At 45.4% G+C, this 115343-nt stretch carries 110 protein-coding genes (1 of these 110 only partly in view); 57 read left to right on the plus strand and 53 right to left on the minus strand.

The features are described 5' to 3' along the window. Positions 1-16: 16 nt before the first annotated feature. The 4 genes from D8S93_RS10825 to D8S93_RS10840 all read right to left on the minus strand — a co-directional run bounded on the left by D8S93_RS10825 (position 17) and on the right by D8S93_RS10840 (position 8088). The gene (locus tag D8S93_RS10825) at positions 17-2269 is read right to left on the minus strand and encodes a proprotein convertase P-domain-containing protein (RefSeq protein ID WP_152813142.1); all 2253 of its coding nucleotides are present in this window, start codon (positions 2267-2269) and stop codon (positions 17-19) included. Between the two features lie 12 nt (positions 2270-2281). Continuing rightward, complete coding sequence (locus tag D8S93_RS10830) at positions 2282-4420, minus strand: TonB-dependent hemoglobin/transferrin/lactoferrin family receptor (protein ID WP_152813144.1); 2139 nt, start codon at positions 4418-4420, stop codon at positions 2282-2284. Continuing rightward, positions 4421-6418, minus strand: coding sequence for a prolyl oligopeptidase family serine peptidase (locus D8S93_RS10835; RefSeq protein ID WP_152813146.1), 1998 nt, complete (start codon positions 6416-6418; stop codon positions 4421-4423). It abuts the gene before it with no gap. A gap of 326 nt (positions 6419-6744) precedes the next feature. After that, positions 6745-8088, minus strand: coding sequence for a DEAD/DEAH box helicase (locus tag D8S93_RS10840; RefSeq protein ID WP_047009779.1), 1344 nt, complete (start codon positions 8086-8088; stop codon positions 6745-6747). Between the two features lie 552 nt (positions 8089-8640). On the opposite strand from D8S93_RS10840, the gene D8S93_RS10845 reads away from it, so the two are divergent. Then, positions 8641-8895, plus strand: coding sequence for an Lpp/OprI family alanine-zipper lipoprotein (locus D8S93_RS10845; RefSeq protein WP_005375145.1), 255 nt, complete (start codon positions 8641-8643; stop codon positions 8893-8895). Positions 8896-8921: 26 nt separating this feature from the next. Here the strand turns inward: D8S93_RS10845 and D8S93_RS10850 are convergent, their stop codons facing one another. The 4 genes from D8S93_RS10850 to D8S93_RS10865 are packed head-to-tail and all read right to left on the minus strand — an operon-like array spanning position 8922 to position 13033. Then, positions 8922-9848: a L,D-transpeptidase family protein gene (locus tag D8S93_RS10850; RefSeq protein WP_005394922.1), complete on the minus strand. Its 927-nt coding sequence runs from the start codon at positions 9846-9848 to the stop codon at positions 8922-8924. 6 nt (positions 9849-9854) lie between these two features. Then, entirely contained in the window at positions 9855-11270 is a 1416-nt protein-coding gene (phrB, locus tag D8S93_RS10855) for a deoxyribodipyrimidine photo-lyase (protein WP_152813148.1), read from the minus strand. 19 nt (positions 11271-11289) lie between these two features. After that, complete coding sequence (locus D8S93_RS10860; protein ID WP_047009571.1) at positions 11290-12093, minus strand: MerR family transcriptional regulator; 804 nt, start codon at positions 12091-12093, stop codon at positions 11290-11292. Continuing rightward, positions 12083-13033 carry a YbgA family protein gene (locus D8S93_RS10865; RefSeq protein ID WP_046875782.1) on the minus strand — a complete coding sequence of 317 codons (951 nt, stop codon included), beginning with the start codon at positions 13031-13033 and terminating at the stop codon, positions 12083-12085. The genes D8S93_RS10860 and D8S93_RS10865 overlap by 11 nt, the downstream gene beginning before the upstream one ends. Before the next feature lie 397 nt (positions 13034-13430). Here D8S93_RS10865 and deoD point away from each other — a divergent pair, with 397 nt between their 5' ends. The 9 genes from deoD (at position 13431) to D8S93_RS10910 (ending at position 24116) form a co-directional block, all read left to right on the plus strand. Next, positions 13431-14141 (plus strand): purine-nucleoside phosphorylase, encoded by a 711-nt coding sequence (deoD, locus tag D8S93_RS10870; protein ID WP_005394915.1) that lies wholly within the window; start codon positions 13431-13433, stop codon positions 14139-14141. A gap of 71 nt (positions 14142-14212) precedes the next feature. Beyond that, positions 14213-15682 (plus strand): lactate dehydrogenase, encoded by a 1470-nt coding sequence (locus D8S93_RS10875; protein WP_319802983.1) that lies wholly within the window; start codon positions 14213-14215, stop codon positions 15680-15682. Positions 15683-15842: 160 nt separating this feature from the next. Continuing rightward, positions 15843-17327, plus strand: coding sequence for a tetratricopeptide repeat protein (locus D8S93_RS10880; RefSeq protein WP_152813151.1), 1485 nt, complete (start codon positions 15843-15845; stop codon positions 17325-17327). Further along, entirely contained in the window at positions 17311-18894 is a 1584-nt protein-coding gene (locus tag D8S93_RS10885) for a diguanylate cyclase (RefSeq protein WP_006741935.1), read from the plus strand. The genes D8S93_RS10880 and D8S93_RS10885 overlap by 17 nt, the downstream gene beginning before the upstream one ends. Before the next feature lie 243 nt (positions 18895-19137). Then, positions 19138-19518, plus strand: a complete 381-nt coding sequence (locus tag D8S93_RS10890; protein WP_006741936.1) for a DUF3302 domain-containing protein — start codon at positions 19138-19140, stop codon at positions 19516-19518. Next, on the plus strand, positions 19518-20648 hold the full coding sequence (locus D8S93_RS10895) for an HlyD family secretion protein (protein WP_152813153.1): 1131 nt from the start codon (positions 19518-19520) through the stop codon (positions 20646-20648). The genes D8S93_RS10890 and D8S93_RS10895 overlap by 1 nt, the downstream gene beginning before the upstream one ends. Positions 20649-20985: 337 nt before the next feature. After that, on the plus strand, positions 20986-21534 hold the full coding sequence (locus D8S93_RS10900; RefSeq protein WP_005375133.1) for an ECF-type riboflavin transporter substrate-binding protein: 549 nt from the start codon (positions 20986-20988) through the stop codon (positions 21532-21534). 6 nt (positions 21535-21540) lie between these two features. After that, the gene (locus tag D8S93_RS10905; protein ID WP_152813155.1) at positions 21541-23280 is read left to right on the plus strand and encodes an ABC transporter ATP-binding protein; all 1740 of its coding nucleotides are present in this window, start codon (positions 21541-21543) and stop codon (positions 23278-23280) included. Continuing rightward, on the plus strand, positions 23277-24116 hold the full coding sequence (locus D8S93_RS10910; RefSeq protein WP_152813157.1) for an energy-coupling factor transporter transmembrane component T family protein: 840 nt from the start codon (positions 23277-23279) through the stop codon (positions 24114-24116). Before D8S93_RS10905 ends, D8S93_RS10910 begins: the two co-directional genes overlap by 4 nt. A 122-nt stretch (positions 24117-24238) precedes the next feature. Here the strand turns inward: D8S93_RS10910 and D8S93_RS10915 are convergent, their stop codons facing one another. From D8S93_RS10915 to napG, 4 genes are all read right to left on the minus strand, one after another. After that, the gene (locus D8S93_RS10915) at positions 24239-24520 is read right to left on the minus strand and encodes a YrhK family protein (protein ID WP_005394897.1); all 282 of its coding nucleotides are present in this window, start codon (positions 24518-24520) and stop codon (positions 24239-24241) included. A 201-nt stretch (positions 24521-24721) separates the two neighbouring features. Beyond that, positions 24722-25903: an MFS transporter gene (locus D8S93_RS10920; RefSeq protein ID WP_005394895.1), complete on the minus strand. Its 1182-nt coding sequence runs from the start codon at positions 25901-25903 to the stop codon at positions 24722-24724. A 204-nt stretch (positions 25904-26107) separates the two neighbouring features. Next, positions 26108-26962, minus strand: a complete 855-nt coding sequence (gene napH, locus D8S93_RS10925) for a quinol dehydrogenase ferredoxin subunit NapH (protein WP_047009578.1) — start codon at positions 26960-26962, stop codon at positions 26108-26110. After that, positions 26962-27732 carry a ferredoxin-type protein NapG gene (gene napG, locus D8S93_RS10930; RefSeq protein ID WP_006741942.1) on the minus strand — a complete coding sequence of 257 codons (771 nt, stop codon included), beginning with the start codon at positions 27730-27732 and terminating at the stop codon, positions 26962-26964. The genes napH and napG overlap by 1 nt, the downstream gene beginning before the upstream one ends. A gap of 395 nt (positions 27733-28127) precedes the next feature. Here napG and D8S93_RS10935 point away from each other — a divergent pair, with 395 nt between their 5' ends. Then, a complete protein-coding gene (locus D8S93_RS10935) occupies positions 28128-28628 on the plus strand; it encodes a GNAT family N-acetyltransferase (RefSeq protein WP_006741943.1) in 501 nt (166 codons plus the stop codon). Positions 28629-28671: 43 nt separating this feature from the next. Here D8S93_RS10935 and D8S93_RS10940 read toward each other — a convergent pair whose 3' ends face one another. After that, positions 28672-29646, minus strand: coding sequence for a phosphotransferase (locus tag D8S93_RS10940; protein ID WP_413743275.1), 975 nt, complete (start codon positions 29644-29646; stop codon positions 28672-28674). A gap of 2 nt (positions 29647-29648) precedes the next feature. Continuing rightward, on the minus strand, positions 29649-29924 hold the full coding sequence (locus tag D8S93_RS10945; RefSeq protein WP_152813161.1) for a GNAT family N-acetyltransferase: 276 nt from the start codon (positions 29922-29924) through the stop codon (positions 29649-29651). Between the two features lie 127 nt (positions 29925-30051). On the opposite strand from D8S93_RS10945, the gene D8S93_RS10950 reads away from it, so the two are divergent. Further along, positions 30052-30798 (plus strand): flagellar brake protein, encoded by a 747-nt coding sequence (locus D8S93_RS10950; protein WP_152813163.1) that lies wholly within the window; start codon positions 30052-30054, stop codon positions 30796-30798. A 122-nt stretch (positions 30799-30920) separates the two neighbouring features. Here the strand turns inward: D8S93_RS10950 and D8S93_RS10955 are convergent, their stop codons facing one another. The 3 genes from D8S93_RS10955 to D8S93_RS10965 form a co-directional block, all read right to left on the minus strand. Continuing rightward, entirely contained in the window at positions 30921-31880 is a 960-nt protein-coding gene (locus tag D8S93_RS10955; protein WP_005394882.1) for a porin, read from the minus strand. A 398-nt stretch (positions 31881-32278) separates the two neighbouring features. Continuing rightward, positions 32279-33907 (minus strand): methyl-accepting chemotaxis protein, encoded by a 1629-nt coding sequence (locus tag D8S93_RS10960; RefSeq protein ID WP_005394881.1) that lies wholly within the window; start codon positions 33905-33907, stop codon positions 32279-32281. Between the two features lie 294 nt (positions 33908-34201). Then, a complete protein-coding gene (locus D8S93_RS10965) occupies positions 34202-36562 on the minus strand; it encodes a Lon protease family protein (RefSeq protein ID WP_152813165.1) in 2361 nt (786 codons plus the stop codon). A gap of 187 nt (positions 36563-36749) precedes the next feature. On the opposite strand from D8S93_RS10965, the gene D8S93_RS10970 reads away from it, so the two are divergent. Together D8S93_RS10970 and D8S93_RS10975 are read left to right on the plus strand one after the other, a co-directional pair. Further along, positions 36750-37247 (plus strand): hypothetical protein, encoded by a 498-nt coding sequence (locus tag D8S93_RS10970; RefSeq protein ID WP_046875772.1) that lies wholly within the window; start codon positions 36750-36752, stop codon positions 37245-37247. A gap of 85 nt (positions 37248-37332) precedes the next feature. Beyond that, on the plus strand, positions 37333-38964 hold the full coding sequence (locus tag D8S93_RS10975; protein WP_152813167.1) for an ABC transporter ATP-binding protein: 1632 nt from the start codon (positions 37333-37335) through the stop codon (positions 38962-38964). Positions 38965-39205: 241 nt separating this feature from the next. Here D8S93_RS10975 and D8S93_RS10980 read toward each other — a convergent pair whose 3' ends face one another. Then, positions 39206-41239, minus strand: a complete 2034-nt coding sequence (locus D8S93_RS10980) for a prolyl oligopeptidase family serine peptidase (protein WP_152813169.1) — start codon at positions 41237-41239, stop codon at positions 39206-39208. 121 nt (positions 41240-41360) lie between these two features. Then, entirely contained in the window at positions 41361-42260 is a 900-nt protein-coding gene (locus D8S93_RS10985; RefSeq protein ID WP_005375112.1) for a LysR family transcriptional regulator, read from the minus strand. A gap of 162 nt (positions 42261-42422) precedes the next feature. Between D8S93_RS10985 and D8S93_RS10990 the strand changes: the two genes are divergently transcribed. Further along, the gene (locus tag D8S93_RS10990; RefSeq protein ID WP_152813172.1) at positions 42423-44114 is read left to right on the plus strand and encodes an L-lactate permease; all 1692 of its coding nucleotides are present in this window, start codon (positions 42423-42425) and stop codon (positions 44112-44114) included. 315 nt (positions 44115-44429) lie between these two features. Next, positions 44430-45569: an FMN-dependent L-lactate dehydrogenase LldD gene (gene lldD, locus D8S93_RS10995; RefSeq protein ID WP_152813174.1), complete on the plus strand. Its 1140-nt coding sequence runs from the start codon at positions 44430-44432 to the stop codon at positions 45567-45569. Between the two features lie 90 nt (positions 45570-45659). On the opposite strand, the gene D8S93_RS11000 is transcribed toward lldD, so the two are convergent. After that, the gene (locus D8S93_RS11000; RefSeq protein WP_005375109.1) at positions 45660-46007 is read right to left on the minus strand and encodes a helix-turn-helix domain-containing protein; all 348 of its coding nucleotides are present in this window, start codon (positions 46005-46007) and stop codon (positions 45660-45662) included. 300 nt (positions 46008-46307) lie between these two features. On the opposite strand from D8S93_RS11000, the gene D8S93_RS11005 reads away from it, so the two are divergent. Next, complete coding sequence (locus D8S93_RS11005) at positions 46308-47411, plus strand: mechanosensitive ion channel family protein (protein ID WP_046875767.1); 1104 nt, start codon at positions 46308-46310, stop codon at positions 47409-47411. 72 nt (positions 47412-47483) lie between these two features. On the opposite strand, the gene D8S93_RS11010 is transcribed toward D8S93_RS11005, so the two are convergent. The 6 genes from D8S93_RS11010 to D8S93_RS11035 form a co-directional block, all read right to left on the minus strand. Then, positions 47484-48203: a carbonic anhydrase gene (locus D8S93_RS11010; RefSeq protein WP_152813176.1), complete on the minus strand. Its 720-nt coding sequence runs from the start codon at positions 48201-48203 to the stop codon at positions 47484-47486. Positions 48204-48596: 393 nt separating this feature from the next. Further along, positions 48597-49628 (minus strand): L-threonine 3-dehydrogenase, encoded by a 1032-nt coding sequence (tdh, locus tag D8S93_RS11015; RefSeq protein ID WP_005394871.1) that lies wholly within the window; start codon positions 49626-49628, stop codon positions 48597-48599. Positions 49629-49672: 44 nt separating this feature from the next. Further along, positions 49673-50866: a glycine C-acetyltransferase gene (locus D8S93_RS11020; RefSeq protein ID WP_152813178.1), complete on the minus strand. Its 1194-nt coding sequence runs from the start codon at positions 50864-50866 to the stop codon at positions 49673-49675. A gap of 212 nt (positions 50867-51078) precedes the next feature. After that, a complete protein-coding gene (locus tag D8S93_RS11025) occupies positions 51079-53409 on the minus strand; it encodes a putative bifunctional diguanylate cyclase/phosphodiesterase (RefSeq protein WP_152813180.1) in 2331 nt (776 codons plus the stop codon). Further along, positions 53406-54338 (minus strand): transporter substrate-binding domain-containing protein, encoded by a 933-nt coding sequence (locus tag D8S93_RS11030; protein WP_005394865.1) that lies wholly within the window; start codon positions 54336-54338, stop codon positions 53406-53408. The genes D8S93_RS11025 and D8S93_RS11030 overlap by 4 nt, the downstream gene beginning before the upstream one ends. A gap of 62 nt (positions 54339-54400) precedes the next feature. Next, positions 54401-55810, minus strand: a complete 1410-nt coding sequence (locus D8S93_RS11035; RefSeq protein ID WP_152813182.1) for an aminotransferase class V-fold PLP-dependent enzyme — start codon at positions 55808-55810, stop codon at positions 54401-54403. Between the two features lie 541 nt (positions 55811-56351). On the opposite strand from D8S93_RS11035, the gene D8S93_RS11045 reads away from it, so the two are divergent. After that, complete coding sequence (locus tag D8S93_RS11045) at positions 56352-56867, plus strand: superoxide dismutase family protein (RefSeq protein ID WP_005394862.1); 516 nt, start codon at positions 56352-56354, stop codon at positions 56865-56867. Between the two features lie 30 nt (positions 56868-56897). On the opposite strand, the gene D8S93_RS11050 is transcribed toward D8S93_RS11045, so the two are convergent. The 4 genes from D8S93_RS11050 to D8S93_RS11065 all read right to left on the minus strand — a co-directional run bounded on the left by D8S93_RS11050 (position 56898) and on the right by D8S93_RS11065 (position 60627). Next, the gene (locus D8S93_RS11050; protein ID WP_152813184.1) at positions 56898-58271 is read right to left on the minus strand and encodes a sensor histidine kinase; all 1374 of its coding nucleotides are present in this window, start codon (positions 58269-58271) and stop codon (positions 56898-56900) included. 89 nt (positions 58272-58360) lie between these two features. Beyond that, complete coding sequence (locus D8S93_RS11055; RefSeq protein WP_193621600.1) at positions 58361-59092, minus strand: response regulator transcription factor; 732 nt, start codon at positions 59090-59092, stop codon at positions 58361-58363. 146 nt (positions 59093-59238) lie between these two features. After that, positions 59239-59934 (minus strand): spondin domain-containing protein, encoded by a 696-nt coding sequence (locus tag D8S93_RS11060; protein WP_152813188.1) that lies wholly within the window; start codon positions 59932-59934, stop codon positions 59239-59241. Between the two features lie 9 nt (positions 59935-59943). Next, on the minus strand, positions 59944-60627 hold the full coding sequence (locus D8S93_RS11065; protein ID WP_005384002.1) for a spondin domain-containing protein: 684 nt from the start codon (positions 60625-60627) through the stop codon (positions 59944-59946). A gap of 551 nt (positions 60628-61178) precedes the next feature. Here D8S93_RS11065 and D8S93_RS11070 point away from each other — a divergent pair. The 3 genes from D8S93_RS11070 to D8S93_RS11080 all read left to right on the plus strand — a co-directional run bounded on the left by D8S93_RS11070 (position 61179) and on the right by D8S93_RS11080 (position 63054). Continuing rightward, on the plus strand, positions 61179-61652 hold the full coding sequence (locus D8S93_RS11070; protein WP_152813190.1) for a hypothetical protein: 474 nt from the start codon (positions 61179-61181) through the stop codon (positions 61650-61652). Positions 61653-61729: 77 nt separating this feature from the next. After that, positions 61730-62659, plus strand: coding sequence for a LysR family transcriptional regulator (locus D8S93_RS11075; protein ID WP_042601221.1), 930 nt, complete (start codon positions 61730-61732; stop codon positions 62657-62659). Positions 62660-62670: 11 nt separating this feature from the next. Beyond that, positions 62671-63054 (plus strand): VOC family protein, encoded by a 384-nt coding sequence (locus D8S93_RS11080; RefSeq protein ID WP_074190384.1) that lies wholly within the window; start codon positions 62671-62673, stop codon positions 63052-63054. On the opposite strand, the gene D8S93_RS11085 is transcribed toward D8S93_RS11080, so the two are convergent. From D8S93_RS11085 to D8S93_RS11105, 5 genes are all read right to left on the minus strand, one after another. Further along, positions 63034-63399, minus strand: a complete 366-nt coding sequence (locus D8S93_RS11085) for a hypothetical protein (protein WP_080619260.1) — start codon at positions 63397-63399, stop codon at positions 63034-63036. The genes D8S93_RS11080 and D8S93_RS11085 overlap by 21 nt on opposite strands. Positions 63400-63575: 176 nt before the next feature. Further along, on the minus strand, positions 63576-63965 hold the full coding sequence (locus tag D8S93_RS11090) for a cytochrome b562 (protein WP_005394852.1): 390 nt from the start codon (positions 63963-63965) through the stop codon (positions 63576-63578). 155 nt (positions 63966-64120) lie between these two features. After that, the gene (locus D8S93_RS11095; protein WP_193621603.1) at positions 64121-64873 is read right to left on the minus strand and encodes a phosphatase; all 753 of its coding nucleotides are present in this window, start codon (positions 64871-64873) and stop codon (positions 64121-64123) included. Between the two features lie 82 nt (positions 64874-64955). Further along, on the minus strand, positions 64956-65402 hold the full coding sequence (locus D8S93_RS11100; RefSeq protein ID WP_047009601.1) for an SRPBCC family protein: 447 nt from the start codon (positions 65400-65402) through the stop codon (positions 64956-64958). A 99-nt stretch (positions 65403-65501) separates the two neighbouring features. Next, positions 65502-66425 (minus strand): DMT family transporter, encoded by a 924-nt coding sequence (locus D8S93_RS11105; protein ID WP_005394849.1) that lies wholly within the window; start codon positions 66423-66425, stop codon positions 65502-65504. A 129-nt stretch (positions 66426-66554) separates the two neighbouring features. Between D8S93_RS11105 and D8S93_RS11110 the strand changes: the two genes are divergently transcribed. Next, the gene (locus tag D8S93_RS11110; protein WP_046875754.1) at positions 66555-67445 is read left to right on the plus strand and encodes a LysR substrate-binding domain-containing protein; all 891 of its coding nucleotides are present in this window, start codon (positions 66555-66557) and stop codon (positions 67443-67445) included. 125 nt (positions 67446-67570) lie between these two features. Beyond that, positions 67571-68584, plus strand: coding sequence for a S1 family peptidase (locus D8S93_RS11115; RefSeq protein ID WP_227483972.1), 1014 nt, complete (start codon positions 67571-67573; stop codon positions 68582-68584). 4 nt (positions 68585-68588) lie between these two features. On the opposite strand, the gene fliJ is transcribed toward D8S93_RS11115, so the two are convergent. The 8 genes from fliJ to D8S93_RS11155 are packed head-to-tail and all read right to left on the minus strand — an operon-like array spanning position 68589 to position 76609. Beyond that, on the minus strand, positions 68589-69029 hold the full coding sequence (gene fliJ, locus D8S93_RS11120; RefSeq protein WP_005394844.1) for a flagellar export protein FliJ: 441 nt from the start codon (positions 69027-69029) through the stop codon (positions 68589-68591). A gap of 24 nt (positions 69030-69053) precedes the next feature. Continuing rightward, positions 69054-70400: a flagellar protein export ATPase FliI gene (gene fliI / locus D8S93_RS11125; RefSeq protein WP_152813196.1), complete on the minus strand. Its 1347-nt coding sequence runs from the start codon at positions 70398-70400 to the stop codon at positions 69054-69056. Continuing rightward, positions 70393-71148 (minus strand): flagellar assembly protein FliH, encoded by a 756-nt coding sequence (gene fliH / locus D8S93_RS11130; protein ID WP_152813198.1) that lies wholly within the window; start codon positions 71146-71148, stop codon positions 70393-70395. Before fliH ends, fliI begins: the two co-directional genes overlap by 8 nt. Positions 71149-71152: 4 nt before the next feature. After that, a complete protein-coding gene (locus D8S93_RS11135) occupies positions 71153-72166 on the minus strand; it encodes a flagellar motor switch protein FliG (RefSeq protein ID WP_005394839.1) in 1014 nt (337 codons plus the stop codon). After that, positions 72135-73883 (minus strand): flagellar basal-body MS-ring/collar protein FliF, encoded by a 1749-nt coding sequence (gene fliF / locus D8S93_RS11140; RefSeq protein ID WP_031780427.1) that lies wholly within the window; start codon positions 73881-73883, stop codon positions 72135-72137. Before fliF ends, D8S93_RS11135 begins: the two co-directional genes overlap by 32 nt. A gap of 3 nt (positions 73884-73886) precedes the next feature. Further along, positions 73887-74243, minus strand: a complete 357-nt coding sequence (fliE, locus tag D8S93_RS11145) for a flagellar hook-basal body complex protein FliE (RefSeq protein ID WP_005375045.1) — start codon at positions 74241-74243, stop codon at positions 73887-73889. A gap of 15 nt (positions 74244-74258) precedes the next feature. Further along, positions 74259-75590, minus strand: coding sequence for a sigma-54 interaction domain-containing protein (locus D8S93_RS11150; protein WP_006741978.1), 1332 nt, complete (start codon positions 75588-75590; stop codon positions 74259-74261). Continuing rightward, positions 75590-76609 carry an OmpA family protein gene (locus tag D8S93_RS11155; RefSeq protein WP_109169232.1) on the minus strand — a complete coding sequence of 340 codons (1020 nt, stop codon included), beginning with the start codon at positions 76607-76609 and terminating at the stop codon, positions 75590-75592. Before D8S93_RS11155 ends, D8S93_RS11150 begins: the two co-directional genes overlap by 1 nt. A 383-nt stretch (positions 76610-76992) precedes the next feature. Here D8S93_RS11155 and D8S93_RS11160 point away from each other — a divergent pair, with 383 nt between their 5' ends. The 9 genes from D8S93_RS11160 (at position 76993) to lafA (ending at position 85210) form a co-directional block, all read left to right on the plus strand. Next, positions 76993-77811 (plus strand): FliM/FliN family flagellar motor switch protein, encoded by an 819-nt coding sequence (locus tag D8S93_RS11160; RefSeq protein WP_074190374.1) that lies wholly within the window; start codon positions 76993-76995, stop codon positions 77809-77811. Further along, positions 77808-78179, plus strand: coding sequence for a flagellar motor switch protein FliN (gene fliN / locus D8S93_RS11165; protein WP_005398044.1), 372 nt, complete (start codon positions 77808-77810; stop codon positions 78177-78179). Before D8S93_RS11160 ends, fliN begins: the two co-directional genes overlap by 4 nt. An 18-nt stretch (positions 78180-78197) precedes the next feature. After that, positions 78198-78956, plus strand: coding sequence for a flagellar type III secretion system pore protein FliP (gene fliP, locus D8S93_RS11170; RefSeq protein WP_005398045.1), 759 nt, complete (start codon positions 78198-78200; stop codon positions 78954-78956). A gap of 13 nt (positions 78957-78969) precedes the next feature. Continuing rightward, the gene (gene fliQ, locus D8S93_RS11175) at positions 78970-79239 is read left to right on the plus strand and encodes a flagellar biosynthesis protein FliQ (protein ID WP_005375036.1); all 270 of its coding nucleotides are present in this window, start codon (positions 78970-78972) and stop codon (positions 79237-79239) included. After that, the gene (fliR, locus tag D8S93_RS11180; RefSeq protein WP_006741982.1) at positions 79239-80015 is read left to right on the plus strand and encodes a flagellar biosynthetic protein FliR; all 777 of its coding nucleotides are present in this window, start codon (positions 79239-79241) and stop codon (positions 80013-80015) included. Before fliQ ends, fliR begins: the two co-directional genes overlap by 1 nt. Then, positions 80012-81139: a flagellar biosynthesis protein FlhB gene (gene flhB, locus D8S93_RS11185; protein WP_006741983.1), complete on the plus strand. Its 1128-nt coding sequence runs from the start codon at positions 80012-80014 to the stop codon at positions 81137-81139. The genes fliR and flhB overlap by 4 nt, the downstream gene beginning before the upstream one ends. A gap of 31 nt (positions 81140-81170) precedes the next feature. Beyond that, entirely contained in the window at positions 81171-83261 is a 2091-nt protein-coding gene (gene flhA / locus D8S93_RS11190) for a flagellar biosynthesis protein FlhA (protein ID WP_006741984.1), read from the plus strand. 19 nt (positions 83262-83280) lie between these two features. Further along, positions 83281-84051, plus strand: coding sequence for an EAL domain-containing protein (locus tag D8S93_RS11195; protein ID WP_047009608.1), 771 nt, complete (start codon positions 83281-83283; stop codon positions 84049-84051). A gap of 304 nt (positions 84052-84355) precedes the next feature. Next, positions 84356-85210, plus strand: coding sequence for a lateral flagellin LafA (gene lafA / locus D8S93_RS11200; RefSeq protein ID WP_053807553.1), 855 nt, complete (start codon positions 84356-84358; stop codon positions 85208-85210). A gap of 59 nt (positions 85211-85269) precedes the next feature. On the opposite strand, the gene D8S93_RS11205 is transcribed toward lafA, so the two are convergent. Further along, positions 85270-85557 (minus strand): hypothetical protein, encoded by a 288-nt coding sequence (locus D8S93_RS11205; RefSeq protein WP_053807552.1) that lies wholly within the window; start codon positions 85555-85557, stop codon positions 85270-85272. A 414-nt stretch (positions 85558-85971) separates the two neighbouring features. On the opposite strand from D8S93_RS11205, the gene fliD reads away from it, so the two are divergent. The 9 genes from fliD (at position 85972) to D8S93_RS25025 (ending at position 92585) form a co-directional block, all read left to right on the plus strand. Further along, positions 85972-87309, plus strand: a complete 1338-nt coding sequence (fliD, locus tag D8S93_RS11210) for a flagellar filament capping protein FliD (RefSeq protein WP_104970451.1) — start codon at positions 85972-85974, stop codon at positions 87307-87309. Between the two features lie 19 nt (positions 87310-87328). Continuing rightward, positions 87329-87715 carry a flagellar export chaperone FliS gene (gene fliS, locus D8S93_RS11215; RefSeq protein ID WP_005375014.1) on the plus strand — a complete coding sequence of 129 codons (387 nt, stop codon included), beginning with the start codon at positions 87329-87331 and terminating at the stop codon, positions 87713-87715. Beyond that, a complete protein-coding gene (locus D8S93_RS11220) occupies positions 87699-88019 on the plus strand; it encodes a hypothetical protein (RefSeq protein ID WP_005398525.1) in 321 nt (106 codons plus the stop codon). Before fliS ends, D8S93_RS11220 begins: the two co-directional genes overlap by 17 nt. Next, a complete protein-coding gene (locus tag D8S93_RS11225; protein WP_152813200.1) occupies positions 88016-89095 on the plus strand; it encodes a flagellar hook-length control protein FliK in 1080 nt (359 codons plus the stop codon). Before D8S93_RS11220 ends, D8S93_RS11225 begins: the two co-directional genes overlap by 4 nt. Before the next feature lie 22 nt (positions 89096-89117). Further along, complete coding sequence (fliL, locus tag D8S93_RS11230) at positions 89118-89618, plus strand: flagellar basal body-associated protein FliL (RefSeq protein ID WP_005398533.1); 501 nt, start codon at positions 89118-89120, stop codon at positions 89616-89618. A 12-nt stretch (positions 89619-89630) separates the two neighbouring features. Next, positions 89631-90359, plus strand: a complete 729-nt coding sequence (locus D8S93_RS11235; protein ID WP_005396579.1) for a FliA/WhiG family RNA polymerase sigma factor — start codon at positions 89631-89633, stop codon at positions 90357-90359. A 10-nt stretch (positions 90360-90369) separates the two neighbouring features. After that, positions 90370-91227 carry a flagellar motor stator protein MotA gene (gene motA / locus D8S93_RS11240; protein ID WP_005396580.1) on the plus strand — a complete coding sequence of 286 codons (858 nt, stop codon included), beginning with the start codon at positions 90370-90372 and terminating at the stop codon, positions 91225-91227. After that, entirely contained in the window at positions 91227-92219 is a 993-nt protein-coding gene (locus tag D8S93_RS11245) for a flagellar motor protein MotB (RefSeq protein WP_005396581.1), read from the plus strand. The genes motA and D8S93_RS11245 overlap by 1 nt, the downstream gene beginning before the upstream one ends. Positions 92220-92297: 78 nt before the next feature. Continuing rightward, a complete protein-coding gene (locus D8S93_RS25025; protein ID WP_031780567.1) occupies positions 92298-92585 on the plus strand; it encodes a hypothetical protein in 288 nt (95 codons plus the stop codon). On the opposite strand, the gene D8S93_RS11255 is transcribed toward D8S93_RS25025, so the two are convergent. The 4 genes from D8S93_RS11255 to D8S93_RS11270 form a co-directional block, all read right to left on the minus strand. Next, positions 92582-92800, minus strand: a complete 219-nt coding sequence (locus D8S93_RS11255) for a DUF6500 family protein (protein ID WP_054866829.1) — start codon at positions 92798-92800, stop codon at positions 92582-92584. The two genes, D8S93_RS25025 and D8S93_RS11255, sit on opposite strands and share 4 nt — an antisense overlap. Positions 92801-92810: 10 nt before the next feature. Continuing rightward, on the minus strand, positions 92811-93188 hold the full coding sequence (locus tag D8S93_RS11260) for a PH domain-containing protein (RefSeq protein WP_005396583.1): 378 nt from the start codon (positions 93186-93188) through the stop codon (positions 92811-92813). Positions 93189-93306: 118 nt separating this feature from the next. Then, positions 93307-93522, minus strand: coding sequence for a TIGR02450 family Trp-rich protein (locus D8S93_RS11265; RefSeq protein WP_046875742.1), 216 nt, complete (start codon positions 93520-93522; stop codon positions 93307-93309). A 139-nt stretch (positions 93523-93661) separates the two neighbouring features. Next, positions 93662-94135 (minus strand): HPP family protein, encoded by a 474-nt coding sequence (locus tag D8S93_RS11270; protein WP_005396586.1) that lies wholly within the window; start codon positions 94133-94135, stop codon positions 93662-93664. 98 nt (positions 94136-94233) lie between these two features. Here D8S93_RS11270 and D8S93_RS11275 point away from each other — a divergent pair, with 98 nt between their 5' ends. The 4 genes from D8S93_RS11275 to D8S93_RS11295 all read left to right on the plus strand — a co-directional run bounded on the left by D8S93_RS11275 (position 94234) and on the right by D8S93_RS11295 (position 97620). Then, a complete protein-coding gene (locus D8S93_RS11275) occupies positions 94234-94779 on the plus strand; it encodes a TetR/AcrR family transcriptional regulator (protein ID WP_152813202.1) in 546 nt (181 codons plus the stop codon). Positions 94780-94877: 98 nt separating this feature from the next. Then, positions 94878-95315 (plus strand): MerR family transcriptional regulator, encoded by a 438-nt coding sequence (locus tag D8S93_RS11280; protein ID WP_139060962.1) that lies wholly within the window; start codon positions 94878-94880, stop codon positions 95313-95315. 253 nt (positions 95316-95568) lie between these two features. Then, positions 95569-96513 (plus strand): SDR family oxidoreductase, encoded by a 945-nt coding sequence (locus tag D8S93_RS11290; RefSeq protein WP_152813204.1) that lies wholly within the window; start codon positions 95569-95571, stop codon positions 96511-96513. A 24-nt stretch (positions 96514-96537) separates the two neighbouring features. After that, a complete protein-coding gene (locus D8S93_RS11295; protein WP_152813206.1) occupies positions 96538-97620 on the plus strand; it encodes a saccharopine dehydrogenase family protein in 1083 nt (360 codons plus the stop codon). 49 nt (positions 97621-97669) lie between these two features. Here the strand turns inward: D8S93_RS11295 and D8S93_RS11300 are convergent, their stop codons facing one another. After that, on the minus strand, positions 97670-100093 hold the full coding sequence (locus D8S93_RS11300) for a formate C-acetyltransferase/glycerol dehydratase family glycyl radical enzyme (protein WP_152813208.1): 2424 nt from the start codon (positions 100091-100093) through the stop codon (positions 97670-97672). A 2-nt stretch (positions 100094-100095) separates the two neighbouring features. Beyond that, positions 100096-101025, minus strand: coding sequence for a glycyl-radical enzyme activating protein (locus D8S93_RS11305; protein WP_152813210.1), 930 nt, complete (start codon positions 101023-101025; stop codon positions 100096-100098). Between the two features lie 214 nt (positions 101026-101239). On the opposite strand from D8S93_RS11305, the gene D8S93_RS11310 reads away from it, so the two are divergent. Both D8S93_RS11310 and D8S93_RS11315 read left to right on the plus strand, forming a co-directional pair. Further along, positions 101240-101914 carry a fructose-6-phosphate aldolase gene (locus D8S93_RS11310; RefSeq protein WP_152813212.1) on the plus strand — a complete coding sequence of 225 codons (675 nt, stop codon included), beginning with the start codon at positions 101240-101242 and terminating at the stop codon, positions 101912-101914. Between the two features lie 342 nt (positions 101915-102256). Continuing rightward, positions 102257-102769, plus strand: a complete 513-nt coding sequence (locus D8S93_RS11315) for a DUF2799 domain-containing protein (protein WP_152813214.1) — start codon at positions 102257-102259, stop codon at positions 102767-102769. A 10-nt stretch (positions 102770-102779) separates the two neighbouring features. On the opposite strand, the gene D8S93_RS11320 is transcribed toward D8S93_RS11315, so the two are convergent. Together D8S93_RS11320 and D8S93_RS11325 are read right to left on the minus strand one after the other, a co-directional pair. Beyond that, the gene (locus D8S93_RS11320) at positions 102780-103235 is read right to left on the minus strand and encodes a GNAT family N-acetyltransferase (RefSeq protein ID WP_152813216.1); all 456 of its coding nucleotides are present in this window, start codon (positions 103233-103235) and stop codon (positions 102780-102782) included. 25 nt (positions 103236-103260) lie between these two features. Continuing rightward, the gene (locus tag D8S93_RS11325; protein ID WP_152813218.1) at positions 103261-103731 is read right to left on the minus strand and encodes a GNAT family N-acetyltransferase; all 471 of its coding nucleotides are present in this window, start codon (positions 103729-103731) and stop codon (positions 103261-103263) included. A gap of 132 nt (positions 103732-103863) precedes the next feature. Between D8S93_RS11325 and D8S93_RS11330 the strand changes: the two genes are divergently transcribed. The 10 genes from D8S93_RS11330 to D8S93_RS11380 all read left to right on the plus strand — a co-directional run bounded on the left by D8S93_RS11330 (position 103864) and on the right by D8S93_RS11380 (position 115063). Then, a complete protein-coding gene (locus D8S93_RS11330) occupies positions 103864-105054 on the plus strand; it encodes an MFS transporter (protein ID WP_152813220.1) in 1191 nt (396 codons plus the stop codon). Further along, on the plus strand, positions 105029-105997 hold the full coding sequence (gene yidZ, locus D8S93_RS11335; RefSeq protein WP_152813222.1) for an HTH-type transcriptional regulator YidZ: 969 nt from the start codon (positions 105029-105031) through the stop codon (positions 105995-105997). Before D8S93_RS11330 ends, yidZ begins: the two co-directional genes overlap by 26 nt. Before the next feature lie 141 nt (positions 105998-106138). Then, complete coding sequence (locus D8S93_RS11340; protein WP_152813224.1) at positions 106139-107008, plus strand: DMT family transporter; 870 nt, start codon at positions 106139-106141, stop codon at positions 107006-107008. Positions 107009-107396: 388 nt separating this feature from the next. Next, positions 107397-109571 (plus strand): FUSC family protein, encoded by a 2175-nt coding sequence (locus tag D8S93_RS11350; protein ID WP_152813226.1) that lies wholly within the window; start codon positions 107397-107399, stop codon positions 109569-109571. A 10-nt stretch (positions 109572-109581) separates the two neighbouring features. Then, positions 109582-111225 carry a TolC family protein gene (locus D8S93_RS11355; protein ID WP_152813228.1) on the plus strand — a complete coding sequence of 548 codons (1644 nt, stop codon included), beginning with the start codon at positions 109582-109584 and terminating at the stop codon, positions 111223-111225. Beyond that, a complete protein-coding gene (locus D8S93_RS11360; protein WP_005462724.1) occupies positions 111225-111428 on the plus strand; it encodes a DUF1656 domain-containing protein in 204 nt (67 codons plus the stop codon). The genes D8S93_RS11355 and D8S93_RS11360 overlap by 1 nt, the downstream gene beginning before the upstream one ends. A 12-nt stretch (positions 111429-111440) precedes the next feature. Beyond that, positions 111441-112331 carry an HlyD family secretion protein gene (locus D8S93_RS11365; RefSeq protein WP_152813230.1) on the plus strand — a complete coding sequence of 297 codons (891 nt, stop codon included), beginning with the start codon at positions 111441-111443 and terminating at the stop codon, positions 112329-112331. A gap of 16 nt (positions 112332-112347) precedes the next feature. Further along, the gene (locus D8S93_RS11370) at positions 112348-113034 is read left to right on the plus strand and encodes a potassium channel family protein (protein WP_005396612.1); all 687 of its coding nucleotides are present in this window, start codon (positions 112348-112350) and stop codon (positions 113032-113034) included. Further along, positions 113027-114175 (plus strand): AI-2E family transporter, encoded by a 1149-nt coding sequence (locus tag D8S93_RS11375; RefSeq protein ID WP_152813232.1) that lies wholly within the window; start codon positions 113027-113029, stop codon positions 114173-114175. Before D8S93_RS11370 ends, D8S93_RS11375 begins: the two co-directional genes overlap by 8 nt. Positions 114176-114391: 216 nt before the next feature. Continuing rightward, positions 114392-115063, plus strand: a complete 672-nt coding sequence (locus tag D8S93_RS11380; RefSeq protein ID WP_152813234.1) for a DUF2057 domain-containing protein — start codon at positions 114392-114394, stop codon at positions 115061-115063. Positions 115064-115197: 134 nt separating this feature from the next. On the opposite strand, the gene D8S93_RS11385 is transcribed toward D8S93_RS11380, so the two are convergent. Then, on the minus strand, positions 115198-115343 hold the end of the coding sequence (locus D8S93_RS11385) for a ferredoxin--NADP reductase (RefSeq protein ID WP_047009626.1). The gene runs 619 nt beyond the window's last position; the window shows 146 of its 765 coding nt (coding positions 620-765); the start codon falls outside the window, past its right edge; the stop codon is at positions 115198-115200.

Genomic DNA, 115343 nt, shown 5'->3' on the forward strand with positions numbered 1-115343 from the left:
CTTCTTTTGATTTTAATTAACGAGAGCGAATCACTCTCACCATTGAAAGCAGGAAAAGTCCTAACAAGGTCCAAGGCGAGCCACTGCCACCTGAACCACCACCACTGCTTTCTTTAGTGGTATCAGCACTGCACTGATACTGAGCAAAGTGACTCACACCCCACTCTTTCAACACCCCAGAGTTCCCTGACACACGGTCAGATACTTCGAGACGCCAAGTACCCCAACTCGGTTGACCGACAAGAGCTTGTAACTCCTCGTCATACTGAGCGGTGAAGTAACCTTTAAATCCATTGGTATTGCTTGATTGATGGCTGAGTAACACGACCGATTTGCCTTGTGGAGACACTAGCGTCACTTGCAGATCCTGCAGTGAGTCATGTTCGATGTTCAGGTAAACCGCAAACGAATCATCAATCGTGCGCGACTTGTCCGATAGCGTCTGAGAGAACAGTCTGTCGCCCTGCTCCGGCAAAGCAGAGCTCACTGATTGAGGCTGGATATCGAGATCTGGCGTACCATTAACCAGCATCACCTTTTCACTCCACTGGTGAGTCTTTAGGCCTTCAGCAAATTGGTAATCCAATGAAATAGAGGAATCGAATTGCGTGCCACACGTCAGACCGCTTGGTAACGCTACCTTCATTGAGGTCGAATCAGAAAGCGTTTCATCAAAGTCGAAAACGGATGCGTTGTTTAGCTGCCATTGCCCTTTGATGCTCGCTTCGCGGCCAGTTTGGCTCAGGCTCACACCAACTTCTTCACCTTGTGCGATGTATCGAGCGTCATAGCGAACGCGAAGAGGCGCTTTAAGTAACTTGTGTTTGTTGAAGCTGTCCGTCAGGAATTGGGCGTAATCTTTATTTGGGAACAAGGTGTTTGCGGCAAACACGGTCGATTCCGCCAGATCATGCATTTTCATGCCACGACCAATGCCATACATGCCTTCAAGAACAATGGCGTCAAACTCGCGGAACACGTTATCGGTATCATCACCGTATCGCTCAACCGATGCTTTAAGTGCTTGGAACAGTGGCGTTGACCATAGCTCGTCGCCTAGTTCACCGCCCACACTAACGTGCGCTGGATACTCTGAGCCCTCGAAGTAACGCGCTCTTTGGTTCCATAAGCTACGAGTTGTTTTGCGTGTTCCGAACACACCGTCCCAGTTGAACACCGTATCTAACTCGAATTCTTGACCACGACGCGAAGCATCCAAATATTGAGTGCGGTAGCTCGCGCTGCCCGCCCAGTAATCAGCAAAACCTTCTGCGATAGCACCAGTGTGACCGTACGCCCAATCAGGAACGATTTGATAGTGAATACCGTGTCCTAGCTCGTGCAAAATCACATCTGCATCTGCAGCATCTGGAGATACTCCGCCAACGCCTAACATCAGCGCACGCGAACCTGTGTAGTAAGAAGAGTTGTCGAGCGCTAAACCACGCCCATCAAAACGAAGCGGTTCGTCAAATAAGTCATAGCTCAAGCTCGATAAGTACTTCAGTGAGCTGTCAAGATGGTAAAACGCCATCAACTGCAAAAAGGCATTGTCGCCAAGTTGAGCGCTTTGCATCGCTTTTACATCCGCAAAAGATTGAACCCCCTCAGGCGGCAAAATACTGCTTGTATCACGCACAGGCTCCGCACCTACCGCAGGTGAAGACAGTAATGCAAGTGCATCCACCTGTTTAACGCGCTCGTTAGCTAGGTAGAACTTGCCACCAGACTGCAAAACTTGAATCTGCTTCTCAACATATTGAAGTGGCTGCGGATAATCCTCTAACGAATTCCAAGCAGAATCAGGCGCAGCTTGTTGTTGCATTGTACGTAAATCAGGATCAAAGAGTGAGACGGGAACAGTCACCAACTCACCAGAGCTCAATGCTGGCGGCTCGGTCACTTCCAAGCGAACAGGCAGTTCCAGTTCTCCAGCTGGCATCGCCTCACCATTACGAATCACCGTATCTTCAAGGCTTTTGAAAATACGCTCAACTTGACTGTCTTGGTTAGTCGACAGCACAATGGTGCGTTGCGGTTGATACTGCCCATCGACCCACACATCAAAGTTGTAATGATCTCCGAGCTGAGAACGAGTTTGATAGCGAAACTTAAGTTCGCCAGCGCTAGCGTAATTGGCTTGTAAGTAGCGCAGCGCTTCGGCTTGGTTCGTGACCGTAATAGCCGCGCTAGGGTAATCCCACTCGGCAGCGTTCGTCACTTGAACGCCTGCCAACGCAAGAGAAAGCGCCAAAAGTTTGAGTTTCATGCAGGGCTCCTACTAAAAGATGTACTTCGCGTTAACCGTAAAGTAACGACCTGGTTCCGTTGAGTAGCGTTTGCTCTCATCCGCTATGCCAGCAACGTCTTGGTAGCGAATGTATTCTTTGTCGAACAGGTTGATGATGGTCGCACTCAAACGAAAATCTTCAGTGATTTGGTAACTTGCCCCCAAATCAAGCGTGTTCCATGAATCTGTTTGTGCGCACTCGGTCTTTTGTCCAAGTGATGTTTGGCAACTCGGCACACGATCCATCGAACCAGCCCAGTTCCACGTCGCGAACGCATTAAAGTCTTGCTGCTGATAGTTCAGCCCAACATTGCCCTCGAAAGGTGTGATGCTACGAACGTACTCGCCTTCGGCGTCCTTTCCGTCAACATAACCAAGCTTGGTACTTAGCCTCCAAGAGGAAGTGAGAGCGTACGCGGCAGAAAGCTCGGCGCCGTAGGTTTCAACGCCGTGTAAGTTTTGGTATTGCTTGATGTAGTTACCGAAGTTATCTTGCCCTGTGGTAACAACATCGATGAAGTTTTGGAACTTGTTGTAAAACGCAGAAACGTAAAGTTGCGCGTGGCCATTATCGAATTTGTTACCGATTTCAAACGAGTCCGAAGTTTCAGCCTCTAGGTCCATGTTCGGTGCAATGACAAACGGCGTTAGCGGCACAAAGTCATGGCTTACGAAGCCATACGCTTTGTCGTATTCCGGAGCACGATAACCGTGGTTATAAGATACATAAGCGATGTTATTGGCAAACACTTCACGAGAAATCGATAGGCTTGGAGATACCTCTGAGCTATCCATGTCTTTTAATGGGAAGCCGCCCACTTCACCCTCACCGTCCGGTGTTAGACGGTGCGCATCAAAGCGCAGGCCGCCTGTAATGGTCCATTTATCCAGCTCCACCATATCTCGAACGTACAGACCAATGTTATAAGCACGAGCAGGAGCGAAAGGTTGTTTGGTCGAAGGCGTTACCCCGTTCCAATCAATCTTGGAATCGCTATCTGTGCGTTCATAATAGTCAGTAGAAAGCTCGATACCGTAAGCCAATTGGTGCTCAGCATTTGCAGCATAAATCGTATTGGTGAAATCACCACGGAAGCCAATTGTTTCGTCAATGAAGGTTTTGTGTTCTAGCTCGCGACGTCTAACAGTCAAACCATTGTGGTCAACTTGTCTCATTAAACGATTCGTGTCTTCCACCACTTCGGTGTGGCGCCAGTAGACCTTTGTATCTAACTCTTCGAACCACTTGGGGTTAATAGGAGTCATTTCGGCACCAATATAAGCGCTGTACTCTTTTGTCGATTCATCTTCTGCGAAGTCTTCGATATGCCATTTGCCATCCTTCTGTATAGATGGCGAACCTTCCAGGCGTTGTTGGTCTTGCCGATAAAGTTCGGCACGCGCTTTGACCATCACTTCATCATTGAAGAAATGATTGATGGCGTATGACGCGCTGTAACCATCCAAATCGCGGTTGTACAAATCTTGGCTGAAGTTACGCGTCTCTTCACCTTGCCAATACGCCGCGTTGACTAAGCTTTCCGTGTCGCCAGAACGAAATGCCAGATTGCTCGCGCCTTTGTATTTATTGCTGATCCCCGTGTACGTGCCCGTGGCATCAACATAAAAGTCACGATCTTTTAAAAACTCACCCGGCTGTTTGGATTTTAGAATCACAGCGCCACCGATAGCACCAGAACCTAAGACTGAGGAGCTCGCCCCTTTCACTACTTCTAATGATTCCAAATTAGAAAGATCAAATGTATCGCGGCCCACTTTGTCATTACTGTCATTCGCACCGAAACCGTCTGCTGAGCGAATACCGTCACGAATGATCATAATGCGGTTACCCGTCATGCCTCGAATCGTGATGTTTTGTGGACGACCAGCGCCACCCGACACACTTACCCCAGGTTCGTGACGCAGCGCATCATAAAGCTCTGTTTCGCCCTTTTGTTCAATCTCTTCGCTAGTGACAACTGCGACGCTGCCTGCTAGTTCAGACATTGGTTGTTCAATCCGATTCGCCGTCACCACGACCTCTTCCATAGAGAAAACGTCAGATTTGGCGTGCACTTGGCTGGCAGCTAGTACCGAAAGTACTGCCGCTGACACTGGGGTAAGCTTCATTTACTGCTCCGCTTTAGATGTTTTAATTAGTGATAAAAGAAAGGCGTATTCTTTTGCTTGTTGTTCTTGCGCTTGTCGTGGGTCCATTTGGTGGCCCGAATTAAAATCGGTCTGCAACAAGTACGGCCCGTCGCGCTCACTTAGCGCGGAAACCTTGGCGAGATACTTGGCACCTTCCCAGTAAGGCACGCGCTGATCGATCAAACCGACTTGAACCAGCATGGGTGGGTAAGCGTCTTTATGAATGTTGAGAATTGGATCGTACGCTTTCATTAGCGCCAATTGCTCAGATTTGGTTGGGTTACCCCATTCGCCATACTGCTGTGTGGTCAGCGGAAGTGAGGTGTCCGACATGCTTGCTACCACGTCAACAAAAGGTACTTTAAGCACGACACCTGAAAATAATTTAGGGTCTTGATTAACCGCTCCCGCGACCAACGTGCCACCAGCACTTGAACCGATGGCAAAAATCTCTCTATTGCCGCGTTCAAACGTTTGCAGCGCATTAGCGGCCGCGACAAAATCACCAATAGAATTGGCTTTGCGCACACCACGGCCCTGCTCGTGCCACTCATCGCCAAAGTACCCACCGCCGCGAACATGGGCGATAGCGTAAATCACGCCTTGGTCGAGCAAGCTTATGACTTGAGGCATAAAGTAGGGCTTCATCGTAAAACCGTATGCGCCATAGCCGTAAATCATCACAGGTGATTGCGCGTGTAATTTGTCTTTTCGATACGCTAAAGAGACCGGGACAGAAACACCATCGTGCTTGATAAAAATGCGTTGGGAGACATAACGTTGGCTATCAAAATCTTGGTAAGCATCTTGAGAATACAAGGTTTTAGTCAGCGTTTTTACATCGAACTCTTCCCACTGAGGAGGCGTAGTCATCGACATACTTCGTATACGAATCTTGTTTGATTCAAAATCGCCCAACGTGCTCAACCAAGCGACATTGCCATCCTGTTCTAATGGCAGTATCACTTTTTCCTGACCTTGGTATGAATACACCGTCAATGTCGCTACGTTGTTCGGCTTACTGAGTGCCACAACTCCTGCATCATAAAGGTAGAACTGGCCAAGCGGTTCACGAGGGGTCGTAAAGCGTTGCCATGTTGCGCTAAGAGGTGCTAGATCGGTTTGATAAAGTGCAAATGTACCTTCAAGATTGCTGTTGATGTAAACGCGCCCTTTCGCCACATCCGCGTAATATTCCACGCCCGCTTCCGGCACTCTCAGTGAATCGCTTACGGTGCCCGTTTCTAGATCAACAAGCTTCTGCTCTGTGGTTGACTCGTTGTTGCTTTGCAGCACCACGTAACGGCTATCTGCCGCACGGTAGAAAGAAAGTAACCAATCTGATTTGTATTCGTGCCATACAACGGTTTTAGCCAAAGATTCAGTGGAGATGCGTAGGATCTGATGAGGTCGCTGTGTACGCATTTCCTTCGAAACGAGGTAAGCCATCTTACCATCAGGTGAAAGCAATACACCGCTATCGACGTGCGTTGCCAGCTCCGTAGATTGGCCAGAGAGTAAATCAACAACCACGGCGCGATATTGCTCGCTGCCATCAATATCTTCAGTAAAAAGCAACGTGTCTCCGCTTACTTGCCACTGCCCTACTTGATAATACGGATATGCAGATTGACGTTCAGAGAAATCAAATACTGTGTTCTCTTGTGCATACTGGTTCGAACGTGATAGCAACACATAACCACCGTCACGACGCGTTAACGTCCATTCGCGTCCATTTACGATCGACCATGGTTTATCACCTTTATCTGCCACCATGGCTTCCCACTGCGCGAGCAGATCTTGCGTCAACGTCTGATATTTTTTTTGATGCTGTTCAGTCTTACGGTTCAGCTCTGTTAGGTAGGTAAGAACTCGCTCATCTTTACGAGCGTCATCTCGCAACCAATTAAAGTCATTAACAGCAAAGCAAGAACTAGAGGTAATTATGAGCCCTAAAAAAACATGAGTAAATTTCATATAGAGAGCAAATTCATTTATAGGATTAATACAATGGCGCGTATTCTGCCCTTAAATAAAAATGAGATCAATTATCATTTTCATAATCATGTGAGATTTTTATCTAGTATGTGAGGAAAAACGTTTGCTTGGACCGAGTTGATAAAACTTAATACCTCTCTAAATTAGCGATCTATGCTGTTTATATAAAACCAGATAAATATAAAAGCCTAGCAAACACGTTAGTATAGAAAGACATCATTTCGCCTGGAGATAAGCATAAAAAAACCCGAGTGCGAACACTCGGGTTTTGAAAAACTAAAATCAGTTGAAAACTGGAGCGACTTTTACTCTTCAGAGTTTGGTGCCGCTGGCTTTTTCTTCGGAATGAACACATCATCACCCACTGATACGTTTTTGTAGAAACTCTTGTCACGTTTAACAGGTTTCTTAGCCGACTTCTTCGCTTGAGGGCGTGATTTCTTCGCTGTTGCTTTCTTGTTACGGAAATCTGGCTTAGGTGGCTTCAGGCCTTTGAACTTACCTTTCAGATCTTCGAATACTGAAAACTCAAGATCTTGTTGTAGGTAAGCTTCTACACGTTTAAAGCTATCCCAGTCTTTTGGACCAACAAGAGAAATCGCATCACCCTTGTTACCAGCACGGCCCGTACGGCCAACACGGTGTACATATTCTTCAGTATGCTTTGGCATATCGAAGTTAATGACGTGTGTCACTGTCGCAATATCCAAGCCACGAGAAGCAACATCTGTTGTCACTAGGATCTTGAATACCGCTCGCTCAAACTGGCTCATGATCGTATTGCGTTGAGTCTGGTTCAAGTTACCACTCAATGCAACGGCCTTCAGTTTCTTCTCGTTTAGCTTCGCTGTTAGGCGCTCAGTATCATCGCGCGTCGCCGTAAAGATGATAACTTGGCGATATTCTGCTTCTGAAAGTACGCGATCTAGAATCGCCTCTTTATGATCAAGATGATCACACAGGTAGAATTTTTGCGTGATATCTTTGTGTTCTTCGTTAGAAACACCGATAGCAATACGTTTCGGAGCATTAAGCATTTCAGCCGCAATGTCATTTACGTCGGCGTGATCCAACGTTGCAGAGAACATTAATGTTTGACGGCGACGATGCTTAGCTGCTTTATGGATACGACGAAGCTCTGGTGCAAAGCCCAAATCCAGCATACGGTCTGCTTCATCAAGGATCAGCGTTTCCAAACCTTCAAGGTAAAGCGAGCGGTGCTCTAAGTGGTCAGCCAGACGTCCTGGTGTCGCCACGATGAATTTCGGGTAACGGCGCAGTGCTTTCACTTGATCATTAAAGTTCTCACCACCCAAAATCAATGCAGCTTCATAAGATAGGCCAGCAAGCATAGAGCGAAGCTCACCATACACTTGTTTCGCTAGCTCACGAGTGGGAGCAAGAATAACTGCGCGAGGGTCTTTGGCAGAAAACGATTTTGTCTTTAAAGACTTGTGAAGCATTGGTAATACAAACGCCAAAGTCTTGCCCGAACCCGTTTTCGAAGATGCCAATAAATCCTTGCCTGCAATCGCAACAGGAATAGCCTGCTTTTGAATGTCAGTTGGTTTTTTAAAATCGTAGTGTTTTAGGTTCTTCAACAATCGGTTGTCTAGGCCTAGATCTTTAAATTGCAAAGTATTCTCCAATAAATCAGTCAGCGTCTGAGCGCTCTGTAATGTCGTTTCCGCTCTAACGCAGCAAAAAAAAAAAGCTCGGTATAATACCGCAAATCATAGGAGTATAGATAGAGATCACACAAACTAATTCCCACGGATGAAAACAAAACATCACTTGCGGCTCAATTAAGAACAAACCCTCGCTTTATTGGTCAGCTGCTTGGCTTAAGATTTAGAGAAAAGCGAGCTCAAGGTGCGCCTCTCGTTCTCCAATAAAACTGCGTAAATAGCAGTTATTTGCGCCGAGAAACTTTCATTTGTGTCAATATCGTCTAAATTATTGATATCAGGAACGTGGCAAAAACACCTGCTATGAGAACTGTTGTGGGAATAAGGGAGAGGATAATTCACTCACCTTTGTTAAGCTCAGGTAAAAGTTGACGTCAGGTACTCCATGAAATTCTTGGGTTTTTTTGACTTTTGCTACATCATGTACTGATAAAATGTATCCACATTTAACCTCGCTACTGTATAAAATAATAGTTGGTAGCGAGACTTTCACTATAAGCAAGGAGTTCTTATATGAACAAAACGTTGATCGCAGCTGCAGCAACTTCAGTACTTCTACTAGCAGGTTGTGCTTCTTCTGATGACGCAGCAACAGCAAATGCAGCAAAACTAGACGAACTAAGCAACCAAGTTAGCCAACTAAGCCAAGACGTACAAGCTCTTCAATCTGACGTTCAAAAATCAGGTGCAGCAGCAATGGCTGCTCAAGAAGAAGCTGAGCGTGCTAACGAGCGTATCGATAACATCGCTCAGTCTTACACTAAGTAAGATTTGATACCGCGTCTTAACGCCTGTTAAGGCGCGGTTATTTCGACGGGAACCCCATTCTGTGCGGCAATCGCTGCTTTAGCCTTCACATTTTTCAGTCCGAACTCATCCAGCCACCACTTTAACTCTTTTGGTACCTGTAGGTGATCTTTTTCACCATTGCTGCGAGTCAATGGCTCATGTGCCTCTAAAAATACACTTCTGTCCGGCTCTAGTGATACTTTCACTGGTTGGTTAATGATATTCACTTCTTCACCGTTACGAACTTTTTCAAACAACCATTCAATGTCGCTTGGGTCCATACGAATGCAACCCGCGCTGACGCGCATGCCGATGCCAAAGTCTTTGTTGGTACCGTGAATAAGGTATTCACCATTTCCGTAGGCTAAACGCAATGCAAACATGCCAAGCGGGTTGTCTGGACCGGCAGGTACAACGGTTGGCAAGTCAATGCCCTTTGCTTTGTACTCGGCACGAATCGAGGCTGGCGGCGTCCACGTAGGGTTTGGACGTTTTTGGCTAATACGCGTTGTCATCACCGGGGTGTCTCGCCCAATTCGCCCGATTCCCACGGGGAATACATGCACAATATCTTCCCCTTTCGGGAAGTAGTATAAGCGCAATTCCGCTAAATTAATGACAATGCCTTTGTGGGGTACATCTGGGAGGATCAGTTGTGTTGGAATAGTAAGAACGTGCCCCTCTTCTGGCAAGAAGGGATCCACGCCTTTATTTGCCGCCATTAAACCTAGCATCCCGACATCGTAGTGCTTGGCAATATTTGCCATGGTTTCGCCTTCTTGCACGACGTGGTTTTCAAGGCGACCAATTAAACGACTGCCATCCTCTGGTAGCTCGTACATTTTAGCGAATGACAAACCACTCGCTAAAGATAACGATACAGATAACAACGTACGTTTTGCGAAACTCATTGATCGCTTTTTGCTAAGCATTTCACTTTATTCCTTGGCACTTTTAAAGAGCCGTAAGGTTATCTCTCTTTCTGTCTTGTGATCAACCATCGGCTTGTGATATTCCAGTAAAGAAAATCCCTCCCAAGTCCAAGGTTTATGGATGTATTTGTTTGGCACACTTTTGATTTCAGGCACCCAGTGGCGCACGAATTGACCATCAGAGTCAAACTTCTCACCTTGGCTTATCGGGTTGAAAATACGGAAGTACGGCTGCCCATCACAACCCGTCGATGCAGACCACTGCCAACCACCATTGTTTGCTGCGAAATCGCCGTCCACCAGCTTACTCATGAAGTACGCTTCGCCCCAACGCCAGTCAATGTGTAAATCCTTGGTGAGAAAGCTCGCGACAACCATGCGAAGCCTGTTATGCATCCAGCCTGTTTGGTTGAGCTGACGCATTGCTGCATCGACGATCGGGTACCCTGTCGCTCCAGCCTTCCATCGCTCAAAAGCCTGCTCATCATAAGACCACTGAATTTTATCCTCCCAGTCGATAAAGCCTTTGCCTTTAACGAGCTTTGGTTCGAAAACCAACAGGTGCTGATAAAACTCACGCCAAATGATCTCACTCAACCAAGTTGCTTTCCCTTCTGTTAGGTCATTTTGTTGGTTTTCAGCATACAAGCGAGCAATACATTGCCTTGGTGACAAAGCACCAATCGCAAGATAGGGAGACAGTTGACTGGTGCCATCAATAGCCGGAAAATCTCGATCTTCCTTGTAAGCATCACTGCGCTCACGAGCAAATTCCCTAAGCTGCTTTAAAACATCATTGGTCGAAGCAAACCAATCCTCGCTGGACTCTCGAGGATAGCTAAACGTGAAGTCTGAACTAAATCGAATCGGCTCTAATTGTTCCAATAGTTTGCTGCTTAGCGGCGCTTGTTCTTGAGGCTTTGTTACCGCTGGCATTTGAAACTGCGTCAACCAAGCACGTTTGAATGGTGTAAATACCTTAAAATACTCACCTTGCTTATTGAGAACCGTCGTTGGTGGGTGCACACATTTGTCGTGGAACAGTTCAAAGTCGATATCATGGGAAGCTAACGCCTCACTCACTTGTGCATCGAGCTCTCGTTCATTCACTTCATAGTGAATATTCGCCATAACAGACGTTGCTTCAAGTGTTTTCGCCCATTCACTAATCACTTCGGTACAATCAGAAAACGACGGCACCTCTTTATATAAAAAAGGAACATTCAGGCTTTCCAACTCGTCGTTGAGATACTCTAAACGACGAGCAATGAGATCCGCCTGCATCGGCGCCATGTGATGTTCTCGCCACTGCTCTGGCGTCGCGATAAAACAAGCGACAACAGGCTGACCTGAATCTAACGCCGCCTTAAATGCGGTGTGGTCTAACGTTCGTAAATCACGTCGAAACCATACTAAGATCATGGTGTCTCCTTCGTTTCGTCTACTCTGTTAGGTGCAGTTTCTCAATCACTTCAGAACATCCAATACGTTCTCCAAAACGTGTTTGAAGCATTTTGATGGACTCCACTTGCTTAGCTGCCAGCGCTTTATTGGAAAACAGGTAAATGAGCGAGTAGCTATCAACAACTTCGTGCTCCAGTAAACCAGAGACATCATCAACTTTGTCGATCAACGTCGTGTGATACCCTTGCTCACACAACTTCGCCGCTTGAATCCAGCTCTCTGCTTCCCTATGTTGTTCAAAGCTGATAAGCAAGCACTTCCCTTTGGAAGCGGCTTTGTTTTCAGAGTCGATAACAAGGGCAAGACGAGTGATCAAACAAGTTTGAAATAACCCCATCTGCAACGATCTCAGCGATCCTTTGACCATCTCCAGCGCGTCAAATACAGGGTCAATAAATTGTTCAATAACCAAGTTCAATGGATACTCTTTGAGAACAGATGCAAGCAAGCTCTCCGCTTTGCCTCGATTCAGTTTCGAAAGTGCTGATAACATGGTTTCTACTTCTTCGAGAGTACGAACTTCATTGTTGACTTCTACGTCAGCACTTTTTCCCAAAAGTCCCTTTACTTTACCGATGGCAATCCCCTTCGCGAGCCAACTCTGGACTTCACGAATCGTATCGAGATCTTGCTGTCGATAAAGTCTGTGCCCTTTTTCTGTTCGCTGAGGCTGGATCAAATTGTATCTTCTCTGCCAAGCTCTTAGCGTAACTGGTTTCACACCCGTGATTTCTGCGACATCTCGGATCGCGTATAGTTTTTCTTCTGAACTACAAACCATAGCGTAATCTCATCTCCTGCGGATACGGTTCTAAAAACTTCTGTTTTGCTAAATACTCATCTGGGTAAGTGTTTAAGTAGTGCTTAATCAATGTCAACGGTGCTAATAATGGCAATGTACCAGTGCGGTAGTCATGAATTACTGTTGCTAATTCTTCTTTTTCGTCTTTAGTTAAAGCGCGCTTAAAATACCCTTGTAAATGCATTAGTACGTTAGTGTTGTTTTTTCGGCTAGCACGATTCGCAAGTGCCTTCATAAGACCTAAGCGATACTCTTGATAGAATTCTTCGATTTCATAGCTAGCGACATCGGCAACTAAACGACCAAGAGAACGGTATGACTCAGGGTGATGCGCCATCAAGGTCAACTTATAGCGCGAATGAAAATCGATAATTTTGCCTCGAGTTGGCTCTCCGTCCATCGAGTCATAAAAGTCGTTTAGGCAAAATACTCGGGTAATAAAGTTTTCTTTTAATACAGGATCGTTGAGTCGGCCATCCTCCTCGACGGGCAACCAAGGCATTTTTTTCATCAGCGTTTGTGTGTACAAGCCGACGCCTTCTTTCGCTGCGTTATTTTTGCTATAAACCTTGACGCGCTCCATACCGCAAGTTGGAGACTTGGCACAGACGATGTAACCACAAAGTTGCTCGCTTTGTAGCTCCTCCACTTTGTTAGCAGAGTAAGCAAGCATATTATCGGTATGGTCATTTTCTGGATTTTTAGTTTCTACCAGCGCCACACGCTCTTCTTCGGAAATCAAACGAATTGTTGGTCGCGGCACTGGCATTCCGACGCCCACTTCGGGACATACCGAAACAAAGTCAAAATATGGGCTGAGCTCTTTAGTCACAAAGTTACTGACTTTATGACCAGAGTCAAAACGAACCCTTTCACCCAAAACACAAGAACTGATACCTACTTTGATTGAAGATTCCATGATGACGCATCCCTATACAAAATGTTTTGTTGTATAACTTATAGCAAGGCTTTTCAGATTGTACAAGAAAATAAATTGTACAATTTAATCGTTTTACTTTTCTCAAGAGCATTTCGATCAGCGCTTTCTCAAAAGTTTTTTATGTTCTCAATGTCCATTTTGTGCGCGCAATCGACAAATCGCTCAAAAGCGAATCGATTGCTCTTTTGCTTTCAACAGATTTAGTTATCAATGATGTTCATGGTTTCTAAAAGCGTGGTTTTTGTGACTAAGCTCTCAAGGGGGCACTGTACGTCCCGATATTATTGCTTCAACGAAAACGAACAAGTTCAACAGAATTGGTAATAGCGTTCTATACTAGAGGCGTTTTATCAAAACAAAACTTTGGAGAGCACTTATGGCAACCCCACACATCAATGCACAACCAGGTGATTTCGCTGAAACGGTTCTAATGCCAGGCGACCCTTTACGTGCTAAATACATCGCAGAAACGTTTCTTGAAGATGTGAAGCAAGTTTGTGACGTTCGTAACATGTTCGGCTTTACTGGCACTTACAAAGGCAAAAAAGTGTCTGTTATGGGTCACGGCATGGGTATCCCTTCTTGCTGTATCTACGTACACGAGCTAATCGCAGAATACGGCGTGAAAAACGTAATCCGTGTAGGTAGTTGTGGTGCGGTACGTGACGACGTTAACCTAATGGACGTTGTTATCGGTATGGGTGCTTCTACAGACTCTAAAGTAAACCGTATCCGTTTCAACAACCACGACTTCGCTGCAATCGCTGACTACGGCCTTCTAGAAGAAGCGGTAAACCAAGCACGTGCTCAACAAGTACCAGTGAAAGTTGGTAATGTATTCTCTGCAGACCTGTTCTACACACCAGAAGCTGACATCTTCGAGAAGATGGAAAAACTAGGCATCCTAGGTGTAGACATGGAAGCGGCTGGTATCTACGGTGTTGCTGCAGACCTAGGTGCGAAGGCGTTAACTATCCTAACGGTTTCTGACCACATCATCCGTGGCGAAAAACTAAGCTCAGAAGAGCGTCAAAAGTCGTTCAACGACATGATGAAAGTTGCGCTAGAAACCGCAATCAACATCTAAGAACAAGTAGTAAGTAATAATTTGCAGCCAGAGTTATTGCTGGCTGCCCGAATTATCCCGAGGGGGCGATTGTGTCTAACGGCGAACTGCCAAAAGACGCAGATGGGTTACAACTCAACTTTTGTAAAACATTGGCGTGTGACAACTTTGGATTGAGTGATGCAAAGCGTTACGTTCTGCAACATGCTAACCCTAAACGTCCGGCGATGGTATGCCGTGAATGTGGAGCTTTCCCCCCCTTACTTAACAATCGCGATGTCGTGAACGAACTTCATCGCCTGCGACACGTCCACAGTGACGGGTTGCCTGCGTGCCGCAATGATGATTGCGAGAACTTTGGACTATCCGTCCACACACATAAACACCTCTACCACGCTTTCGGTTACAGCGGCGATCGTCAACGTTACCGTTGTAAAGCGTGTCAAAGTACCTTTGTTGATAAATGGTCAGGCGCGAACAAGAAGCTACAATTCCAAGAGAATTTAATGGGCTTATTGTTTACTGGTTACTCTGTGCGCGAGATCTGCCGAAAACTCAGTATCAACCCGAAAACCTTTTACGACCATGTTGATCATATTGCGAGTCGCTGTCGCCGTAAATTAGCCACTATTGATGCTCGTTGGGTAAACCACGCAACGCACTATGAATTGGCCTCAAATTATATTGCATTGCAGCCAAACAGCAATAATGGTGTCTACTGGATTGTTTCTGGTGAAGCGCACTCAGGCTATATTCTTTGTCAACATGTGAACTATTCTGCTGATGAAGAGCCAATCGCCACGCTAGACCATAACCCGTACGACGAGGTCTCTCGTTTTGTTTCCCAAGAGTACACAGCGGAAGCAAGTGAACCGCCAGCGGAACCTTCGAACCTCCTGCGTGAGCGTATTGACCAAAAATACCAAACCATTTTGGCTCGCGGTAACGTGGAAGATCCTCTTGGTAATCTTTCTGTATTCCATTACCCATCTAAAGGGGCATTAGTTCGTCCGCCTTACACATCATACGCTCATTACCTGCATGTACTTGATATGTGTTGCCCCAACAAACGTGTATCTCTATATATGCCTCAAGACCCCCTACTACGTTCGGCAGCACTGAGCGTTTGTTTGTCTCGAATTAAAGAGAAAAATGTCGACTTGATGTACGTAGAAGAAGACGCAAATTGGGACATGAGCACACCTTTTGGCAAGGTCGATATCGCCTATATGAGCTGGTGGCGAGATCGCTGGGCGATCTCCACTCAAGACGAAAGCCACAAAGGCATTTGCTACCTTGCTGGTGATAGAAATGAGCCCGAGAAATGGTTTAACGTTGCAACAACTCGCCATGTGCAGTTCTATCAAAATCGCTTCCAGATCCTTTTCGAAAGCTTCATTAACGAGCCACGTCGCAAATTACGACCTGCTGGAATTTTACCTCTTTTAGATATATTCAGAGCTTGGCATAATTTGTGCTATCAGGATAAGCAGGGTCTTACCGCCGCACAAAGGCTAGAAGTCACTGATGCTCCTTTGACCATCAAACAGCTCCTATCGTAACTATTGGCATTTAGATGTAGTAATTAGGGGCTGTGACAGTATACATTACGGCACCTAATCGTTTACCAAAGCGTTATCCGCATCGTTTTGGTAATAAAACATGCATCTAACCACTTAATATTAGGTGTGAATTCCAGTTCGATAGTCATGGATGTGAACGTTGGATAAAAACCAAATTCAGCTAGAAGATGAGCTCAAAAAGCTTAAAGGCCAAATAAAAACGGCCCCTGAACACACCTTCAGTGTTGCGCAGCAATACCGTATCCGCGCGGAGCAAATTTTATTTGTGGATGGTGAAATCAGAGCATTGCTGATAATGGCGCAGTGCTGTTGGTGCCTAATGGATTACCGACAAGGCTTAAAGCTAGTCAAAGACGCCTACAGCAAGCAAACCCAACTTGAAACCGACGACCACCTGCCCGAAATTCTTCATTTGTTTGCTCTTCAATATTGGGGACAAGCAAAGTATTACTCAGCCCAACAATATTGGATTAATGCACTCGAACAATCTGCCCTCGTTGATGATATTGAAATTCAAATCGAATCTCTAATTGGGCTTGGCAACGTATGGCGTATCACAAATGAGCATCAACTTGCCGCTTCCACTCATGAGTTGGCCGTTAAAGTGGCAAACAACGTCCGTATTGCTTGGTTGGAAGGCAAAGCTCGTATCCTGTTGGCTTGGGACTATTACTTACTGAATAAATTTGTCGAAATGCTCACTGTGCTGGATGGTGCAACCGAAGTACTAAAAGATCATGATGACAGCACATGGCAAGCAGAGATCTGGGACTTTAAAGGCTTAGCGCTACTTGGGCTAGAACGCCTTGATGCCGCAGAAGAAGCCACACAAAAGGCCCATAAACTCGCTATTGAACATGATCTCATTTGGATGAAGGCACACTCGTTTATTAGCCGCGCAAGGCTCGAACTCTTACGCAAAAATACGGATAGTGCAGCAAAGTTACTACTCGCAGCAGAAGAGTCCGCGCTTAGTTTTGACAACGGCGAGCTACTAAGTCAGATCTGCTTTCAGCAATCTCGAGTCGCTGAAGAGCAAGGTGATTTTGAATCAGCGTTTAACGCGTTTAAAAAATACCGTAAACATGCACTTAAAATGCTCAAAGAACAGACTCATCGAGTCAGTATGGATAAAGCACGCGGCTCCAAACGCCAGCTAGAGCAACGAGCGCGTAAGCTGATTAATCGTATCCGTTCCCAACATGAATATGACCCTGAAAAACAGTTTTCTAATGTTGTGTCCGAGACCTACTGGTGGGAACAGTTAGTTCTGTTTAAAACAGAGCTCAAACGCTCCAACCACGCGATCATTATGATTCAGCATGCAAACCCCGAATTTCTCGATGTTTGTACTGAGCTAGTTCATGCATTGACGACCTCAAATGATCTCATCTCACGAATTTCCAGTGACAGACTAGCTATGTTAATTGCAGAGAAAGGTCAAGCAGCAGAAGATGTCTATCGCACGGTTCAGGCAATGTTAGACATCTATCCATGGAAACGTCGCGGGCTAAAAGGTCCCAAACCGATACTGTATTTGCAAGATATCCTGACCTTCCCATTCACTTTAGAGCAACTCGAAGAAAGCTATATTGAGGTAATGAAGCATGGAACAACTGCTTAGCAAGGTGACTGACGCAGGCATCGATCCTTCTTCCGTCTCTGGTGAAGAAGCGATTACGCTGTGGGAGCACATCGGGTTACATATTGCATCCACGAACCGAGAAAAAGCACATTGCTATATCATTAGTGCCGAGTATCGACGAGAAATCAAACAGCTCAACGACAGCATCGAAGAACTACGACAAGCCCTTGAGTTGCTCGTTTTACCCGACGATGTAGAAGATATTCTGTCTGTAAAAGCAAGCTTGAGTGATCGTTTAGTAGAAGTAGGTGACTACAACGCGGCATTAACCGAATATGTTGCTGCAACGAATATCGCCGTCGAATATGGCTATATTGATGAGTACGTACTGGCTATTATTGGAATGGGCAATTTGTGCGATGCCTATGGGGATCACCATCGTGCTTTGCGTTATTACCAAAAAATCGATGCGATCGATCACGCCATTAGCAGTCGCTCCCTACGTCTGCGCTACAAACTTTACATGCTTGCCTGTTACATCAGTTTGAACCGTACCGCAGATGCACAAGAATTATTGAGTGAGTGTGAAGAGCTAAGTATCCTCGTCAGTGATAAAAACCTTGCTGCGCAAATTCATCTCTACCGAGCCAAACTGCATCGTTTGCAAGAGGATTACCCTAACGCATTGCTTGCTATCTCGAATGTTCAGTATACGACGGGCAGTGCTACCACGTACTGGTTGTCCACAATGGTCAAAATCGAGACCGCATATTGTCTAAACGGTGTCGGACACATCTCTTTAGCCAACTTAGTACTGGACTCTATCGGTAAACGAATTCAGAAACACTCGTCTCCTCTTGTCGCTCAGCATTTTTACAACGCAATGAGTCAAGTTTACGCTTCTCAAGGGTTATTTCAGAAAGCATTAAACTGTGAAAAAAAAGCGTTTCGCATTGAATCTGACCTTGTCAAACACATTCCAATTGGTGAATTGGGTTCTACTCAATTACGTCGACTTTCTCGTTTTGAGCTACAGCTCAAACTCATTTTGTCAGAACTTGAAAACAAAGAGCTCAAGGAAACCACCAAACAACATAAGAATACGGTCGCCCAACTACAGCAAGATGTCTTTACTGACCCGCTGACCTCTTTGCACAACCGGCGCTGGTTAGAAGTCAAACTCAAAGACCTGCTTTTGCACGATACTGAATTTGCGTTGATGGTCATCGATATTGACCATTTTAAGTCCATCAATGACGAGCTCAGTCACCTTGTTGGAGACAAAGCGATTAAACGTGTGTCTCAAGAATTAGCAGGATACTTCAAGTTTAAAGGCGCTTCTTGCGTTCGCTTTGGCGGTGAAGAGTTTCTTGTCATTCTAGAGAATAGCAATCTAGAACGGGCAGAAATGCATGCCGAGAATTACCGCGAACGCATTTATCAATATGGTTGGGACGATATTCTTGGCGAGCGGGGGTTGACCGTATCGATCGGGATTACCTTACATCGAGAAGGAGAGAATACCCAACGTACCTTCTACCGCGCCGACAAAGCCTTGTACCGCGCCAAAGCCAATGGCCGAAACCAAGTCTGTACCGAACTTTAAACCATGCCCCAACCTTCACTTGGGGCATAACCGTGGCTTTTATTCTCTATTCCTTCCTTTAGTACTACTTAGTTTGAATATAGTCGCCTTCACTTCTTATTGTCCCCGAATAGCAATCGATACGGATATCGCATAAACATAATTCAAGTACAAAATAACTTGATTGAACGATAGTTAAGACAAATACTTAAACTGTTCATTTACGTAAGATTTTCCATTAGGTAACAAGCACAGGCAGGTAAGATGTTTCTAGACTATTTTGCACTTGGGTTACTCATCTTCGTTGCTTTGGTGATCTTCTACGGGATTATCGTTATTCATGATATTCCGTATGAAATTGCTAAAGAACGCGAACACCCTCATCAAGACGCAATTCATTACGCAGGCTGGGTTAGCCTTTTCACTTTACATGCACTGTGGCCATTTTTATGGATATGGGCAACATTGTGGCGCAAGGAGCGAGGCTGGGGCTTCAAACAACTTGAGCAAGAAACGCACGACATTCATCACCGTCTTGAAGAGCTCATCGACGAAGTCAACGAACTCAAAAACGAAGTATCGATGTTGAAACAACAAAAGATTCAGCAAAGGCCTTTGACTGAACAAAGTAAAGAGGACGAATAATGGATTTATTGCTGATTCTGACTTATACAGCCCTTTGTATCGCCATTTTTAAAGTCTTTAATATTCCTTTGAACAAATGGACCGTACCTACAGCCGTACTTGGCGGCGTAGTGTTGGTGGGCACACTCGTCCTTCTTATGAACTACAACCACCCATTTACTCAGTTAGGTAACCAAGTATTCCCAACCACGCCTATCGTCTCTGGTGTACGTGGCCGCGTTGTGGAAGTGCCCGTTCAAGCGAACCAACCGCTCAAAACCGGCGATATTCTTTTCAAAATCGACCCTGTGCCTTTTGAAGCAGAAGTCGCACGCCTTGAAGCGAAAGTGAAAGAAGCAAGCCAAGGTGCGTTGGGTTTAGAGTCTGACTTGAGAGAAGCAGAAGCGGCGGTTTTGAAAGCGCAAGCCGATAGAGATAAAGCACAAAGAGAATTTAGCCGATATCAAAGGGGCTTTGATCGCGGCGCGTTTACGGAACAAGATTTAGATACTCGACGCCAAGCGTACAAAGCGGCAGAAGCCATGCTAGACGTCGCCATTTTGCAGCAAGAGCAAGCACAGATCGCATTAGAGTCGGAAATCGGCGGTGAGAATACCCAAGTCGCGCAACTACTCGCTGAGCTACGTAAAGCAGAGTTCAACCTTGAGCAAACCGTCGTTCGTGCGCCAACCGATGGTTACGTTACGCAATTGGCTTTGCGCCCTGGTGTGATGGCTGTGCCGTTGCCGCTTGCCCCTGCAATGACCTTCGTGCATACCGAAGACATTACGTACACCGCGGCGTTCAGACAAAACTCGCTACAACGTTTGGAGGCAGGCTTTGAAGCGGAGTTTATGTTCCGTGCGATACCGGGCAAGGTATTCCGTGGCGAAGTCATCGACGTGATTCCAGCTATTGGTGAAAGCCAAATTCAAGCCAGAGGTGCTCTGCTTGGTACCGATGCCCTGCGCACAAGCGGACGTGTATTTGCGAAGCTGAAAATCACGGACGATTTGAGCGAATACCACCTACCAATGGGTACCGCGGTTGAAGTCGCCGTTTACTCAGACAGCTTTACTCACGTGTCAGTGATGCGCAAAGTGCTGATTCGCATGAAGAGCTGGCAGAACTATTTGTACCTAGACCATTAATGAACAGCTAGCTCATTCATTTATCGATGAAAATAGTATCAGAAAGTGTAATCGGGGGCTGACAATCAGCCTCCGATTTCATTCTGGCCATCCAGACAGATAGCATTCCCACTTTTATCAATATTCTGTATAATGCGCGCCTTATTTTTAATGCTTGCTAAAAAACAAAGCCAGTCAAAGGGATACGTGAATCAAATCACACATTTCCTGAAGAAAAATAGAGCAAACAATAAGCAACTTGGTTGTTTTGTATATATGTTACACAATCAAATAACCAATGCTTTCCAACAATATAAATGAACGTTCTTTAAAATCGACCATTGAACTGAGGTTATCTATGAATCTTTCTGCTAAAACCGTTGTGGTTATTGCAATCGGTGCTGCTCTTTACGGCATCGGTGGCTTACCTATGTTTGGCATCCCTGTGTTTGCAAACACAACGCTAAAACCAGCCATGGCAGTATTAGCATTGTTCTCAGTACTATTTGGCCCACTTGTTGGCTTTTTGGTTGGTTTTATTGGCCACTGGGTCACTGACCTATTCGCAGGTTGGGGCGTATGGCTCACTTGGGTACTTGGTTCAGGTATTGTTGGTTTGATTATCGGTCTATTCCCTTCTCTAACGCGCTACCGTTTAGAGAAAGGCGATTTCAATATGAAAGACTTCGCGTTATTCGTAGTACTTGCGCTATTAGGCAACGTATTTGGTTACGGTTGCTCTGCATTCCTCGACACGATTTTATACGCAGAACCGTTCACTAAAGTGTTTACCCAGCTTTCAATTATCGCGATCGGTAACACTATTCTTATTGCTATTGTTGGCTTCTTCATTCTTAAGTCTGTCGCTAAACGTAACAAGCAAAGCCGTAACTTAACAGAGGCTTAATGTCGAATGACAATCGAATTTTCTAACTTCTCTTTTAGATATGAGTCGCTGGACAAACCGACGCTAAAAAATATCAATCTAAGGATAGAGAAAGGAGAGAAAATCGTCATTATCGGTCCAAGTGGTAGTGGTAAATCTACCCTTGGGCAATGTCTTAACGGACTGATCCCACACGCAATCAAAGGGGAAACCAGTGGAACATTGACCATCAATGGTCAAGACACCGCCCCTTTCGACATGCACCAATACACCGAGCAAGTTGGCACCGTACTGCAAGATACGGACAGCCAATTCGTGGGTTTGAGCATTGGCGAAGACATCGCATTTGCGTTGGAAAACCAGCTAACTTCTAACATCGACATGTACCCATTGGTCAAAGCTACGGCCAAAATGGTCGACTTGGAACAGATGTTAGATCGCTCTCCCCACGATTTATCTGGCGGGCAGAAACAGCGTGTTTCTTTGGCGGGCATTCTCGTCGATGACGTCGATATTCTTTTGTTTGATGAACCACTAGCTGCGCTTGACCCTAAAACGGGTAAAAAAACCATCGAGATCATCGATGAGCTACACCGCGAAACAGGCAAAACCATCGTAATCATTGAGCATCGTCTTGAGGACGTTCTGCATCGCTCAATTGACCGTATTATCTTGATGGAAAGCGGCGAAATCATTGCCGATACAACGCCAGATGAAATTTTAGCGTCGCCTCTGCTAGAAGATTACGGCATCCGCGAACCGCTTTATATTTCGGCTCTGAAAGAAGCAGGCTGCGCGATTGAGGGCGATGCAAAACCTTCTAGCTTAACTACCTTACCGTTAGAGCAATATAAACCAGCAGTACAAGCATGGTTTGATGGTTCAACAGCACAACGACCTAAAACGCCAGCCGAGACTTTGCTTGAAGTCTGTGGCCTCACCTATTCTTACGACGGTGAGAAAAACGCGTTAGAAGACGTGAGTTTTGACATCAAGCGTGGCGAGTTTGTCTCTGTACTTGGCAAAAATGGCTCGGGTAAATCGACCATCACCAAACTGATTATGGGCGTTATTGAAGCGGATAGCGGCTCAATGAGCATGAATGGTCAAGATCTTAACGAACTGACCATCTTCGAGCGCAGCCAGAAAGTGGGCGTGGTGATGCAAAACCCGAATCACATGATTTCCCATCACATGATTTTCGACGAAGTGGCCTTCGGCCTCCGTAATCGTGGCATTGAAGAGAAACAAATCGAAGCTAAAGTACTTGAAGTCCTTGAGCTGTGCGGTTTGAGCAAATACCGTCACTGGCCAATCGAAGCATTGAGCTACGGCCAGAAAAAGCGCGTGACCATTGCGTCAATTTTGGTCTTGGAACCAGAGCTTCTGATCCTTGATGAACCGACGGCAGGTCAGGACTACCGGAACTACACGTCTATGCTGAGTTTCATCGAAAAGCTCAATCGCGAGTTGGGCGTAACCGTGATGATCATCTCCCACGACATGCATTTAGTGCTGGAATACACCACGCGCTCTATCGTGATTGCAGACAGTAAATTAGTCGCGGATGCACCAATGACGCAGGTATTCAGCAGTCCAGAGCTACTAGACCAAGCGAACCTCACCACAACAAGTCTGTTTGAGTTGGCTACGAAAGTTGGCATCGAAGACACCAATGGCTTTATGCAGCATTTTATCAATGTAGAAAAAGCGCACCGCCAACAAAAAAGCAGCGAAGTAAACCAACCAGAGAAAGCGGTGGCATGAAAAACAATAAGATGAAGTTTGGTATCAACTACATCGATACCCAATCGCCACTTCATAAGTTGAATGGCATTACTAAGTTCTTGCTTTTCATTGCTTGGGTAACGGTGGTGTTGACCACGTTTGACTTGCGAATCATTGCACTGTTGATCGTGCTTGGTTTGGGCTTATTGAAAATGACCAAAGTGCCATTTCATGTCTACAAACCACTTTTACTCGGTACAGGCACGGTATTGCTGATCAATGCCCTATTTATGTTCGCGTTAGCACCGCAACAAGGTACTGAGTTCATGGGCTCATCAACGGTTTTACTCTCGTTACCCGGTAATTACTCGCTCACTCAAGAGACGTTGTTTTACCTAGTAACAGTGACGTTGAAATACTTCAGCATGTTCCCAATCGCGTTAGTGTTTGTATTTACCACTCACCCGACGGAGTTTTCAGCCAGCTTGAACCGCTTGGGTGTGCCTTACAAAATCGCCTATGCCGTGAGCTTAACGCTGCGCTACTTGCCGGAAGTGAAAAAGGACTTTGTTAACATCATGCACGCGCAACAAGCACGCGGAGTAGAACTGAGTAAGAAGGCTCCGTTATTCACTCGTATGAAGAACGTGGCGAAGATTCTTGGCCCTCTGATTTTCTCTAGTTTGGACAGAGCAGACCAAATCTCAAACGCGATGACGCTACGTGGTTTTGGCCGTCACTCATCTCGCACTTGGTACAGCCTAAAACCACTTACCAAAGCCGATATGATCTACATGGCAGGGATTGCGGTGATAGTGATTGCTGCGATCAGCAAGCGTGTTATGGACACACAACTGTTCTGGTATCCGTTTTAAATTCTGAAGCTTCAAACTGAACATAACGTGGTTAGTGTTGTGACCACGTTATGTTTCCCTCTTTCCCCTCGATAACCCGCTCATTAGCCTCTTGCTTGCAGGTTCAAAATAGGCGTGTAATCTCAGCGGCTCGTTGATGTGCCAGAAAGTTGCTTATTTAAGCGACCAACATGAACTAAACTCATCAGTTTTATCAGGGGCTTAATGATCAACTGCGCGCTGCCTACGATGAACAGCCAAGTCCCGCTTTCAATCAACGAATCATTCAAAAAGAAAAAGCTACCAATTAAAAACCAAATAGCTATGAGCAGATCGTTGGCAGCACCTAACGCCTCATAGCGACGTTGAATAACGACGTGACGGTTTCCTAGATCTAAATCCAACTCCCTGCCATGTACCTGCACTGTAAAACCCTCCTTAGCGTTTCGACTCATGTTGTACCCGAGCAATGTCAACATACTTAGGTATAAAACCCTAACGGACCCAATAGATATGTACAACCATAGAAGAAACAACATGAGGATAAAGAAAGGGGTGCCTAAGCACCCAATTCAATGAAGCTATTAACAGTAATTAAATTCTATTACTAGATAGTAAGTACCAACTTAGCTCCACTTTAATAAGCGGGTCTCATTGCCCTCTTCTGGCTTCGCTGGAATATTGAGTGACAGCAGTAAGCTCACAGCCGCCATACCTGCACCGATGTAAAATACGCTAGCAGGAGAAACCAGCCAAATCACACCAAACGTAACGGGTATCACAACCGCCGCAATATGGTTAATAGTAAACGCAACTCCAGCGGTCGACGCCATATCGGCAGGATCAGCAATTTTTTGGAAGTAGGTTTTGATAGCAAGCGCTAGCGCGAAGAACAAATGGTCGACAACATACAATGCAGCAGCCCACTCCGCGGTTTGCACCAAACCATAACCGACGAATACGAAGATCAAACCGACGTACTCAAACATCAGCGCTTTACGCTCACCAACAACGCCGATGAAGCGGCCGATTCGCTTCGCAAACAAGAAGTTAAAGACATAGTTGATCAAAAACAGCAAGGTAATGTCTGCGGCAGAGTAGCCAAACTTCTCTACCATCAAGAAGCCAGCGAAAACCGTGAAAATCTGACGGCGAGCACCACTCATAAACGTGAGCGCGTAGTACAACCAGTAACGTTTACGCAGAATGAGCTTCTTGTTTTGAGGCACTTTTGTTTTAAATTGAGGGAAAGCGAATGCCATCACCAAAATAAGCACAAAACCTAGGCCACCAGCCATTAAGTAGACCGTTTTAAAATCAAGTTTGAGCTGTTCGAGCGAAACCCAAATCGCACCGTAGGTAAACAGAGAAGCCAAAGCCCCAACAGAAATAAATTTACCCAGCATTTCCGGGGCTTCTTCTTTCGATAGCCATTGTAAAGACAAAGACTGCTTTAGTGTTTCAAAGTAGTGGAAACCGGTGGACATTAACAAGGTGGTAAAAAGTAGACCGTACAAAGTGGGAAAATAACCTGTTAATGCCGTACCAAGCGTAAGCATCGCCAAAGAGACGAGCATAAAGCGTTGTTCACGGATAAAAAGTAAAACGAATACCGCGGTGAAAGCGAGAAAGCCAGGTACTTCCCTAACACTTTGAAGTAAACCGATATCAGCGCCATCAAAGTTCGCTTTCTCGATAACAAAGTTGTTCAACAACGCCATCCAGGTAGAAAAAGCAATGGGCACGATAATGGAAATTAACAGGAGGAAATTTTGCGGCGTTCTCCAGCCTTGCGATGAGGTAGTCATGATGTTTCCTTTAAATATGAAGGCATCATCATAGCTTCAAATGTAACAAATTCGCAATATCATTATTATTTTCAGCCCAAACCAAGCAGATATGGCATAGGGATATTGTTATGAAGATAAACATCGCACTCAATTCCTTGGCTAAGCGCGATGTTGAAATATCGAGAGAAATAGGTAGAAACGCCAGTGATGAGGCTCAGTAACTTAATCGATATTCTTTACTGTTAGACGATTCTTAAATTCAAACACATGTTCTGGACACACATCCAAACAGCGGCCACAGCTGATGCAGTTTTGATCCATAACTCGACGATCCCCCTCTTTCAATGGTTGTCGAAGCACCTCTGGTTCTGGACAGACGTAAAAGCAATCCATGCATTTGGTGCAATCTTCGCGGCGAACAGCAGTAACGCGCAACAGGCTTTTTCGGCCTATCACGCCATAGGTAGCACCCAGTGGACATAAGTGCCCACACCACCCATGCTCAACTAAGAGTAAATCCAGTACGAACACCAGTGCGATCAACACCCAACCTGCGCCCATACCAAACACCAATCCGCGATGCAGTGCCGCCACTGGATCTAACCATGTCCAAAGAATCGCGCCAGATAGCGCACTACCCAACATCAAAACAGGGATCAGCCAATAACGAATAGTAGGAGACCAACGATAGCTCGCTTTAATGTTGAGCTTTCTGCGCAGCCAAGCCGCCAAATCTGTCACGATATTTAACGGGCACACCCACGCACAAAATGCGCGCGGCGCTAAAATCGCGTAAAACACCACGACAATCACTACGCCTAACAGCGCATTAAACTCCGGAACATGCCCTGTCGCCAAAGCTTGAAGCAAAATTAACGGGTCACTTAACGGCACTGCATCGAGCAACATACTTGATGACAGGTTACCGGTTAGAATTCCCAGTGTCGGCCCAGCCATAAACAGCGCAATGATGGTGAGCTGGCATAGTCTGCGTAAAATCAAAAACCGATGCGCGCGCCACCAGCCAAGCTTTTCAACCGCTTCTTTGCCAGCATTTTGAGCTAAGTTCTTTGCCATTACTTACCTCCTTTTAGCGATTCAAGCGCACCTTCCGGCACAGGCGTCTCACTAGGGAGGATATTTTCGAGTGGTTTGTCGATCTCTTTCCAACCAAAATTGTAGTGACTGCCCACTTTGCCTTTCGCCAAATCCGTCGGGACGACTTTAATAGCAGCGACATCCAACACGCACGCTTGTTCGCACTTACCGCATCCGGTACACACTTCGGAATTCACTGTTGGGATAAGTTTGGCGTGATAACCGGTTCGGTCGTTGTGAACCATCTCTAACGTGATGGCTTCATCAATCAGCGGACAAACGCGATAACAAACGTCGCATCGTAATCCTTGCCAGTTAAGGCAAGTTTCATGGTCAATAAGAACCGCTGTACCCATTCGAGCATCATCAATATCGGTTAGTTTCGGATCCAGCGCCCCACTCGGACAAGCGACAACACAAGGAATGTCTTCGCACATTTCGCAGGGAATATCGCGTGCAGTAAAGTAAGGTGAGCCAGTCGCGACGGGTGAAAGTAATGTCGCAAGTTTCAATGTTTCGTAAGGGCATGCTTGAACACACAAGCCACATCGAATACAGGCTGATTCGAAATCGCCTTCTGGCAAAGCACCGGGTGGGCGAATAGGCACACCTTTCGTTTCTCGAGCTTGGCTTTGCAGCGATTGTAAGCCCAACACACACGCCGCTGCGCCAACGCCTGCCGCAGTTCGGACAGTATCACGCAAAAATCGACGCCGACTTTGCGATGTTTTAGACTGAGAGGATTTCATGCTATTTCCTCAACGAAACTCCTTTATCAAGTTAAGCATAAATAGCGCTAAACGTACCTCTTCCCCATACCTCATAAGAGGTAACTCCACCCTCAATTGATTCAAGTCAACTGATGTACAGTGCCGTCGTCACAGTTTGAATAATTCCATTTATTTCCTCCAACATGAAATTCACCACGATACTCTGCCGTGCACGCCATTTTCAGTACAATAATTCAACACCTTTGCAATCTATTCGCTAAATTCAAAGATAAATGACTACTAAAATTTAGAAAAACATCGCTATAACAACCTAATTTAAAAGGTGTTTATCTCTCAAACCTCAAAAAATACTATCCAAAATAAGGAACTGTGGTTAGATTGAAAATTAATACTAAAAAGCGAAGGAGAGAAGCATGGAAATTATCGTACGTCCAACAACCGTTGAAGACGCAGCGGCACTCGTAGAAATCTATTCACAACCAAAAGCACAACGTGAAACCCTGCAACTCCCAAAACCTTCGCTCGCAATGTGGGTAGAACGATTGTCAAATATGCCCGCAGGCGTTTATAGCTACGTCGCTGAAATCGATGGTAAAGTAGTGGGTAACATTGGCTTTCACCACTCGCAGCGTCCGAGAACAATGCACACAGCATCATTTGGCATCGGAGTGCATGATAGTTTCCACGGGCTGGGTATTGGTAGCAAGTTGATTGAAACAGTCACTGAACTGGCGGATAACTGGCTAAACGTGAGAAGAATTCAAATAGAAGTCAACGCCGATAATGACGCCGCCATTGGGCTGTACAAAAAACATGGATTTCAAATTGAGGGCGAAGCGATTGATGGCTCCTTCCGAGATGGCGAGTTCATCAATACCTATTACATGGCACGTATCAGGCCAAGTAAAAAGTAAATCAAAGCCTCCTAATTGGAGGCTTTTCTTTTTAAACTTCTACTCACTTTCGTAAGTGAGCCAGCGCTCTGCGAGTCAATGCTTCTGTGTAAGGATTGATCTTCCAGTGATCGGGGCTCCAACCTTTCACAAATCGTTGAAAGTCAGCCCACGCAACCGCAAACAAAGGACGCCATTCGCGCTCGACTTCATTGGGGTCGAGATTCGGCTGATAAACCATTAACGCCTGTTGCAACTGAGCAAAATACGTGTCCAAAACCCAAACTTCCATCTCTGCACAACGTTCTGGCTTGACGGCGCTGCTCATGAACAGTGCTACGTCTTTCATCGCACAACCATGTCCAACGTATTGAAAGTCGACCGCAGCAACGCTTGATTCTTCTCGATCAAAACAGAAGTTAGCCAATTTGGCATCACCGTGTACAAGCGTCTTGAACTTGGCTTGCGAAAGCGTTTGATCAATTAATTGAGCGGCATTTTTTAGCTCGGTGTCTTGCAGCGCCTCAAGCTCATCAGGTCTGGTTGCCAAGTGCCAATACGTGCCGATATGCCACAGCTTATCCGAGCGAACACCGATGTAACGCGCATGAAAGTTCGCCAACCAAGCAAGGCAGGCTCGTAGATGCTCTAGCTTTGCATCGGTGATGACTTTTGGAAAACCCGCCTCGGCGAGATCTTCCATCACGATGAGCCATTCATTCTCCGATTGGAACGTTTTTAGACCTTGTGGTACTCGGCAGCGAGTGCTCACCTCTCTGGAAAAATGCGTATACCAATTCACTTCCACCTGATAAGAGTGCAGCTTTCTTTGGTGAGATCGGTCAGTATTCCAACCTCTTGGATGCTCTGAAGGCTTAGGGAGTTTTACATGCTTAATGATCACCGAACAAGTTGAATAAGTAACTCGGACTAACTCACCATAGCCTCCCCATAGCGATTGTATGACTTCTACCGCTTGATAATTCCCGAGCTTTAGCTCCTGGCCAATGCTTTGGTAACGTTGGTGGTTGTCGTTCATCATCATGCAAGCAGATGTGACCAGGCTTGGTTTTTCTCCATATAATGAATGACATATGGACAGACTGGTTTGATTTTATAACCGAGTGCCTCAATTTCTGGCAATACCGCTTCCATCATCACTTTTCCGTACCCTTTACCTCGTAATACTTCAGGAACCACGGTTGATGTGATGTGCATGACATTATTCTCAAGCTGATAAACCACCTTGGCTTTATAACCTTGTTCTAAATCAACCCAAAATGTGTTGTTTTCAACTTCATGAGTTACTTTATGCATATCTTGCTCTCTAATTTTTGTTACGGATTGATTGAATCAAACTATATCACTGAATAGAATCAACACCATGCGGAAGTGCTCTGTCACTTCACGCCATTACCTTCTCAAATCAGGTACGACAATAATAATGAGAAATATGAGCCCTATTGCCAGAGACGGCAAACTACCTCTGCAAAGCAAGAAGGCACCCGAACGTCAGGCAAGTACACTAAATAGCACCGATGCAATGGCAATGGTCGAACATGGCAGTGAAGTAAGTTTAAACGTCACGACACCTGTTGGTACCAAGTTTATTACAACCAGCACATTTGTCGGCTGTCACTCAAATAATACCGCATTGATAGAGGTTCCGAACATCTCCGATGAGGACTTGAAATTTTATTTTCAAGAAGGCTTTTGGATCAATGTAAAAGCGTACTCTCATCGAGGGGAAGGTGCTGTCATTCCATTTCGGGCGCAATTGCAGCACCGACTCGGCGACCCGTATCCAATTTTGGTGCTAAGTCTACCTAACACCATGCAGGTCTTTCAGCTTCGTAAAGAAGTACGTTACGAAGTGAATTTGAAGGCGCGCGTTTGTTTAGAAGCCTATCGAACTGAATGCGAGATAAGAGATTTATCTCGTAGTGGGTGCCGCTTTGTGACATCACCAATGAGCCGACCACTTCAGGTTGGTGATCGCGTTTCATTGGACCTAACCATGCCCGGTGAAAGCCACATGCTCGCGCCATTGCGAGGTCGTATTTGTAACTTACAAAAATCGACACACCATGCTCGCTATGGAATGGAGTTTGATGAGGTTGGTAAAACCAACGCTAAAAGTCTCCTGAGTCACCTAAAATTTGATGGGACTAAACTTACACTAAAAAGGTAGCTTTGATAATGAGCACCAAGTAGCGGCCAGTTTTGATACCCGGAAAACAAGAAACCCCTTACTGTAAAGTAAGGGGTTTTGTTTACTAAGAATAAGGCAGTATCTTAGATAACAGTTTCGACTTAGAAGTCGTAACGTAGACCTAGCGCTAGCTCATCTTTTTCATCAGCGCCTTCGTTATCCATTAGATCGAAGTTGTATGATGCGTAGCCACGGAAGTTAGGCTTGAAGTAGTAAGTAACATCAACAGCTAGGTTTTCTACAGTATCAGCATCTTCTAGCTCACCTTTGTTGAACGTAGAAGTAAATACAGTTTGACCCATAGTGTATGATGCAGCTAGTTCGTAGCCTTTGTAATCCGCAGACTCACCTGCAACATCCACGTCTGCGCCTGTGTAGTTACCAGCGAAGTAGAAATCACCTACAGAGTATGCAGCAGCAAGCATGAACTCATCACTATCGTTTTGGTCTGCATAACCAGCACCTAGTTCAATACCAGTATTAGCAAATGCGTAGATACCAGATAGAGAGAAGCCATCTTCCTCGTTGTCTGTAAAACCTTTTGCATCTGTTGTGCGATCAGCAAAGCGGTAGCTAGCACGTACAGCTAGTTGCTCGAATTGGCCTTTGTAAGAAAGCATGTTGTCTGTACGGTCAGATACAGGCAGTTTAAGTGCTGCAGTGTTACCGTGGTAAGCCATAATATCGGTAAAGTCAGTAAGAACGAATAATGCACCGTCGTTTTTACCGTAAGTTACTTCACCGTATTTACCGCCTAGGCCTGCGTAAGCGTAACGAGTTTCAAGATCACTGTTGTTATCTACGGCACCTTCTTCTTTTGTTTCGAACTCACCTTCCCAAAAACCAACACCGTATAGGTTTTCATTGATTTCCTGTTTGCCTAGGAAGTTAAGACGGATGCGAGTACGGTCTTTTGCCTTACCATCCATCATAGAAAGACGCGCTTCAGCGCGGCCGCCCATCTCAAGAGAAGTGCCATCTTGGTTGTATAGTTCTGAAGCGACAACTTGAGATCCTGATGCCATTAGCGCCACTGCTACAGCTAAAGTTTTTAATTTCATTGTTATTTTCCATATCATTGTTTTATATGTATTTTCTCACCAGAAAAACAGGACTTTTCTGTACCAACGAGAAAACTGGCGGCATAGTAGCAGCTGTTATTTTTCACGCAACGCGTTGAATAAACAGCACTTATAGAAGAAAACACCAAGTAAAATGACGATATGAATACCTCTCAACCATCAAGTTATCGGTTGAGGTAAAAAAATCGTTCGCGTCAAAAAAAAATTGACGCAAAAAATGTAAAAACAATCTCATTATATGTGATTTTGCTCGCAAAATATTTTCACTAAATGACTGTTTTAGATAGACTTCCTGATTTTAAATCCGTTTCTCACAAACAAAAAAATCCCCAAGCAATAGCTCAGGGATTTATACATTTTGTTAGGCGAATAGCGAATTAAAGCTTAAAGAAGCTCAATTGCTCTTTCTGCTTCTCTGCAAGTAATGAAAGCTCAGTACTCGCGCTTGCGCTTTGACTAATACCCGCCACATTCTGGTTAACGAGTTCAGACATGTTAACCACGTTGCGGTTGATGTCTTGAGTGACTTGAGACTGCTCTTCGGCTGCGGTTGCCACTTGCGTGTTTGAATCGTTAATGTTGGCTACCGACTCGGTAATACCAACCAATGCCTCATTCGCTTGTTGCGTCAGTTCGTTGTTACGACTGAGCATGTCAAGGCTGACTTGCATGCTGTCATTCGCAAGCCCAGACTGCGCTTGAAGTTCTTCAATAATCGTTTGGATCTCTTGAGTCGAGTCTTGAGTCCGTGCCGCGAGCATACGTACTTCATCCGCAACAACCGCAAAACCACGACCAGACTCACCAGCACGCGCAGCTTCAATCGCAGCGTTCAATGCGAGTAAGTTGGTCTGCTCAGAGACACCGCGAATCACTTCAATAACGTCGTTGATCTGAACCGACTGCTCTTTTAAACGCAGTACGACTTGCGCTGCATCGTTCAATGCCTGAGACATCTGTGCGCTTGCTTCTGCGCTCTCTTGGAAGATAGCCAGACCTGATTGCGCAAGACCATCAGCTTCGCGAGCTGTCGAATCCGCAGACGTTGCGTTATCGCTCACGTTGTTTGCGGTGCTGGCAAGTTCATTAACAGCCGATGCAACTTGTTCGATCTCAGCGAGCTCTAGCTGAGCATTCGCTTCTGCTTGCGTCATTACTGCGGCAAGCTCAGTCGAGGCCGAGGCAACCTCTTCACTGATACGAGTTAGCTGGTCGACCGTGTTATAAAGCTGTTCTGCTGTTTGGTTAACATCTTTGCTCAGCTTCGCAATTTCGTTATCACCGTCTACATCTGCGCGAACTGACAAGTTGCCCATTGCTAACTGACGCATCACTTCTTGAAGTTTTTGAATAGGCGTAACAATCATGCCTGATAAGATCCACGCCCCCACCAATGAGAACGCAAATACCGCAAGAACTGTCAACATAGCGTTATTTTGTACACGCTCATTCTGTTGATGGCTTCTTATGGTTGACTGCTCTGCTTGGTCATTCACATGCTTCGACAGAGTATTGATTTGTTGAACCATTTCTCGGCCAACATTACGGTACTCTTTAATGAATGCACGGTACTCACTGTCCGATTTCAAGCCTTGATCGTACTGGTTAAAGAAAGCCACTGAGCGCTCTGAATATCGAACATAGGCTTCGATCGCTTGGCGAACTTTAATCGCATCTTCACGAAACAGATTACGAGCTTCAATCGCACTTAAATCAGCTTCAACCTGCTTTAAGCCTTCTTTCAATTCATTAAGAAAATTTTCACGACGGGAAGCGTCGTAGATAGCGTAAACCGCTGTAATACGAAGTGGATAAATTTCATCGTCAATACGCGCCAAAGTGTCTTTATGGAAAACCAAAGACTCTTGGTTGGAAGCAATAACATCTTGCTCAGCTTGAAGATTGTTTTTAGTAATCCACAAAGCAATAAACAAAACAATCGCGGTAAATAATACCGGAACCAAAATTTGCGTTCGTACTGACAAATTTTTCAGTGATAACTGCATGACTGGACCTCAGTTGTATGCGTGATGCCTATATCCAAACGAACTCAAGCAACTCTCAATACTGAAGCTGCATTTCGGTTATTTGAATATCTATGCTTCCTTGCGACGGGAAAGTTCCCAGACGAATAAACAAGTGGCGAATATTAGAGGTCGATCACACTTTTGTCTAGTACAAAAAGTCCCCATTTTCAATCTGTTATTGACAATATCCCGACAGTAGTGTCGGGATATTGTCGTTATGATAAATTGTGATCACTTATGATGAGATACATTCACATTTAGGGCGGTTTTAGGCTATTTTCTCAACGAATTGAGCTTAGCTTGAGCAAGGCCAAAAATCGTATCTATTGGATAAGAACCTTCATCGGTTGGCTCACCGGCGACTTTCCCCGTGAACAGCTCGATGGCTTCAGTGACATGATCAATCGCCCAAATATTAAACTCACCTTTTTCTACTGCTTTCACGATGTCGGAACGGAGCATCAAGTTATGAACATTAGATTGCGGGATAATGACCCCCTGCCCTTCATGACGACCTTTAATCACACACACATCGTAAAAGCCTTCAATTTTTTCGTTCACACCACCAATCGGCTGAGCTTCACCAAACTGATTCATTGAGCCTGTAATCGCAATGTCTTGTCGGTTTGGTTGCTTTGAAAAAGCAGACACCACAGCACATAGCTCTGCCATGCTGGCACTATCACCGTCGACACCACCATAAGATTGCTCAAACGTAATCGTTGTGGTTAATGGTACTCGCGCCGTTTTACCAAACACGGAAGACAAGTAGGCCGATAGAATCATCACGCCTTTAGAGTGAATACTGCCGCCCAAATCCACACTGCGTTCGATATCAATAACATCCCCATCGCCGTAACACGTCGTCGCGGTGATGCGATTCGGCGCACCAAACATGTAGTCGCTGGTACTTAATACCGAGAGGGCATTCACTTGACCGATAGCCTTCCCTTCAGTGCGAATCAAGGTTGTACCGTTAACAAACGTTTCCATCACGTTGTCGCGTAATCGGCTCACTCGCATTTCTTGGTTCTTGAGCGCCTCTTCCACATGACCGATACGGATCATGTTGGAGTTGGCTTGACGAGCAACGTAGTTTGACTCACGTAATAAATTCGCAATATTGGCAGAGTGGAGTGATAGCTTGGTTTGATCACCAGACAAGCGTGAACTGTATTCGATAATCCGTCCCATGGACTTTCTATCACAGTGCAGCATATTGTTATCGTTCACGACGCTAGAAATAAAGCGCGCATAGTGCAGTTCCGACTCTGGCGTTCGCTTCATCTCATCTTCAAAATCCGCTGTCACTCGGAACAACTCACTGAACTCTGGATCGTAATGCTGCAGCAATTGATAAGTTCGGTAGTCACCAAACAGAATGATTTTAATATCGAGCGGGATAGGCTCGGGATCGAGTGATACCGCCCCTGTCAATGTCACTTCTTTTTCTAGGGAGGTAAAGCTCAATTGACGAGCACGCAGTGCGCGCTTCAAACCATCCCAAACGTAAGGCTGTTCAAGCACTTTCTGTGCATCCATTAACAGAACGCCGCCATTCGCCTTATGCAAACTCCCCGCACGAATCAGCGAAAAGTCGGTAAACACGGTTCCCTTGAAAGTGGCAGTCTCAATCGAACCGAAGAGCGAATGGTAATTGGGGTTTTCTTCAACAACGATAGGAAAGTCATTGCTGTTGCGGCTTACCAAGACGTTCACTTTATAACGACGTGGCAATTTTTTATCCAACGACGCCGTTGCAATTTCGCCTTGCTCACCACTTTGATCAAGGAAGATATCTGCGTTTTCAACAATATCTTTTTGCAGCTCAGTTAAGTACGTTTTGATTTCAGAATATTCCGCGTAATCCACTTTGAGTTTTTTGATGAAGTGAGTAATCACATCGAGCGTCACTTCATCATTAAGCTTTTTGATTTTATCGCTGTACGTCTCTTCCCACTCCGTGAGCTCACGGACCATCGAGCGTAATCGCACTTCGAGTTCATCAATAGCATCGCTGAACTGCTCTTGCTCTTTCTTACTTAGTGCATCAAAAGACTCTTCCGTATGAAGCTCGTCACCATTCATGGCGACAAACTGATAATCGCCTTGTGTGGTAAGCGTCAAGCTAATGCCTTTCTCTTTTGCCTCTCGGCTAATGCGGTCCAGTTCGTTTTGTTGCTTCGCCGCCAATTGGTTTTTTAATCGCTCAGCTCGGCTAAAGTACATTTCATTGTCGAACGCTAGGGGTAAAGCATTCAGTAGTTTGCCCATTAAGGCTTCAATATCAACACGTAACTTATTCCCGATACCACAAGGCAGCTTCAATACCTTGGGTGTGCGGGTATCTTCAAAGTTCGCAACGTAACACCAATCAAACAAGGCTGCTGCATCGTGCTGGTGACGATTCAGATAGCGCAGGATCATGGTGCGTTTACCTAGCCCATTCTGACCAATGGCGTAGATGTTATACCCTTTCTCTTTGATGGACATCGCAAACTCGACCGCTTTTTGCGCGCGCTCTTGGCCCACAATCTCATCAATTGGAGGTAACTCCTTGGTCGACTTACATGGCATATTCTCTAGATCTGCTACAGAATATAGCTGCTTAGCTTCCAATCTTAGTATTGCCATATCCACTTCCTTTTTTCTTATTTTCGTCATTTGAGTGTAGAGATTATTTGCTTAATTTTAAGTGATTTACCTTCCACCCTAGTTTGATTGGACATTTTATGAGCATAAAAGTGATATCAACACTCACTTGCAATTGATAATCAATTTCATTTAATATCAAAACAAATCAACTCTTGTGGAGATGGACATGAATATTGAGCAATGCTGGATGCGCTACTTGAAAGCAGAGCAATTGATGGAACAAGGCCACTGGCCCGAGGCACATCGTTTATACGACGATGTACTCAGCAATCTACCGAACCACATTCATTCGGCGCTCGAAAATGCTCAAACCAAACCTTGTCAGTTTGTCTGTCTTATCACCGGGCTTAGAGATGCATGCGTCGCACAATCGGAGATTCTCAACAAACTCGGATTACAGCACGATGCTTTTTCAACACTCAATCAAACGTACGCACTATTCCAATTCTTGCAACTAGAGAATCATGAACTTATTGAACGTGTGGGTCATTTACTTGGTCAACAAAGTGAAGACTTGTTAGCTCATATGGCGGCATTTTGCTCTGCTCAACGCAATGCTCAATGGATGATTGAGCTAGACCATGTGACGCGCGCACATGAGCAGTTTTTGCATTTACAAGCGATGAGTTCGGCAAAGTCTTCGCCTTCTCACCTTTATAATTAATCTAAAGCCCAAGCATTGAGGCCAGCTAGGTTTGTGCTGTCCATTGCTTGAGTATCATTTGCTTTATCAACCACAAGGATCTGTGATGTCTTCTAAAACCATTCTTTCGGTGAATAACCTATCGGTCAGCTTTACGACAAACGATGGGATCGTCGATGCAGTAAAGAATGTTAGCTTCGATTTAAAAGCAGGCGAGACGCTTTCCATCGTTGGCGAGTCTGGGTCTGGCAAGTCAGTATCAACCAATGCACTGATGAAACTATTGCCAGACAACGCTATTTTGCATACGAACTCATCCATCATGTTTGAGGGTAGCTCCATCTTGGATAAAACGGAGCGTGAAATGCAAAGTATTCGCGGTGATCGTATCGGTATGATTTTTCAGGAGCCGATGACCTCATTGAATCCATACATGCGGGTGGGGATCCAAGTCGCTGAGGCCATCATGTGCCACCGTCCAGTGGATAGATGGAAAGCCAAAGCGAGAGTGTTAGAGCTGTTTGAACTGGTTCACATGCCAGAGCCAGAGAAAGCGTACAGCAAATATCCGCACGAGTTTTCTGGCGGTCAGTTGCAACGCATCATGATTGCAATGGCACTGATTAACGAACCCGATATTTTAATTGCCGACGAACCAACCACCGCGTTAGATGTCACGGTTCAAGCAGAAGTGCTGCACCTGATTAAAGAAATTCAGGCTCAGATGGGCATGGCGATACTTTTTATTACTCATGATTTAGGCGTTGTAAAACACTTTGCCGACCGTGTCATTGTGATGTGTAAAGGGGAAGTCGTCGAAGAAGGCGAAACGCAAACACTCTTCGAAGACCCAAAGCACGAATACACACGTATGCTGATCAATTCTATTCCAAAAGGCAGTAAGGACCCTATTAGCGAGAGTGCTACACAACTATTAAAAGCTGACGATATACGAGTCAAATTCTTGATAAAGTCGCATTTTATTGCCAGTAAAAATGAGTACTTCGAAGCGGTAAAAGGCATTTCTCTTGAGCTTAAACAAGGGGAAACACTCGGGATTGTTGGGGAATCCGGTTCAGGCAAGTCTACCCTCGGCCGCGCATTGATAGGCCTCCTGCCATCCACAGGTAAAATCGAATACAAAGGCCAAGATATGGCTTTGCTGACAAACAAAGAACGTTTTGAGCTGAAAAAAGACGTTCAGATGGTGTTCCAAGACCCTTATGGTTCGCTTTCTCCTCGTATGACTATCGGCGAGATCATCACTGAAGGATTAACTGTCCACCAGCCAATGTTGAGTAAAAAAGAACGCATGCGGAAAGCACGCGACGTGCTCCGTGAGGTCCGCTTAGATCCCGCGTCCATCAACCGTTATCCGCACGAGTTTTCGGGAGGCCAACGTCAGCGTATTGCTATCGCGCGAGCACTGATCCTTGAACCTTCGTTTATTCTGCTTGATGAGCCGACCTCTGCATTGGACCGCTCGGTTCAACTGACTGTGATTGATCTGCTGAAAGATTTGCAGAAAAAGCATAACATTGGCTACTTGTTTATTAGCCACGATCTATCAGTCGTCAAAGCCCTTTCTGATCGTGTTCTTGTCATGCAAAAAGGCGAGGTCATGGAACAAGGTACGGCCGAAAATATTTTCCAAAACCCTAAAAATGACTACACGAAAAAACTGATAGATGCCTCATTTGATCTTGAAAACAGTGAAAATCAGCACAATGCGGCTTAGGTTCATCACAGTTTCATATTCATAAACTAGGATTAAGAAAAGGTGATGATTTCATCTTGTCTTAAGAATGGCGTAGCTGCCTTTCGGTTTGGCCGCCGAGACTGGTTGGTTCAAGAGTCAGACTTAGTCAACCTGGCTCACATACTGGTAAACAGTATGAATTGAGTTCCCCCAACCATGAAAAATGCCGCGACAGAGTCGCGGCATTTTTTATTCTCAGAAGCTTCGAGCAACTAAGGCATTAAATCGACTCAATACCCATATTGTATAACGTAAATGCATACACGTCTGTGGTGAGGTCAATTTGCTTACTCAGCGGCATCCCTGCACCATGACCAGCATTGACATCAATGCGTATCAATACTGGATTAGCACCTTGCTGCTTGTCTTGCAGCTCCGCAATAAACTTGTACGAATGTGCTGGCACCACACGATCGTCGTGATCGGCGGTTGTCACCAATGTCGCAGGATACTGCACGCCTTCTTTTACATTGTGAACAGGAGAGTAGCCAAGCAAGTATTGGAACATCGCTTCACTTTGCTCCGACGTGCCATAGTCATACTTCCAGCCTTCTCCAGACGTAAACGTGTGGTAACGCAGCATATCAAGCACACCCACGGCTGGCAGCGCCACCTTAAATAACTCAGGACGTTGCGTCATACACGCACCAACCAACAAGCCGCCATTTGAACCACCACGAATCGCTAGGCGCTCGGAGCTAGTGTAGTCGTTTTCAATCAGGTATTCCGCCGCCGCAATAAAGTCATCAAACACGTTTTGCTTTTGCTGCTGAGTGCCTGCGTTGTGCCAAGCTTTACCGTATTCGCCGCCGCCTCGCATGTTGGCTACAGCGTAAATACCACCCAATTCTAGCCAGTTGGCTACATTGCCAGAAAACATCGGAGTGAGGCTGATATTAAAACCGCCATAACCATACAGCATGGTTGGCGCACTACCATCAAGTGCGATGCCCTTCTTGTATGAGATGATCATCGGAACTTGCGTGCCATCTTTTGAGGTGTAGAACACCTGTTTTGATTCATACTCACTGCGATCGAATGGCGCTTTTGATTCTTGAAACAGCGTCGATTCACCAGACTCAACATCAAATGAGAAGATCGTCGGTGGCGTCACGTAGTTAGTAAAGGTGTAATACAGCGTGGTTTCTTCTTTTTTACCCGCTAGACCATAAGCCGTACCCTCTCCCGGCAGTTCAACATCTCGAATCCATTCACCTTGGTAGTTAAACTGCTGCACTTTAGAAAGTACATCCACCATATAAGTCGCAAACAGATAACCGCCACCTTTGCTGATTTCTAACGGCTGTTCTTGTTCAGCAATCACATCCATCCATTGCACTGTTCGGGTGTTGTAGCTGACAACTTTGCCATTCGGCGCATCTAGGTTGGTGTAAAGCAGCAAGGTTTCGTCTTGGCTATCAATCAAGTAGGTGTCGCCTTGCGTTGTATCACGAAGGGTCACAATCGCTTGGGACTCAGACTGTAAATCGATATAAAACAGACGATTACCCGATGTGGATTCTGCGCCAGAAATAATGAGGAAGCGATCGTCCGTCGTCGTGGTACCAGACACATAACGGTGAACCTGCGTATCCAACTCACCGAAAATCACTTTATCTTCAGACTGAGGTGTACCAAGTTCATGATAATAAAGCTTGTGATGTTCAGTTCGCGCAGATAACTCACTGCCTTGCGGCTTATCATAGCTTGAGTAATAGAAGCCTTTGCTGCCCAGCCAAGAAATCGACGTAAACTTCGCATCCACAATCTCAGGCTCTAACTGTTCTTTGGTTTCCGCATCAATAACAAAGATCTTGCGCCAGTCACTGCCCCCTTCCGAGATGGAATACGCGACCAAACGATAATCTTTCGAGAAGCTGACTTCGCCAAGAGAGGTCGTGCCCTCTTCAGAGAACGTATTTGGGTCAAGGAAGACTTCGGCTTCTCCCTCGCCTTTACGGCGATACAAAACGCTTTGGTTTTGCAAACCGTCGTTTTTGTAGAAATAGGTGTAGTCACCACGTACAAATGGCTGGGAATATTTTTCGTAGTTTTGGCTGTTCGCGACCAAGTCACGGATTTGCTGGCGGTACGGGACCTGACCAAGAAAATCGAAGGTCACTGAGTTTTGACCCGAAACCCATTGTGCGGTTTCTTCGCTGCGATCATTTTCTAACCAGCGATAAGGGTCGGCAATGTCGTGACCAAAGTAAGTGTCCACGACAGAATCTTTACGTGTTTTTGGGTAATGCATAACGTCCGTGTTACTCCGTTGTTTTTATTAAGTTGTTTATTTTCATATCGTTTTATTGCGGTGATTACCTTAGAGCACCCAATATTGATTTCAACGACATTGTTTTAAATCTATGAAGGAACTAGAAATAATGAGATATCGTTAAGTAACGATCACGAATGTGCTCAATAAGCAGTTTCACTTTATTCGGTGGTTGACGAGTAAACGGGTACACCGCATAGATACCCAACTTTTTACCCACTAGTTCAGGAAAAATATCCACCAGTTGGCCATTGCGAATATCGTGATACACCAAGCATCGCGGGACGTAAGCTATACCATGGCCGCCCAGAGCGGCTTTACGTAATGCGGTCGCGTTATCAGTAGAAAAGCAGCCCGAGACTTTGACGATGTAATTACCATCTTCTCCTTTGAACTCCCAGTCTGTTGCACCTGTGGTTTGGTAAGCGTATTGCAGACAATTGTGCGTGGTGAGATCAATCGGCTCGATCGGCTTCCCATTTTTAGCGATATATGAAGGGGACGCGCATACCACCCATTGGGAATCGAGAATATGTCGTGCGATCAAACTGGAATCGGCTAGGTAGCCAGTTCGAATGACTAAATCGTAACCATCAGCCACCAAATCGACAAAGCGGTTATCCAATGACATGTCCACGGTCAGACCCGGATGAAGGTTACAAAATTCCGCAACGGCATCAGCAAGTATCAAATCTCCAGAGATACACGGCACGGACATTTTTATGTGACCGCTCACATTCTCTCCAAAGCCTGCAACAGCGTCCATAGCCTCCTGAGTGGCCTGCTTCACATTTTTAGCACTGTGGAGTAACACCTTACCTGCTTCGGTTAAGGTCAATTTACGCGTTGTTCGATATAATAGCTGCGCCCCTATCTCTTCCTCCAACCTTGCCATTCTTTTGCTAACTACCGAATTTGTAAGGTTATTTGCTTCTGCAACCTTACTAAAACTGCCCAGTTCGATTACTTGAGAAAATAGGATTAAGTCGTCTGCTCTCATACGATTATGTCACTTTTGGAATTAATTATTTTCATTATTTCCCTATATCAACAAAAAATAAAGGAGTAAATTCACGCCAAATTAACAAAACCATTACAACAAAAAGTCACCTCTACAGCGGATTGACACCGTTCGAGAAGTCAGCGTACGAAGGATGTACAAATGAGTGAAACCCTACTTGCCCTAGTGGCATTTTCGCCAATTGTTGTTGCCGCCATCTTATTGGTTGGTCTCAACTGGCCTGCTAAAAAAGCCATGCCTGTTGCGTTCGGTTTAACCGTCGCTATTGCTCTAATGTTTTGGGATATGTCAGCCAATCGCGTACTGGCTTCTGTATTCCAAGGGCTAGGCATTACTGTCTCTGTTCTATGGATCGTGTTTGGTGCCATCTTCTTGCTCAACACTTTAAAACACACTGGAGCGATCACCACTATCCGTAATGGATTTACCGATATTTCAGCTGACCGCCGTGTGCAAGCCATCATCATAGCTTGGTGTTTTGGCTCATTCATTGAAGGCGCATCAGGGTTCGGTACCCCGGCAGCAATTGCTGCACCACTACTGGTTGCAATCGGCTTCCCTGCGCTAGCCGCTGTCCTAATGGGTATGATGATCCAGTCAACGCCTGTTTCATTCGGTGCGGTGGGTACGCCAATCATCGTGGGTGTAAACAAAGGTTTAGACACGCATAACATCAGTGAGTCTTTGGCTGCACAAGGCGCAACATGGGAAATGTACCTGCAAGATATCACCGCGCACGTTGCTGTGATTCACGCTGTTGTAGGTACGATGATCCCTGTATTAATGGCGATGATGTTAACACGTTTCTTCGGCAAGAACAGAAGCTGGAGTGAAGGTCTGGATATTCTACCATTTGCTTTATTCGCAGGCGTCTCTTTCACTGTGCCATACGCGTTAACTGGTGTGTTCTTGGGCGCAGAATTCCCTTCACTAATCGGTGGTTTGGTTGGTCTTTCTATTGTTGTTACCGCAGCGAAAAAAGGCTTCTTAGTACCAAAGACTAAGTGGGATTTCGAAAGCGAAGACAAATGGCCTGCTGAATGGCTGGGCTCGCTAAAAGTCGATCTAAACGACAATCCAGGCAAGCCAATGAGCATCGTAAAAGCTTGGATTCCATATGTAATGCTGGCGGTAATTCTCGTCGCAAGCCGCGTAAGTCCGGAACTGAAAGGCTTTGTACAAAGCGTAAGTTTGTCGTTCAGCAATATTCTTGGTGAGACTGGTGTGAGTGCCGCTATTCAGCCATTGTACCTGCCAGGTGGCATCCTCGTGTTTGTCGCACTGCTTGCCGCAATGTTACAAAGCGGTAGCGCAAAGCCATTGCGTGAAGCGTTTGGCGAGTCAAGCAAAACACTGATTGGCGCGGGGTTTGTCTTGGTATTTACCATCCCGATGGTTCGTATCTTCATCAACTCTGGTATTAACGGCGCTGACCTAGCAAGCATGCCGGTCACAACAGCGAACTTTGCCTCTGACCTTGTCGGTTCTGCGTTCCCAGCACTAAGTGCCACCGTTGGTGCGCTGGGTGCGTTCATCGCTGGCTCAAATACGGTTTCAAACATGATGTTCAGCCAGTTCCAATTCGAAGTGGCACAAACACTGTCTATTTCGAGTGTGATTGTTGTGTCGCTTCAAGCCGTTGGCGCTGCCGCAGGTAACATGATTGCGATTCACAACGTTGTTGCCGCATCAGCCACCGTAGGTTTACTTGGTCGTGAAGGCGCAACATTGCGTAAGACGATTATCCCTACGTTCTACTACATTGTAATGACGGGCATTATTGGATTGGTGTTGATTTACGGCCTCCAAATGACGGATGTCTTGATGAAGTAACGCGAAACGCAGGGTTTGTAGCCCTGCCTAATTTGACACAGCTGTCAGCACTACTACCCCGACATGTTGATTTAGCTTGCTACATCAATCCCCCCGGCAGCTGTGTCATCCTTTCCAATTTGTATAACTGATTGAGTTATTTAACAAAATTTTTCAATCAATTATGTAAATGAGTTACCAACATCACCAGTTCAAACGTAAGTGAACCATAGGTAACTATACTCATTTTGATGCCTTCACTGCTTTGCGATGAAGGCTCAACGAAAGAGCAAATTGCTCCACAACTTTGCTTAGAATAACCGCTAGGACACCATTATGATTATCTCAGCTTCTACTGACTACCGCGCTGCCGCGAAAGCCAAGCTTCCCCCGTTTCTATTCCATTATATTGATGGCGGTTCTTACGACGAACGCACGCTGAAGCGTAATACTGACGATTTAGGTGATGTCGCTCTTCGCCAACGCGTCCTACGCGATATGACAGATTTGAGCCTAGAAACCGAGATCTTCGGTGAGAAACTGGCAATGCCAATCGCGCTAGCTCCTGTTGGTCTAACTGGTATGTACGCGCGCCGAGGCGAAGTGCAAGCAGCAAAAGCAGCCGAGAAAAAAGGCATCCCGTTTACTATGTCGACTGTTTCGGTTTGTCCGATTGAAGAAGTCGCACCTGCAATTGAACGTCCAATGTGGTTCCAGCTTTACGTGCTTAAAGACCGTGGCTTTATGAAGAACGTGCTTGAGCGTGCAAAAGCAGCGGGCGTCACAACGCTGGTGTTTACCGTTGATATGCCAGTTCCTGGCGCGCGTTACCGTGACATGCACTCAGGCATGAGCGGCCCTAACGCAGCCATGCGTCGTGTCTTCCAGGCGATGCGCCACCCAGGCTGGGCACTGGATGTGGGTCTACTTGGTAAACCGCACGACTTAGGTAACATCTCAACGTATCGCGGCGAACCAACAAAACTAGAAGATTACATCGGCTGGTTAGGCGCAAACTTCGACCCGTCTATCTCCTGGAAAGATCTTGAGTGGATTCGTGACTTTTGGGATGGCCCTATGGTCATCAAAGGCATCCTCGACGAAGAAGACGCGAAAGATGCGGTACGTTTCGGCGCGGATGGCATTGTGGTGTCTAACCATGGAGGTCGTCAGTTAGATGGCGTACTTTCAAGTGCTAAAGCACTACCAAGCATTGCAGATGCGGTAAAAGGCGATCTTAAGATCTTTGTTGACTCAGGTATCCGTACTGGTCTTGATGTGGTTCGTATGCTCGCGCTGGGCGCAGACTGCACACTGCTTGGTCGTTCATTTGTGTACGCATTGGCTGCACAAGGCGGCGCAGGCGTAGAAAACCTACTGGATCTGTACGACAAAGAAATGCGTGTAGCTATGACGCTTACTGGCGCGAAGTCTATCGCGGATCTTTCTCGCGATTCGCTAGTGAAAATCCCATAATCTTTGCAAGCGAGCAAAACAGAAACGAAAAAACGAGCCACTGTTGGCTCGTTTTTTATTGCTCTTCAACCCGATAATTTGACGAGCAAGCTAACTAACTTGGTGAACGTACTCGATCACGACTTGGTTTCCGTCGATAAACACGTTACTGATATCGCCATCCACCGTCACACGATTTTGTAAATAAACCGTACCAGATGCAGATAGATCACGCTCCGTCAAAGACGGAATCACCTGACCAGGACGTACATGTAGCTGCTCGCATAGCTGTTTTACAAAACCTAGCGTCAGTGGAGAATTACCACGTAACAAGCCAGAAAACTCGTGTAGACTCAAACCAAGGCGCTTCGCCATTTCCATTTGAGTGATGTGCATTTTGGCTTTTTGTGACATCCAGATGTCGTAGAGCGCGTTTCGATCCAGCTCTGTAAATTCCATATCTGCCTCCGCTAATTCAAGAGCCAATACACTCTCACACTTACTTAAGATAAATGTTAGCGATAAGTCAGAGAAGTTATAATTGATCGTTCAAATATCAACGCATATCGGAGATGATGAAGCTCCGCGCACGAATGGAACGGCGGCTCATCACCCAGTTTCGACCACTCACTTTTCACCTCACGAACTAGCCTACCTCAGGCGGTTTAAACATAAGTAAATGATTTAAAGGAAATCACTGGGGTGAAGGAGTAATATCTGCTACCTTTCCTTCCATGGTTCACTAGAAAGAAGTTACATATGTCACAGTGGTTTACCGATTTGCAAAGCTATATTGAAACATCTCATCAAGATTGGAGTGGGAGTGTCCTTTTCATTACACTCGCCAGCTTTATTGCTTGGATAGCTTGGCGACTGATCCGCTCTCGTCTCGCAGTACTAGTAGAGAAAACCCCTTTCCACTGGGATGACATGTTGCTTGACGCGCTAAAAGCGCCAGTCAGTACACTCATTTGGTGTTGGCCTGCAACCGTCTCTATCGGCATCATATTAGAGAGCGAGCTCAACGATAAAATAAACTGGTTAAGCACGCTGAAACTGATTTTGGTGATCAGTATCTTCGTCTGGACCGTTATGCGACTCATTACCAATGTTGAAGAGTACGTCCTAGAACAAAAAAACCGAGATGAAACCACAGTGCAAGCGATAGCTAAAGTCGCGCGCTTGTTCTTTATTACCGTCGGAATTCTCACTGTGATGCAGGCGTTTGGCTTGTCACTGTCAGGGTTGCTCACCTTTGGTGGTGTCGGTGGTTTAATCGTCGGTTTAGCGGCGAAAGATCTGCTGTCGAACTTCTTTGGCGGTCTTATGATCTACTTCGATCGTCCGTTTAAAGTTGGCGACTGGATCCGCTCTCCAGATCGCCAAATTGAAGGTACGGTAGAACGAATTGGCTGGAGAATGACCATCATCCGAACTTTCGATAAGCGTCCTCTTTATGTGCCAAACTCTGTGTTTAGCAACATAGTCGTAGAAAACCCATCTCGCATGCTAAACCGACGCATCTACGAAAAAATTGGACTTCGTTACGACGACGCCGAAAAAATGCCGCAAATCATTACAGCGGTGAAAGAGATGCTTAAGAATCACAAAGATATTGATGCACGCCAAACGCTTATCGTCAACTTCGATACGTTCGGTCCATCGTCACTGCATTTCTTCATTTATACCTTCACAAAAACCGTGAATTGGGTGAGATACCATGAGGTTAAACAGGATGTTCTTCTTCAAGTAATTAACATCATTAAAGAACACGAAGCAGATATCGCCTTCCCAACTCAAACACTCAAGCTCGACCCAGTTCAAATGATAAAAGCTGAAGAGCAAGAAGATCACGGCTTCTAATTTCCATCAATACCAATAACAAAGCCCGCTTTATTCAAGCGGGCTTTGTCATTTTTTATTTGCTTGGATTGGTTAGTGTTGCATTAACACCATACGAGCATTCAATGGTTGGATGGGACGATTGTTTTCCCCCATCACTGTCGTAAACGCTTTAATCTGCTCAGGGGAAATGGTTTGTGCTTCTTTCATCACTAACCAACGTACCCCTTCAGAGCATGGTGGTGTCGTTAGTGAGCCATTAAAGCGATAATACGCTTTGTCTTTTGGAAGCAACGCATCCGCTTCAAATGGCAATTTAATCTCTACACCTTGATCTTTACTTGGTATGTTTGCTAGTAACTTCGCTAAATCTGGGTTCGCTTTTCCGGATTGAAAAAACACGGCCACAACCGCCAAATGGCCAGTTGTATCAACATGCACAAAGTGCGCTTCTAATGGGTATTCTTTGCCATCCACATGGTTTTCTGACGGAGTATGGAAGTGGAACTGCTTTAACGTGAATGCATTGCCATCAATCAACAGTGTGTTGTCACCCTCTAGGCTGGTTTGCAGGGTGTGGCCGTTATTGAGCAATGAGATTGCTTTGCCATGGTAGTCGAACTGCAATTTGTCTAACTTCGCTTCTGCTGCGGAGACAATATTAATTGGGCTTTGGTTTTGACCTTTGGAACATTCAGACGCAAACTCGCCCCAATGCTCAGGCCCGTGACTCCCCTCGTAACCCCAGCTTGCTGCGTAAGCTGTTCCTGTAAATACCAACGCCAAACCTAGTGCTGCCAGTGACTTCTTCATAGTTTCCTTATTCCTTTAAGTTAAATGTTGTGAAAACAAAACCATACTAATCGCACAGAATTAAGCGGGAATAGAGTGAAAACTATGATTACAAAAGTTTTTTGGAATAGATGCCTCTAGTTATGCAATTGATATGATGCTCAAAATTGAACATCAACGATTATCGAGTCGGTATAAGTGCCAGCTGGTGGGGTGGTTTTTTGTACAAGAAAGATTTGTGGTATTGCCCTAAATCACTTGGAACTTCAGGCTGGAAATGTTGCTGTGCATGATCTAGAAAAAAGACTATGGACATTTGTAAAATGAGGGTTATATGTTCTATGTTACCGCTTATGTTTACAACATATCGCTAAAAAAAACGCCCCTTTCGGAGCGCTTTCTTATTTGAGCAGATTATTCCCAATCAAGGATAACTTTGCCAGACATGCCTGAACGCATGACATCGAAGCCTTCTTGGAAGTCATCAATCTTGTAGTGGTGCGTAATAATTGGTGATAGATCCAAACCAGATTGAATCAGTGAAGCCATCTTGTACCATGTTTCGAACATTTCACGACCATAGATGCCTTTGATAACTAGGCCTTTGAAGATCACTTGGTTCCAATCAATGCCCATATCTGATGGTGGAATACCGAGTAATGCAATACGACCACCGTGGTTCATTGTGGTTAGCATTGAGTTGAATGCCGCTGGGTTACCAGACATTTCTAGGCCTACGTCAAAGCCTTCTGTCATGCCTAGTTCAGCCATTACATCTTCAAGCTTCTCTTCAGCAACATTTACTGCGCGTGTTACACCCATTTTACGAGCTAGCTCTAAACGGTACTCGTTTACGTCTGTGATAACCACATGACGAGCGCCGACGTGTTTCGCAACTGCGGCGGCCATGATGCCGATTGGGCCAGCACCAGTGATGAGCACGTCTTCACCGACTAGATCGAAAGAAAGCGCAGTGTGTACCGCGTTACCGAACGGGTCGAAGATCGATGCTAGATCGTCAGAAATCTCGTCAGGGATCTTAAACGCGTTAAATGCAGGAATCACTAGGTATTCTGCAAATGCGCCTTCACGGTTTACACCCACACCGATCGTGTTGCGACACAAGTGAGTACGACCGCCACGACAGTTACGGCAGTGACCACAAGTTATGTGACCTTCACCAGATACGCGGTCACCAATTTCAAAGCCACGAACTTCCTGACCAATCGCAACCACTTCACCCACGTATTCGTGACCGACAACCATAGGAACTGGAATTGTCTTTTGTGACCATTCGTCCCAGTTATAGATGTGTACGTCTGTACCACAGATAGCGGTTTTCTTAATTTTGATCAGAATATCGTTATGGCCAACTTCAGGTTTATCAACCTCAGTCATCCAGATGCCTTCTTCAGGCTTTAGCTTTGATAATGCTTTAATTTTCATAATGTAACCTTAATTAAAGGCCCTATTATCTAGGACCTAGAGTCTTAAATAAGACCCATGTCCTTACCAACTTCGATGAACGCATCAATTGCACGATCTAGCTGCTCACGAGAATGCGCTGCTGACATTTGAGTACGGATACGCGCTTGGCCTTTTGGTACCACAGGGAATGAGAAGCCGATCACGTAGATGCCTTTCTCTAGTGCTCGCTCAGCAAATTCTGCTGCAACTTTCGCATCACCTAGCATGATTGGAATGATCGCATGGTCAGCTCCGCCCATTGTGAAACCAGCATCTTCCATACGTGCGCGGAAGTGTGCTGCGTTTTCCCATAGACGGTCACGTAGGTCACCGCTCTCTTCTAGTAGATCTAGAACGCGGATAGAAGCGTTTACGATTGCTGGTGCAACAGAGTTAGAGAATAGGTATGGACGAGAACGCTGACGTAACCAGTCGATCACTTCCGCTTTACCAGACGTGTAACCGCCTGAAGCGCCACCCATTGCTTTACCTAGCGTACCTGTAATAATGTCGATACGGTCAACCACGTTGTGGTATTCGTGCGTACCTGCACCCGTTTTACCCATGAAGCCAACCGCGTGAGAGTCATCAACCATGGTCAGTGCGCCGTATTTTTCAGCTAGGTCACAAATAGCCGGAAGGTTCGCCACTACGCCATCCATTGAGAACACACCGTCAGTAACGATAAGAATGTGGCGTGCGCCTGCTTCTTTCGCAGCAATCAGTTGTTGCTCTAGCTCTTCCATGTTGTTGTTTGAGTAACGGAAGCGCATTGCTTTACATAGACGAACACCGTCGATGATTGACGCGTGGTTTAGTGCGTCTGAAATAATTGCGTCTTCTTTACCGAGAATGGTTTCGAACAGACCTGCGTTTGCATCGAAGCAAGAGGTGTAAAGAATCGTATCTTCTTTACCTAGGAACTTAGACAACTTCTGCTCAAGCTCTTTGTGGATGTCTTGAGTACCACAGATGAAACGTACTGAAGCCATACCAAAGCCGTGCTCGTCCATGCCCGCTTTACCCGCTTCAATTAGCGCAGGATGGTTAGCAAGACCAAGGTAGTTGTTTGCACAGAAGTTTAATACTTCTTCACCGGTAGAGATTTTAACAGCCGCTTGCTGCTGAGACGTGATTACGCGCTCTGATTTGTAAAGACCTTCAGTCTTCACTTCTTCAATTTGCTGCTGAATCTGTTGGTAGAATGCAGAAGACATTTGAAATTCCTTCCTGGTTATTTTGGCGAGTATTTACTCGTTTAGAATTAGGTTGAGCCTTTATGTGACGGGCATCACGGGCTATCACTCATCAATTAATTGTAGTGTAATTCAAGGAAGGAAGAAGGATTATCCCTTAAGGTGGAAAAGCATTAATGAATCCAAGGCACGAATTCAATTAATGCTTTCCTATAATATTGTAATAAAAGGAGTTATAGCCCAGTTGGTTGTTTAAGTAGTGCTTCAAAGTCTTTGGCTGGTAACGGGCGGCTATAGTGGAAACCTTGCCCGAACTCACAGTTTAAGTCTTTTAGATAATCGACATGACGCTGTTCTTCAATGCCTTCAGCAACAATCTTAAGGTTCAGCGCTTTCGCCATTGCAATGATCACGTTGACGAGCTCACGATCGGAGTCGTTTTCGAACATATTTTGCATAAAGCTGCGATCAATCTTAAGGCGATCGAACGGAAATTTCTGTAAGTAACTCAACGCAGAATAGCCAGTACCAAAGTCATCGATGGTAAGCTTAGTGCCTAACGCTCTTAAGTTATTGAGCATGTCTAATAGCTCTGAGTCGTGGTTAAAGAGAAGGCTCTCTGTCACCTCAATATCGAACTTATCTGATGGAAGACCAGATTCCTCAAGGCTCTTCTTAATAAACGCAAGTAAGCGATCACAATACCTAAATTGAACACTGGAGAAATTCACAGAAACAAACAGCGGCGTCAGATTTTGCCATTGCGCCGCTTGGCGGCACGCTTGCTGGATAGCGAATTCACCAATTTGATGAATCAAGCCATTTTTCTCAGCAATAGAGATAAACTCTTCAGGATTTACGAATCCGTACTTCTCATCATTCCAACGCATTAACGCTTCTGCGCCAACAATTTTACCACTGCTCAGATCAATAATAGGTTGATAATACAACTCTAGTAATTGGCTGGAGATGGCATTTCTTAGTCGATTTTCCAAATCCAAATAGCGTTGCAAGTCTTGGTTCATATTGTGGTTATAAAAACAGAAGGCATCGCGTCCATCTTGCTTCACGCGATACATCGCCATGTCAGCACAGGCGAGTAGCTGCTCGGCGTTATCTCCATCATCCGGAAATACGGACATTCCGACGCTGCTACTCAAGAAGAATTCATGGTTGTTCCATACAAATGGATCGTTAAACGCCGAAAGCACGCTTGAAGCAACGCGCTTCGCGGTGTCGTTGTCAGGCAAGTCAGGAATCACTAATAAAAACTCATCCCCACCAATTCTCGCCAGTAAGTCTGTTTTTCTCGCGACTTGATGCAGTCGTTGAGCACTAAGTTTAAGGATCTCGTCGCCAACAAAGTGACCCATTGAATCGTTAATCTGCTTAAAGTGGTCTAAATCAATAAACATGACCAATACTTTTGAACCACTACGTGACGCTCTAATCAACTCCAAAGCCAGTCTCTCAGAACCGTAGCTGCGATTAGGCAAGTTAGTCAACGTATCGTATTTAGCTTGGAAGGCGAGTTCTTTTTCAGACGCTTTTCGGCGTTCAATTTCGTTAGTTAGTTTTCGGTTCTGTTGAGAAAGTATGTCTTTTCGCTTTTTCTCTTCTTCAAGTTTAATTTTCAATTCAATTCTATTATTGTTTGTGATGAACGCATAACACAGCGCAATAACAACCATAACAGCAAGAATACTCAAACCGAGAATGAAGATCCGTGATGTGAAAATATCTCGCTCACTCAAAGGCTCAAACCAAGCCATAAGTTTGAAGTGATGTTTTTCAACAGGCACTTCAAAATATATTTTTCCATCAACGGCTTCAGATATTAAATAATTCTCATCTTTATTATGAGAAGACGTTTTATTTATTGTATCCCATACGACCATCTCAACGTCTTTTATTTTGAGCACCAGCCGGCTATAACTGTCTTCGTGCTCTTGATTAGTGAGCTGATCAATAACAATGTTTTTATTGAGATCTGCAATTAGAAAGGCAACTGGCTTTCCAGAGAACTTGACTTGCTTGATGACTTGGATACGCACGTCGTCGTTATATCGAGTTGCACAAACCTCTTCGGGATGCCCATGTTGAGTCATTAAGGTTTGGATATCCATCTTCTGCTCTGTGTTGTCTTCAGAGCCCGTCGTGACAATCGTTGTGCCATCACTGCCTACCAGTGTGAGCTTTTTATAGATTTGGCTGCTATTAATTAACTTACCATCTATCTTTTCATCGAAACGACGTTTCAAGTTAATTAAACTCGCTCCTAATCCGTACTCCATTGACATGCCAGAGGCTAAATTAGCAAAGAATGTTTGTACTGTTTTATCTGTAGATAAATTATCAACATCCTCACTGGCAATAGTAAATAAATTATCGAGTGTGCTTGCGTAGCTTTTTACTTTTAAACCGAGTTCCCTATGCTGGGATTCTTTTAGTTTATTTTGCCCCAAACTTGTCACAACAATAAGTATAGCTAAATAAATAGAGACTAATATTGCGCTTATTGCAATAAATTTTTTACTGGATATTTTTTTAACGGCCTTTTTCATCGGGTTTTCTTACTATCTTCTATGAAGTAATCGTTATAAAAGTAGTAAATAGATGGATAGTATTTTTTTACTAATTTTTCGTAGGTTCCATCTTTCTTTATTGAATCTAAATAACGATCAAATGCCTTGCGTAATTCCGGTGAGTTTTTACGGAATGCAACAGCCATTTTCTGATTTTCGGATACTGGGCCAATGACTTTTATTTCACCTGGCCATTTTTCTAATGCAATTAACGTATCGGCGACGTCTAGCAATGTGCTTTCCGCATCATTTTTCATTATCGCTGGCACCATCTCATTAAGAAGACGAGCCCCATCAGGCAGTATGACTTTTGCGCCTGTGTCATATAAGTCATAAAGGTTAGGGTCCAAGCAAGAGTGCTCCAACGCTAACACTTCGCGACCATGAATAAGCTGCTTGACGGTTTTTACATCTTCATCAACCGACCCACTTGGTTTAATCGGACTCAGCGTGGAATCTGTTCTGGAAACTAACCAAACGCCCGACGGGAAGTAATCTTGTGAAAAGTCTAAAACTTCAGAACGCCAGTCAAGAATGGTAACGCCATTTGCGATCAAGTCCCCCTCGATTGGAACACTTTCTCCCACAACAGCTTGCTTATTATGGTATTGAACATCTTGGCCCGTCAGCTTACCGACCATATCGCTCCACTGAGCTGGAACATATTGGTACTTAACGCCCAACGACTTGGCAAAGCCTTTTACTATCTCTACATCTAAGCCAGTCAAGGTTTCCACTTCACCTTGTTCAATATAAGAAACGAAGTTAGCGTACGGCACACCAATATGGCGCAACACTCCGCGATCACGAATCTGTTGTAAGTCGTCTGACCAAGCGGAAGAGGACATAACAGAGGCCGCCATAAGCGCCATCGCCGCTAAAGTTCTTTTGAATGTTTTGACTGACATAATAATATCCTTACCTTTCACAAAGCGCCCAATAACGGGCGCTTGAGTGATAAACAACGATGTTAGAACGACGAGTAATACAAATTCGTCATCGCCACCACGAGCCCTTCAACATCCTGCTCGTCATGGAACAAGTGCGTGGAGATACGGAGTGCGTAAGTATCAAAGTCATCATCTTTATGCAGCTTAAAGCTGGTTGTTCGAATGATATAGCCATATTCTTCACGCAGACGATCTCTGAATTCAGTCAATATGTCTTCATTCGTCACATCAGAGAATGGGTTAACTGTGGTTAAGCCACTCGTTAAACCTTCCACGTTTGGCGAGTACATTTGGGCTTGTGGCAAGTACTCTTGTAGTAAGGTTTTACACAAACTACCAAGACTTAGAACACGTTCCTCAATGCGGTCACGACCAATCTCATCCCACATTTTGCAGCTATCAACTAACGCTTGTTTCGCAGGATAGTTGTCGTTCCCGATGTACTGCATCTGTAATTGTTTGCCTAAGTAATCCGCATGAGAAAGTGAAGAGTTGATCAACCACAACGGGTTTTCACGATCACTCCAATACTCATTCAAGCGATTGGCGTTATCACGTACGTACAAAATACCGGTTGCGCCAGGACCACACTGCCATTTGTGACCAGAACCTGCATAGAAATCACAATCCATATCATGGAAATCGAGGTCAAACATACCGACAGTATGCGCTCCATCTACAAGCGTAGGCACACCATATTCTTTCGCTAAAGCACAAATGGCTTTGGCTGGTAACGCCGTTCCCGTTTTATAGGTGATATGAGAGAACATGATGAGGCGAACGTTTTGATGCGCATCAAGCGCGTCGCGGAAAGCTTGGATGTAATCTTGTTCAGAAACGTCTTCAGTACCGGTAAATACTGGTAGTTGAATTTCAACAACATCGACGCCAAAACGATGTTTTGCGACGTTCATCGGTGATGTCGCTGCCATATGCTCATGGTGCGTCGTTAAAATCACATCACCTGGTTCAAAGTGTAAGCCGTTGATGATCGAACATAGACCATCAGTAGTATTGCGGCTGAGAATGATTTCTTCTGGGTTAGCACCAAAGCCAGGCGCTACTTCTTGAACCATCTCAGAGACATAAGGCCAAGAGCCAAATTTGCCCTTCATATCCCAAGGATATTTAGCCACCAACTTGTTGTTATGCTCGTAATCTTGAAGAACTTGTCTTGGCATAGAACCCGTTGTGCCAATGTTCATGTAAGTCGTACGTTTATCCAAAACGAACTGTCGTTGCACTTTACGCCAAAAGCGCTTATCGTGTTTTCTACCTAGCCCGCGGCTGCTCCAATCAATTTTCTGTTCTCGTGCTTGAACTGCGCCCGAGAAAGCGGAAGCACTCACACCAGCAACAACAGCTCCTGTTGCGCCTTTCAGAAAATTACGGCGGCCGCTATTAGTCTGAATAGATTCCTTGTCTTTCATCTTTTTCAATCCTTGTTGGAAATTAGCCATATTATTAATTTTAAGTGCGTAACTATCTGTTACTAAAACATTATTACCCATTAAAACCAGAGTTTAATTTTTTCCTCTGCCATTAAGTGACTTTAGTTCCAATTTTTTATCTTATTTGATGATATAAGCAACAGTTTGACCACAAACCTATAAACAACCATATTCACATTAAAATATTCATTAAATTGATTATTTTTTATAGAAGACAATTCCGACAACTTCTTTATAAAACAATTATGAGCTTTGTTATAAAGTCATTAAAAATTTAACTTTGCGTTAATTTAAAAATATTCAGGCTATTTTTTGATTGACGTCTATTATTTTTATATCTGAACAATCTCAATATGTTAAGTCTTAATAAAGGAGAACTGGTTTCGCAGATAGATACCAGTTTAAGACCATAGAGTGAGACACATCACTCTCTGACATAAACCCACCGCTCAACAGACATAAGGAAGAGAAGTTTTCACTAATATGTGCTTGAGCGTACAACCAAAAAGAAGGAAGTCCCATGTTAAAAGGATTGCTATGCATTTCAGTTGCTGCCACTCTCGTAGCCGCTCCTAACGTACTTGCGCAGACTGTAGCGATGACCGATCTCAACAGCAAGAAGAGCGCTGGCACCATTGAGATTTCACAAAGTGACTATGGCGTGGTATTTATGCCTCAGTTATCAGGTTTGTCATCAGGGGTGCACGGTTTCCATGTTCACACTAATCCATCGTGCGATAGCGCGGAGAAGAATGGCAAAACCGTCCTTGGCGGTGCAGCAGGTGGTCACTATGACCCCAGCAACACAGGGAAACATGGCTACCCTTGGACCGATGACAATCATTTAGGCGACCTGCCTCCACTCTACGTGGACATGGATGGTAATGCTAATCAGCCCGTTGTCGCGCCTCGCCTAAAATTATCAGATTTAAAAGGCCGAGCATTAATGATTCATGCTGGCGGCGACAATCACTCCGACCACCCCGCTAAATTAGGCGGCGGCGGTGCGCGCGTTGTATGTGGCGTTATTAAGTAGTCATTCGATAAGCCAAATTCGCGCTTCTCCTCAAGTAGCGAGAAGTGCGAATTTTTGTTGATACTCAGTGTCCGTCTCACACGTCTCTAAGTAGCTGTGGTGCAACATTAAAATTGACTGCACTATCTTTGTACCAATTCCTAATGCGCCACCGACGGCATCTTTATCAATTCGATTGACAAAAGTGAACAGGATTCGCGACTTATCCTCACTCAAATGCGCTCGACAATGCACTTCCGAGCCGGTTGGGCTGTGGCGTAAGGCATTTTCAAGCAGGTTCAATACCAACCGCTCTAAGAGTCCTTTATCACCCACAGTTTGAATCTCGCTATCGATATCCACTTTCAACACCACTTCTTTACGAGAAAACTGGCTCTGCATCGTCTCGGCACATTCTGCCATCAACGCGCCAAGATCTATGGGGCGGTATTCGTAGTTTGGCATTGGTTCCTCTTTACGCGCGGCGTCTAATAAAGAATGCAATTGAGTTGAGAGCTTCTCACAATTTCGGAACGCGACATCAATCAGCGGATCGGATCCCGGATGCTGCAAACGCCACGTTTCCAGATAGCCAAGCACGCTCGATAACGGCGTTTTTAAGTCATGACTGAGCTGCAATAAGCTTTGACGGCGATGAGAAGACTGATACTCCAACTGTAAAAACTGCTGCTGAATGTGCTTCGCCATCATCTGATAAGAGTGCGCAATCGGCACGAGCTCCGGCACTTGGTAAGTAAAGTCAGGTTGCAGGTGAAAATCATGTTCGGCTTGCTGTTGAAGTTGCTTGGTCACACGCTCAATCGGGTTCAACAGGCTACGTTTGACCAGCACATAAGCCCCGAGAGCAAAGCCTAAAATGGACACTAAGACCAATCCTGCCAGCGCGATGTAAGGCGTATCGACTTGCGCATTGGCAATGGCGTCATGTCGGGTACTGCCAATCACCACATAAAGATAACCGACCGTAGAGCCTAATTCCTCTATCGCCGCAACAGAAAACACTTTGTGTTCACCGCGATTACGAGGATCTTCGCCTAAGATGGGAAGCGGTTCGTTGTTTAAGAATTGCTGAATGGGGTTCAGATCCACCGAGTCCATAAGCTTTGCACCATCTGGCGCAGCATGGGTGGTGATATTGCCTTGGCTATCGAGGAAATAGATTTCAAAATCAGGGCCGATCAGCATGAGCGTATGAAAGATCGACTTAAGCGCTTTCGGGTTGTAATCCGTCCCGATCATCAGCGGATTATCGTCACGCATGTGGCTGGCTAGTTCTTTATGCAGGCTTTGCTTAGTGCGTAACTCAATGGTTTCTTTTTGCCAATTGTAAGTCAGTGCAATCACCACCGCCGCGAGGCAGAACCACAAGCTGGTAAATACCACTAAGCGAGATTTGAAGCTCATCCTATCGCCTCCTTAAACAGCGATGTTTTTGAAACAACCGTAATGATTGAACAATGATGGTGAAACAACTGCCGACTTACTGTCTTGCATTAGTGCCTTGGTTGAAACTTATACCCAACACCCCACACGGTTTGGATGAAGTGATGATCTGAATCAGACAAAGACAATTTGCTGCGTAAACGGTTAATGGTGCTACACACCGTGTGGTGATAACCAGAATGACTGGTGTTCCATACGTGATCGAGCAATTCATCTTTACTGTAGACTCTGCCCGGACGAGTCGCGAGAAACTGCAGCAAAGTAAACTCTGTCGCGGTAAGAGTGACATTCTTGTCGTTTAGGGATACTTGGTGCAACTCCGGAATGATTCTTAGCGGACCAAAGTCCATCGCTTCGTCGAGGACTTCATTTGCTACTTTGGCCTCTGCGGTTTGACTGACTCGGCGCAGCACGTTACGTACTCGCGCTTGGAACTCTAATACGCTAAATGGCTTAGTGATGTAGTCATCAACGCCCGCTTCTAAACCGTCAACCTTGTCCATTTCACCGTCTCTTGCTGTCAACATAAGCACTGGGCTCCAATCTTGTTGCTGACGCAAATAATGGCAGATGTCTAGGCCATCACCACCTGGCAACCCTCGGTCAAGGATCAATAAATCAAAGGGGTGTTGCTGATATTGCGCTTTAGCATCGGCGACATTTGTGGCTCGCGACACTTGGTGTCCTTGAAACTTAAGATGCATCTGAACCAGTTCTGCCAAATCATCGTCATCTTCCACCAACAAGATGTTCGCGACTAAATTGATTGCCTGTTGTTCCATGGTCCTTTCCTTGCCTTCGAGTATCCTCACTTTGCACATGACCGGAACAAATTAGAAATTCTTTCAAAAAAGGTTCCGATGACGCCATGAGGGATAAAGCGCTCGGCTACAAGCGCTTTGGAAAGGAGACGTCATCGGAGCCTGTGTTACTCGACTCGAGTGATGGTGACTTTCGCACCTGGGTTCAGGAAACGATGGTTCGCAGAGAGTGCTGAGTTTGCTAATCCATCATCTTGGCTAACTACCCCCGCATGGAAGGCAACAACGTCATTACTGTCATTACGAGCGGCATTGAAGCCCTCACCGCCACCTGCTGGGCCCGGAATGGTTGCGGCAAGTTCATCGTTCAGTTCCGTGCCAGAATCCCAAACGTTCATGCTCATTTCATAGCTTTCACCTACTGCGAGCGATTTGAGCGATAGCCCCGTTTCGCCAACAAAGGCATCGTTGGTATTCACAAACATAGACGCCACAGACAAGTAACCGTAACGACGAGGGTCGACTGTGATGGTGACTTCGTCCGATGCACCCGGCAACACCAGTCCATTGCCCGAAATACCTTGGTAAACACTGTCATTGCTGTTCATCAACTCAATCAGCTCGGCGTTACTACCGCCTTCGGCAAGATGCTCAAGTTCAACAGATGCAGCTTGGCCAATTTCAAACAATTGGTAGTCACCATTGTGAGTGAGTACCGCAAGCGGAGACATAGGTTGATTCGCAGTCAAGTTAGCCACGTTGACGGTGTAGCGGTACGATTTCACTACGTCGTTATCATCATCGCTTGGACAACCGGCGAGCAAGCCGACTGAAGCTGCTACTAGTAAGATTCTGTATTTCATACATCCCCCTTACTTCACAACGATTGTGATGGTTGCGACTGGGTTTAACCAACGATGGCTGCTGCTGTCTAGGTCACTGATGCCGCCAGTTGGGTCGCTATCACCAAGGTTACCCGGATGCACGTGAACTTTATCGTTAGTTACCGTTGCTTCAACGCCTGTGCCGCCAGTACCAAAGGTAATGAAAGGTGGGTTTGGCATGCTAGACGCAAGTTCATCGTTCGCTTCTGTACCGGCATCGTAACTTCTTAGGGTTGCTCGGTATGTACCCGCTTCCGTTGGAATCTTCCAACTATCCAGACCGACGAAACCGTCATTGGTTGGCAGCAACATCGCGCTCAGAGAAAGATAACCGTGGTCGCCACTGTCTAAGGTGAAGGTGGTTGCAACACCCGGATTCAAAATACCACCAGCAGGATTCTCAACCACCGCACCACCAGCGTTACCAATCACACTAGCAAGACCAGAGATATCACCACCTTCTGCCATTGCTTCTAGTTCTGGCGTTGCAGCTTGACCCGTTCTGAACATTTGAAGATCAGAGCCATGTGCAGCAACAATAAGTGGCGTAAAGTAGATGCCTTTGGTTGCGTTTGTCACGGTGATTTCCAATTCCGCCGCATTCACTGATGCAGAGCCTAGTGCCATAGCTACTGAAGTCATGACGAGTCCGAGTTGGGTACGTTTTTTCATTGTGATTCCATCCTTTAATGAGGGTTGAACTACCCAAGCCCATGTGTACGGCTTTACTTCTTTGTTCGTGACTTGAGTAGGTTAAGCATTACGTTTCGAACGTTTTGCGTTCTTACCTCTAAGAATGACGAGCAAATCTATCAGTAACTTCATCGAATTCTCATAAAATTCTCACAAGTTCTTTTCGAATTCTGCCAGCAGCACTTTTTTATTTATACTCAAGTAACCTCGAGATGCTTGGCTCAGCGAGAATGACTTGGTTTGAAGGCGAGGCAACAATTTGAAGATCTAGTGGTTCTAAATCGAAAATTGTTAACGAAGCATGCGAACCAAGGCAACTCGCCCTTCGGGAGCGTGTCACTGAAGCAATTTCTTCGTCAAACAACTTGGAAAGAGCTCGCTATTCCGCTTCGTTGTTTTCCTTGAACTTGAATCAGTGATAACGCTCTGAACCATGTATCTTGAAGTCACTTGAGTATATCCAGGTATTTACACTTCTCGCTTTCCCCTCCTACAATGCGGTATTCTCTGTTTAAATCACGATTCTCACCATGATTCATAACGTTCTGTCTGCCTACTATGGCGAAATCTACGGCATCGCTTTTTTCAACCATTACTTGAGCCATTACGCCCAAAGTGAACAACAAACACTGTGGCAAACCTTGATTGAAGTGGAAGAGCTCACCGCAGAAAAGCTCAGACCTGTACTGCTGACAAATGGCATGGATATCGAAAGTCGACACCAAGAGATGCTGGATAAAGGCTTGGCAGATGCAACCAAATGGATTGGTTTACCATGGCAAGAGTTGGTGGCGACTCTTCTGAAATGGGTGGAGTCTTATGAGGTGAAGTATCGAGAGTGGCATGAAGAAGTGAAAGCTTCACAGCAGTATTCAACCGCTGAGCGAGAAGCTATCGAGTTGATTGCAGACCACGAAACGGCCATTTATCACTGTTGGCAGCAATACCATACTGGTGAATCTGGCTTGCCTGCCCTGAATGTCTTTTTAGCAAAATATCGCTAAAGCGAGAAGGTGACACTTGAACCGAACAAAACCGTACCAGACAATATCGTTATTCCGCTGCGCAGAACTGAACAAATATGGTTAACCCAAAACTCATTGCCCTACTCCCTGATCTTGCTTCGTTTATCTTAGTGGTAAACGAGGGCAGTTTTACCGCTGCAGCCAAACAACTCGGCGTGACGCCATCGGCTTTAAGTAAGTTGATCACACGGTTAGAACAAGCCCTCTCAGTGAAACTGTTTGAGCGAACGACTCGCAAGTTGATCATCACTCAAGCCGGGCAAAAGGTTTACGACCAAAGTATCGCAATGGTGAATGCCGCGCAGCAAGCCGTTGAGTTATCTGCAGAAGATCATGCCGAGCCAACAGGCGCACTCACAGTGGCAGCCCCTGAAGCATTTCTTAATTCGGTGCTTCAACCGTTTGTGTTGCCATTCCTAGAACGTTATCCAAATATTCAGCTTAAGCTGCGTGCAGCAGATGGTGAGATTGATCTGTTCCGCCAAGGTATTGATGTCGCATTTAAGCTCACCGACAAACCCGATGAGAATCTGGTACTCAAAGAGATCAGCAAGACCAACCTTGTTTTGTGTGCCTCTCCAGATTACCTCACCAAACACGGTATGCCTGAACACCCAACCGAGCTTGAGCAGCACGACTGTATTTACCTTGCCGAGAACGACAAAGACAACATCTGGTCATTCTTTAAAGAGGAAGCTTTCCACTCCATTGCAGTAAGTGGACGCTACGCCGTCAACCATTCTCAAATGCGCTTGAACGGGGTTAAGTCTGGCTTGGGAATTGGGATCTTCCATGACTTCGTGATCAAAGACGCGTTAGAGCAAGGAGAAGTGGTGGAGGTATTGCCGGATTGGATGATCAAGAGTAACTACCACGGCGCTATCGCGATGCAGTATGCGCAAACCAAATACATGCCTGCTCGTCTGCGCGTGTTTATCGACTTCGTTAAGGAGCATTTAGTCTCCGAGGACACTAACCATGCTTGAAGAGGCTAACCATGTTTAATGCCATTCATCACGTCGCGATCATTTGCAGTGATTATCCAAGGTCAAAACGCTTTTACACCGAATTGTTAGGGCTAAAAGTCATTGCTGAAAATTATCGTGAAGCCAGAGACTCCTACAAGCTTGACCTCGCTTTACCTGACGGTAGCCAAGTTGAACTATTTAGCTTTCCGGACGCACCAGAGAGACCGAGCTTTCCTGAAGCTCAGGGGTTACGCCACCTTGCTTTTCAAGTGGATGATGTCGAGCATGTTAAAGAATATTTAGAGGCGAGAGAAATTGAGGTAGAGCCCATTCGCATCGATGAATTTACAGGCAAAGCGTTTACCTTTTTCAAAGATCCAGATGGCTTGCCGCTAGAAGTTTATCAACGCTAACTTTGGTGGGGCACGAGGAACTGGCGTTTCAAATCGTACACTTAGAGCCAAAAAAGTGTAGCTTTCAGAAATGACCAAGCTCAGTTGTGGAAGTATTGGTGTAGTTGGAAGTGAATCATGATGAAAAGTCGAAAAGTGACTAAAAGGACAAGGTTTGCCTTTATGGCTGACGGCATTGTCACTTTCTTCGATTTGAACCAATTCAAAACCATTAAGCGTACATAGCGTCGCCCACACGCCCATGCTGTTACCATGAGCATTGATAACAGGCATCAGCGTCACTAGCACCCAACTTAGAGCACTAGCAAATAGCATGGAGCGATAAAAAGGAATTAATCTACGCATAACGGTGACTTAACAAATTTAATTCAGCGTAACTAATTCTGAGTGCTAGCTCAAAAACAGGATCAATAAGTGGTTGCCACCTCACAGCTTTTCTTCAATAACGCAATTGACAGACACAAAAAAGCCCACCAAAACGGCAGGCTATTTTCATATTCTATTGTCAGCTTTTATCGCGATTAGCCGAACAGCTTACTCCAAATACTTGGGTTACGCTTGTCATGGTATTCTTCACGTAGGCTATCAATTTCACGTAATTGTGCTTTCGCATCTTGTAGGTTACCAGCGTCTAAGTCTGCTTCAATCTTGTCTAACGTTACCGTTAGTTTATTAAAGCCTTCTAAGTAGGTATCGAATTTCTCTGGTGGATAGTTACCGCGCTTAGATTGCTCGACGATTGCTTGCAAGCTATCAATTGCAGACTTCATGGTTTCAACATCCGACGCTTCTGCCGCCTGTTTGAATTCCATCTTCATCTGCTTCATGTTTTGTTTTAAATCAACCGCTTCCGCCATTGCGTATGTTGAGCCAAACGCAATCGCACACCCTAGGACTAAAGGACGTAACATTTTCACTTCTCCATTTATAGTGCCGAATTCTGTGTCGGCTTTATTTACCCAAATAACCCACGCCATAAAAGGCGACAAACTAGCTTAGTTGAGTATTTCCGGGTCGCAGTGTAAAGCAATCTTACGCCAGGTGCATACCTAAAATGTAATCAAGTTTATGCGTTGCGAATGTCGTCATACTCTGGAATTGGCTTACGGCCTCTCAGAGCTAAGAAAGACAAAAACTGCTGAGCGGTGTGAGTAATCACTTTTTTGCTATCGATACCCACTTTATCCATTAGCTCTCCAACCAAATCCAGATTACCAACATCATGGCAGAAATGTGCATCACTTCCTGTTGTGAAGAAGACACCGAGATCTTTACCGATTTGTGCAATCTCGTGGCAACGGTCTACGCTACCCACTCGGCTATTCCCTTTTAGCGTGGTGTTATTGATTTCAATCGCAACATTATGCTCTTTCGCGCACGCTAAAACGGCCTGAAAATCAAAGTCGAAATTTGGATTCCCAAGATGGCCAAGCGCATCAATACGACCGTTTTGAATCACATTAATGAGTGCTTCCGTATGAGTTTCTTTGTTTGCAGGACGAAAAACAGGTTCATGGAAACTTGCAATAACCCAATCTAGGTTACGATCGACACTCAGCGGAATATCGATGTCGCCTTCGGTATTAAGAATGTTGGATTCCACACCCCGAATGATCGCGATACCGTCTAAAAATCGAGGCAGGATTTTTTGGTTGGAGAAAAACCAGTAATGCGGCGCGCCCGGCATTGATTCTGCGTGATCGGTCGTACAGAACATATCCAAGCCGTTCTCTTTCGCCAATTTTGCATTTTCAATCAAGGTGCTGTACGCATGACCACTGGCGTACGTATGTGTATGGGTATCAACTTTAAATTCCATCATCCACTCTCTTGGTGCGCTATCTTGCGTGCTATTGTATACCTACACGTGACGTACCGTCAGCCCAAGATGAGTATCAGACTTAAGCTTGCTCCTCACTGATGGCTTTTATTAGGGGCAACGCTTTTCCCCATCCGTGATTAAACATAGAAACAAAGTCGCTGTGCGTATGAATGGTGACATTGAGTAACAAACGATCACTGTTGGTGTCGATCTGATAGATCTCTCGTGATCCAATCCACTTAGATGCTAAATCTCCATCCAGTTGCTGCCTATTATCCGGATTAAAAATGGCAATGTGATGAAATTCAAGGCGTTGTTGCGGTTGCACGATATCGATAGTCGCTCGCGTTCCGCCCATATCGGGATCAAAAAAAGTGATGTCTTGCCCTTCTTCCCATATCCCATCAAATTGAGACTGGGGTGAGAAAGCCTGTGCCCAGCGTTTGTATAACTCAGCATCGGTTAGCACTTCCCACACCCGTTGCGGTGTAGCCGAAATCTCAACGTAATAATTTAGCGTAAGCATTATTTCTCTCCCTGAACCTTTCTTGACGCTAGTTCATTGTCAGAAAAAATCAAACCTCACCTCTGATTTGCCTTATTTAATCCTCTATTTTCCGACAGGCTAAGAAGTTCTCGCTTGTAACCTACCACCACGATGCGCCGTAAAGCGAACCCAACATGTGTTCAGTATGGTTGCGAGCACGATTAAACTCATCCCGATAATTTGGCTTTGACTCATTCGGTCATCGAAAAACGCACTCTGCCAAACCGCGGTGAACAGTAGGTTAGTAAAAATAAGTGGTGCAAGTTGAGAGCCGCTGCTTGCCAGTTGATACGCTTTGGAGCGGAAAACTTGGGTGTTAATGATCATCAGGGACATCACACCGAGCCACAGCATATTAGAAGAAACAGTAGATTCCATCACATTGGCTTTGAGGAAAACATCGATGTCGTTAAACAACGTTAGCGGTAACAGAAATACGGCAGCAAACCCAAACGCCCAAAAGTTGATTTCTAATGGCGACATATCAGTTTTACTCACTTTATATAGCGTAAGCTGAGAGCCGGAATTGAAGAGTCCACCAGCTAGACCGAGTAATAAATCCGAGCGCCAAGTAAACTCCCCACCAACTCCCGCCAACATAACCACTCCAGTAAACGCCATTGCTAAAGCCGCCAATGTTGAAACGCGAATGTGGCCTCCCATAAACAGCTTTTCAACCAAAGGAATAAATAATGGGCCAGTGGCAAACAATACCACCCCTTCTACCAGCGTTAACGTTTGTAGTGACGCGATGAAACACAACTGTGATAAGCCGATACAGAAGGCGCGAAGCAAAATCGGTTTTAACGTCCCCGCTTTAGGAAAGGTAAGATTTTTGAAACGAAGTAAGACAAGCAAAATAAGTGCAGGAGCCAAAAAGCGTAAGAAACTAAACAGTGTGACGGAAAGTTCACCTGTCAGCTGCTTTGCTAACAACCCAGTAACAGATAAGCTTAACGTAGACATCAGCATGAAAAGGATAGATTTATTTACTGCATTCATTCGATACTCCTTAATATGTGGAGTATTTTATGAGATATCACTTATTGTAAATAGCGAGTAATATTAACCATTAATGTAAGAAAAACTTACAGGTTAACTTATCTCTCATCATGTTACGGTTTCTAAAATATGCGTAAATTAGTCCCTCTAAAATCCATCTATGCATTTGTCGCTGTGGCGGAATCTGGCAGCATGACAGAAGCAGCGCAGATATTAAGTGTGAGTCATTCGGCGGTGAGTCAGGCGATAAAATCACTGGAGACTCAGGTCAACAAACCTCTGTTTGATCGCGTAGGCAGACAAGTTCAACTTAATGCTGACGGTAAAAAATATTATCGAAAGGTTGCGCCAGCTTTAGAACAAATTGTCGATGCCACAGAAGCGCTAATCCAAGACCAAAACTTGCAACGTATTACGCTTAATATGGTGAATTCCTTGGCGCTGCATTGGTGGATTCCGCGAATGTCGAGTTTGCAGGACTTTGCTCCGCAATTAGACGTTCGTTTATCCAACCTGTCTGGCAGGTTTAATCTAGAACAAGAAGGCATCGACGCAGCACTCGTGCATGGAAACACCGAGGAATGGCAAGATTATTACTGTGAAAAGCTCAGTGAAGATGAACTGGTTTTGGTGTGTAGCCCTGAATTGATAGCTAAGACGAATGACTCAAATATCGCTCAACTGTTAAAGCAGTATCCCATCATTGAAGTCACTAACGAACGAAGAAAAAATGACTGGAACGTGTGGCAGAATGCGACTGGCATCCTGCGACCTAAAAGCAAAAAACCAATCACTTTTAATATGTCGATACAAGCTGTCCAGGCCACAACTCGTCGTTTGGGGTTATTGGTCACTCATCGCTTGTTTGTGAAAGATGACATCAAATATGGCCAGTTAATCGAGCTGGGCGAACCCGTAATTAATCCTCATCAACAGCTTTACTTTGTATGCCCGCCACACAAGCTAAAGCTGGAATCGTTTCACCTTCTGCGCTCGTGGTTGCAACAATCATTCAATTAAAGAAACCTTTTGTTAAGCACATTCATTGAAAAATTAGTATAAAGTTAGAAAGAGCACTTTTCATCCAAGGATGGTTTATGAAGCGGTATCAAATATGGTTAAGCGTACTCTGCCTCGCAGTACCCATGAGTGCAGTCGCTGAAAGTGAAGACGCTCATTCAGAGCAAGGCATCTCAACGGCAATCATAGGCGGCCAGCAAGCCACTCAAAATCAATTGCCATTTTTCGCACGACTCATTCTACACAAAGCTGGCGCTAATCAATTTGCCAACATCTGTGGCGGAACTGTTGTTAATGACCGCTTCATTTTAACCGCCGCTCACTGTGTAGAGCCGAGTGTTTTTTCTGACGGATGGACAATCAATGATCTGCGAGTCTTAGTAAAAAACCCGACAATGAACGATGTGTTTGTTGAGGAATTCAAAGATGTTCGCTCTATCACTATTCATCCAAATTACGAGCCTAGTGATTTATGGATTAATGATATCGCCGTACTTGAACTTACCCACCCGATCACCGACAACGTTCAATCCATTACGTTGCCGCAAGATTTTGGTGATTACAGCAGCCAATCGGTTTATCAGATATTCGGTTTAGGGCAAACCTCGACCAACGATGAAAGTGGACCAAATTATTTGCGATGGGCGGAAGTAAAACCACTCACTGATGCGCAATGTGCTTCTTTAGTGACAGGGTTTAATGCTCAAGAAAGCTTATGTGCCAATGGGTTCCCTGAGCGCAGTTATACCGGTATTTGCAGCGGTGACTCTGGTGGCCCTCTCACCTATCAAGACAATAACGGAATGTATCAACAAATCGGTATTGTGAGCTATGGTTCTTCTGTTTGTGAATCCGCTGCGATTCCGAGTGTGTTTACTGAGGTTCTAAATTACACAACATGGATTGAAGCCCAAACCAGTTCGGGAGTGAAGACTCGTTACAATGCCCTCTTAGCAAGCACAGAAGATTATCATAGTGAAGGTGATTCCGGCTTTGAACCAGAAGATACCAACACATCTGGCTTTGAGGATAATGGCAGTAGTGGTGGCGCACTTGGCGCAGGGATGATCATACTTGGAGGCTGGTTTGGTTGGCTAAGACGCCGCAGAAATTATTCGCGCTCCAAAGAGCTTCGATAAGACATCATAATATCTTGCGCTTAACACGAGAGTTGATGATGTCTTCTATTATTTTTTGCTCTTTTTTCGCTTTTTCATAATTTTGCTTAGTACGCCATCGTTCGAGCACTTTTTCTAACCCTTGAACACGAGCGTGTTTGTGCTCTAGCGTTTTTTGTACAGACGCACATTCCGCTTGCATGACGGCTTGTTCATGCTCATGGTGGCGAAGCATTTTTTGCAGCATTTGATCGACACGATTAAAGTTCATCAGCGCTGCGCTTGTCAGTGTTGGAACAGTTCTGGTTGATTGTCCCGCATGGCCTTTCAATGCTGACAATTGTTCCAACTGCATTGAAAGATGGGAGTGACGTTGACGCATGGCATCAAGTTGTTGACCCACACGATCACGTTGCTTTTCTTCCATTTGTTGCAGCTTACCCACTGCTTTTAACTTGGATTTCATCTCAACGATACCACTCCCATTTGGTTAAGCACTTTGAAAAAGCTGCGCGAGCTCGGTCAAACTGGTTGGGTAATCCACTGACTCATTGGCGGCTTGTTGTAAATACGCACGTAAGTTTGGATACATAGCAACAGATTGATCTAATTCAGGATCTTGCCCCGGTTGATAGCCTCCTAACGGCAGCAGTTCTTTCACCTGAAGATAGTTGGAGTACATCTGGCGGAAATTATTCGCGATCGTGCTATGCGCCTCCTGTGTACAGGTGTTCATACAACGGCTGATAGACGCATTAATATCAATGGCAGGATAGTGCCCTTGCTCGGCAAGTTGACGCGATAATACAACATGCCCATCTAAGATAGCACGCGCAGAATCCACGACAGGATCTTGCTGGTCGTCCCCTTCCGCCAACACGGTATAAATTGCGGTTAGGCTACCGTGCTGATTTTCACTGTTGCCCGCACGCTCAAGGAGTTGCGGTAACACGCTGAAGACAGAGGGCGGATAACCGCGAGATGCCGGAGGCTCGCCAAGCGAAAGAGCGATTTCACGCTGTGCCATGGCGTATCGAGTGAGAGAATCCATCAACAACAGAACATCTTTGCCTTGATCTCGAAAATACTCGGAAACGCGATGACAAAGCAGTGTCGCTCTTAACCTCATCAGCGGGGATTCATCAGCAGGAGCTGCGATGATAATCGCCTTCTTGCGCGCCTCTGGGGTTAAGTTTCGTTCGATGAACTCGCGTACCTCTCGGCCTCGCTCACCAATAAGACCGACCACAATCACATCGGCTTCGGTGTTTTTGGTGATCATCCCCATTAAAACACTTTTCCCGACACCACTGCCCGCCATTAAGCCAATGCGTTGCCCTTTTCCGACGGTCAAGAGTCCATTGATTGCGCGCACCCCAACGTTGAGTGGGGTATCAACAGGACGTCGCTTCAATGGGTTAATCGGTTTTGGTTCAAGTGAAACACGATCTCCCCCTTTAAGCGGTGCCCCGTCATCCAACGGCTCACCTAAACCATTCAGCACTCGCCCTAACCACTGAGCACTTAACTGCACGGTACTGTCACCGTCCAGAGGAATGACTTTCGCACCAGCAAATAAGCCACCTAAGCGCCGAATAGGCATTAGGTAAGCAATAGTGTGCTCAAAGCCCACCACTTGCGCTTCGATCATGTCGCCTTCTGCGGTTTCTACGAGACAGCGCTGCTCCAGTTTAAACCGGCACCCAACGGCTTGTAACATTAAGCCGTTTACTTTAATCAAGCGCCCTGTCACGCGAGCAACAGGGATTGAATCGAGCGAAGCCAATGCTTCGCTCAAACGCTCACTCAATAGCTCATGGCTTAAGGTATTACTCATGCTCTGATTCTACCTGCGGAATACTAACTTCATCCAAAAGGTGTTGTTTTACATTGTCCATACAGGCTTCTAAACGAGAGTCGCAACTTGCATCCGCCTCTGCATCATCGGTCACTAGTTGGCAGCCACCAATCGGAAGTTCCGTATTAGCCACCAGTTTCCAAGATTGTGGCAGATCAGCATTAATGTGAGTAATTCGTTCTAAATCCTGCGGATTTAAATGCACGGTTACGGTTTCCGCTTTGCCAGGCATGGAAGACAATGTCTCATCCACCAAAGCAAGGATCTGTTGAGGCATTAAAGTGAGCTCAGCACGAATCACTTGCTGAGCCACTTTTTGTACCAGCTCACAAATCATATGACGTTGCTGTTGCTCTTTTTCGTCTTGCCAACGAGACAGCGCATGAAAGAGCTCGTTCACGGGTTTCGCCGCCTCTAGAAAACTCTGTTTTCCCGACTGCTCACCAGACACAAAGCCTTTTTGGAAGCCTTCTTTTTGCCCATCTAGCAGACCTTGTTGCTTACCCTGCTCGATACCTTGACGTAAGCCTTCCTCATGCCCTTGCTGTAAACCTTGTTGAAAACCGGCTTCAAGCTGTTGTTGAATATCAACTTGCGGCTCTTGCCAACCCTGGTTATCTAGCCCGAATTCGTCTTCTATAGCCTTAGGCTGCGCCAAAGGCGGAAAACGGTGCAAACGGTATCCACTCGGCGGCAGTCGCATCGTACTTGATTTTGTCTCTACCATGACGTTACTCCACCGTTGGCTCTTCATAAAGAAGCAACTGAACTTCACCAGATTCATCCAACTCACGCACCATTTGCATGATGTCTTGACGCGCTTTTTGAACACGACTTAGCGCAACAGCCCCGCGCGCTTCCATATCGTCTTCCAGTGCTTTCACCATACGCTGAGGCATAGAACGTTTAATGGCTTGCTGTAACGTAATTTCTGAACCTTTGAGTGCAACTGCCCACAATTCTAGTGGGATCTGCTGCACCAGCATGTCCATGGTTTCTTCACGCTGACGACCAAGAACCATAAAGTCGAACATATTCTCTTCAATGGCATTAACGACATCTTCATCATGCAACTTCAGCATTTCCATCAACGACCCGCGATCACCTTCAAAGCGGTTAATGATGTCAGCAGCTTGCTTGACACCAGATAGCGGTGTGCTTTGGCTTGCAGATACTTTTTCAATGCAGCGCTCAACGAGCTCATGCAAATCAATAGCAACTTGATGATCGATGTCTTGCAGCTGAGCAATTCGGAACAAGATTTCGTCATGGTAATCTTGTGGCAGGTGCTTCAACACCGCTGAAGAGCTATCGGCTGGCAAATAGGCAAGAAAAATCGCTTGCATTTGCGGGTGCTCATTCACAATGAAACGAGCAAGCGTTTCTGCTTCTACCCACTGTAAGCGCTGCATATTGTTGCGAATTTCATCACCATACAGCGTATTCAGCAGCCCTTTTGCCAAATCATTACCCAATGCTTTACGTAGCGTATTAGACAAATATTCTTTAGAAGCTCCACGAATGCCACTGTGCTCACGAAAGTCTTCAAAGAAAGTTTGAATAACGCCGCGAGCGGAATCGCTCTTAATGCCATTCAACTTCGCCATTGCACGAGTCACCCGCTGGGTTTCATCACGGCTAAAGTGCTGTAAAACCTTCGCAGCGGCATCCTCGCCCATGCCTAATAGCACGAGCGCGGTTTGTTCTACATAACTAAGCGTCTGCTTTGATGGAACTGTGTTCATTGATGTTTACCCATTGTTTCAGTATTTCGGCTACGCGCTCTGGCTCTTCATTGGCAATAAGCTGTAGGTGTTTCAATTGAATCTCTAGTGGCGAACCGGCTGGAGGCAGCATGTCGCTGTTTACATCTAAGCCGGAAGAGGCTGAGATACCTTTTTCTGATAGACGACGATCAAGCACTTCTTCATGCTCACGCTCTTCACGCGTTTGCAGGTTGTCATAATCAGGCTCTTCTTGCGGCTCTGCAAAGTCTAACTCTGGTACTGGCTTATCAACGCCTGTGAGGTGCATGATCAATGGGCGTAGTACGAAGAAGATCATCGCCAAGCCTAACAAACCACCGATAACGTAACGTATTGGCTGCTGTACTGTAGGGTCTTGCCACCACGGCAGCGCAGGAGGCGCATCAATTTCAATTGGAGTGAAGTTGAAACTCATCAAGCTTAAGCTGTCACCTCGTGCCGCAGAAATACCGACAGCATCCATGATCATATTTGAAATCTGCTCTTTATCTGCTTCACTCCAAGCAACACCATCCGGAGAGGCTTTCGAGTTCAACAGTACCGACACGCTCATTTTCTCAATTTGACCTTGTTGGTATTGAGTACGACGAACACTACTCCCCACTGCATACTGACGGTTTACTTCAGAGCGTGCGTTGGTGTTTTGGCTATCGTTCGTTTCTACTTCTTCACCAGTTACCGGCGGTTGGTTGCTTAGAGAACCTGGTACGCCTAGCGCGATTTGGTCAACTGAGTTGTTGTGAATGGTGTGCTCGTTACGTACGACAGGTGCGTTATCCAAAATCTCTTGCGTTTCTTCAACTTGGCTAAAGTCCATATCAGCAGCGACCTGCACACGGAAGTTACTCGGACCCACAATTGGCGTAAGCATGTCTGCTGCGCGTTGAATGATCTGCTTCTCAACGTTCTTTTGATATTCAAGGTATTTTGCATTGACTTTACCTGCTTCCGCCGAAGCAACATCTGCACTGAGTAAACGGCCATATTGGTCGATAACAGATACAAATTCAGGCTTCATCGCCGTCACGCTACCAACCACTAGGTTGATGATTGCTTCAACTTGCTCAGACTTGAGGTCTTCGCCAGGTTTCAGCTCAAGCATCACTGACGCTGAAGGGTTCTCGCTGTTTTGACGAACAAATAAGGTTTGACGAGGAATAGCTAAGTGAACACGCGCATTCGCCACTGAATTCAGAGACATGATAGTGCGTACTAACTCACCTTCTAAACCATGACGGTAACGCGCCGTTTCCATAAATTGGCTTGTACCGAGAGAGCTGTCTTCTTTAAGCGAATCCAAACCTGTCGGCAGTTTGGCTTTAACACCTTTTGACGCAAGCAACATGCGAACTTTCGCAACTTCGCCTTCTGGCACAAGAACTTGGCCATTTTGCTCTTGCATACGGTAGCTCACACCTTCACTTTCTAATACCGAGACAATCTCTCCGATATCAAAACGTTCTTGTTGGCTATACAGTGGACGAAAGCTTTGTGAGGAACTCCAAAGAGCGACCACAATGATTGCCGCAACAATTGCAGCGAGTACGGCAGATAACACTAGATTTCTCTGGCTACTCGACCAGATTTGCTTCAGCTTGGTTGTTACATCGTCCATGCTATTCGCAGTAGAAAATGTCTGTGCTGAGCCGGAGGTCATGGCTGTATTTCCGGCGACTTGTGGGGTTAGTTCTGACATGAATTACACCGGCATCTTCATAATATCTTCAAATGAGGTCACGACTTTGTTGCGCACTTGCATCAAAGCATTAAATGATAAGCTGGCTTTTTGGCTAGCGACCATCGCACCAACTAGGTCATCACTTTTTCCTGTTTCTACGGCCGTCATTTTTTGACTAGCCACTGATTGATGTTGATTCACTGTATCCAACACATTTGTCATCGCTTGTGAGAACGATAATGGTGCGTTTAGTGATTGTTGATCTAAAGGATTTGCACTCACGATAAACTCTGGCGGCTGCACTTGTGCCTGCATCGCCTGCATTTTTGACAACATAAGTTGCTCTGCCGAGACCGCATGAGTAGGTTGACTTGCCATCTATTTTTTCTCCTATTAGGCAGCCGAGCCTAGTGCCGACTGTAAATCAATACCATGTTCTCGCATGGCTGCGAGTTTGTAGCGTAGCGCTCGAGTTGATACTCCAAGCGCGTTTGCGGTTTTCGTTCGGTTTCCACCAAACTGACGTAATTTTTCTAAAATAAATTGATATTCGGCCTGCTTCTTCGCTTCTACATGACCAAAGCTTGAAGCTGGCTCAGCGGATGGAACTGGCGCAACAAGTTCAATAGGCAGCATCAGATCATGGGCAGTAATGTAGTCACCATGACGCATGACCAATGCACGCTGAATGACATTTTCCAACTCGCGAATATTGCCTGGCCAGTGATACTGACTCAGCGCACTGATCGCATCTTGGGATAGATGACAGCGACTGCTATCTTGATACTTTTCAATAAAGAATTGGCTGATCGGTAAAATGTCTTCTTTTCTTTCACGCAAAGGCGGCCAGTGCAGAGGCAAAACATCCAATCGGTAATAAAGGTCTTCACGGAATGTGCCTTTTTGAACTTCTTCCCGTAAGTCTTTATTGGTTGCCGCAATAACACGAATATCAAGCTTCACCGCCTTGTGGCTACCTACGCGTTCCACTTCACGCTCTTGAAGAACTCGTAATAACTTGGCTTGAACTGCAGGGGACATTTCTCCGATTTCATCTAGCAAAATCGTCCCGCCATTCGCTTCTTCAAACTTACCGCTTTGAGAGTTAGTCGCTCCTGTGAAGGCACCTTTTACATGACCAAATAGAACCGCTTCTAGCATCGACTCTGGAATGGCGGCGCAGTTAACCGCCACAAATGGACCATCAATACGTGGAGAGTGCTCATGCACATATCGAGCCAGCACTTCTTTACCCGTTCCCGATTCGCCTGTAATTAACACACTGGCGCTGGTGCAAGCGGCACGATGCGCCAATTGCAGTACCTGCTTGCTTCGCCAAGATTCCGCAACAATGTTGGCCATTGGCTTACCTAGCGCTTCAACGCGCTTCAGTAAATTGAGCAGCTGATTCGCTTCAAATGGGCGTAATAGATAATCGGTTGCTCCCGATTTCATCGTCTCAGCCGCCAAGATTCCCTGCTCTTGATCGACAATAGCGATAACAACACCAGAGTTACGTTGCTTTTGGTGGCAAGCAACAAACTCGCGGACACACATGTCCGGTAAAGTAGAGCTCACAAGAGTGATTTCTGCTCGCTCTTCAAGTAATGCGCCTCGGCCAGTACGAGTGTGTTTTGCGGTGTAACCTGCATTTTGCAACACATCCAATACTGGTTGAGCAAGAGCTTCATTCGGCTCAACCAACAAAATTTTCGTTTTCGTCATCATTGAACCTTAACTTTCGTTTGTTGATTTTGTTGTTGTACATCAGGGTGGTGTTTCACTGCCGTTCGCTCGTTATCTCTAACTAGGCGCAACGTTACGCGTCGATTTTTCGCTTGGCCCTTCGTCGAACTATTGCTGGCAATTGGGTAACGAGAACCATGCGCTCTTGTTTCGAGCATCGATTTATCAATACCAAGTTCAACTAAGGCCTCGGCAACTTGCTCTGCTCTAGTACGTGATACTGAAAGGTTCGCCAAACTAGAACCAACGTTATCGGTGTGGCCATCAATTAAAATCTTGGTCACACGATCATCAACAGATACATAGCTATTTAACGCTGCGAGCGTTTCTTGCTGCTTACGACTTAGCGCCTTCTGACCAAAGTCAAAAGACAGAACAAGATTTCGTGCCTCTGAAAACGAAAGCTTAGGCAAACGCGCTCGACAGGCATTAAATGACTTGAGCGCGTTTTGAATTTGAATAGTCGGAATTACAATCTCTGACAAAGAGGAAGCATCACTTCCCTTTAGTGACAACGTCACCCAATTACCAGTAGCAATTAAATCCATGAGTTCATCAGCACCTTTGCTGAAGACAAATCGTTGGGATGGCTTAGTAAAATCAAGGGTGGCAAACTCTTTTCTATAAAGCTCACCAGACCAAGGAGCACTTTGACTTATTAGAGCAATCGTTTTCCATTTATTATTTTCATAATGTATATCGGAAATAAAATAAGTTTTATTGTTAGGTTCCGAACGGAAATAAAACTTCCCATACGGCGTACTTGAATGCAATAAGTTGCATTCAAAGTTGTTTCCTTTATATGTCCACTTTGAAAGGTCCATGGGGATGGTCACAACTTCACCTGAATATGTCACCTTAGACACTAGCAAACTGACAAAAATAAATATTTTACAATTTATTAAACCGTTAGGGTTCATGTATATCTTACAATTCCATGACCTTATCAATTTAATTAAATATGCCACTAAGCCGTGATAACTGGCATAGCTAATCATGTTAATTACCTATTCTGAATATTGAAACTGGTTACAAAATACTCACAAGAGCATAGCCAAACCTTTGAAATCAAGATTTAAGCTTTAAAAACAATGTCTTATCTTTTAATTATCTAAATTAGCCGTTACACCATGAAGATGGTTTTAAAAGTTAATAACAACTAAAAACGCTTAATATTTTTATATTTTATTATTAAGCAATTTATAAAGGAAACTAACCCTTTTTAAATTTTATTAAAAGATTAAGACTATATGCTCAAGGCAACATGTGAACTAAAGTCACAATCTTAGAGTTTGAAACTAAAAGATCATTAAAATTTCTGTGTAGACTACACGCCATTAATTTAAAACAGTTTCGATTGTTAAAGCACGGTAAAATATAAATGGAAAATAGAGTTAGCGAGCCTATTTCTGATATTCAACTACTTGATGTAGAATTATTAGGCAAACCTATTCATATCATTCGTGAAAAGCTTGAAGGCTTGATTTCAGAGTCTTGTTCCAGCCTTACGATTGAATTACAAAATTGGCTCAGTACGAGTAAAGTGGAAGCTAGCTTAACCTCTGTAGACTTGCATCGCTTTACACCGATAAAAATGGATAAAGACCAAACGTCAACCTATCAACACCAAGAGGGCGGCATGGTATTTGTTCATGGAGATTCTCACACGTTAATAAAACTGGCGGATCGGTTCTATGGTGCCAGCACTGAGCGTTCAGCAACAACACTGACAGCAAGTGATCTCCGCCTACAAGAGCGAATCAGTCGTATCATTATTGGTTGGCTTGCACCAGGTGAGATGTGGGAAATGGGTGAGTACGAAGCGCCCCGAGGGATTGGAATTAACGTGCAATTAAACATCGCGTTTGACGATCACCAAGGCTCAATTCATCTCAAACTAGATAGCCACCTTATTCAAACACTGATCGAGCAGCTTGAACTGCAGCCCGATACGGATTTGTACCAACCATTCTGTCGCTCTTTAGAGGCAACGCCTGTTCGACTGAATGTTGTTTTAAGTAAAAAGAAGATGCCGTTGAGCGACGTTGTAGGCTTACAACCTAACGATATTTTACCAATTGAGCTTCTTAATACGGTTCCAGTCAGCATTGGTAACCAATCTTTATTTACAGGTCGTATTGCTGAGCAAGACGGCCAACTTGTTTTGATCTTTAACCCTGATAAGGAACCGCAGCGATGAGCGAAGCGCCAGAAACGAATGCATTCGACGCAGAAGAATTGAACTTTGACGACTTTCAATTAGAAGACTTTGAAGCTGAAAGTACGCTCCAACAAGAACCAGCAACTGCGGAACGTGATCTTAGCTTTTTCAAAAGTATTCCCGTCACTGTCACGCTGGAAGTTGCAAGCAAAGAAATCCCACTTGGGGACTTAATGAAAGCCGGAGAAGGCACGGTTATCGAACTTGAAAAGCTCAATGGTGAGCCTTTAGACGTAAAGGTAAACGGCTCTCTAATGGGTCACGCTGAAGTCGTCGTCGTTAATGATAAGTACGGACTTCGTCTGATCGATGTACATGACTCTGCATTGAGTGGCGTTGGTCAATAATCTTAGGTAGGCATCACAATGAAAAATCTGAGCGCTTGGCACCGTTGGTTACCTCTTTTGGTACTGGTGTCACTTTTGTTTGCTTTCCCAACCATGGCGGCTGACAACGGCTTAACTATCCTGTCCGTTTCTGATGGCGACACACAGCAAGAATACAGCGTTAAATTGCAAATTCTGTTGTTGATGACGGCGCTCAGTTTTCTTCCAGCATTCATTCTGATGGCAACGAGCTTTACTCGGATTATCGTCGTCCTCGCGATTTTGCGCCAAGCCCTTGGTCTTCAACAAAGTCCTCCTAACCGCGTATTGGTTGGGATTGCTTTGGCATTGACCTTGCTGATCATGCGACCTGTTTGGAGCGATATTCATGAAAATGCATTTCAACCGTATGACAATGGTGAAATCACGCTAATACAAGCATTCTCTGTAGCAGAGAAACCAGTGAGAGAGTTCATGCTGGCACAAACTCATCAAAGCTCTCTTGAGCAAATGCTGCGTATTGCCAATGAACCACTCGACCAAAACGTTGAAGATATTTCTTTTGCGGTTGTCTTGCCTGCGTTTGTCATCAGTGAACTAAAAACCGCCTTTCAAATTGGCTTTATGCTCTTCATCCCCTTCTTGGTTATCGACTTGGTTGTCGCCAGTGTGCTCATGGCAATGGGTATGATGATGCTATCGCCTTTGATTGTTTCACTCCCTTTTAAACTGGTGGTGTTTGTACTCGTGGATGGCTGGGCAATGACGGTTGGCACATTATCTGCCAGTTTCGGTTAAATAGGAGCATGCTATGACCCCTGAACTAACCGTAACGTTATTTTCCGATGCAGTATGGCTGATCATTTTAATGGTTGCGGTACTGGTTGTTCCTGGCTTAATTGTCGGTTTGTGTATCGCCGTTTTCCAGGCCGCCACACAAATCAACGAGCAAACACTCAGCTTTTTACCACGTTTGCTCGTTACGCTATTGATGGTGATTTTTGCGGGTCATTGGATGCTCCGAAAAATCATGGAACTGTTTGATTTCTTATTCCACAACATACCGGGGATGATTGGCTAATGGCCATCACATTTGCAGAGCTCTCAGCGATACTCGGTCAACTCTGGTGGCCGTTTTTTCGTGTGGGAGCTGTATTTATTTCGATGCCCTTCTTTGGTGATGCAATCATTCCCGTTTGGATCCGTACCTTACTGGCACTTTCGATCGTCGTGATTACCGCACCATTGATGCCACCAATGCCACAAGTCGAATTATTCTCCATGACGTCTCTATTCCTTGCTTTTGAGCAAGCGATTTGGGGCGTGATGTTTGGGCTAATTTTGCACATGCTCTTTAACGTTTTCACCATGCTTGGTCAGGTCGTTTCTCTGCAAATGGGATTGGGTATGGCAATGATGAATGATCCTATCAACGGACTTTCTGTCGCCATTTTGGGCCGTATATTTCTTATATTTTCAACCTTGTTATTTCTCGCGCTAGAAGGACACTTGCTCGTCATTGATATCGTGATTCAAAGTTTTGTCGTGTGGCCGGTCGGTTCTGGCATCACATCGCTTTCTCTGCAAGGCGTTGTAAATATTTTCGGTTGGATGTTTGCCTCAGCTTTAGCACTAGCGTTGCCTGCTATTGTTTCAATGCTCTTAGCCAACATAAGTTTTGGTGTGATGAATCGCGCCGCCCCCTCACTCAACGTGTATGCATTAGGTTTTCCAATGACGATGCTTCTTGGCCTGTTCAGCGTATTAATTTCAGTATCTGGTGTGCCGGGTCGCTACACCGCGCTTGTGCACGACACCATCAGACACTTGAGTAACTTTATGTTGGGGGGCGCATGAGCGATCAATCGTCTCAGGACAAAACTGAAAAAGCCTCGCCGCAGAAAGTAAAAAAAGCGCGTCAGGAAGGACAAATTCCTCGTGCTAAAGAGTTTACTACTGCGGTGATATTTCTAGCGGTGGCGCTCTACTTTTACTCTCAGCTCAATAGCATTTGGGAAAGTATGTCAGGTATTTTTCGCTACAACATGATGCTGACGCGAGCCGACTTAGAAAACCCGAAACAGCTTGTCGAGCAATTGGGACAAAGTTTAGCGGTCATCATCGACATGCTATTGCCGTTGTTTACCGTCATTATTATCGTGACCTGTGGTAGCAGCCTTGTACTAGGCGGTTGGATGTTCCGTCCGGCGAACGTTATGCCAAAGCTGAGCAAAATTAATCCTTTAAGTGGGATAAAGCGCATTTTTTCGACACGCTCAGTGGTTGAGCTCTTAAAGTCCACATTCAAAGTAGCCGTTATTTTCGGCATCTTATATGGCTATTTAGACAACCACTTACAGCCTCTGCTAGGTATGCAAAACTTACCTTTAAGCCAAGGCTTTTCCCTCGTGATGTCTATTCTCTTTGAAGGCTTATTGTTGATGGGGTTTGCGTTGTTGTTATTTGGTGTTGTAGACATTCCCTACCAACGTTGGGAGCACCTAAAAGAGCTGCGTATGACCAAACAAGAGCTGAAGGAGGAATTCAAGAACAACGAAGGCCGCCCAGAAGTAAAGCAGCGAATCCGTCAAATTCAACAGCAGTTTGCACGCCGTAAAATCGATAAGATGGTACCAACGGCTGACGTGATCATCACTAACCCAACTCACTACGCTGTCGCTCTGAAGTACGAACCTTCACTTTCTGATGCTCCATTTGTGGTTGCAAAAGGCGTAGACGAAACTGCCATGCACATTCAACGAATCGCCCGAGAAAACAAGGTGGAGATCATCAACTCACCACCGTTGACTCGTTCGATCTATCACACCACGGCGATTGAACAAGCAATCCCAAGCCAACTGTACATTGCCGTGGCACATATTCTTACTTACGTTTTGCAATTGAAAGCCTTCCGTAAAGGTGAAGGAAAAGAGCCAACTCCTTTGCCTCATTTTTCGATTCCAAAACATTTGCAGCACTGATTAACCCGCGTTTATCCAAGGACACGAAAGTATGCTTAACCGGTTAAAACAACTTCAAACATCAACCAAAGGCTACATTGGCATTCCAATTGTCTTGCTAATGATTTTGGCAATGGTGATTTTACCTTTGCCTCCCCTGCTATTGGATGCGTTGTTTACCTTCAATATCGTCTTGGCAATCCTAGTATTGCTGGTCAGCACTACCGCAAAGCGACCATTAGACTTCTCAGTTTTTCCAACAATTTTGTTAGTCGCGACATTATTGCGTCTTACACTGAACGTCGCTTCCACACGAATCGTACTCCTAGAAGGACATAATGGGGGGGATGCGGCAGGTAAAGTCATCCAAGCGTTCGGTGAAGTCGTTATTGGCGGTAACTACGTCGTTGGTATGGTGGTGTTTGTTATCTTGATGATCATCAACTTCGTCGTAATTACCAAAGGTGGCGAACGTATCTCTGAGGTGTCAGCGCGCTTTACTTTGGATGCCTTACCGGGCAAACAGATGGCGATTGATGCCGACTTAAATGCCGGTCTTATCGATCAGGAAACCGCTCGATTGCGTCGTAAAGAAGTCGCTAACGAAGCCGATTTCCACGGCTCGATGGACGGTGCCTCAAAGTTTGTGCGAGGTGATGCTATCGCTGGTTTGCTGATTCTGTTTATCAACATCATTGGTGGTATCAGCATCGGCGTCTTTGAGCATGGACTCGCAGCATCTGACGCCTTTAAAACCTACGCACTACTTACAATCGGTGATGGCTTAGTAGCTCAAATTCCGTCACTTCTATTGGCAACGGCTGCAGCGATTATCGTTACGCGAATTAATGATAGCGATAATGGCATGTCGGAAACCATGCAAAAACAATTGCTGGCAACCCCGGCGACACTGTTTACCGTCGCAGGCATCATGGCTGTGATAGGCATGGTACCAGGCATGCCACATTTGGCCTTTTTTGCTTTCGCGGGTGCTTTAGCTTTCGCGGGTTGGCGTCAAACGAAAAAGCCCGTGCAGGACTCCCAAATCGAGGAGGTCGAAGCACTTTCACAAGCCATGCAAGAGGACGATACCCCACTTACGTGGGAAGATATTCCTCATGTTCAAACGTTGTCACTTTCCCTGGGCTACCGTCTCGTTCACCTAGTCAACAAAGAACAGGGTGCACCTTTATCACAGCGTATTCGCGGTGTGCGCCGTAACCTATCTGAACAAGTCGGCTTTTTATTACCAGAGGTGCGTATTCGAGACAACCTAAGCCTTAAGCCGAATCAGTATACAATTTCTCTCAATGGCGAAGTGATCGAACAAGGCTTTATCGAGCCAGAACGTTTGATGGCGATTGCAGTCGGCGAAACGTACGGTGAAGTAGATGGTATTTTGGGCAGTGACCCTGCTTACCAATTACCAGCAGTGTGGATTGAACATCAAGACAAAGCGAAAGCGCTGAACATGGGTTATCAAGTGGTCGATGATGGCACGGTCATCGCGACTCATATTAGCAAGATAATGAAAACAAACCTTGCTGAGTTGTTCACGCACGACGATGTTGAAGCCATGACGCAACGTTTGACACAGCAAGCACCGAAGTTAGCCGAAGCCCTAGCCGCGGCACTTAACCCTGCGCAGCAACTCAAAGTATATCGCCAGTTGTTACTAGACCAAGTGCCACTAAAAGATATTCGTACGATTGCTAACACAATGTTGGAATCCGCGGAAAACACTAAAGACCCGATTTTACTGGCATCTGATGTGCGTTGCGCACTAAAACGCACGCTCGTAAACCTGATCGCGGGACAGAAAAACGAATTAAATGTCTATGCTCTCTCTGATGAACTAGAACAAATGCTACTGACTTCGCTACAACAAGCACAATCTTCTGGTACAGTAATGTTAGACAGCTTCCCAATTGAGCCGAATATTCTTGGTCAGTTCCAACAAAACTTGCCACTGATAAGACAACAGCTCAAACAACAGGGATTACCTCCGATTCTTCTCGTTATGCCTCAGTTACGTCCACTTCTGGCTCGTTACGCACGCACATTTACGCAAGGACTGGCAGTATTGTCTTACAACGAAATTCCAGAAAACAAACAAATCAATGTGGTAGGAAACCTTGGTTAATCTTATTTCAACACATGCGATGTACGAACATTTGGTTGGTCTCGCAGTACAACATATCGTCACGGATGACGATCAATTAGTATTTGATGCTTTAAAGCACAATGACATTCAACACGCGTGCCAAGCCATTCGCGAGACTCAATCAGGAGAGGTAGAATTCCAACACCTGACGTTGAGATTTGGCACGCGTGGCGAACAAAGCGTCTATCAATTCGAACTCTCTGAACAAATGCAGTACTGCCTAGATTTGTTCAGCCTTTATCTCGCATTGCGACAAACACAGTTTCAGTTAGAAGCCTTTCACCCCGACTTAATCAGTAACGTCGTCGTGCCGATAAGAATTGACGCATTACTCTGGGAACCAGGTATATACTTTCTCGAACAGATGATTCAGTTTCACTCTTGCGCTTTTCAACATGTGATTCCTTCTCTTCAAGCAGACAAAACTCTATGCGCCTATGATAAAGTCTCAGCGCTGATAGAGAAGTTAAGAGAAAACGCCTACTCACTTTGGTTTGAAGTCGCGACATCACAAGTGAACTTCGAACGAGTCGCTGACTTTAGTCCCGATATGATCAAACTATCAGTCACGTTAGAGGATAAAGAAGAAAGACATGCTTTCCTACCGATTGCTAAGTTCTTAAGAAAGCACAAATACCCTTGGGTAGCCGGGCGGGTAGCGAGCCAAACAGAGCTAAACCGCTATCGCTTGTTAGGGGCCAATTATTACTTTGGTTATTTCAGTGACATCCCGACCTCCCTCTCTTTTCAATCTTTTGGTGAGGAATGACAGAATTTTAACTATTAATCTTTATAAAACAGCGCGAATTATTCGCGCTGTTTTTTTATTTATAACGAAGAACGACAATATTGATAGATGACTGCTTCCCTGATTAAGTCAGGCTTATTCAGGTTATTTGATGTTATATCTGTATTTTCATGGAATACAAGTCACTAAAAATCATCAATTTTGATCTTTTTTAGGAATTTTTTAATTTTCAAATTAATCATTAAAGCTGACCGACCGCCTCTAGTTAGTGACTAGGGAATATCCCGAGGCCTGAAAGATATAGTGACTAACTAAGGAGACTAAGATGGCTTTATCAATGCACACTAACTACGCATCGCTTGTAACTCAAAACACTCTGAACAACACAAGCGGTCTTCTAAACACCGCAATGGAACGTCTAAGCACAGGCTACCGTGTAAACTCAGCTGCAGATGACGCTGCTGGTCTTCAAATTGCTAACCGTCTAGAAGCACAAACGCGTGGTATGTCAGTAGCAATGCGTAACGCTCAAGACGGCATCTCTATGATGCAAACAGCTGAGGGCGCAATGGATGAGATGACTAACATCACATACCGTATGAACGACCTAGCAACACAGTCTTTGAACGGTTCAAACAGCGATAAAGACCGCGCGGCAATGGACGCAGAATTTAAACAGCTTACAGCTGAACTAAAGAACATCGTGGACAACACCTCTTTTGGTGGCCAAAAACTACTAGCAACTGGTGGTGGTTTTGAAGCTGGTGCAGTTACCTTCCAAATCGGTGCTTCTTCTGCTGAAACTCTAGATGTTGACGCATCTGCAAGCATCCAGAAAGTTGCAGCGACTCTTGCTGACGCAGCAATCACAGACGGTATCGGTGATACAACTAAAGCGAAAGCAGCTCTTGATAAAATCAGTGGCGCAGCTGGTCTAGTGGAAGATATCGGTGCTACTCGTGCTCAATTTGGTGCGAACATCAACCGTCTTGAGCACACTATGACTAACCTGGGTAACATGGTTGAGAATACTTCTGCTGCTAAAGGCCGTATCATGGACGCAGATTTCGCTGTAGAATCTTCAAACATGACTAAGAACCAAATGCTAATGCAAGCTGGTACGACAGTTCTGTCTCAAACTAACCAGCTACCTGGTATGGCAATGTCTCTACTTCGTTAATAACGAACTAGAAATAAAATATACCAAAATAAAAAGCCTCCCTATGGGAGGCTTTTTTATCACCTGCGAATATAAATATAGCTTTTATTCCCACGTTGCTCTTCCGGTACTCTAAAACCTATTTTCCGCATTATATTATGAAGCACTTTATTAAATAGCTCCAACTCAACTGTCTCGCTTCCCTGTCCTTGCTGATATGTTTTCAACTCAGGGAACTTGGATATCGCTTCTTGTAGGATACTTGCTAGTTCATCTGAATTAATATTTTGTTTGCTCAGTAACTTAGCACTAATAAACGTTTCGTAAGATCGAGCACATTTCATCAGTCGCAAAACAAATTCATTCATTTCTGCCGTTCTTATCTAAGTGTTAAACTAACGTTGGAAAAATATCTTCAAACACCAAATACATACCAAGTTAAAGATACCAAAAAGCGACATCCCACTATGTAGGAATAGTCCCAATAAAATAGCAGGAAGAACCTAAAATACCGCACTATTGATAGTTTACTTAAACCCCCTCCCCCCTAAAGTGGATTAAATAATTTAGTTTTTTAGTCGCCTTGTCTTATAAGGAAACACTAGATGTTTTCTAGAGGAAGGCGGAACACACTAGGTGGAAAATCTACTTCCTCTCAAATCCAGATAACATCGTAAGCTTATGTTTTAAAAGCCCATTTCAATTGGGCACGTATCTTGCGATAAGACATATATTCCAGGCATAGAGTTACGCCAATTACCGATGAGAGAGGGAATAAGCTCGTGAGTTCATTAGATCCAATATCCATGGCAACTAAGTTGGCTACGTACGACGTTCAACCATTTAAACAGCGCTATCAGCTACAAGCCGATAAATACCAATCTCAGTTATCTGCCTTGGGCAAAGTTGAAAGTGCAATGCGTGAGTTCCGAACTGCTCTCAAAGAGATGAACAGCAGTACTAGCAGCATCATTAAAAACTCAACAAGCATTTCTCAAGAAGGTTACTTTACAGCTAATGCTGACGCAAAAGCGCTATCCGGTAGCTACCAGATTTTCGTTGAACAAGTTGCAACATCACATCAAGTCTCTACAGGCATGCCTGCAGACCTTGACGCCACTACAGAGGTTCCGACTTCAGGAACTCTCGAATTCACCATCAACGGTGAAACGATGACACTTGATCTATCAACAGTCGATACCGACGGTGATGGTACAGCAACAATAAGTGACTTAGCGACTGCAATTAATAACGACAGCGATAACCCAGGTGTAAATGCAACCTTAGTGCGCTCAAACGGCCAGACTCACTTTATGCTTTCAAGCACTGAAACTGGTGTTGCTAACCAAATCAACGTATCGGCGTCTGGTACTGGCCAAGCCTGGTTTGAAGATGCATTCACAAACCTCAATCAGATAAGTGCTCCACAGGATGCTGTGATTTGGTTAGGAGCAGAAGGAACTGGGCTAAAACTAACAAACTCAAGCAATACGTTTGAAGGTGTTATCGATGGCGTAGATATTACCGTTACCAAGGCTCAAACCTCAGGAGAAACCGCTATTGGTTTAGGTATCGGAGCTGACGACGAAGCAACAAAAGAGCAGCTCAATAAGTTCGTAGAAGCCTACAACACATTGATATCTGCGATTGATGAGCACACGCAAATCGGCGGCGAAGATAAAAAGCGAGGCGCTCTGGCAAGCGATCCAACTATGCGTTCGATTGAAAGCCAGTTAACCAGCCTGGTTCGAGGTGAGCACGGCGGCATGCGCTTGAGCGAAATCGGTGTGACATTGGACCGCAATGGCAAAATGAAAGTGGACCAAGAAAAGTTTGCCGAGGCACAAAAAAACAACGGTGCGGGCTTGGAAGCGATGTTCAATGGCGACGGCGCTTTGCTCGACTCTATTGATGCTATGGTCGAACCATTCCTCAAATTCTCTTCTGGAGCGTTCAAATCTCGTAAAGAATCGCTACAAGCAAACATTGATCGCATCTCAGATAAACAAACTACTTTAGAGCGTAAATACGACATGTCGTACAAGCGTTACCTAAAACAGTTCACTCAAATGAATACATTAATGACCCAAATGAACCAAACCATGTCAATGTTTGGCTAAGGCTTTAGGAGAATATCTCATGCTTATGGACTCTGGCTATGACTCGTACCAACAAGTCGATCTCGACGCGCAAGCGGCAGCAGCAAACCCACACCAATTAGTCATTATGTTGATCGATGGCTTACTTGATGAAGTTGAACGTATTCGTGGCCATTTGGCTGCGAATCGCTTGGCTGAGAAAGGTAACGGAATCAACAAATGCATGAACATCTTGATTGGGCTCACAAGCGCTCTAGATGATGAGAATGGTGGCGAAATTGCTGAAAACTTACGCCAGCTGTATGACTTCTGCCAAGTTGAGCTTTATTACGCCAGCGTGCAGAACGATGCGAATCGCTTGGTTAATGTCGAGCGTGTAATGGGTAACATTCGTGAAGGTTGGATGAATTTTGGACAACAAGCATAAAGTGTCGCCAGAGCGATTTCGTCATTTATCTCAGCTCATCCAATTCGCTACAAAAACAGCAGATTGGCATGCGCTTAAGCGCTATGACTTGCAGTTGCGAGAGCTATTGATCAGTCACAAACCTTTTTTGAAGGATCCTAAGCTTGCACCTGAAATTCAACGTGCCAAAACCGTTCATGCAGATGCATTCGCTAGATTAGAAAAGTCGAAGAACGAGTTAGAAAAAGAGATGAATATGGTCAATGACCATCAAGAGCGCGCTATGGCCTATCAATTAGCGATGACCATGGAGCTAACTCAATGATCGTATCTCCTTCAACTCAAATATCCGGCAATTCATCACCTGGCCATGAAGGCAACATAAAACAAGCAAGAGCTGTACACGGTTTTTCTCATAACCCTATGTCTGAGCATAGCCAGTATGACGGCCAAGGTTTCGCCTCAGCTTCAACCGTGCCGAGTTTTCATCTTACCGCTCCAGCTTTGGACAGCGAAGAAAAGGCGTATGCTCATGGTTCGGATACTGACGAACACTCGGCTTCTGAAGCAGATGCTCACCTGACAAGTACACTGGGTTCAACAGAATCACCTGATCTTGCTATGCAAGCTCAGGCTCTAACCCAGAGTATGCTCACTATGGCCGAAAAGCAGCCGGGTCAGTTCGGAAAAACTCCGCCTTTAGCGGTAGCTAACGACGTCAAGTCTACAACACAAGACTCAAATAACGCCTTGCTAAACACCTCTCCAAAACAACAAGAGGTGCAACAAAGCCAGCCGATGTCATCGAACTCGCGTCTATCAATCTCCAATGCCGACTTTCAGACCCTATTGAGTCAACCAGCTCAAGGGCAACCAACGGCCTCACCACTCCAAGGACAAGGACAAACACCAACGCCACAAGCCCCGAACACCGCCGTTGCCACGAGTCATATTCAAACTCAAGGCTCTGAGTGGGCGGCTGTGCGCGTTGACACCAGTGCTGGAAAATGGGGAGAGCAAATGATGCAAGTTCTGCATGACCGTGTGACTCTTCAAGCGCAACAAAATGTACAAGAAGCCAAAATCCGCCTCGACCCACCGGATTTAGGTAAGCTGGATTTACTTGTACGTGTTGAAGGCGACCGACTAAGCGTGCACATCAATGCCAATACAGCCGCAACACGAGAAGCTTTAATGCAAGTGTCTGAGCGTCTGCGCACAGAACTGCAAGAGCAGAACTTCGTCCATGTCGATGTCAACGTGGGCTCTGATCAAAGCCAGAGTCGCAATGACCAACATACAAATGAAGAAGACGCCACTATTTTCGCAGCACGAGAATCTGGTGCATTCCAAACCACAACAACAAACTATTCAGAACACTGGCTGAACACTCAAGCCTAGTTAATCCTCGAGGAAAAAGGTTATGACCAAACAACAAATGATCGCCCTGTTTATCGCCATGATCATCACCAGCGCCCTCGTTTCGGCCGCCACGATTATGGGCGGAATCTGGTACTTAAACAAACACGCTCAAGAGTCACCTGACTCTGGTTCCTTGATCGATGATTCTCCATTGTCATTTTTAGTCACAGAAGAACCGACAAGCAAAGGTCCTAGCTTCCATCCTTTAGACAAAGTCGTTTTAACCGTGAAAGGTAAAAAACAGACTCACTTTGTCATGCTAGAACTAGCAATTGAAACACGCCGTCCTGAGCGTATCAAAGACATTGATGAATACATGCCAATGGTACAAAACTCATTATTAAAATTGTTTAGCGACAAAACATTTGATGAGTTACAGCAAGCGGGTGCCATCGATATTCTGCAAAACGAAGTAAAACAAACGCTTTTACTGGCTTTTGCTAAGACAGACATCGTTCGCGAAATCGACGATGTTTTGTTGACTAAATATGTTGTGCAATAACGGAGCACAACCATGTTAGACATGAATATACAAGACACCTATACCACAGAAGAGGAAGTGACGACGCCATCACGTCCAATTGACGAAAATGCACTGCTGCAACGTCATCAAGTGATGGTGAAACGCGTCGTTAACCAGCTACGTGTTCATGCCACTTCTCACTGTAGTATTGAAGATATGCAGCAAATTGGCCTTATCGCTCTAGTTGAAGCTGGACGCCGATACGGCGATGTTGACGATCCTCATTTCCCTGCCTTTGCCGTGTGTCGCGTTCGAGGTGCAATTTTAGACGAATTACGCCGGTTAGATTGGCGCTCACGTAAAACTCGCCAACAGGCTCACGAACTCAACGACGTGACTCGAGATCTCACACGCTCTTTAGGTCGGATGCCTACGGATGCAGAAATCATCCAAGCCTTGGGGACGAATGAGCAGGACTATTACAACCGCCAAAATGCCGCCCTTGCGGGAGAGATGCAAAGCCTTGACCAACTGATGGAAAGCAGTGGTGATAGTTATATTGGCGGGCAATATGATGGCATGGAACATGAGCATATTCGTCGCAGTTTAGATAGCGCTTTAGGCAAATTGCCGAAGCGTGATCAATTGCTGCTTACTCTGTTCTATCAACATGAACTCAACTTACACGAAATAGCTCTGGTATTGGATCTGACACCACCTCGTATATGTCAGCTTCACAAACAAGCGCTGAAACAACTCAACCAATTAATGTCCTCTTAGGAGTCACAAGATGCAAAAGTTTTTTGGAGTCCTCACTATCCTGGTGTGCGTCTTCGGTGGATACATGTGGGCCGGCGGTAACTTAGGCGCTATCTGGCAACCAGCCGAATTCCTTATCATCATTGGCGCTGCTGCTGGTTCTTTGATCATCGGTAACCCACCTCACGTACTGAAAGAAATGCGTCGCCAAGTGCCTGCGACCATCAAAGGCCCGACAGAAGAGCATGAGTACTACATGGAATTAATGGCGCTGCTCAATAACTTGCTCGAGACAGCGCGCAACCGCGGCTATAAATTCCTCGACTCTCACATTGAGTCGCCAGAACAGAGCTCTATGTTTCTCGCTTACCCGACGATTGCTGAGGATCATCGCCTAATTTCTTTCATTACTGATAATTTACGTTTAATGGCAATGGGACAAATGTCGCCTCATGAATTAGAGGGGCTGCTAGAGCAAGAAATTGAAGCTATCCAAAACGAAATGCTTTTGCCTTCACGCTCATTACAGCGTACAGCAGAAGCACTACCTGGCTTCGGTATTCTTGCAGCAGTTGGTGGCATCATTATCACCATGCAGGCCATTGATGGCTCAATCGCTATGATTGGTTATCACGTTGCAGCAGCTCTCGTAGGTACATTCATTGGTATTTTCGGTTGTTACTGTGGTTTAGACCCACTAAGTAACGCCATGGCTCAGCGAGTAAAACGTAATATGACCGCTTTTGAATGCGTACGCGCAACCTTGGTTGCCTACGTAGCGAAGAAGCCGACATTGCTCGCCATTGACGCTGGTCGTAAACATATTCAGCTAGACATCAAACCAACATTCAACCAAATGGAGAAGTGGTTAGCTGAACAGGAGGGATAATGCAAAAACAAGAGCATGTAGTGTTCAAACGTGCCAAAGCACACAGCCATGATGAACCTCATGGCGGCGCGTGGAAAGTCGCGTTTGCTGACTTCATGATCGCCCTAATGGCGCTGTTTCTTGTGCTTTGGGTTATGCAGGTGGTAGACAAAGAAGAGCGTAAAGCAATTGTCGCCCACTTACATAGCTCAAGCGTATTCGACAAGAGTTACGGTAATCCATTTGATACTTCACAAAGTATCTCTCCTATTGACTTGGCACAGGACTCTTCTGTGCCAAGTAAACACAATTCCAACCACGTGGTAAGCTCATACTTTCGAGGTGACGGCGATGGGCCAGAAATCGACTCGTTGATTCCTGGTAACTTCGATACTCAGGAGCAACTTGCAGCGCTGGCGAAAGTCATTGAACGAATGACCGCTCAGATTAACGCACAAGGAAATGTCAACGTCACCGTGACCCCACAGGGCTTACGTATCGTCCTTCAAGATGATTACAAACAGCATATGTTCAGTCGTGGTGGCGCAGAGCTGACCCCTTTCTTCGAAGACTTATTACTTGCACTTGCGCCTGTATTTCAGCGTGTGAACAACCCACTGATCATCAGCGGACATACGGATGCGATTCCATTTAAAAAACGCTTTGGTCGTCAATCAAACTGGGCGTTATCTGCATCTCGAGCTGATGTCGCAAGAAATACGCTGGTTGAAGGTGGCATGCCGGATGATCGCGTCATGCAGGTCACAGGCATGTCGGATAGAGCACTGCTTAACCCTGATGAACCAGATTCAAGCGAAAACCGCCGTATCGAGCTGTTCGTTTTAACGACGCCAGCAGCCAAAGTACTCGAAACTCTTTTTGGTAACCACCAAGAAAGTGAACTGCAAAAAGCGAAAGATAAAGCCGAATTTAACCAACCAGTCATTCGACAAGAAGTCATCAATTACTCGGGTGATACGGCCACCAACGAAGTAAATATTCAAGAATTATAACCTCAAAAGGTCACCTCGCCTGATGGTGACCTTTCTAACTGAAACCTCTGTTACTGTGACTTTTTAGTTGAGTTCTATATGCACATAACACCTTCCGAAAACAAAAAACGCGATCTGTTGAAGAAAGCCTTTTTATGGTTAATTGTCTTCGACTACCTTTTATTGGCTTTTTTCTTAACTCAGCTGTCCAGTTTAACGCTTAACAGTGGGACCATGATCAGTATGCTGCTCGTCGTCTACAACGTCTTACTCGTTTCTCTGTGCTTTCAAAGAACCAATAAACAGGACTCTTATATTATCTACCCTGTTTTATCCGCGACGTTGTTGGCATTTGTCTGCTTTCTTTATTTCTTTTTTTTAATTTAGATACCAGACTCCACCATTGATTTGATTTTTACTGCTTTTTCGAAGTGGTCGAGCCGATGGGTCTGAATCCACCACGTAGCCGCCTCCATCAACTGTTCAGGATCATCATTTTTGTTGGCGAAAAACGCATAAAATGAGAGCCCAACCTGCTCACCTTTGCTTTCGATCTTTTTGTCACAGACCTCTATTATTTTGTCTCTCAATGAAGCTCTCATTTCTATTCCCTTACGCTAGTACATACTCACTAACCATACGGTTGAAAGAAATCAGATCAAACGAACCTTTAATTTCAAAACGTACTCTTCCCACCTCACTCATGAAGAACTCAATTTCACAATCTAAGTCAAAAGTACCAGACGTCTCGATAGAAAATGCATTGATCTTGCTATAAGGCAGCGACGTGTAATCCACTTTTGAGCCCGTAATCCCTTGCACATTCGCCGCAATCACTCGCTTGTTGGTAAACACCACTTGGTCGCGAACCGTTTTAAAGCCCGCAAATACCGACTCGCCATCAATAAGAAACTTGTGAAAATCTTCCCTAACTTTTGATACCTCAATGGGTTTAAGCTTAAACACTGATGAATTGTCGAAATCGATCATAGTCATTCCTTTTTAGTTGATAGCGAACAAACTCAACGTAGCAGATACACAGACCGTTGCCTATCAACTAAGTACCATCTTTCGATTTCAAACCTAGGAAAAAATTCAACAAAGTGCATTACTTCCAGCCCTGCCGCCATAGCTCTGGGTCTTTGAGCTCTTGCCAGTTCATCTCTTGCTCACGTTTACTCATAACCGCCTCAATGACACATTTCACAACATTGCCGTCTTCATCCAGTTCCATTTCAGTTACGACAAAGTGCTTCTCTTTATTTTTAGGTGACGTCGCCGTCCATTTGCTGTGCAATAGCTTCTTGGGGTGAATTTTATTCATAGTGGTATACCAATTTAACTAGCATCTTTATGTATACGACTGAATACCAAGAGAGAATCAGATTTTATTTTTAAGCATCCACGAAAAGAAAAAGCCGCAAAAGAGGTCATCCCCTAATGCGGCCTTACTTGCAACCCAATTAGGTCTTTTGACCGTTCAAACGAGGGTTTAAGTACTGACTCTGTAGCAACTGCAACGCCTTACCTACCAGCACAATCACCACCGCGCCGATCAGTACTGGCGTGAACAGAAAGCTCCACCCCTGCCCAGAGGCCATGATCAAGATAGGATTCGCGCCCGCTGGTGGATGCGTTGTCTTCGTAATCAGCATCGCTGACACACCTAACCCAGTCGCAATCGCGAGCGTGATTGGCGTGATCTCAACGTATTGACTAAACGCAATACCGATAGATGCCGTAATGCAGTGACCAATGATCACGTTTTTTGGTTGAGCGAGAGGGCTGCTAGGCACCCCAAACACCAACACCGCAGTAGCACCAAATGGAGCCATGAGAAGTACAACCTCAGTAAGAGATACCTCGGCGTAAGACAACACACCAATAGCCAATGTCGCACCAAGCCCCGCGACCAACGATAAAATTAAATTATTCATAAACACCTCAAAGTAGACCGAATTGTCTACAAATTAAAATAGACAAACCTGTCTACCTTTGTCAATATGTGTTTGTAGAACTTTTTGAGGACGTAGTTATGAACAAAAAGAAACAGTTATTGATCGATACCGCGTTGTCGCTGTTTTACAAACAGGGCATCAACTCCATTGGCATCAATGAAGTCCTTAAAGTATCTGGCGTGGCTAAACGCACGCTGTACAGCCATTTTGAAAGCAAAGAAGCGCTCATCCTTGCCGCACTAGAACAACGCCACCAAATCTTCATAGCGTGGCTAGAGGAGAAACTGTCATCAGCACTATCGAGCACAGACGTGATCGACCAGCTGTTTACCGCGCTAAACGGCTGGTTTCATGGTTCTGAGGAAAAGTTGGGCGAGTTTCGCGGCTGTTTTTTCATCAACACGTCCGCCGAATTCAGTGACGACAGGGGCGAGATCGCAACGTATTGCCGCCACCATAAACAACAGGTTCGAGAGCTAATTCAACGCTATCTCAAATCAGACAACACATCATTACTCGATGCCATTTGCATCATGAAAGAAGGCGCCATCACTACCGCTTACATGACAAAAGAGTACGACGACGTCACAAAGAAATGCGTGGAAATTTTGCACAAGCTGTAACGGTAAGAAAGCAAGAAACGAAACGACCAAGCACCAAACTGGCGAGAATGTTCAGAAATGGTAAGGTTATTTTATCAACCTAATGAGACACGCTTGATATGAAAATTGGCGAACTGGCGCAAAAAACGGGCCTTGCTCCCTCGCGTATTCGATTTTACGAGCGCATCGGACTGCTAAAAACCGTGACCCGTAAAGCCAACGGGTACCGTGAGTATCCGCAAGAAGCACTAATGATTCTGGACATGATCACAACGGGTCAACAAGCTGGCTTCAGTTTGGATGAACTAAGTGCCTTACTGCCATCCGACCTTTCTAACTGGGATCATCATCAGTTATTGACAACCTTGCAGCAAAAAGTCCAAGAGCTCGACGAGCTTGAGCGAAAAATCTCGCAGAGTAAAAGCAAGTTAAAAGAAGTACTTAAAGAGATTGAAGCTAAGCCAGATGACATGGACTGTGCAATGAATGCAAAACGCGTCATGTCTCAACTTGGTCAAACGATTCTGACCAAAGAAAATCCCTCAAATAAAAAATAAGACCGTCACCAAATCAAAGCAATGTTAACAAGCGAAGCCTTACTCTTGATGTTGGGTTAAAGATTCGCCAATTCCCCTGCCAGCCACTAAATTGAGTCTGTCAAAACCATTCGCCCTTAGCTCAGGTGTGCCATCTCCTTGTTTCTATACTCAATAAAAAATCAATCCAATTTATCTTCAAAATGCGGGTTGACCTTAAACCTAACTTTAACGTTAGGATGAATATCAAAGTAACACAGCAGGAGATTGGTGAATGCAAACGATATTGGGTGCAAGTGGGCAAATTGGCCGTGAGCTGGCATTAAGCCTAAAACGAAACTTTACGAGCGACATACGTTTGGTGAGCCGCAATCCGCATCGAGTCAACGAGACGGATCAACTGGTAAAAGCGGACTTGCTGGACGCGAAACAAACATCAGATGCCGTAAAAGGTTCTAGTATCGTTTATCTTACCGCAGGGCTACCAATGGATACCCAACTGTGGGTGGAACAGTGGCCAACAATGATGCGTAATGTCATCGCCGCATGTAAAACTCATCAAGCAAAGCTTGTTTACTTTGATAATACCTACATGTACCCGCAAACGGATACGCCTCAACAAGAAGATGCACCATTTCAACCCAATGGAGAAAAAGGTCAAATTCGTGCGGTCATTACTGACATGCTGCTAGAATCGATGAATAAAGGAGAAATCGAAGCCGTTATCTGTCGTGCTCCGGAATTTTACGGCCCGGGGAAAACGCAAAGCATCACTAATTCCGCCATTATCGATAATCTACTTAACCAAAAGAGTGCAAAAGTGTTTTTACGTGATGACACCAAACGCAGCTTAATTTATACGCCAGACGCAAGCCGAGCGATGGCGCTAATTGGGAATACGCCCGATGCTTACGGACAAACTTGGCATTTGCCTTGCGATGATCGTCGACTGACGTATCGGGAGTTTATCGCTGTTGCAGCAAAGGTTTTTAACGTTCAACCGAAATACAAAGTCATCAAGCGCTGGCAATTGTGGCTAGCTGGGCGATTTAATCAAACCATTCGAGATGCAGCCGAGCTTTTGCCTCGCTACGAATCTGACAACCTTTTTGTTTCGGATAAGTTTCAGACTCGTTTTCCAGATTTTCAAATCACCACATTCGAACAAGGCTTGACCACAATTAAACAAGAAAAAGCCAATGACCAGAAACTTCTTTAAGCAGGCATTGATAGGAGCTTTTTGATGAAAGATAACACACCGGCATCATCCCCAGATCGTTGGATCATATACGGAGCCAATGGTTATACAGGCGAGCTAATTGCGAGAGAGGCCGTAAAACGAGGTCACCACCCAATCCTTGCTGGTAGAAGTTTAGAGAAAGTACAAAGCCTAGCGGCTGAACTAGGGCTGCAAAGTCTTGCTTTTTCTCTTGAGGATAAAAGCAGCGCGGTCCAACATATTTCGGGTTCCTCACTGGTATTAAACTGCGCAGGGCCCTTTTCTTCGACGGCAAAACCGATGATGAAAGCGAGCCTAGAAGCTGGCGCACATTATCTCGATATTACAGGTGAGATCTCTGTATTTGAGTTTGCACAAACGCTGCAATCACAAGCAAACGAAGCTGGTGTCGTATTGTGCTCCGGTGTTGGTTTTGATGTTATTCCAACGGATTGTATTGCAGCCACATTGAAAGCTGCGCTACCAGATGCAACACATTTGTCTCTCGGTTTTGACTCTCGCTCTGGTTTTTCTCCGGGCACGGCGAAAACGTCTGTCGAAGGTTTGGCTCAAGGCGGTAAAGTGCGGCTTAACGGAAAAATCACCACCGTTCCGCTAGCGTATAAAGTTCGCAACATTGATTTTGGTGACGGCGAAAAACTTGCTATGACCATTCCGTGGGGCGATGTTTCAACCGCCTATTACACCACGGGGATTGAGAATATTGATGTTTTTATTCCCGGATCGCCGAACATGATAAAAAACGCTAAACGAGCGAATTGGGTTCGCCCCCTTCTCGGCATAACCTGGGTACAAAGTCTCATAAAAAGCCGTATTGAAAGAACCGTAAAAGGACCAAATGAGGAGCAAAGAAACCAATTACCCACATATGTGTGGGGTAAAGCAAGCAACAAACTCGGACAAAGCAAAACAGCACGAGTACAAACGGCCAATGGCTACAGCTTAACCGTAACGGGATCTCTGGCGATTGTAGAACACCTGCTACATACAAAGCCTGAAGCCGGTGTATACACACCCTCTAAGCTCATGGGCTCCAATTTTGTGTCGCAGCTTCCCGGCTCTAGTGGCATAACCATTGAAGAGTAAACCAAAAGGCACCAATCGGTGCCTTATGCATTAACAGGGGTTGAGACCATCACAACTCGTGTTCGGTACGAGCGATGATGTCATCCTGCGCGTCTGGTGACAGCGCGGTAAAGAAGGCTGAATAGCCCGCAACTCGCACGACAAGGTCACGATATTGCTCAGGGTTCTTCTTCGCTGCCAGCAAGGTTTCACGAGAGACGATGTTGTACTGCACGTGCCAACCTTTATGGTGATTAAAGAAGGTACGAATCAGCATCGATAGCTTGAGCTTATCTCCTTCTGAAGCGACAGCCGCTGGGCTTAACTTCTGGTTAAGCAGCACACCACCCAAGATTTTATTAGCTTGAATTTTACCAACTGAGTTATACACCGCCGTTGGTCCCAAACGGTCAGAGCCCGATGCTGGACTTGCGCCTTCCGCCAGTGGCGTTTTCGCTTTTCGACCATCTGGTGTTGCCATCGTGGATGCGCCAAATGGCACGTTGGCAGAGATGCTTGATGTTCCCGCGTAGTAGCCACCACCAATTGGACCGCGCCCATGACGCGTGTTGACAAATTGCGCCAACTCATCGATATAAACTTGGTAAGCATCAGCCAGCAATTGGTCGACATAATCGTCGTCATTGCCGTATTTTGGCGCGAAGTTGATTAAGCGTTGGCGAAGTTGTTCGTTCTCAATACCATCGAAGTCTTCTTCTAATGCTTTTGCCAGTTCCGTTTGGCTGATTTGTGCTTCTTCAAACACCAAATGTTTGATCGCAGCCAAACTGTTACCCAAATTGGCGATACCCACTTGCAGGCCAGATACCCAATCGTATTTCGCTCCGCCTTCTTTTACTGTTTTACCGCGCGCCAAACAGTCATCCACCAGCGATGAGCAGAAAATATCTTGCGCTTGCTGCTCAAGCACGCTGTCGACTACGGTATCGATCTCAATCGATTTACGTGTGTAGTAGCGAATTTGCTTCGCCCAAGAAGCGGTGACTTGCTCAAAGCTCTCGAAGTTACCTTTTGCTAGTGACTTATCATGCGGCAAGAAGGCTTTGCCCGTCGTTGCATCCACACCTTCGTTAAGCGCAGCTAGTAAAATACGCGCAAAGTTAATGAAGCTCATACCCGTGCAACGGTAACCCCACTTGCCTGGAACAGCAGTTTCAATACAGCCAATAGACGCGTAGTTGTAAGCGTCTTCTTTCTCGACACCTAGCTTGATGAATTCTGGAATGACGATTTCATCGTTGTTGAATGCAGGCATACCGAATCCGCATTTGATCACTTCAATACAGCCCATCAAGAACTCTTGATTCAGACCTTCATGATAGCGAACACTCAAGTTCGGTTGCGTGGAACGTAGCTGACCACAAGACTCTAAAATCGCCCAAGATAGCGGATTTACGGCGTCTTCAGGTTGTCCATTCTCATTCAGCTTTTGTCCACCGATACAGACGTTTTGATACAGCGGAGAACCTGCCGACGCTTTTGAGTGCGCACCAGAGCGAATCTTGTTTACTTCAAGCAATTTCAACCAACAGCTTTGTAATAGCTCAAGGGCGAACGCTTTGTTCATCGCGCCACTTTCAAGATCACGCACGTAGTAGTCGTTTAGGAACTGGTCCATCCGACCGAATGAAACAGAGTGGCCATTCGATTCAATTTGCAACATCAACTGAACAAAATAGCTCAGTTGCAGAGCTTGCCAGAAGTTGGTTGGCGCATGGAAAGCCACATGACGACAGTTTTCTGCGATTGTCTCCAATTCCGCTTTCCTCTCTGGTCGCGTTTCGTTTTGTGCCATTTCCAGAGCGAGATCGGCGTAACTCACCATGTGCTCCTGAATCGCAAGCAAGACAATTTCGACGGACTTATAAAACTGCTCTTTCTTCAATCCTTCATACGTCGACACGTCGTTATTAGCGCGATGCTGACGAACCTCATCCAGCAGACCGTTCATACCGATCTTCAGGATTTTTTCGTTATCCACCGCAAGGTGAGCGTCGCCCGAAGTCATGTTGCCTTCGGCTTTAATGATGGTGCTGGCTAAGATCTCTTGCTGCTCGTCGGTAAAGAGTCCATAGCAGCGATCTTGAACCGTTTTACCGCGCCAGTATGGCGTAATGGCGTGAATGCTTTGTTTGTCTTCTTCACTTACCGCAAAACCAGCCCCTGGTCGGTCGGCCAGTTCGTCGATTTCCGCTTCAATCCAACGCACCGTGTATTCAGGGAAGATCGGCGCAGCGCGTACTTTGCTCGCTTGGTTGCCTACAACCAGCTCGTCGTGCTTAATCCAAATGGTACGAGTGCGTAAGTGCTCTTGTAGCGCCAGTGCTCGTTGCACAATCACAGGTTTGTCTTCATTTGCCTGATACGCTCGAGTATAAGCCTCTGCGCGCTCAGTACAGATAGGCGGCGTTACGATGTTGACCAGTGCAGATTTGTGGGCTTTGATTCGCTCTGGAAGGGTATGTAGGTCCATGGTTAACCTCTAACAATCACGTTAAGTTGAGTATGTTCGCTTGCGTATTGCATTGCGTTTTCTAGCAGTTCTGGATTATTTAATGGTTTGTCAGAACACTCGTAAGGCATATCGAGCAAACGGTATTTATTGATGCCGAGGGTGTGATACGGCAACAAGTGGAGTTCTTGACAGCTTTCTAAAGAAGCAGCGAAGTCAATGATCGCTTTGAGCTCATCAATGGTGTCATTGAAGCCCGGCACAACCGGCACGCGAATAACAATACGTTTGGCAATTGGTGCCAATTTTCTAAAATTGTCTTTGATGCGTTTTAACGATCCCTTCGCCCAGCGGAGAAACTTTTCTTCGTCGGTGTGTTTAAGATCCGCTAACCAGCAATCGATATACGGCGCGACTTTTTCTACGTTTTTCCACGGAACATGCATGCACGACTCCACTGCCGTAGACACATGGTTTTGATGCAAACGTTCGGCAAGTTCTGCCACAAGACTTGGCTGCATCAGCGGCTCGCCACCAGAAAACGTCACGCCACCTTGGCTTTGATCGTAGAAAGGCTTGTCTTTCATCAACACTTCAAACAAGTCGTCCGATTTCGCCGCTTCTCCACATATGCTGAGCGCTTGTGTTGGACATACGTTTCGCAGCGCAATGATCTGCGCTTCGCTCATGGCTTTTCGATTGATGATGATTTGATCGTCAATGCGTCGGATACCATCGCTCGCCATGTCGCCGTTTACGGTTTGTTTATAAGCCGACACACAAAGCTGGCAGTCCGCTATACAACTGCGCTCATCAAACAGCAGAGAGTGCTTTTCACTGCGGCTTTCTGGGTTTTGGCACCAAGGGCAGGACAAACTGCATCCCTTCAGAAACAGAATGGTGCGAATACCATCACCATCGTGGGTCGAGAACCTCTGAATATTGAAATACATTGCTGTCCGCCTCTTGGTTTGCTCTTCTACTTTTCACGCTTTTCTTTTTCTGAAAGCTTCATTTGATAATGAAACATTGGCACTTAGCTTTCGATTTATGAAATTATTATAATTTCAATTGAAATTTCAATTGATCAAAATCAAGATCTCGGCGGATTGTCAGATCTATAGTGATCCCATCATCAAAACGAAGATTTTGTATAAGGTAGAACCCATGATCGAACTCTATTTAGATACTGCTGACGTGGCTGAAGTAAAACGCTTTAACCAATGCCTACCTCTGAAAGGGGTAACAACAAATCCAAGTATTTTGGCGAAATCAAAACAAGGCTTGAACCAAACCTTAGCTGGCATGCAAGAAGCGTTAGGGGGCACACCCCGTTTCCATGCTCAAGTGGTGAGCACAACTGTAGAAGGCATGGTGGAAGAAGCGCGCCAAATCCATGAATTACCTTATGATATGGTCGTCAAAGTGCCAGCAACCGAAACAGGCTTATCGGCAATTAAGTTAATGAAAAATGAGGGAATTCAAGTACTCGCCACTGCTATTTACTCTGCTCAGCAAGGTTTCCTTGCGGCATTGTGCGGCGCTGACTATCTTGCGCCTTATGTGAACCGTATTGATGCGATGAACGGAAACGGTGTAGAAGTGGTCGCAGACCTGCAATTGCTACTGGATCAAAACCAACTGCCTGCAAAAATTTTGGCAGCGAGTTTTAAGAATACCCAACAAGCGATGGAAGTGATGAAGTTAGGCATTGAAGCGATCACCTTGCCTGTCGATGTGGCCGCGCAGATGTTTTCTCATCCAGCAGTTCAGCCGGCTGTCGATCAATTTGATAAAGACTGGAAATCCGCGTTTGGCAACAAACTTTCATTTGAAAGTTAAGCATAAAATTATCGAAAGTCCCGTTCCTCCTCGATCGAGGGGCTTTTGATATGGGAATCTCTGAGAAAAAGTAACATTCGCGCAGGCAACTGTTTATAGATGCGGCTTACGAAGAGATTCCCACCCCACTAATCTCGCCTCAACCTTCACGCAAACTACTCTATTCGTAACATCACTACTGACGAACAACGCTCGTTCCACAAGCAAAAAATTTTGCTTCAAGCCGACAAACTCACAAGCACAACGCATCAATAACTCGGTAATTATTAATTTTATCTATTGGAAATGAACACTGTTCATTTATAATCAGCGAACCTAACGCAGTAACAAGGAATCCACTTCATGAAACGCATTGCGCTTCTCTTTGCCATATTTGCATTACTTTCTGGTTGTAGCAGCATGTCGCCAGAACAATGCCAAACCGCAGACTGGTATCGCGTCGGCTACCAAGATGGCCGCTCAGGCAACAACCCAAACATTTTGTACGAATACATTAAAGACTGTCGCGAAGCAGGCGTAACGCCAAATCACGTTGAGTGGCAAGACGGTTTTGATAAAGGCACCATTCTTTACTGTTCGCCAGACAATGGTTACACGGTGGGTGCAGAAGGAAAAACCTACTATGGCGTTTGCTCTAACGATCTTTTCCTTAAAAACTATCAGTTAGGCCATCAAGAATATCAGCGTCAACAACGCATTAACGCATTAGATGCGGAGATATCACGTCTTGATCATCAATTGGATGCAAATTTAGATAAAGACAACGCGAAGCGTATTAGAGAGAGAAGAAAACAACTGGCGCGTGAGCGTGCATCACTTATCTCGCCAGGAGCTAATTACTACTTTAACTTTTAGTCACGATGGGCTACAACGCTAGGGTCATAAAGCGGCTGTTTGGATCAGGTTGATAGTCGCCAAACGGCTCGCAGTGCGCGAAGCCATGTTTTTCATATAGGCGATGCGCGGGTTCAAAAAATGCCATCGACCCAGTTTCCAAACTTAGACGTTGTATCCCCTGATGTTTCGCTTGCTCAATCACGTGATTGAGTAAGCGGGATGCCACGCCCTGTTTTCTCGCCGATAACGTCGTACGCATCGATTTCAACTCTGCGTGACCATCTTCTAGTTGGCTCATTGCCACACATCCCAATAGCTGATCACCATCCCAACCCGTCCAAAACGTGATTGAAGGCAGCTTCAACTTGCTTACATCTAACGCATGCACGCTCTCTGGTGGCGATGTAGCGTACATGTCCTGTAAATGCTCTTCCAACAACGCAAGCACCTGCGGCCGTTCTAAATCGTCAATTTCAATTCTCATATTTCCATCCTTGGTGTTTTCCTAGTTAAAGCGGTTGTCTCATAATGTGCTGCGGTCCAACGGGGCCGCCGTGGTAAAGCTCATTGGTATCTTCAAACCCTGATTTTAAATAGCACTGATAAGCAGGTATGTTGCGGCAATTCACGGTGAGATAAAGCGCATCAAACTCGGGATAATGGCGTTTGGCGAAATCGGCAAACTGTTGAATGGCTTGCTTGGCGATGCCTTTGCCTTGATGACGGTGATCCACCAACAAAGCACGCACGCCTAAACTGTTTTTCGGGCAAAAATCGTATTTCTCGTTGTAAGCAGCATCAAATAGAAAAAAGCCAACCACGTCATCGTCCGCCAAAATCAGATGCGGAAGCTCTGTGGGTTCAAGACGTGTAAGCATTTCACCCACATCCGCGACCGTAAACTGCGATTGCTCTTCTAGCACGCTAAGTTCGCAAGTTTGTTCATGTCGCTCAGGCGAATACTTTTCAATGGTAATCATAATCTTCCTTGTTGTTTTTATGCTCAATTCATACAGGGTATGTCGTAAATAGAAATACCTAGTGTCGTATTTCCCACTCGCAGGCAAACGTTTAGCACTCTATTATCCTCGCCATTCGATAGAGAGGTTTCCATGTCCCGTTTTTTACTTTGTAGTTTTGCACTCGTTTTACTCTACCCTACTGCCATTGATTTGTATCTTGTTGGTTTGCCTCAAATTGCGTCAGATCTCAACGCCAGTGAATCTCAGTTGCATATTGCGTTTTCGATCTATTTAGCTGGAATGGCTACCACCATGTTATTCGCGGGGAAAATTGCAGACTCTGTGGGACGAAAACCTGTTGCCGTCGTCGGCGCGATGATCTTCGTGCTCGCGTCTTTTCTCGGCGGGATGGCTGAGCAACCAAACGCTTTCTTGATTGCTCGCTTTTGCCAAGGCATCGGAGCTGGATCTTGCTATGTCGTCGCGTTCGCGATTTTACGCGACACGTTAGACGATGAGCGCCGCGCGAAAGTATTGTCGATGCTCAATGGCATCACCTGTATCATCCCAGTGATCGCACCCGTGATTGGTCACTTGATTATGCTGAAATTTCCTTGGCCGAGTTTGTTTACCACAATGGCAGGAATGGGCATTCTCGTCAGTGTATTGGCCATTTTTGTTCTCAAGGAATCACTACCCAGCCAACAACGTGAAGAACAGACAGCGCCAGAGAGCCATCAAGAGACTTTCTTCGAGCGATTTTTTATCAGTAGGCTGATCATTACTGCACTTGGAGTGACCACCATTCTGACCTTTGTTAACGCTTCACCAATTGTCGTGATGAGCATGCTTGGTTTTGATCGCGGTGGCTATTCTTCCATCATGGCCGGGACTGCGACGATCAGTATGTTGATTTCGTTCTCGGCGCCATTGGCATTGGGGATTTTTAAGCAGCGAACCTTAATGATGACCTCTCAAGTATTGCTCGCTTGCGCAGCCATCGTGCTCAGTGCTGCCCATTTCCATGATGGACAATCTCATTACTATGTGTTCGGACTTGGGCTGATTTGCGCTGGCTTCGCTTGTGGCTTTGGCGTGGCCATGAGCCAAGCGCTCAGCCCATTCTCTCAACAAGCTGGCGTGGCGAGCTCACTACTGGGCATTGCTCAAGTTTGTAGTTCAGCGTTCTATATTTGGTTTATGGGTTTCATCGGCGTTAGTGCACTGAATATGTTGGTGTTTATCTTAGTGTTAGGTAGCGTAATCAGCCTTGCTCTAATACTATTGATTCCAAAGCCTGTTCACGATACTCATTATGAAGAAATCCCTAGCGCGACTTGATTTAAACTTACTGTTCACTCTGCAATTATTGCTGCAAGAGCAAAGCGTCTCGAAAGCCTCGAAAAAGCTGAACGTTACGCCCTCTACCGTAAGTAAGTCGCTCAACAAACTTCGTCATTGGTTCGATGATCCTTTGTTTGTCAAAACACCTAAAGGTCTTGCGCCAACGCCTTTGGCACAAAGCATGGAGCAAGACCTTGCAGAATGGCTGCAAATTGGCAGCCAGATTGCAGAAAAACGCAGCGATATTACGCCTAAAGGAGTGCGTTTTGATATCACGATTGAGTCGCCATTGGTGCTCACGGTGCTGGACAGACTCATCGTCGCTATCCACCAGCGATACCCTGAAGCGAAAGTAAAAACCAGTAACTGGGATTACGATTCACTCGACGCCATCATTCGAGGCGAGGCGGATATCGGTTTTACCGGCCGAGAAAGTCACCCGAGATCGAAAGAGTCGTTGGATCTTCTGCCGTATTTCTTGGATTTTGAGATTCTATTTTATGACCTGCCGATGGTGTATTTACATAAAGATCATCCGGCATTACAGCAAGAGTGGAATCTCGAGACCTTTCTGAACTACCAACACATCAATATTGTTTGGGAAAAAAGTGAAACTTGGGCGTTGGATGAAGTGTTAACGGAACTAGGGCTACAGCGCTCTATCGGGCTGACGATGTCCAACTTTGAGCAATCCCTTTTTATGGCAGCGCAGCCGACTCATGGCATGATCACCACCGCGCCGCACTATTGCAAAAGCTACACAGAAAAGCTGCATCTCGATTTGGTGTGCTTGCCAATTCCGTTAGACCAAACTCAACAAGACAAGTTACTGATTCCATTTACCATGATTTGGCATAAACGCAATGCGTACAATCCCAAATTGCTATGGTTGAAAAACACCATCAAGTCATTGTATGAACAACCATCCCTACCACAGTAACACTCAGGCTAAGGTCAGGTTTTCTTTGGTGATTTTTGATGGTTTTCTCGCTCTGACAGCTATAACTAATCACTTTATCAACTAATGAAAAAGGTCGTTTGACGCTACACTCAATCCATATTTCTGCGTTAAGGGCCAAGGATGTCGACCTTTTTACTCACTGCTATTACGATGCTGGCGTTCGCCGCCAATTCATTATTGTGCCGACTTGCATTGGCCGAAGGGTTAATTGATGCAAGAAGCTTCACTCTCGTCCGATTGATATCTGGCGCGATTACCTTAATCGCATTGCTTGTCGTGAGAGGTCAGTGGAAAGCCGATCGGCCAACTTCTCGCTTTCGCTTTTTTGCTGGCGTGGCGTTATTTGGTTATGCTGCCCTTTTTTCTTTCGCGTACTTACAACTGGCGACAGGAACTGGTGCTTTGCTTTTGTTTGGTGCCGTGCAACTTACATTACTGGCAATCTATTGGTGGCAAGGTGAGCGCTTTCAGTTTCTCGAAATCATCGGTATCGGCCTTTCGATTGTTGGCTTTGTTTGGTTAATGTTGCCATCAGCCACTCGCCCCGATATCAGTTCTGCACTTCTCATGTTGATTTCTGGCGTTTGTTGGGCTGCGTTTACTGCGCTCGGCAAACAAGCGCCTTCTCCAAGTAGTGGCATCACGTGGGGATTTATCGCTGCATCTATGATTGGCATACTGCTATCGCCATTGATGCTGTCCTCAATCCACCTCTCTTTGAGCGGAATCTTGCTCGCTATCACGTCTGGCGCCATTGCATCTGGCCTTGGGTATACGCTTTGGTATCAAGTCATGCGCAAGCTATCTTTACTTCAAGCCGCCGTCAGCCAACTTTCCGTGCCAGCCATTGCTTTGCTGTTAGGTACCGTCGTACTCCACGAGTCTCTTTCACTGCATACACTTTTAACCAGTGGCATCATTCTTGGCGGTATCGCTTTGGTTTTTTTATCTCGATCCAAAAAAACAAGCGAACAATCGGCAAGCCGATAAAAAATAATAACTTTCCCTCTCAAATACCCATTCATCATCTATGCTTTTTAAAGCAGCAAAGCTCATTGCAGATGGTACGAGTGGCCTGCTTTAGTATCAGGCGAAGGATATAAGGTGAGAATTGGCTCACACAACACGACGATTTTGTTTCAAAAGTGAGAATCGTCACAGATCGGGATTTTGCTCGTTTTAAGCGTTTCGTCAATAACGCCAAGGGCTAGCGCGAGATCGAGCCAAATACGCACTTTGTGTTTTGACAAAGGGTTTACAAAGCACACTTTTTCACCCGCTATATTCCGCCCCCCGAATTTATTCAGAACATGATTCTGATTATTCACATAAGAAATTCATCAACTTATAACAATAAGCCTGAGCAAACTTTGACACTATGAACGACAAAATAAAATTCGCTATTAAAGTATCGCTTAGCCTGACTCTGGCTTATCTAATCCCGTTTGCCATGGGTTGGCCGCAAGCATCGACGGCCGCAACCACAGTGATGCTGATTGCATCCACAAGCAGTCGTCGTGAATCCCTCGCCAAAGGTACCTTACGTGTGTTCGGTACGTTGGTTGGCGCCGTCGTTGGCTTGTTACTGGTGGGATTATTTGCTCAAGACCGCTTGCTGTACATGCTGAGCGTGTCGGTTGTGGTCTCTTTCATTTTTTACTTCCGTAATGCCTATCAAAAAGATCCAACGCTACTCATGCTGACCGGCGTCATGACGCTGATGATGTCCAATGGCGGTGACGCAGAAGGTGCGTTTCTTTATGGCGTTGACCGCGCTTATATGACGGTGTTTGGGGTGGTGGTTTACACACTCGTGGGGACTTTCTTATTCCCGACCAAAACAGAACAAAACCTAAGACAGCTCATCGAACAACTCAACCAAGCACAACGCGCGCTGTTCACCGCTATCTTGCAAAATTTCGAGCAAAAATCGGCAGGGCAAGTCTCTCCTCAAGAAGAGGGAGAAGAAAATCCAGAAGCTGAAGAGCCACAACCTAGCGTGGATTCTCTTATCGAACAGATGTTTGCCGCCCAAAATGCGCTCGAACAGCGTTTTGCCACAGTCAGTGTGGAATGCAGCGACGTGTCGGCCTACATGAAAGAGTGGCGCTTGGCAGTTCATTTGAACAAGCAAGTAACGCAACAATTGACCGTTGCGGCGCACAGCCACTTTAGCCACCAGCAAGACCGTGAAAGCATCAGCAACTTTGATCAAGCCGTTGCGGAAATTGACGCGCTATTTGATACCTGCCAACAAGTCTGGGACGAAAAAGAGCCCGCTTTTCGTGCTCAAGAGTTCAAAGTCGAATACAACCAGGCGTTGCTTGAAGACGCGGCGCACCTAGAGAAAGGCTCTGCGCTTATGCTGGGGCACCTCTTGGGGCTCATGCATCAACACTTGTCGCGTTTAGCGGAGAGCATTAGCTGCATTGACTCTGTGACGAACAATGTCTCCTTTGACGTGCCGCTGCCGAAACCGAAAGGCAAGTTTCTATGGTGGGACGCAGAAAACTTTAAAACCGCGGTCAAAACCTTTGTCACTTATTGGGTTGCAGGACTGATTTGGATTTATTTCAATCCACCAGGCGGCTATTCGTTCGTGATCTTCTCGACCATGTTTATGTCTTTGCTGTCGTTCGTACCTGTGCACCCGATTTTGTTGCTTGTGCTGTTCACTTTCGGCTTCTTGTTCGCGGTGCCTTCTTACGTCTTCATTCTTCCGCAATTGGATCTCGGGTTAGAACTTGGCCTGTTCATCTTTATCTACACCTTTATCGGCTTTTATCTGTTTAACGGGCCAGTGACGATTTTCTACATGGTGGGCTTGTTTGTTCTCGGTTTAGACAACAACATGTTCTATCACTTCGGGATCCTCATGACGATCATGCTGCTGTTCTACATGGTGGTGTTCATGATCATTTTCGCGCACTACTTCCCGTTTAGCTCACGACCAGAACACCTCTTTTTGACCATAAAAGAGCGCTATTTTAGGCACACTCGGGATCTGTTTGACTCCTATCAGAAGCAATCCAGCTCGATTATCACGCCGCTCAAACGGGCCTTGCACTTGGTGACGCTCAACGTTTCATCGAAAAAGCTCAAGGTGTGGGGTTCGAAAATCAACCACAAACACTTTGACAAAACCACGCCAGAAGCGATTGGCGCGTTTAGCAAAGCGTGTGATGTACTCAGTAGTCACATCAATATCTTAATGGCCGCCGAGAAAAAGTTGCTGACCAATCCGCTGATTACTCAACTTCGCCAACAACACCGCGATTCCATCATTCCTTTGATGGCGGGCGCTTTAGCCAGACATCAAGCAACACAAGAACTCGATTCCGTATTCGACCAATACAGTCAGGATTACCAATCATTCGAAGATAAACTGGAAGATTTTTTTAGTGAGTTAGATTTATCTGACTACGCTTATTCAGAGATAGCCGGTTTTTATATCTTGCTGAATTTAAAACGGAACGTGTTCGAAGCAATCAAGCATTGCAAGCAAACCTACGAGGATATCGATTGGGTGAACTTACAACAGAAGCGTTTTTAAAGGTGGGGATATGATGCTTCCAAAACTAACTAAACCAAGCCTCGCCATACTTTCTCTGCTCGGGCTCAGTGCGTGTACCACTGTCGGACCAGATTATGTTCATCCAAAGCAGGCGCCACTGCCAAGTGACTGGTCGGTGCAAAAAGCAGCCAAAGATACGCAGCAATCAGAGCAACAGCTACAACAATGGTGGCAGCAATTTAATGACTCAACTCTCAATCAACTGGTTGAGTTGGCAAGCAAACAAAACCTCGATTTAGAAGCCGCGGGACTGCGCATTGTCCAAGCTCGTTCATTGCTTGGCATTTCGACTGGCTTGCAATACCCGCAAGTTCAAACCGTGTCAGGAAATCTAGCGCGTGCCTACGTGAATGATCAGGGTGTAAACAACGCCGCTCTGTCGTTTGATGCTGCGTGGGAAATGGATATTTGGGGCAAGTATGCTCGCGGTATTGAGTCGGCAGAAGCCGGTTATTACGCATCCATCGCGTCGTATCACGACATAATGGTCACCATCACCGCCGAGGTGGCGCGTAACTACATTAACTATCGCACGTTCCAAGAGCGCATTTTGCTGTCTCGTCGCAACATCGAAATTCAAGAGCGTGTCGTCCGCATTACACAGGTGCAGTTCGACTCTGGCAACGTTACAGAATTGGACGTTCAGCAGGCGAAAAACCAACTCTATACTACCAAAGCGGCATTACCGAGTCTCGAAGTCGCGATGAAACAATCACGTACCGCGTTGGCGTTATTACTAGGTGCATTACCGGAAGAAGTAGACGAGCTGCTGCAATCAGATGGAATGCATAAGCAAATTGCTGACTACGAAAAACAGTTCAAATCGACAGGCAGAAAATCGGCGTTATCGGGCACCGACGAGCGCTCCATTGTGCCACGCCCACCGCTGTTGGATACCCAAGTGGACGCAAACTTAGTGATGCGACGTCCAGATTTGCAAGTCTCTGAGATGCAAGCTCGCGCGCAGAGTGCGCAAATTGGCGTGGCGGAAACCGCTCTGTACCCAAGCTTTTCGTTGTTCGGTTCTATCGGTATCGACAGTACGGTTCCCGATGGCAGCAGTTTCAGTTTTAGCGATTCGCTCACCATGGTGGTTGGCCCAACGTTCAGTTGGAACATTTTCCAATACGGGCGCGTGAAAAATAACATTCGTTTCGAAGATGCTCGCTTCCAAGAAACACTGACTAACTACAACAAAAAAGTGCTGCAAGCCGTGAACGAAGTGACCAATGCGATCGAAGCGTATGACCTGTATTTGCAGCAAAAAGATTTACGTCTGCAATCGGTCAACTCTTCCATTCGTGCATTCAACATCTCCATGACGCAGTACGAAAACGGCCAAATCTCTTTTGAACGTCTGCTCAACTCGGTAGAGAAAATGACCCGTGCAGAAGACAGCTACGCAACGATCAAAGGGAACGTCGCGAACCAAGTTGTAGCGCTCTACAAAGCCCTAGGTGGAGGCTGGCAAACCCAAACAGGCAAACCCTTCCTCAGTGAATCTATATCCAAGCAAATGACAGAACGTACTGACTGGGATGGTTATTTAAATGAAGAAAACCGCGTATTGCCGCCTTTGCGCCTCGAAACTCCGGATGAGACCAGTGATGAGAACAAAACGGAGGATCTCTAATGCCTCATGAACTCTCTTGGGGAGACATTTACTTTTCTCCCACGTTACTGGTGCTCTTTCTCGCCGTCACGGCAACGTGGATAACGGTGATGATATTGAACAAGACACGTTTGTCTCGCTTCATCGCTTTTCCGTCTCTGACATTTATTGCCATCATGGTCGGTTATGTGGTGGCCATCGACAGCTTTTATATTCAATTTTAGGTGCCAAACAAGATGAAAAAACTATTCGTAATCGCACTCAATCTTGTCATTCTTGGTGGCGCAGCTTGGCTCGGCTATCAAAAATTTGAAGAGTATTTTAATAACCCTTGGACACGCGACGGCCAAGTGCGCGCGAACGTCATCAAAGTAGCTCCTCGTGTATCAGGCCCAATTGTAAATGTCGCGGTGCAAGACAACCAAGAAGTGAAAACAGGCGATTTACTGTTTGAAATCGACCCTGCGACTTACGAAGTTGCTTTGTCTCAAGCCGAAGTGGCACTAGAACGCGTCATTGTTAGCTCTCGCGGTAAAAAAATCGAATACGACCGCCTTAAAGATATTCGCGCCAAAGACCGCGGCGCGGTTTCTCACAAGGATCTGATTCGTCGTGAAATCGCTTACGAAGAATCGCTACTGCAAATCAAATCTGCAGAAGAGCAATTAAAATCAGCGCGCCTTAACCTCAGCTTTACCAAAGTTTATGCGACCGTCGATGGTTTTGTGTCTAACCTCGATATTCGAAACGGTACGCAAGCGGTCGCAAACCAGCCACTGCTGGCGCTGATCGACAAGAACAGTTTCTGGGTGTTTGGTTTCTTCCGTGAAAACCAACTCGCGCAAATCGAACCGGGTAGCCAAGCACGTGTCACTTTGATGTCTCACCCAGACACGCCAATTGACGCAACGGTTGACTCTATCGGTTGGGGTATTGCGCCGAAAGACGGCACGGTCGGCTACAACCTTCTTCCAAACGTGAACCCTGTATTTCAGTGGATTCGCTTAGCACAACGTATTCCGGTGCGAATCTCAATCCAAGAACTTCCAGAAGATGTTGATCTTCGATTCGGGCTTTCTGCGTCCATCATGGTGATGAAAGATTCATCGGCAGAAAATGAACAGTAACTAAGTGAGAAGAACCATGGTCATTGGTAAAAAACTCAAAAACATTAATGAAGAAAACAACTTCTTCTATCTAACTTTAGCGCTGGTGATTTTGTTGCTAGGGAGTGCGATGGCACAAGTGGTAGGTGAAGGTACGATTGAACACATACTGCAGGCGTTCACGGTTCTCACGTTCATTGTCTGTTTTGCCAGCCTTCGCTTCGACAAAATGTGGTCTCGTTTCCTCTATACCCTGTTTGGCGTTTGGGTTCTTGTGATTGTGATCAAGACCGTTTTCAACATCCGAGAGATGAATGTAGTGATGCTTGCCCTCACCTTCGCGTTCTTTTTCGGCACTTTTAAATCCATCGCAAGGCAGATTCTTTTCACTGGCCACGTCAATAGCAACAAAGTCATTGGCTCAGTCGCGCTTTTCTTGCTGCTTGGTCTGATGTGGGCAATTGCCTATCTCATTCTTCTAGAGTTCTCGCCAACCTCATTCACTGGGATGGAAGCCATTTCTTGGGGGCAGAATTTCTCTAATGCGGCGTATTTTAGTTTCGTCACCTTAACCACGCTTGGTTATGGCGATATCAGCCCTCTAACGCCATTGGCTCAAGTCGTGGTGTATTTAGAGGCCATTACAGGTGTGTTCTATATGGCGATTGTTGTTTCAAGTCTCGTCAGTTCTAACATTGATCATCAGGTAAACAAAAATGGATAAACAATCGGTAAAAATCGACAGTAAGCTTTTCATCAGTAATATGGTGGAATCAGCAATACGCATTGGCTTGATCTTCGTCTTGCTGATGTTTACGTACGACATCATCAAACCCTTCATTCTTCCCGTTATTTGGGGTGCAATTATAGCCGTCGCTATAATGCCACTTACAAAAAAGCTGGAGCGTGCATATGGCGGTCGTAGAGGCCTGGCAGCCACAACGATTGCTTTACTTGGTATTGCACTCTTAGTCACACCACTTGTTATGGTGTCAGGTTCTATTGTGGATGGTGCAACGCATGCGCTTGAAGTATTGCAAAACGGACAAGTGAAGATCCCAGGTCCAAAACCTTCCGTTGCGGATTGGCCTGTCGTAGGTGATAAGCTCTATGAGGTGTGGACCCTATTCGCGACTAACCTTGAACAAGCGATTCAAACCTTTATGCCGCAGATAAAGTCCGCGCTCACTTCTTTGCTAGGCACACTTGGCGGTGTATTGGGCAGTTTACTGCTTTCAATCTTGTCACTTGCGATTGCAGCAGGTTTTATGACGTACTCTGAATCTGCAGCATCAGGGCTAAGAACCATCGCTATTCGTACCGCTGGTGAAAACGCTAAAAGCTGGACCACGCTTATCGCAGCAACCATTAAAAGCGTACTGCTTGGCGTAGTCGGTGTGGCGGCGATTCAAGCCCTATTGATCGGCGCTGGTTTCTTTGTATTTGGCGTTCCGGCAGCTGGTTTGCTCACTCTGATTCTGATGATCTTGTGTATCGCTCAGCTACCAGCGCTGCTTGCTGTACTACCAGTGATTGGCTTCATGTACATGACTCAAGATACAACGACAGCAACCATGTTTACTGTCTGGGTAGTAGTTGCAGCACTTTCTGAAAACCTGTTCAAACCAATGTTAATGGGACGTGGTGTCGACGTACCAATGCCTGTGATTCTGCTCGGTGCCATCGGTGGTATGCTTTTCTACGGCATCGTTGGTCTGTTCTTAGGTGCTGTTATCCTGGCGATTTGGTATGAGTTGTTCGTTTGGTGGTTGAGCATCGAGAAAGCACAGCAGCAAGAAGAAATGGCAGAACAACAAGACGCTTCTGATGACCAATCAGAGCCTGGACACGGTGCAGGCATATAATAAATCAATAAGTTAGAAAGAAATTTAATCTATAACTTATGATATCAAACCGCTCTATTGCAGCGGTTTGATTCTATTTGGATCACAGTTTCCCCGTAATAAATGCGATAAAAATGACGTTCTTGTTAAATTTTCATACTTCTTACACTTGGGAGTTGCAATCGGGCAATGAACGATGCACTCTCGATGACCACTAATTTGCTTAGGATAAAAACAATGAAATTGATCAAGCCTTTAACTTGTGCGCTTGCTTTCGCAATGAGTGGCATGGCATTCGCAGATGTAACCGTGAGTGTTCCTGACAACGTTTCAGTATTAGCGGCTAACGGTGAAAAAGCAGACCTTTCGGGTGGTTTTTTCGCCTCGGAAAGAACACTAACGTTACCTGATGGCGTTAACCAAGTCGTATTTCGCTTCGCCCCTTACTTTAACCAAGGTAATGACCGTTTAAGTGTTGAAAGCGATGTTATCGTTACACGATTTGACGCTGCCAATGCCGAGCTGACGCTACAAATGCCAGAATACCGCAACCTTCGCGATGCGGAAGAAAAGATCAAGGACTTAGATTGGAAACTGGTTGATGATTCAGGCAACACCGTCGCCGTTGAGCAAGACAAATTGATCAAACCGGGTATGCAAATCGGTCGTAATTACGTGCGTGAAGTGGAAAGCTACAACAAAACAGGCGGCGTTGCTGCTATCGCTGTTGCTGGTGCAGCCGTTGCTCAACCAGTCACACTGCCAGCAAAGATTCCTGAAGATATGAAACAAGCGAGAGCGACTGCGGTTAAATCAGATTCGACAGCAGAAGAGATGCTGCACTTCTGGTACCAAAAAGCAGACGCAGAAACCAAAGCTCGCTTTAAAGCGTACGTTAATCAACAATAAGTCTGATTAATTCTATCGATATTAAAAAAGCCACTTCATGTGGCTTTTTTGATCGAACAAGCGAGGACGTTTGAACGACTTTGGTATTGGTGATCATCATGTCTTCAATATGGTTATATCAATTTAACCAAACGCTACCAGTAACGCTCATAGATGATATTGCCTCCTGTTTTAGGACGATACTTTTCCAACCCAAGCCCTTGTAAGACTGGCAAGGTATCTTTGATCATCTGCGGGTTCCCACACATCATGACGAAACTACTTTGAGCAGAGAATGGCA

Origin of the sequence: Vibrio sp. VGrn 2 (genome assembly GCF_009361695.1) — a bacterium.
Classification (GTDB): domain Bacteria; phylum Pseudomonadota; class Gammaproteobacteria; order Enterobacterales; family Vibrionaceae; genus Vibrio; species Vibrio diabolicus.

What these genes read in the sequence shown, in the direction of transcription:
- fliS (WP_005375014.1), top strand. Translation starts at nt 87,329, where the DNA reads ATGCTTATGGACTCTGGCTATGACTCGTACCAACAAGTCGATCTCGAC.
- flhB (WP_006741983.1), top strand. Translation starts at nt 80,012, where the DNA reads ATGAGCGATCAATCGTCTCAGGACAAAACTGAAAAAGCCTCGCCGCAG.
- fliQ (WP_005375036.1), top strand. Translation starts at nt 78,970, where the DNA reads ATGACCCCTGAACTAACCGTAACGTTATTTTCCGATGCAGTATGGCTG.
- D8S93_RS10980 (WP_152813169.1), bottom strand. Translation starts at nt 41,239, where the DNA reads ATGCATTACCCAAAAACACGTAAAGATTCTGTCGTGGACACTTACTTT.
- D8S93_RS10910 (WP_152813157.1), top strand. Translation starts at nt 23,277, where the DNA reads ATGAAAAACAATAAGATGAAGTTTGGTATCAACTACATCGATACCCAA.
- D8S93_RS11065 (WP_005384002.1), bottom strand. Translation starts at nt 60,627, where the DNA reads ATGAAAAAACGTACCCAACTCGGACTCGTCATGACTTCAGTAGCTATG.
- D8S93_RS11235 (WP_005396579.1), top strand. Translation starts at nt 89,631, where the DNA reads ATGTTAGACATGAATATACAAGACACCTATACCACAGAAGAGGAAGTG.
- fliN (WP_005398044.1), top strand. Translation starts at nt 77,808, where the DNA reads ATGAGCGAAGCGCCAGAAACGAATGCATTCGACGCAGAAGAATTGAAC.
- D8S93_RS11085 (WP_080619260.1), bottom strand. Translation starts at nt 63,399, where the DNA reads ATGCGTAGATTAATTCCTTTTTATCGCTCCATGCTATTTGCTAGTGCT.
- fliI (WP_152813196.1), bottom strand. Translation starts at nt 70,400, where the DNA reads ATGAGTAATACCTTAAGCCATGAGCTATTGAGTGAGCGTTTGAGCGAA.
- D8S93_RS11315 (WP_152813214.1), top strand. Translation starts at nt 102,257, where the DNA reads ATGAAACGCATTGCGCTTCTCTTTGCCATATTTGCATTACTTTCTGGT.
- D8S93_RS10955 (WP_005394882.1), bottom strand. Translation starts at nt 31,880, where the DNA reads ATGAAATTAAAAACTTTAGCTGTAGCAGTGGCGCTAATGGCATCAGGA.
- D8S93_RS11060 (WP_152813188.1), bottom strand. Translation starts at nt 59,934, where the DNA reads ATGAAATACAGAATCTTACTAGTAGCAGCTTCAGTCGGCTTGCTCGCC.
- D8S93_RS11105 (WP_005394849.1), bottom strand. Translation starts at nt 66,425, where the DNA reads ATGAATGCAGTAAATAAATCTATCCTTTTCATGCTGATGTCTACGTTA.
- D8S93_RS10950 (WP_152813163.1), top strand. Translation starts at nt 30,052, where the DNA reads ATGAGAAATATGAGCCCTATTGCCAGAGACGGCAAACTACCTCTGCAA.
- D8S93_RS10865 (WP_046875782.1), bottom strand. Translation starts at nt 13,033, where the DNA reads ATGGAATCTTCAATCAAAGTAGGTATCAGTTCTTGTGTTTTGGGTGAA.
- D8S93_RS11195 (WP_047009608.1), top strand. Translation starts at nt 83,281, where the DNA reads ATGTACGAACATTTGGTTGGTCTCGCAGTACAACATATCGTCACGGAT.
- D8S93_RS11005 (WP_046875767.1), top strand. Translation starts at nt 46,308, where the DNA reads ATGTCACAGTGGTTTACCGATTTGCAAAGCTATATTGAAACATCTCAT.
- D8S93_RS10850 (WP_005394922.1), bottom strand. Translation starts at nt 9,848, where the DNA reads ATGCTTAGCAAAAAGCGATCAATGAGTTTCGCAAAACGTACGTTGTTA.
- tdh (WP_005394871.1), bottom strand. Translation starts at nt 49,628, where the DNA reads ATGAAAATTAAAGCATTATCAAAGCTAAAGCCTGAAGAAGGCATCTGG.
- D8S93_RS11020 (WP_152813178.1), bottom strand. Translation starts at nt 50,866, where the DNA reads ATGTCTTCTGCATTCTACCAACAGATTCAGCAGCAAATTGAAGAAGTG.
- D8S93_RS10900 (WP_005375133.1), top strand. Translation starts at nt 20,986, where the DNA reads ATGAATCTTTCTGCTAAAACCGTTGTGGTTATTGCAATCGGTGCTGCT.
- D8S93_RS10835 (WP_152813146.1), bottom strand. Translation starts at nt 6,418, where the DNA reads ATGAAATTTACTCATGTTTTTTTAGGGCTCATAATTACCTCTAGTTCT.
- deoD (WP_005394915.1), top strand. Translation starts at nt 13,431, where the DNA reads ATGGCAACCCCACACATCAATGCACAACCAGGTGATTTCGCTGAAACG.
- flhA (WP_006741984.1), top strand. Translation starts at nt 81,171, where the DNA reads ATGCTTAACCGGTTAAAACAACTTCAAACATCAACCAAAGGCTACATT.
- fliR (WP_006741982.1), top strand. Translation starts at nt 79,239, where the DNA reads ATGGCCATCACATTTGCAGAGCTCTCAGCGATACTCGGTCAACTCTGG.
- D8S93_RS11245 (WP_005396581.1), top strand. Translation starts at nt 91,227, where the DNA reads ATGCAAAAACAAGAGCATGTAGTGTTCAAACGTGCCAAAGCACACAGC.
- fliH (WP_152813198.1), bottom strand. Translation starts at nt 71,148, where the DNA reads ATGGTAGAGACAAAATCAAGTACGATGCGACTGCCGCCGAGTGGATAC.
- D8S93_RS11075 (WP_042601221.1), top strand. Translation starts at nt 61,730, where the DNA reads ATGGTTAACCCAAAACTCATTGCCCTACTCCCTGATCTTGCTTCGTTT.
- D8S93_RS11035 (WP_152813182.1), bottom strand. Translation starts at nt 55,810, where the DNA reads ATGAAAGACAAGGAATCTATTCAGACTAATAGCGGCCGCCGTAATTTT.
- yidZ (WP_152813222.1), top strand. Translation starts at nt 105,029, where the DNA reads ATGAAGAAATCCCTAGCGCGACTTGATTTAAACTTACTGTTCACTCTG.
- D8S93_RS10985 (WP_005375112.1), bottom strand. Translation starts at nt 42,260, where the DNA reads ATGAGAGCAGACGACTTAATCCTATTTTCTCAAGTAATCGAACTGGGC.
- D8S93_RS10890 (WP_006741936.1), top strand. Translation starts at nt 19,138, where the DNA reads ATGTTTCTAGACTATTTTGCACTTGGGTTACTCATCTTCGTTGCTTTG.
- fliF (WP_031780427.1), bottom strand. Translation starts at nt 73,883, where the DNA reads ATGTCAGAACTAACCCCACAAGTCGCCGGAAATACAGCCATGACCTCC.
- D8S93_RS11320 (WP_152813216.1), bottom strand. Translation starts at nt 103,235, where the DNA reads ATGAGAATTGAAATTGACGATTTAGAACGGCCGCAGGTGCTTGCGTTG.
- D8S93_RS11325 (WP_152813218.1), bottom strand. Translation starts at nt 103,731, where the DNA reads ATGATTACCATTGAAAAGTATTCGCCTGAGCGACATGAACAAACTTGC.
- D8S93_RS11360 (WP_005462724.1), top strand. Translation starts at nt 111,225, where the DNA reads ATGCCTCATGAACTCTCTTGGGGAGACATTTACTTTTCTCCCACGTTA.
- D8S93_RS11275 (WP_152813202.1), top strand. Translation starts at nt 94,234, where the DNA reads ATGAACAAAAAGAAACAGTTATTGATCGATACCGCGTTGTCGCTGTTT.
- D8S93_RS11070 (WP_152813190.1), top strand. Translation starts at nt 61,179, where the DNA reads ATGATTCATAACGTTCTGTCTGCCTACTATGGCGAAATCTACGGCATC.
- D8S93_RS11115 (WP_227483972.1), top strand. Translation starts at nt 67,571, where the DNA reads ATGAGTGCAGTCGCTGAAAGTGAAGACGCTCATTCAGAGCAAGGCATC.
- napG (WP_006741942.1), bottom strand. Translation starts at nt 27,732, where the DNA reads ATGAAATCCTCTCAGTCTAAAACATCGCAAAGTCGGCGTCGATTTTTG.
- D8S93_RS11375 (WP_152813232.1), top strand. Translation starts at nt 113,027, where the DNA reads ATGGATAAACAATCGGTAAAAATCGACAGTAAGCTTTTCATCAGTAAT.
- D8S93_RS11260 (WP_005396583.1), bottom strand. Translation starts at nt 93,188, where the DNA reads ATGATCGATTTCGACAATTCATCAGTGTTTAAGCTTAAACCCATTGAG.
- D8S93_RS11110 (WP_046875754.1), top strand. Translation starts at nt 66,555, where the DNA reads ATGCGTAAATTAGTCCCTCTAAAATCCATCTATGCATTTGTCGCTGTG.
- D8S93_RS11050 (WP_152813184.1), bottom strand. Translation starts at nt 58,271, where the DNA reads ATGAGCTTCAAATCTCGCTTAGTGGTATTTACCAGCTTGTGGTTCTGC.
- D8S93_RS11305 (WP_152813210.1), bottom strand. Translation starts at nt 101,025, where the DNA reads ATGTATTTCAATATTCAGAGGTTCTCGACCCACGATGGTGATGGTATT.
- D8S93_RS11365 (WP_152813230.1), top strand. Translation starts at nt 111,441, where the DNA reads ATGAAAAAACTATTCGTAATCGCACTCAATCTTGTCATTCTTGGTGGC.
- lafA (WP_053807553.1), top strand. Translation starts at nt 84,356, where the DNA reads ATGGCTTTATCAATGCACACTAACTACGCATCGCTTGTAACTCAAAAC.
- D8S93_RS10945 (WP_152813161.1), bottom strand. Translation starts at nt 29,924, where the DNA reads ATGCATAAAGTAACTCATGAAGTTGAAAACAACACATTTTGGGTTGAT.
- D8S93_RS10935 (WP_006741943.1), top strand. Translation starts at nt 28,128, where the DNA reads ATGGAAATTATCGTACGTCCAACAACCGTTGAAGACGCAGCGGCACTC.
- D8S93_RS11280 (WP_139060962.1), top strand. Translation starts at nt 94,878, where the DNA reads ATGAAAATTGGCGAACTGGCGCAAAAAACGGGCCTTGCTCCCTCGCGT.
- D8S93_RS11100 (WP_047009601.1), bottom strand. Translation starts at nt 65,402, where the DNA reads ATGCTTACGCTAAATTATTACGTTGAGATTTCGGCTACACCGCAACGG.
- fliL (WP_005398533.1), top strand. Translation starts at nt 89,118, where the DNA reads ATGACCAAACAACAAATGATCGCCCTGTTTATCGCCATGATCATCACC.
- D8S93_RS11295 (WP_152813206.1), top strand. Translation starts at nt 96,538, where the DNA reads ATGAAAGATAACACACCGGCATCATCCCCAGATCGTTGGATCATATAC.
- D8S93_RS11265 (WP_046875742.1), bottom strand. Translation starts at nt 93,522, where the DNA reads ATGAATAAAATTCACCCCAAGAAGCTATTGCACAGCAAATGGACGGCG.
- D8S93_RS11080 (WP_074190384.1), top strand. Translation starts at nt 62,671, where the DNA reads ATGTTTAATGCCATTCATCACGTCGCGATCATTTGCAGTGATTATCCA.
- D8S93_RS10860 (WP_047009571.1), bottom strand. Translation starts at nt 12,093, where the DNA reads ATGGTTTGTAGTTCAGAAGAAAAACTATACGCGATCCGAGATGTCGCA.
- D8S93_RS11270 (WP_005396586.1), bottom strand. Translation starts at nt 94,135, where the DNA reads ATGAATAATTTAATTTTATCGTTGGTCGCGGGGCTTGGTGCGACATTG.
- D8S93_RS10885 (WP_006741935.1), top strand. Translation starts at nt 17,311, where the DNA reads ATGGAACAACTGCTTAGCAAGGTGACTGACGCAGGCATCGATCCTTCT.
- D8S93_RS11310 (WP_152813212.1), top strand. Translation starts at nt 101,240, where the DNA reads ATGATCGAACTCTATTTAGATACTGCTGACGTGGCTGAAGTAAAACGC.
- D8S93_RS11030 (WP_005394865.1), bottom strand. Translation starts at nt 54,338, where the DNA reads ATGTCAGTCAAAACATTCAAAAGAACTTTAGCGGCGATGGCGCTTATG.
- phrB (WP_152813148.1), bottom strand. Translation starts at nt 11,270, where the DNA reads ATGATCTTAGTATGGTTTCGACGTGATTTACGAACGTTAGACCACACC.
- fliJ (WP_005394844.1), bottom strand. Translation starts at nt 69,029, where the DNA reads ATGAAATCCAAGTTAAAAGCAGTGGGTAAGCTGCAACAAATGGAAGAA.
- D8S93_RS11255 (WP_054866829.1), bottom strand. Translation starts at nt 92,800, where the DNA reads ATGAGAGCTTCATTGAGAGACAAAATAATAGAGGTCTGTGACAAAAAG.
- D8S93_RS11155 (WP_109169232.1), bottom strand. Translation starts at nt 76,609, where the DNA reads ATGATTAGCTATGCCAGTTATCACGGCTTAGTGGCATATTTAATTAAA.
- D8S93_RS10975 (WP_152813167.1), top strand. Translation starts at nt 37,333, where the DNA reads ATGTCTTCTAAAACCATTCTTTCGGTGAATAACCTATCGGTCAGCTTT.
- D8S93_RS10920 (WP_005394895.1), bottom strand. Translation starts at nt 25,903, where the DNA reads ATGACTACCTCATCGCAAGGCTGGAGAACGCCGCAAAATTTCCTCCTG.
- D8S93_RS11340 (WP_152813224.1), top strand. Translation starts at nt 106,139, where the DNA reads ATGTCGACCTTTTTACTCACTGCTATTACGATGCTGGCGTTCGCCGCC.
- D8S93_RS10990 (WP_152813172.1), top strand. Translation starts at nt 42,423, where the DNA reads ATGAGTGAAACCCTACTTGCCCTAGTGGCATTTTCGCCAATTGTTGTT.
- D8S93_RS11370 (WP_005396612.1), top strand. Translation starts at nt 112,348, where the DNA reads ATGGTCATTGGTAAAAAACTCAAAAACATTAATGAAGAAAACAACTTC.
- D8S93_RS11010 (WP_152813176.1), bottom strand. Translation starts at nt 48,203, where the DNA reads ATGAAGAAGTCACTGGCAGCACTAGGTTTGGCGTTGGTATTTACAGGA.
- D8S93_RS11160 (WP_074190374.1), top strand. Translation starts at nt 76,993, where the DNA reads ATGGAAAATAGAGTTAGCGAGCCTATTTCTGATATTCAACTACTTGAT.
- D8S93_RS10965 (WP_152813165.1), bottom strand. Translation starts at nt 36,562, where the DNA reads ATGGCAATACTAAGATTGGAAGCTAAGCAGCTATATTCTGTAGCAGAT.
- D8S93_RS25025 (WP_031780567.1), top strand. Translation starts at nt 92,298, where the DNA reads ATGCACATAACACCTTCCGAAAACAAAAAACGCGATCTGTTGAAGAAA.
- D8S93_RS11225 (WP_152813200.1), top strand. Translation starts at nt 88,016, where the DNA reads ATGATCGTATCTCCTTCAACTCAAATATCCGGCAATTCATCACCTGGC.
- lldD (WP_152813174.1), top strand. Translation starts at nt 44,430, where the DNA reads ATGATTATCTCAGCTTCTACTGACTACCGCGCTGCCGCGAAAGCCAAG.
- D8S93_RS10970 (WP_046875772.1), top strand. Translation starts at nt 36,750, where the DNA reads ATGAATATTGAGCAATGCTGGATGCGCTACTTGAAAGCAGAGCAATTG.
- D8S93_RS11300 (WP_152813208.1), bottom strand. Translation starts at nt 100,093, where the DNA reads ATGGACCTACATACCCTTCCAGAGCGAATCAAAGCCCACAAATCTGCA.
- napH (WP_047009578.1), bottom strand. Translation starts at nt 26,962, where the DNA reads ATGGCAAAGAACTTAGCTCAAAATGCTGGCAAAGAAGCGGTTGAAAAG.
- D8S93_RS11150 (WP_006741978.1), bottom strand. Translation starts at nt 75,590, where the DNA reads ATGACGAAAACGAAAATTTTGTTGGTTGAGCCGAATGAAGCTCTTGCT.
- D8S93_RS10845 (WP_005375145.1), top strand. Translation starts at nt 8,641, where the DNA reads ATGAACAAAACGTTGATCGCAGCTGCAGCAACTTCAGTACTTCTACTA.
- D8S93_RS11330 (WP_152813220.1), top strand. Translation starts at nt 103,864, where the DNA reads ATGTCCCGTTTTTTACTTTGTAGTTTTGCACTCGTTTTACTCTACCCT.
- D8S93_RS10960 (WP_005394881.1), bottom strand. Translation starts at nt 33,907, where the DNA reads ATGCAGTTATCACTGAAAAATTTGTCAGTACGAACGCAAATTTTGGTT.
- D8S93_RS11095 (WP_193621603.1), bottom strand. Translation starts at nt 64,873, where the DNA reads ATGGAATTTAAAGTTGATACCCATACACATACGTACGCCAGTGGTCAT.
- fliP (WP_005398045.1), top strand. Translation starts at nt 78,198, where the DNA reads ATGAAAAATCTGAGCGCTTGGCACCGTTGGTTACCTCTTTTGGTACTG.
- motA (WP_005396580.1), top strand. Translation starts at nt 90,370, where the DNA reads ATGCAAAAGTTTTTTGGAGTCCTCACTATCCTGGTGTGCGTCTTCGGT.
- D8S93_RS11025 (WP_152813180.1), bottom strand. Translation starts at nt 53,409, where the DNA reads ATGAAAAAGGCCGTTAAAAAAATATCCAGTAAAAAATTTATTGCAATA.
- fliE (WP_005375045.1), bottom strand. Translation starts at nt 74,243, where the DNA reads ATGGCAAGTCAACCTACTCATGCGGTCTCGGCAGAGCAACTTATGTTG.
- D8S93_RS10905 (WP_152813155.1), top strand. Translation starts at nt 21,541, where the DNA reads ATGACAATCGAATTTTCTAACTTCTCTTTTAGATATGAGTCGCTGGAC.
- D8S93_RS11355 (WP_152813228.1), top strand. Translation starts at nt 109,582, where the DNA reads ATGATGCTTCCAAAACTAACTAAACCAAGCCTCGCCATACTTTCTCTG.
- D8S93_RS10825 (WP_152813142.1), bottom strand. Translation starts at nt 2,269, where the DNA reads ATGAAACTCAAACTTTTGGCGCTTTCTCTTGCGTTGGCAGGCGTTCAA.
- D8S93_RS11205 (WP_053807552.1), bottom strand. Translation starts at nt 85,557, where the DNA reads ATGAATGAATTTGTTTTGCGACTGATGAAATGTGCTCGATCTTACGAA.
- D8S93_RS11350 (WP_152813226.1), top strand. Translation starts at nt 107,397, where the DNA reads ATGAACGACAAAATAAAATTCGCTATTAAAGTATCGCTTAGCCTGACT.
- D8S93_RS10830 (WP_152813144.1), bottom strand. Translation starts at nt 4,420, where the DNA reads ATGAAGCTTACCCCAGTGTCAGCGGCAGTACTTTCGGTACTAGCTGCC.
- D8S93_RS10940 (WP_413743275.1), bottom strand. Translation starts at nt 29,646, where the DNA reads ATGAACGACAACCACCAACGTTACCAAAGCATTGGCCAGGAGCTAAAG.
- D8S93_RS11000 (WP_005375109.1), bottom strand. Translation starts at nt 46,007, where the DNA reads ATGGAATTTACAGAGCTGGATCGAAACGCGCTCTACGACATCTGGATG.
- D8S93_RS11045 (WP_005394862.1), top strand. Translation starts at nt 56,352, where the DNA reads ATGTTAAAAGGATTGCTATGCATTTCAGTTGCTGCCACTCTCGTAGCC.
- D8S93_RS11135 (WP_005394839.1), bottom strand. Translation starts at nt 72,166, where the DNA reads ATGAACACAGTTCCATCAAAGCAGACGCTTAGTTATGTAGAACAAACC.
- D8S93_RS11055 (WP_193621600.1), bottom strand. Translation starts at nt 59,092, where the DNA reads ATGGAACAACAGGCAATCAATTTAGTCGCGAACATCTTGTTGGTGGAA.
- D8S93_RS11090 (WP_005394852.1), bottom strand. Translation starts at nt 63,965, where the DNA reads ATGTTACGTCCTTTAGTCCTAGGGTGTGCGATTGCGTTTGGCTCAACA.
- D8S93_RS11380 (WP_152813234.1), top strand. Translation starts at nt 114,392, where the DNA reads ATGAAATTGATCAAGCCTTTAACTTGTGCGCTTGCTTTCGCAATGAGT.
- D8S93_RS11290 (WP_152813204.1), top strand. Translation starts at nt 95,569, where the DNA reads ATGCAAACGATATTGGGTGCAAGTGGGCAAATTGGCCGTGAGCTGGCA.
- D8S93_RS10895 (WP_152813153.1), top strand. Translation starts at nt 19,518, where the DNA reads ATGGATTTATTGCTGATTCTGACTTATACAGCCCTTTGTATCGCCATT.